The following is a 106,453-nucleotide window of genomic DNA, read 5'->3' on the forward strand; positions in this document are numbered from 1 at the left end:
TTGCCCTTTTGCCGGGGTGGCGGAATTGGCAGACGCACAGGACTTAAAATCCTGCGGTCAGTGATGACCGTACCGGTTCGATCCCGGTCCTCGGCATTTAACTTAATAATAATTATGCACCCATAGCGCAATTGGATAGAGTGTCTGACTACGAATCAGAAGGTTGTAGGTTCGACTCCTACTGGGTGCATTTTTGTTGCTTGTAAGCAATTATAAGCAATTTTCGGGAAGTAGCTCAGCTTGGTAGAGCACCTGGTTTGGGACCAGGGGGTCGCAGGTTCGAATCCTGTCTTCCCGATTTGACTGGCAAGATTAGTGGGTCAGTGAGCTTTCCTCGGGAAGTAGCTCAGCTTGGTAGAGCACCACGTTCGGGACGTGGGGGTCGCAAGTTCAAATCTTGTCTTCCCGATTTTTTTATTCCCGAATACATATAATGATAGCAACGGCGGTTTCCATACAGATTGTTTGGAAGCTGGCCGTTTTTTTGTTACCATAGATTACCGGAGCGCTTTTATAGATGTGGCCGTGGACAGCCCTGTGGAGAGACAGTCTGCTGGGTGAGCGGCCACGATGATGGTGCGTCACAACTTAGTTGGTTGTTAAGAAAATAAAACTTCTCTCGGTTGAGCGGTCTAATCCGTTGCAATTTTACTGGAAATTCGTATAATATTAGTCAACATTAGTCAAGAACACTGCACTGAAGGGGGGACGATAATGGAGAATCAAAATATTTCGGATATTATTGAATCTTACCTGAAGCAGATTTTGGCTGAATCCCAGCAGGTGGAGATCCGCAGAGCGGAAATAGCCAATCAGTTTAACGTCGTGCCATCTCAGATTAATTACGTGATTAAGACGCGGTTTACGATTCAAGACGGCTACGTGGTTCAGAGCAAACGTGGTGGTGGCGGTTATATCCGAATCGAGAAGGTCAAACTACTCGACAACTTGGATTTCATTGATTCGTTAGTGACAGCCGTTGGCGATCAGATCTCACGGCACGATAGTTTAGCGGTTGTCCGCAGCCTGTTTGAAGCTGGGGCGATTAACCGTAGCGAAGCGAATATCATTCTCGCAGCTATTAATAAGGATGCCATTAATACGGGAGATCGACAGGCTGATGAGCAAATTCGGGCGCAGATTTTAATTTCTATTTTGAATCACCTACGTTATGAGAGTTAAGAAAGTGAGGAGCTGCAATGGATAATTTATTTACACCGAGCGCTAAGAGTGTCCTCGTCTTGGCACAGGAACAAGCAAAGTACTTTAAGCACCAAGCAGTGGGGACAGAACACTTGCTATTGGCCCTCACCATTGAAAAAAATGGCATTGCCAACAAAGTTTTACAACAGTTCTCAGTTACCGACGATGATGTTCGTGAAGAGATCGAACGCTTCACGGGTTACGGGACGTTGGCCAATACCGATAAAGATAGTTACCTGCCATACTCACCCAAGGCAAAAGCCATGTTGGCCTTGGCTGGTGATGAGGCGAAGCGATTAGGCGCCACCAAGATTGGGACGGAACACTTGTTACTAGCCTTACTGAGTGATGAGACCATTCTGTCTTCACGAATCTTGAAGAACTTAAACGTCCAATTGACGGATGCGCACAAGGTGGTCTTACGTAAGCTGGGGATTACCGATACCCCTAAGCGACGGAACGACAACCGCAGTCGGCGGGCGCCACAAGGTGGGACCCCCACTTTGGACTCCTTAGCCCGGGACTTAACGGCCTCTGCTAAGGAAGGCCGGATGGACCCAACGGTGGGTCGTGAGAAGGAAGTTAAGCGGGTCATTCAGATTCTCAGTCGCCGCACCAAGAACAATCCAGTCTTGATTGGGGAACCTGGTGTCGGGAAGACGGCGATTGCCGAAGGCTTGGCGCAACGGATTGTGGCCGGTGACGTGCCGGAAGACATGCAAAACAAGCGGTTAATGATGCTTGATATGGGGTCCTTGGTCGCTGGCACCAAGTACCGTGGTGAATTTGAAGATCGTTTGAAGAAAGTTATTGAAGAAATTTACAACGATGGTCAGGTCATCTTATTCATTGATGAGTTACACACCCTGATTGGTGCCGGTGGTGCTGAGGGGGCAATTGATGCCTCTAACATCTTGAAACCAGCCCTGGCACGGGGAGAACTCCAAACCATTGGGGCAACGACACTGGATGAATACCAGAAGTACATCGAATCCGATGCTGCTCTGGAACGGCGGTTTGCCACGGTTCAGGTTAACGAGCCTACGCCTACGGAAGCTTTGGAGATCTTGAAGGGCTTGCGTCCACGTTACGAGGATCACCACCACGTAAACATTACGGATGATGCCTTGGATCAAGCCGTTAAGCTGTCGACACGTTACATCAGTGATCGTTTCTTGCCTGATAAGGCGATTGACTTGATGGATGAAGCCGCCGCTAAGGTTCGGATTGATCAGATGGATAAGCCAACGCCGGCAAGCAAACAAGCGAAGGCCTTGGATGATCTTTCGACCAAGAAGGAAGCCGCTATTGAACGACAGGACTTTGAGCTGGCCGCTAAGTTGCGGACGGAAGAAATGGCCTTACGTCAAAAGGTAGAGGCTCGTGCCGCTAAGGCCGCCGCTGCAGCAACGCCAGAACACCAGTATACGACTGACGTAACGGGTGAGGACGTGGCCGATGTGGTCGCTGAGTGGACGGGTGTTCCCGTTACGCAGCTGAAGCAGACGGATGCCGATCGGTTGGTCAATCTTGAAAAGATCCTGCACAAGCGGGTGATTGGACAGTCTGAAGCCGTTTCAGCCGTTTCTCGGGCCATTCGGCGGGCACGGTCAGGGTTGAAAGATCCTAACCGGCCAATTGGCTCATTCATGTTCCTCGGACCAACTGGGGTTGGGAAGACCGAACTGGCGAAGGCGTTGGCCGAAGCGATGTTTGGCTCCGAAGACAACATGATCCGGGTGGACATGAGCGAGTACATGGAAAAGTACTCCACCAGTCGTTTGATTGGTTCGGCACCCGGCTACGTGGGCTACGATGAAGGTGGCCAATTAACCGAAAAGGTTCGGCAAAAGCCATACTCCGTTGTGCTGTTTGACGAAGTTGAAAAGGCCCATCCGGATGTCTTCAACATCTTGTTACAGGTATTAGATGACGGTTACCTGACAGACTCTAAGGGACGTAAGGTTGACTTTAGAAATACTATCTTGATCATGACGTCTAACTTAGGGGCAACGAAGCTGCGGGATGAAAAGACCGTTGGGTTCGGTGCCGAAGACCTGGCTAACAGTTACCGGGCTATGGCACAAACGATTCGTGAGACCTTGAAGCAATCCTTCCGGCCAGAGTTCCTGAACCGGATCGATGAAACGGTGATCTTCCACTCCTTGAAGAAGGATGAACTCCATGAAATTGTGAAGCTCATGGCTAAGCACATCGTGGATCGGGTCGCTGAACAGAACATCAAGCTTAAGATTACGCCAGCAGCGATTGAAGTCGTTGCCAAGGCGGGCTTCGATCCTGAGTACGGGGCACGGCCAATTCGGCGGGCACTACAAACGCAGGTTGAGGATAAGCTGAGTGAGGCCTTGCTGAACGGCGAAGTGAAGGCTCACGATCAGGTGACGATCGGGGCAACACGTGGTGAAATCACGATTAATGTGAAGACACCCGACAGTACTAAGAAGCCGACAGCGGTTGCCAGTCATTAATGACGACTAACATTTGAATAGCAGCGGTGTTTCTTCCATAATAAGGTGGCGGGAGCACCGCTGTTTTGTGTTTTAGAGAGGGGCTTAACCGTAATTTAAGGGCATTGACCTAGCTGGTGATAAATGACTGTGGTACACTTAATCTGATAATAGGCTATATTAGGTCAACTGAATTAGGCGGTTGCGTAGGCTGGTCAACGGAACACGTTGCGTTGGATCATCGGTCAGAGCCATAAACGGTATCTGACGGGCAGTCTGGGCCGAAACACTTAATTCCGAATTAAACCAGATATGACGGATCAAAATAACAGCACCACAGAAAGGAAGAAGGCCCACTCATGAAGAGAGAAGAACAGTTGACCCATACGCACGCTGCCATTTTAAAGGCGGCGCGGGAGCAGTTCTTGGCGCAAGGGTATCAAGCAACCTCGACCCGTGATATTGCCAAGCAGGTGGGGATCACGCAGCCGGCATTGTATCATCATTTTAGCGATAAGGAGGTCATCTTCCTGGAAGTCATCAAGACGGTAGGGGAAGAGATCAAGACGGGCATTACAGGGGTTGTGAGCCAGCTTCAGCCAGATGCAGATCCCATCGAGTCCTTAACCGCTGTGACGGAGGTTCTGACCGCGTTACATCCACGTGATGTATTTACGGTGATTCACGGGAGCTTTAAGTTCCTGAAACCGGAGAACAAGCGTCAATTGGGGATGGTCTTCATGCAAGACTATCTGATGCCACTGACCAGTTTCTTTGAGACCGGTGTGGTTGCCTTACAGGATGGCGTCAAGGCTCAGGATGCGGCTTCCTTCTATCTGACCAGCTTGAGTCCGCTGTTTAACACCTTCCATCACGTGGGGCCGAGCGATGCCTCACAGCATGAGCAGACGGTCGCGTTGATCCGGTTAATCTTGTTTGGCGTTGCCACGAAGAAGTAGAACTTCTTTATTGACAATTGCCCGGAAAGCTAGTACTATGTCATTTGTATGCAACTGTGAACTGAAATTGGATGCACCGATATATTGTCCGGTAGCGTCCGTTATAAGAAGCCAAAAGCAAACTGTGGGTTTGTTTTTGGATTTTTTTTGCCAAAAATCCGGTAAAATATGCAATTGTAATCAAAATGTAACATTTGGATTTTTGACCAATTCACAGAATAAATAGGAGAGGTGAACAACTTGGCAGGACACTTAGTGAAATACGGGAAACACCGTACTCGCCGTAGCTATTCGCGGATCAAGGAAGTCCTTGATCTCCCTAACTTAATCGAGATTCAAACCAATTCCTACAACTGGTTCCTCGATGAAGGTTTACGGGATATGTTCGACGACATCATGCCAATCGAAGATTTTCAAGGAAACCTTTCGTTAGAGTTTGTTGATTATCAATTACTGGAACCCAAATATACGGTCGATGAAGCACGGGAACACGATGCCAATTTCTCAGCACCACTGCACGTGACCTTACGCTTAACCAACCATGAAACGGGTGAAATCAAATCACAAGACGTCTTCTTCGGTGACTTCCCATTAATGACGGCCCAAGGGACCTTTATCATTAACGGGGCAGAACGGGTTATTGTTTCTCAATTAGTCCGCTCACCAGGCGTTTACTTCAATGAAGATACTGATAAGAACGGTCGGACCGTCTTCGGCGCCACTGTCATTCCTAACCGGGGTGCTTGGCTTGAATTCGAAACCGACGCTAAGAACATTTCCTACGTTCGGATTGACCGGACACGGAAGATCCCAATGACCGAATTAGTTCGGGCATTAGGTTTCGGTTCTGACGATGAAATCTTAGATATCTTAGGCGATAACGAAAGCCTATCGAACACGTTGGAAAAGGATATTCATAAGAATACCGACGACTCTCGTGTTGAAGAATCCTTAAAGGATATCTACGAACGTCTACGTCCAGGTGAACCTAAGACGGCGGACTCTTCACGGAGCTTGCTGACGGCCCGGTTCTTTGATCCTAAGCGTTACGACATGGCACCCGTTGGTCGTTACAAGACCAACAAGAAGCTTAGCCTGAAGACCCGTTTGCTCGGCTTAACCTTAGCTGAAACGTTAGCTGACCCAGATACTGGGGAAGTTATCGCGCAGAAGGGGACGGTTGTTGATAAGGACGTCATGAAGACCTTGGCCCCATTCTTGGACCAAGATGACTTCAAGATGGTTACTTTCCAACCTTCCGACGAAGCTGTCGTTACGGAACCATTGAAGTTACAAATCATCAAGGTGCAATCACCAGATGACCCAGAACAAGAAGTGCCCGTTATCGGGAATGGGAACATTGACATCAAGCTGAAGCATATTCGCCCAGCTGATATCATCGCTTCCATGAACTACTTCTTCGATCTGCAAATTGGGATTGGCAACACCGATGATATTGACCACTTGGGTAACCGGCGGATTCGTTCCGTTGGTGAATTGTTGCAAAACCAATTCCGGATCGGGTTATCCCGGATGGAACGGGTTGTTCGTGAACGGATGTCTATTCAAGACGCCGCAACCGTAACGCCACAACAATTGATCAACATTCGGCCAGTGGTTGCTTCCATTAAGGAATTCTTCGGTTCTTCTCAATTGTCACAATTCATGGACCAGACCAACCCATTGGGTGAATTAACCCATAAGCGTCGTCTGTCTGCCCTTGGACCTGGTGGTTTGACGCGTGACCGTGCCGGATATGAAGTCCGGGATGTTCACTACACCCACTACGGTCGGATGTGCCCAATTGAAACGCCTGAAGGTCCTAACATTGGTTTGATTAACAGTCTTTCCAGTTATGCCCGCGTTAACAAGTATGGGTTCATTGAAACGCCATACCGTCGTGTGTCATGGGATACGCACATGGTTACCGACAAGATCGATTACCTGACTGCCGACGAAGAAGATAACTACGTCGTTGCCCAGGCCAACACGCCATTAAACGATGACGGTTCATTCGCAACGGATACCATCATGGCCCGTGACGAAGATAATAACATTGAAACCAGTGCTGACAAGATTGACTACATGGACGTTTCGCCTAAGCAAGTTGTTGCCGTGGCCACTGCATGTATTCCTTTCTTGGAAAACGATGACTCTAACCGTGCCTTGATGGGTGCCAACATGCAACGGCAAGCTGTGCCATTGCTGGACCCTCACGCACCATTAGTCGGAACTGGTATTGAATACAAAGCTGCGCATGACTCCGGGGTTGCTTTAATTAGCCAACACGAAGGAACGGTTGAGTACGTCGATGCACGTGAAATCCGTGTCCGTCGTGCCGACGATGCGTTAGACACTTACAAGTTGATGAAGTTCCGCCGGTCAAACGGTGGTAAGAACTACAACCAACGTCCAATCGTTAAGGTTGGCGATCACGTCGACAACGACGAAATCTTGGCTGATGGTCCTTCCATGGAAAATGGGGAACTTGCTTTAGGGCAAAACCCATTAGTGGCCTTCATGACTTGGCAAGGGTACAACTTCGAAGATGCCATCGGGATCAACGAACGGTTGGTTCGCGATGATGTTTACACGTCGATTCATATTGAAGAATACGAATCAGAAGCACGTGACACGAAGCTTGGACCTGAAGAAATGACGCGTGAAATTCCTAACGTCGGTGAAGATGCCTTGAAGAACTTGGACGAAGACGGGATTATCCGTGTCGGTGCCGAAGTTCAAGACGGTGACATCTTAGTTGGTAAGGTAACGCCTAAGGGTGTGACTGAATTATCAGCTGAAGAACGTTTGCTCCATGCCATCTTTGGTGAAAAGGCCCGTGAAGTTCGGGATACTTCTCTTAAGGTGCCACATGGTGGTGGCGGGATTATCCAGGATGTTAAGATCTTCACTCGTGAAAACGGGGATGAATTATCACCTGGTGTCAACATGATGGTTCGGGTCTACATCGCGCAAAAGCGGAAGATCCAAGTTGGTGACAAGATGTCTGGTCGTCATGGGAACAAGGGGACGGTTTCCGTTGTTATCCCTCAAGAAGACATGCCATACATGCCAGATGGTACGCCAATCGACATCATGCTGAGTCCAATGGGTGTGCCTTCCCGGATGAACATCGGGCAAGTGCTCGAATTGCATTTAGGGATGGCTGCTCGTAAGTTAGGGATTCACGTGGCTACGCCAGTCTTCGATGGTGCCCGAGATACTGATATCGCGGATGCCTTGAAGGAAGCTGGGATGGCTGCCGATGCCAAGACCGTCTTATACGATGGTCGGACTGGTGAACCGTTTGATAAGCGGGTTGCCGTTGGTGTCATGAACTACCTGAAGTTGGCCCACATGGTCGACGACAAGATGCACGCCCGTTCCATTGGACCTTACTCATTGGTTACCCAACAACCCCTTGGTGGGAAAGCACAATTTGGTGGCCAGCGGTTTGGTGAAATGGAAGTTTGGGCCTTGGAAGCTTACGGTGCCGCTTATACGTTGCAAGAAATCTTGACGTACAAGTCTGATGACGTGGTTGGTCGGGTTAAGACCTACGAAGCCATCGTTAAGGGCGATCCAATTCCAAAGCCTGGTGTCCCTGAATCATTCCGTGTTCTGGTCAAGGAATTACAATCCTTAGGGCTGGACATGAAGGTCTTAAACGGGAACAACGAAGAAATCGAACTCCGTGATATGGATGACGATGACGATGATGTTGTGAACGTTGATGCTTTGAGCAAGTATGCCCAACAGCAAGAAGAGCAACGCAAAGCGCAAGCTCAGGCCGACAGTGCCAAGACCACACCAGAAACTACGAAAAATGAAAGTCAACCGAACACACAAGACTAATTAATAAGGGAGGTCGCTTCTTTGGTCGATGTCAATAAGTTCGAAAGCATGCAGATCGGGCTGGCTTCACCTGATAAGATCCGTAGCTGGTCTTACGGGGAAGTCAAGAAGCCTGAAACCATCAACTACCGGACGTTAAAGCCTGAAAAAGATGGGCTGTTCGACGAGCGGATTTTCGGTCCTACTAAGGACTGGGAATGTGCCTGTGGGAAATACAAGCGGATCCGTTACAAGGGTGTCGTTTGTGACCGTTGTGGTGTTGAAGTTACCCGTTCTAAGGTTCGTCGTGAACGGATGGGCCATATCGAATTGGCTGCTCCTGTAACCCACATCTGGTACTTCAAGGGGATTCCAAGTCGGATGGGCTTGGTCCTCGACATGAGCCCTCGTGCCCTGGAAGAAATCATCTACTTCGCATCTTACGTCGTCTTAGATCCAGGTAACACGCCTTTGGAAAAGAAACAACTCCTTTCCGAACGTGATTACCGTGACAAGCTCGTAGAATACGGTAGCAAGGCCTTTAAGGCTGAAATGGGTGCCGAAGCCATCAAGAAGTTGTTGATGGCCGTAGACCTGGATAAAGAAGTTAAGGAATTAAAGGAAGAATTGAAGGAAGCTACTGGCCAAAAGCGGACGCGTGCCGTTCGTCGTTTGGACATCTTGGAAGCCTTCGTGACATCTGGTAACCGTCCGGAATGGATGGTTATGGATGCTATTCCGGTAATCCCACCTGATCTTCGTCCAATGGTACAACTTGAAGGTGGACGTTTTGCAACGTCTGACTTGAACGACTTGTACCGGCGGGTAATCAACCGGAACAGCCGGTTGAAGCGTTTGTTGGACTTAAATGCACCTGGTATCATCGTTCAAAACGAAAAGCGGATGCTCCAAGAAGCCGTTGACGCGTTGATCGATAACGGTCGTCGTGGCCGTCCAGTTGCTGGTCCTGGTAACCGTCCATTGAAGTCTCTTTCACACATGTTGAAAGGGAAGCAAGGACGTTTCCGTCAAAACTTGTTAGGGAAGCGGGTTGACTACTCTGGTCGTTCCGTTATTGACGTTGGTCCTTCCCTCAAGTTTAACCAAATGGGTCTGCCAGTTCCGATGGCTTTGGAATTATTCCGGCCATTTATCATGAAGGAATTGGTTGCTCGGGGCTTAGCTTCTAACATTAAGAATGCCAAGCGCCAAATCGACCGTGAAGATGACGATGTCTTCAATGTTCTTGAAGATGTTATCAAGGAACATCCTGTTCTGTTGAACCGGGCACCTACGCTTCACCGTTTAGGTATTCAAGCGTTCGAACCGGTCTTGGTTAGTGGTAAGGCGATGCGTCTTCACCCATTGGCTTGTGAAGCTTACAACGCCGATTTCGATGGGGACCAAATGGCCATTCACGTGCCATTATCTGACGAAGCACAAGCTGAAGCACGTCTGCTGATGCTCGCTGCTCACCATATTCTGGCTCCTGCCAGTGGTAAGCCAGTGGTTGCGCCTTCTCAAGATATGGTTATCGGGAACTACTACCTGACCATGGAAGAAGCCAATCGTGAAGGGGAAGGTATGATCTTTACCGACCTTAACGAAGCGGTCTTGGCTTACCGGAACGGTTTGGTTCACTGGCATACTCGGGTTGGGGTGCAAGTCTCCTCAATGCCTGACAAGCCATTTACCGATGAAGAACGCGGTAAGATTATGGTAACGACTGTTGGGAAGTTGATCTTCAACAACATCCTGCCGAAGTCATTCCCATATTTGAACGAACCAACCAGCACGAACCTGAATGGCTCCATTCCTGACAAGTACTTCTTGGCACCGGGTGAAGACATTCATGATTACCTGCAAAATGCTGAATTAATTGGACCCTTCAAGAAGGGCTTCTTATCCGACATTATCGCTGCCGTTTACCAACAATACAAGGTTACTGAAACCTCTAAGTTGTTGGACCGGATCAAGGATTTGGGTTACGACGAATCCACGAAGTCTGGTTTGACGGTGGGGATGGTCGATGTTACCGACCTGAAGGAAAAGCCAGAAATTATCGACGCTGCTCACAAACAAGTGGCTACGGTAACCAAGCAATTCCGTCGTGGGTTGATCACCGACCACGAACGTTACGAACGTGTTATTGGGATCTGGAACGATGCCAAGGACGACATTCAAAACGCCTTGATTCACAGTTTCGATCAACAGAACCCTATCTTTATGATGAGTGATTCTGGTGCTCGTGGGAACATTTCTAACTTTACGCAGCTTGCCGGTATGCGGGGCTTGATGGCCGCTCCTAGTGGTGACATCATGGAGCTGCCTATCACGTCTAACTTCCGTGAAGGTCTGTCAGTGATGGAAATGTTTATTTCGACCCATGGTGCTCGTAAAGGGATGACCGATACGGCCCTGAAGACTGCCAACTCAGGTTACCTGACTCGGCGGCTGGTCGATGTTGCGCAAGACGTTATCATTCGGGAAAAGGATTGTGGGACCGACCGTGGTTTGAAGATTCGTGCTATCACTGATGGTAACGAAATGATCGAACCACTGTACGACCGGATCTTAGGGCGTTACACCCAAAAGACCGTCTACGATCCAAAGACTGGGGACGTTATCGTTCCTAAGAACCAAATGATCGTTGAAGACACGGCGCAACAAATTGTTGATGCTGGTGTTGAAGAAGTTACCATCCGTTCCGCCTTCACTTGCAACACTGAACATGGTGTTTGTGAACATTGTTATGGTCGGAACATGGCTACTGGTGACGAAGTTGAAGTTGGGGAAGCTGTTGGTACGGTTGCCGCGCAATCTATCGGTGAACCAGGTACCCAGTTGACCATGCGGAACTTCCATACCGGTGGTGTGGCTGGTAACGAAGATATTACCCAAGGGTTGCCTCGTGTTCAAGAATTGTTTGAATCTCGGAACCCTAAAGGTAAAGCTGAGATTACGGAAGTTACTGGGACGGTTGAATCAATCGAAGAAGACCCAGCAGAACGGACGAAGACGATCACCATTAAGGGTGAAGCCGATACTCGGAGTTATGAATTACCAATCACTGCCCGCATGCGGGTTAGTGAAGGGGACTTCATTCACCGTGGGTCAGCATTGAACTATGGGTCTGTTGATCCTAAGGAAATGCTGCGTGTTCGGGATGTCTTATCAACTGAAACTTACATCTTAGGTGAAGTTCAACGTGTTTACCGGATGCAAGGTGTTGCGATCAGTGATAAGCACGTTGAAATCATGGTTCGCCAGATGCTACGTAAAGTTCGGATCATGGATCCGGGTGATACCGATGTGCTTCCTGGTACCTTGATGGATATCCAAGACTTCCGTCGTGCTAACTACCAGACGTTAATCTCTGGTGGGATCGCGGCCACTGCCCGTCCAGTTATCTTGGGGATCACTAAGGCTGCCCTGGAAACGAACAGTTTCTTGTCAGCCGCATCCTTCCAGGAAACGACGCGTGTCTTGACCGATGCCGCTATCCGTGGCAAGAACGATCCATTAGTTGGTTTGAAGGAAAACGTTATTATTGGGAAGATCATTCCTGCCGGGACTGGGATGCCAGATTACCGTCAGATCAAGCCCAAGGAAGTTGGCGGTTCGTCAACCGAAGGCGTCTACTCCATCAGCGATTTGGAAAAGCAAATGCAAGAGGACTCACAGGCGTAAGAGCGTGTAGCAAGGCGCTTAGGTTCTGAGCATTAACGAGAATAAGGTCTCTAGTCGGCAATGCCGGCTAGGGACCTTATTTTTGTTAAGCACAGGAACCTGCCTTGCGGAACGCGTTTCGGAAGCCGCAAGGCCCAGGATAGAAGGGCGAGAGCCAGTCAGATGTACTGAACCAGTACGAGCAGTAAGCACATTGCCGGCTAGAAGCCTTATTTTTGTTAAGCGGAAGAATCTGGCTAGCAACACGCGTTTCGGAAGCCGCAAGGCCCAGGATAGAAGGGCGAGAGCCAGTCAGATGTACTGAACCGGTACGAGCAGTAAGCACATCACCGGCTAGGGGCCTTATTTTTGTTAAGCGGACCCTGCCTTGCGAAACGCGTTTCGGAAGCCGCCAGATCCGGGATAGAAGGGCGAGAGCAAGTCAGATGTACTGAACCAGTACGAGCAGCAAGCACATTGCCGGCTAGAGGCAGCGCACTCTGCCTGACGAAACGCGTTTCGTCAGCTGTCAGTTTTGGAAAGCATGTCTTTCAATAGAGCCACCAGCCAACGGCGCTGGCCACTAGATGGGGAAGGAACGCCAGTCGGCCACGTGATCTGGTGGCGAGGAGTCCCAGCAGGCTGGCTACGAATAACCATTTTGCGAGTGAGGACGGGCCAAAGAGCACGCCATAACTCACCATTAGATCGACGTCACCGTCGCCAATGGCGGGGTGCTGCCAATGACGCCAAAGACGATGCGTCATGAATAGGAACAAACTGGTCAGCACCCAGACCGTGGGTGGCTGGTGCCAGAGCGCAAGACTCGTAGCGCCCCAGCTGATCCATCCCGGAAAGGTCTGTGTTTGAGCGTCACACAGGGCCGCAAAAGTCCAAAGTCCCAACCACAGAACCACACGGGCACTCCCAAAGTCGGTGATGGAGGTGGCCACCAGACCAGCACCCACTTCCAGGATGAATGTGCTGCAAGGAATCGGGTGTGAACAGCGCAGGCATTTGCCACGCACTAACAGGTAACTCAGAACGGGGACCAATTGCCAATAGGCCAGGGAAATCTGGCAAGTGTCACAGTGCGATGCGGGGAACCAATAAGACTCCCCGGTGGCGTACCGACTGGCTAGGGCGCCAATCAGGGACCCGCCACAACTGCCGTAAACGAACAAAATAATCATGAACACAGGCTTCACCTCTATCTACTAACTCCGTGAAAACTGGCGAAATGTTTGTCAGAAAACAGCAAAACCTTCATTGACATGGATTTCCAGGCGTGGTATTCTATTAAAGGTGCTTTTCGCAGACAGGTCTCGGGTATTCATTACCAGACATGCTGACTGACGGCGGGAGGGACACTTCAATTGAACCCGCGTCTGAGTGGCTTTTTTCTTTAAGGAAAAATGAACCACCTGGATGTGTGGACTAAACTCAAGAATAGGAAAGGAGGACTATTTAGATGCCTACTATCAACCAATTGGTGCGTAAAGGTCGTAAATCTAAAAGTTCTAAATCAGATGCCCCAGCTTTAAACTACGGGTATAACAGTTTCAAAAAAGCTCAAGTTAAGAATCCAGCTCCACAAAAGCGTGGGGTTGCTACTCGTGTCGGTACCATGACACCAAAGAAGCCTAACTCAGCTTTACGGAAATATGCACGTGTGCGGTTGTCCAACTTAATTGAAGTGACTGCTTACATTCCTGGTATCGGTCATAACCTTCAAGAACATAGTGTTGTCTTAATCCGTGGTGGCCGGGTAAAGGATTTACCTGGGGTTCGTTACCACATCATCCGTGGTGCGCTCGATACTGCCGGTGTTACTGACCGTCGTCAAGGTCGTTCCAAGTATGGGACTAAGAAGCCTAAGGGCTAAGACGAACTATTAGACTGACTTGCACGGTTGCCGTCAAGCAGTCTGAAACAACATTCGAGGAGGATATTAACAATGCCTAGAAAAGGAAACGTACAAAAGCGTGAAGTCCTTCCTGATCCAATTTACAACTCAAAGTTGGTTACTCGTTTGATTAACCACACGATGATGGATGGGAAACGTGGTACTTCTACTAAAATCATTTATGGTGCCTTCGACATCATTAAGAACGAAACTGGTAACGATCCAGTTGAAGTCTTCGAAGAAGCAATGAAGAACGTTATGCCAGTCTTGGAAGTTAAGGCTCGGCGTGTCGGTGGGTCAAACTACCAAGTTCCAATCGAAGTTCGTCCAGATCGTCGGACCACTTTAGGTCTTCGCTGGATGGTTCAATACTCCCGTTTACGTGGCGAACACACCATGGTTGAACGTTTAGCACGTGAAATCATGGACGCTGCCAACAACACGGGTGCAGCTGTTAAGAAGCGTGAAGATACGCACCGGATGGCTGACGCTAACCGTGCCTTCGCACATTACCGTTGGTAGAAAGCAGCTATTACACTGCATTGCCAGCAGTGTGATAAAATGTTGGAGCGAGGTGTTTATGACACTTTCGTCTCTAGCTTAAGGGATTTATTCCTTTAATCGAGAGGTGGCTACTTAATCAGTGTGATGATAGTAGCCACCTTTTGGCACAATCAACCTATGATCAAATTGAGAGGAGTTACACATTAATCATGGCTAATACTCGTGAATTTCCGCTTGAGAAGACGCGTAACATTGGTATCATGGCTCATATCGATGCCGGTAAGACGACGACTACTGAGCGTATCCTGTATTATACTGGTAAAATCCATAAGATTGGTGAAACCCATGATGGGGCTTCACAAATGGACTGGATGGAACAAGAACAAGAACGGGGTATTACGATTACTTCCGCCGCTACGACCGCGGAATGGAAACACCACCGGATCAACATCATCGATACCCCAGGACACGTGGACTTCACTGTTGAAGTTGAACGTTCATTGCGGGTCCTTGATGGTGCCGTTGCCGTCTTAGATGGTCAAGCCGGGGTTGAACCTCAGACTGAAACCGTTTGGCGTCAAGCCTCAGACTTCGATGTTCCTCGTATCGTTTTCGTTAACAAGATGGATAAGCTGGGTGCCGACTTCGACTTCTCAGTTAACTCCCTCCACGAACGTCTCCAAGCTAATGCCGTTGCTTTGCAAATGGCTATTGGTGCCGAAGATGACTTCGCCGGTGTTGTTGACTTAATCGAAATGAAAGCCTACGTTTACGACAAGGATGAATTGGGTTCCTCATGGGACACGGTTGACATTCCTGCCGACATGCTTGAAGAAGCTAAGAAGCGTCATGAAGGCATCATCGAAAGCGTCGCTGACGTTGATGATGAAATCATGGAAAAGTACCTTGAAGGTGAAGAAATCACCAAAGAGGAATTAAAGGCTGCTATCCGTCGTGCCACTTTACGTTTGGACATGTTCCCTGTCTTTGCTGGTTCTGCCTTCAAAGATAAGGGTGTTCAGATGTTGATGGATGCCGTTGTGGACTACTTACCATCTCCATTGGATGTTAAGCCTTACAACGCCACTGTTCCTGACACTGACGAAGCCGTTACTTTACGTGCTAACGATGACGATCCATTTGCTGCCTTGGCTTTCAAGGTTGCCACTGACCCATTCGTTGGTCGTTTAACTTACATCCGGGTTTACTCCGGTACTCTGGAAGCTGGTTCTTACGTTCTTAACTCAACGAAGGACAAGCGTGAACGTGTTGGTCGTTTGCTGCAAATGCATTCAAATCACCGTCAAGAAATTCCAGAAGTGTTCTCCGGTGATATTGCCGGTGCCATTGGTTTGAAGAACACCACGACTGGTGACTCTTTGACTGATCCTGATCATCCATTACACTTGGAATCAATGAACTTCCCAGATCCTGTGATCCAGGTTGCCGTTGAACCTAAGACGAAGGCTGACCAAGATAAGATGAACAACGCTCTTCAAAAGCTTTCTGAAGAAGATCCTACTTTCAAGGCTGAAACTAACCCTGAAACTGGTGAAACTTTGATTGCCGGAATGGGTGAACTTCACTTGGATATCATCATCGACCGGATGAAGCGTGAATTCAAGGTTGAAGCTAACATTGGTGCACCTCAAGTTGCCTACCGTGAAGCCTTCACGAAGCCAACTAAGGTCCAAGGTAAGTTTGTTCGTCAATCTGGTGGTAAAGGTCAATATGGTGACGTTTGGATCGAATTCACCCCTAACGAACGTGGTAAGGGTTACGAATTCGAAGACGCTATCGTTGGTGGGGTTGTTCCTCGTGAATTTATCCCTTCAGTTGACCAAGGTCTGCAAGAAGCCATGGCAAACGGTGTGTTAGCCGGTTACCCATTGGTTGATGTTAAGGCCAAGTTATACGATGGTAGTTACCATGAAGTCGATTCTAGTGAAGCAGCCTTCAAGGTTGCCGCTTCCTTGGCTTTACGTAAGGCCGTCCAAAGTGCCGGTCCTGTTATTCTTGAACCAATCATGAAGGTTGATATCTTGGTTCCTGAAGAATACATGGGTGATATCATGGGCCAAGTTACCGCTCGTCGTGGTAAGGTTGATGGTATGGAAGCTCGTGGGAACGCACAAATGATTCACTCCTTCGTTCCGTTAGCCGAAATGTTCGGTTACGCAACGACGTTACGTTCTGCTTCTCAAGGTCGTGGTACCTTTACCATGACGTTTGACCACTACGAACCAACGCCAAAGAGTGTTCAAGCTGATATTATCAAGAAGAATGGCGGTACTCCAGTCGAAGACTAGGGTCTAGTTGTTCTCTAAAATGAAACGTCCTGCCATTGTGGTAGGGCGTTTTTTTATGGTATGAGGTCGGCAGTTTATGAGTGATGGAAATGGGGTGAAACAAGGACGCCTAAAACACCAACTGACAGAACGTGGTGTTTTGCGTTATAATAATCTCCGTGCGTCCAGAATTGAATGGAGAGTGAGTTATGGAAGAACTGTTTGAGCGGGCACCAATTCCACGTGCGTATTTTAAACTGGCGTTGCCCGTGGTGTTAAGCATGGTGGCCAGCATGATTTACAATCTGGCCGATACTTTTTTCGTTTCACAGACGCAGAATACGAATTTGGTTGCGGGTGTCGCGCTGTGTACACCACTTTTCTCGTTTTTGATCGCCATCGGGGATATCTTTGGTCTGGGTGGTAGTTCTCTGATCTCCCGACTATTGGGAGAGAAGGCGTACGCCACTGGGAGCCGTGTGAGCAGCTTCTGTTTGTATGGGGCAGTGGGATTAGGGTTAGTGACGACAGTGGGGTTACTGGTCTTCAGTCGGCCGATTCTGTACCTACTAGGGGCGACGACCGCCACCTATTCGTATGCGGCACAGTTCTATCGCATCATGGCGGTTGGCGCGATGCCGATTATCGTGTCGATTGTTCCGGGAAATCTGATTCGAACCGAGGGCTTTGCCACGCAGTCAATGGTGGGGACGATGATTGGAACGGTGATCACCATTGTGCTGGATCCACTCCTGATTTTTACAATGAAGTTGGGTGCGGCAGGTGCGGCGCTCGCCACAGTCATTGGCTACACCATTTCCGCGTTACTCCTGGTCTACCTAACGAAGCGCTACTGTCAGGTCATCTCGGTGGACTTTAAATTGAGCCGAATTGATCGTCAGCTCATTCGTCAGGTCCTGTTTATTGGGATTCCTGGATCGATTACCAACCTGATGCAGGCGTTCGGGACGGCGGTGCTGAACCGCTACCTAGTTGACTATGGGGCCACGAGAGTCGCCGCTATGGGGATTGTGCTCAAGGTCTACATGATTATCATGTTGGTGATGGTCGGTTTTGCCTTTGGTGCGCAGCCCTTGATTGGCTATACCTTTGGTGCCAAGAACATGAAACGTTTCAAAAAGATCTTACATTTTGACCTCTTAGTTGAAGTGGGGTATGCCCTGATCTTAGCGGCGGTATTAATGTTCTTTGCCCCTCAGATCATCGGTCTATTTCTACATAAGGCAGCTGTCATTACTGCAGGAACGTACATGTTACGTGCCTTTCTGCTAACCACGCCATTTGTGGGGGCCATTCTAGTCTATACGACTGTGTTTCAAAGCACAGGTAAAGCCAGTGGCGCCTTTATTATGTCCATTGCGCGGCAAGGGGTCGTTTTCTATCTCCTGATCGTGTTGGGCGCTCACTTTCTGGGCTACCATGGTGTGATTTGGGCACAACCGGCAGCGGACGTGGTGACTTGTGTCATGGGCTGGGGATTGGCAAGACTCCTATTTAATAGGAAGAAGCCGGCGTAATTGTGAGCTGAGTGATGGCCCAATCCTTTGAACGGCTAACTGTTTGGGTGGTTTAAGCGTGCGTCAGGAAAGTGACGATTTAGGGCGACTTACTCAAATAAAATAATTTGTGGTGAGTTGATTTGTATCAAATTGGTCAGCGATTTCACAAAAAAATTCGACTAATTGTGGTAAAACCCTTGCCAGCCGGCGTTTTATTTAGTATGATAGTCAAGTGCTGAAATTCTGACGGTGTTTTTGACACCCCGGGGTAGGCTCAAAAGTTTAAGCGATGATGTGGGAGATTGCGACACACCCGGCCGCTTTGCCATGAGGGTGTGGCGGGAATTTCCACGGAGTTAGTCTTATTTTTAAAATAGACGAAGGAGGGAACACAATGGCAAAACAAAAAATTCGGATTCGGTTAAAGGCGTACGAACATCGTATCCTCGACCAATCAGCGGACAAGATCGTTGAAACAGCTAAGAGAACTGGTGCCACTATCTCTGGTCCAATTCCATTACCAACTGAACGGACGATCTACACCGTATTACGTTCACCACATAAGTTTAAGGACTCACGTGAACAATTCGAAATGCGGACGCACAAGCGTTTGATTGATATCGTTAACCCAACGCCAAAGACAGTTGACTCATTAATGAAGCTCGACTTGCCTAGTGGTGTTGACATCGAAATCAAGTTATAATTTTTCAAAATAAATACAATATAATCGGAGGTGTACTCATGACCACAAAAGGAATCTTAGGGAAAAAGGTCGGGATGACGCAAGTCTTCACTGATGCTGGCGAATTAATCCCCGTTACTGTTGTCGAAGCAACCCCAAACGTAGTGTTGCAAGTTAAGACGATGGAAAACGACGGTTACGATGCCATTCAACTTGGTTACCAAGACAAGCGTGAAGTACTCAGCAACAAGCCCGAACAAGGTCATGTAGCAAAAGCAAACACGACTCCTAAGCGCTTCATTCGTGAATTCAGAGATGTTGAGCTGGGAGATTACAAGGTAGCAGACGAAGTTAAAGTTGATACCTTCCAAGCAGGAGACATCGTTGATGTCACTGGTGTCACTAAAGGTCATGGATACCAAGGTAACATTCATAAAGATGGTCAAAGCCGTGGCCCTATGGCCCATGGTTCTCGTTACCACCGTCGTCCAGGTTCTCTGGGTGCTATCATCAACCGGGTTTTCCCTGGCATGAAGCTTCCAGGTCGGATGGGTAACAAGCAAGTTACTATCCAAAACCTTGTGATCGTTAAAGCCGACGTTGATAACAACGTTCTGTTGATTAAGGGCAATGTGCCTGGTGCCAACAAGTCACTCGTTACAGTTAAGAGTGCTGTTCGCCCACCACGTCCAAAGCATTCTGACAAATAATTAGGAAGGGAGGATAATTAAATGACAAGCGTAGCATTATACAAACAAGATGGTAGCCAAAACGGCGACGTTACTTTGAATGCCGATATCTTCGGTATTGAACCTAACGAAAACGTCGTATTCGACACAATCCTGATGCAACGGGCATCCATGCGCCAAGGAACTCACGCCGTTAAGAACCGGAGTGCCGTTCGTGGTGGTGGTAAGAAGCCATGGCGTCAAAAGGGTACTGGTCGGGCACGTCAAGGTTCAATCCGTTCACCACAATGGGTTGGTGGTGGTGTGGTCTTTGGCCCTACCCCTCGCTCTTACAGTTACCGCCTTCCTAAGAAGGTTAGCCGTTTAGCATTAAAGTCTGTTCTTTCTCAAAAGGTTCTCGATGATAACTTCGTCTTAGTTGACGGTTTAGCATTCGATGCACCTAAGACGAAAGAATTTGCTTCAGTGCTTGCTGGTTTGAATGTCACGACTAAGACGTTAGTTGTCCTTGAAGACGACAACGTTACTGCTGCTTTAGCAGCCCGCAACTTAGCCAACGTTAAGGTTATTCCTGCCAAGAGCTTGAATGTCCTCGACATTGCTGATGCTGACAAGTTAGTGATCACGCAACCAGCTCTTTCTCAAGTAGAGGAGGTGCTCGCATAATGGAAGCACGTGACATTATTTTACGCCCAGTTGTTACTGAAGCCTCAATGGCAACTATGGACGACAAGCGTTACACGTTCGACGTTGATGTACGAGCAACTAAGACTCAAGTCAAGCATGCCATTGAAGACATCTTTGACGTTAAGGTTGTTAAGGTCAACATCATGAACTTAAAGGGTAAGAAGAAGCGTCAAGGACGTTACGAAGGCTACACTAAGAAGCGTCGTAAGGCAATTGTCAGCTTATCTGCCGACTCAAAAGAAATCAAGTTATTCAACGAAGAATAAAATCTCAGATATAGGAGGGAAATAACGTGGCGATTAAGAAATACAAACCAACAAGCAATGGTCGTCGTAACATGACGAGCTTGGTTTACAAAGACGTCATCACTAAGACGACTCCTGAAAAGTCATTGCTTGATTCACAAAGTCACTCTGCCGGCCGTAACAACGCTGGTAAGATGACTGTCCGTCATCGTGGCGGTGGTAACAAGCGTCAATACCGGATCATCGACTTTAAGCGTATTAAGGATGATGTTCCAGCAACTGTTAAGGCTATCGAATACGATCCTAACCGGACTGCTAACATTGCCTTATTAGTTTACGCTGACGGTATCAAGTCTTACATCATTGCTCCTAAGGGCTTAAAGGTTGGCGACAAAGTTCAATCTGGTCCAGAAGCTGATATTAAGATCGGTAACACTTTACCATTAGCAAACATTCCATTCGGTACTGTTATTCACAACATCGAATTGAAGCCAGGTAAGGGTGGCCAATTGGTCCGTTCTGCTGGTACTTCAGCTCAATTGTTAGGTAAAGCTAACGATGACAAGTACGTGTTAGTTCGTTTATCATCTGGTGAAGTTCGGATGGTATTGAAGGTTAACCGTGCTACCATCGGTGCCGTAGGTAACGAAGAACATGAATTGGTTAACGTTGGTAAAGCCGGCCGTACTCGTTGGGCTGGTCAACGTCCTCACGTTCGTGGTTCAGTTATGAACCCTAACGATCACCCACATGGTGGTGGTGAAGGTAAGGCACCTGTTGGTTTACCATCTCCTCTTTCTCCATGGGGTAAGAAGACTGTTGGTAAGAAGACGCGTTCTAAGAAGAACAAGAGCAACAAGTTCATCGTTCGCCGTCGTAAAGGCTCCAAGATGTAATAATCCGGTTATCCGGATGTCAAGAGACCTGGTGATCATCGCATTTAGCGATGCGCCACAAGTAGAGGAGGTTTCATAATGGGTCGTAGTTTGAAAAAAGGACCTTTCGCCGATGCGCACTTGTTAAACAAGATTGATGCGCAAAAGGATCAAGACAAGAAATCTGTCATTAAGACCTGGTCCCGCCGGTCTACTATTTTCCCTAGCTTTATTGGTTTTACCATTGCTGTATACGATGGACGGAAGCATGTCCCAGTTTACATTCAAGAAGATATGGTAGGCCACAAGCTTGGCGAATTCGTACCAACCCGGACTTTCCGTGGTCATGGTGGCGACGACAAAACAACTCGTTGATAAGGAGGATTAACTAATGGCTGAACAAGTTACATCAGCGCAAGCGACTGCTAAGACGGTTCGGATTGCTGCTCGCAAAGTCCGCCTTGTCATCGATCTTATCCGGGGCAAGAGCGTCGCAGAAGCGATCGCAATCTTAAAGTTCACACCGCGTGGAGCTTCACCGGTAGTGGAAAAGGTTTTGAACTCAGCAATTGCTAACGCAGAAAATAATTTTGACTTAGATCGTCAAGACTTAGTTGTTAGCGAAGCCTATGTGAACGAAGGCGCAACCCTTAAGCGGTTCCGTCCTCGTGCCAAAGGCTCTGCTTCACCAATCAACAAGCGTACGAGTCACATTACGGTTGTTGTATCTGAAAAAAAGGAGGGATAACGCGTGGGTCAAAAAGTAAATCCAACTGGATTACGGGTCGGTATCATTCGCGACTGGGAAGCAAAGTGGTATGCTGAAAAGGATTTCGCTGCTTACCTGAAGGAAGACCTTCAAATCCGTAAATTTATCGAAAAGCGTCTCGTTGACGCATCTGTATCAACTGTTGAGATTGAACGGGCTGCAAACCGCGTCAATATCTCAATTCACACTGCCAAGCCAGGTATGGTTATTGGTAAGGGTGGTTCAGAAGTCGAAAATCTCCGTAAGGAATTGAACGACTTAACTGGCAAACGTGTCCACATCAACATCGTGGAAATCAAGAAGCCAGATCTGGATGCCAAATTGGTCGGCGAAAACATCGCCCGTCAATTGGAAGGTCGTGTTGCATTCCGTCGCGCTATGCGTGGAACGATGCAACGGACTATGCGTTCTGGTGCCAAGGGTATCAAGACGCAAGTATCAGGCCGTTTAAACGGTGCTGACATGTCCCGTGTCGAAAGCTATGCTGAAGGTACGGTTCCTCTGCACACGTTACGTGCTGATATCGATTATGCTTGGGTAGAAGCTCACACCACTTATGGTTCTCTGGGTGTTAAGACCTGGATCTACCGTGGCGAAATTCTGCCTGAAAAGAAACAATCTAACGGACAAGGAGGGAAATAGCATGCTGGTACCTAAGCGAGTAAAGTTCCGTCGTGTCCACCGTGGTAAGCTACGTGGCGAATCCAAGGGTGGCAAGAGCGTTGCTTTCGGCGACTACGGTTTGCAAGCGTTGGATTCCAAGTGGATCACCAACCGTCAAATCGAAGCAGCCCGTGTTGCAATTACGCGTTACATGAAGCGTGGTGGGAAAGTTTGGATCAAGATTTTCCCTCACAAATCCTACACCAGTAAAGGTGTTGGGGTCCGGATGGGTAATGGTAAAGGTACGCCTGATGGCTGGGTAGCCCCAGTTAAGCGTGGCAAGGTTATGTTTGAAGTGGGTGGCGTTTCTGAAGAAACTGCCCGCGAAGCATTACGTCTTGCAGCCATGAAGCTTCCCGTTCGTACTAAGGTCTTATCTCGAGAGGAAGTAGGTGGCGAATCTAATGAAGACTAAAGAAATCAATGAATTAACCACTGCTGAAATGCTCGATAAAGAAAAGAGCTACAAGGACGAATTATTCAACTTGCGTTTCCAATTAGCTACTGGTCAATTGGAAAACACCGCACGGTTGAAGCAGGTTCGCAAGAACATTGCGCGGATTAAAACCGCTCTTCGCCAACAAGAACTGAACAAGTAGAATACGATAAAAAGGAGGTCACTAATACATGAGTGATGCACGTAATAACCGCAAGGTTTACCGTGGTCGTGTCGTGTCCGACAAAATGGACAAGACGATCACTGTCGTTGTAGAAACGACGAAGACGGATGCAAGATATGGCAAGCGTGTCAAGTACTCCAAGAAGTACAAGGCACATGACGAAAACAACGAAGCACAAACTGGCGACATTGTTGAAATCATGGAAACTCGTCCATTATCTGCTACCAAGCGGTTCCGCTTAGTCGACATTGTTGAAAAAGCAGTAATCATTTAGGTGTCGTTTTTATCGTATTCTGAACTAGATCTGAAGGGAGGACACTAGCTGTGATCCAACAAGAAAGTCGCTTAAAGGTTGCCGATAATTCCGGCGCCCGGGAAATCCTGACTATCAAGGTTCTGGGTGGCTCAAAACGTCGCTACGCCGGAATCGGTGATATCATCGTTGCTACTGTCAAACAAGCAACACCAGGTGGCGTTGTCAAAAAGGGTGATGTAGTCAAGGCTGTTGTTGTTCGTACGAAGTCTCGTGTACGTCGTAATGACGGTTCTTACATCGGTTTTGATGAAAATGCTGCTGTGCTGATTAAAGACGACAAGAGCCCACAAGGGACTCGGATCTTTGGACCAGTTGCACGTGAATTACGTGACAACGACTTCATGAAGATTATCTCATTAGCACCCGAAGTACTGTAATTAAGAATCGTGTTAAACAAGGAGGTGCCCACAGGAATGCTTATTAAAACTGGTGACAAGGTCCGCGTGATCGCTGGCAAAGACAAAGGCAAGGAAGGTACTGTTTCCAAAGTCCTCAATGCTAAGAACCGCGTGATCGTTAAAGGCGTCAATATGATTAAGAAGCACCAAAAAGCTTCTCAAACTAATCCCCAAGGCGGAATTATTGATATTGAAGCACCAATTCACGCATCCAACGTTATGCTTATTGATCCTTCGAACAACGAACCAACCCGGCTTGGCGTTCGTGTTGAAGATGGTCACAAAGTCCGGTTCGCTAAGAAGTCCGGCGAAACCATCGACAAATAATCACTGAAAGGAGGAACATAATTTCATGTCAGCTCGTTTAAAAGAAAAGTACGTTAATGAAATTACCCCATCATTGGTGGAAAAATTTAGCTACAGTTCTGTTATGCAAACGCCGAAGATCGAAAAGATCGTATTGAACATGGGTGTTGGTGATGCTGTCTCCAACGCTAAGAACCTCGACGAAGCCGTTGAAGAACTTGGTTTGATTTCTGGTCAAAAGCCATTGGTTACTAAGGCCAAGAAGTCAATCGCAACCTTCCGTCTTCGTGAAGGCATGTCAATCGGTGCTAAGGTTACCCTCCGTGGGGACCGGATGTACGAATTCCTGGATAAATTGATCAACGTGTCATTGCCACGTGTTCGTGACTTCCATGGTGTTAGCGCCCGTGCCTTTGATGGCCGTGGGAACTACACTTTGGGGATCAAGGAACAATTGATTTTCCCAGAAATCAACTTTGATAACGTTAACCGTGTTCGTGGTTTGGACATCGTTATCGTTACAACGGCTAACACTGATGAAGAGTCACGCGAAATGTTGACTCAATTCGGTATGCCGTTCGCACACTAATTAAGGAGGTTCACACAAATTGGCTAAGAAATCACAAATTGCTAAGAACAAGCGTCCTGCGAAGTTCTCTACTCAAGAATATACTCGTTGCGAACGTTGTGGACGTCCACACTCTGTTTATCAAAAGTTCCACCTTTGCCGTATCTGCCTACGCGAACTTGCCCACAAGGGTCAAATTCCTGGTATGAAGAAGGCTAGCTGGTAAAACGAATTTTAAACAAAGGGAGGGTAAACGTTAATGTCCATGACTGATCCTATTGCAGACTTCTTGACGCGGATCCGTAACGCCAACATGGTGCGTCACGAATCACTCGAAGTACCTGCATCTAAAATTAAACGCGACATCGCTGAAATCCTGAAGCGCGAAGGTTTCATCCGTAATGTTGAATACATCGATGATGACAAGCAAGGCATCATCCGCGTATTCCTGAAGTACGGTAAGGATAACCAACGTGTCATCAGTGGTTTGAAGCGTATTTCTAAGCCCGGCTTACGTTCATACGTTAAAGCCGACGCTGTGCCAAAGGTTCTGAACGGTTTAGGTATCGCTATTATCTCCACCTCTGAAGGGGTAGTTACTGATAAAGAAGCGCGTGCTAAAAAAATCGGTGGCGAAGTTCTCGCCTACGTTTGGTAAAACTTTTAAGAAGATAGGAGGTGCCTTACAGTGAGTCGTATTGGTTATAAAACTGTCGATGTCCCTGCTGGCGTCGATGTTAAACGCGATGGTGATCAAGTTACTGTCAAGGGTCCTAAAGGTTCTTTAACCCGGACTTTCTCTGACATCATCACCATGAAAATTAGTGACGGTGCGGTCGATTTTGACCGTCCAGACAACAACAACAAGACCCGTGCACTTCACGGTACTCAGCGTGCTAACTTAAACAACATGGTTCAAGGTGTTGTTAATGGTTTCGCTAAGACTTTGAAGCTGGTCGGTGTTGGTTACCGTGTTCAAGCTAAGGGTAAGACCTTGACTTTGAGCGTTGGTTACTCCAACCCTGTTGAAATGGCTATTCCAGAAACCTTGGAAGTTAAGGTTCCTGATAACACGACCATCAACATTTCTGGTATCAGCAAGCAAGAAGTCGGTGACTTTGCCGCCGAAGTTCGTGCCGTTCGTTCACCAGAACCTTACAAGGGTAAGGGTATCCGTTACGAAAACGAATACGTTCGGATTCGTGAAGGTAAGACTGGTAAGTAACAGTAACGCAGCTTAATGCTGATAATTCTACAAAGAGGTGACTATTTTGATTACAAAACCAGATAAGAATAAGACACGTCAAAAGCGTCATACGCGTGTCCGGAACAAAATTTCTGGAACTGCAGAACGCCCACGCTTAAACGTTTTCCGCTCTAACAAAAACATCTACGCTCAAGTCATTGATGACGTAGCGGGTGTCACGCTTGTTAGTGCCTCAACGTTAGATAGCGAAGTAAGTGGTGACAACAAGACCGACCAAGCTAAGGCTGTTGGTGTTTTAGTTGCTAAGCGCGCTGTCGAAAAGAAGATTGGCAATGTTGTGTTTGATCGTGGTGGGTACTTGTACCATGGCCGTGTTCAAGCATTGGCAGAAGCTGCTCGTGAAAACGGGCTGGAATTTTAACAGTAAGGAGGAATAACCACACATGGCAAAATTTATTGATCCCGACAAGTTAGAACTTGAAGATAACGTTGTTGCTATCAACCGGATCACCAAAGTTGTTAAAGGTGGCCGTCGTCTTCGGTTCTCAGCACTTGTAATTGTCGGCGATAAGAACGGTCACGTTGGCTTTGGTACTGGTAAAGCACAAGAAGTTCCAGAAGCTATCCGTAAGGCTGTTGAAGCCGCTCGTAAGAACTTGATCGAAGTTCCAATCGTGGGAACGACCATTCCTCACGAAGCACTTGGTCTTTATGGTGGGGGTAAGATCTTACTCAAGCCCGCTGCTGAAGGTTCTGGAGTTACTGCCGGTGGTGCCGTTCGTTCCGTCATGGAATTAGCCGGTGTTGCTGACGTTACTTCTAAGCGTCTTGGCTCTAACACGCCAGTTAACGCAGTACGTGCCACTTTTGCTGGCCTTGCTGAGTTGAAGCGTGCTGAAGAAGTTGCCGCTCTCCGTGGTGTCTCTCTTCAACACTTAGCTGAATAAGGAGGGGTATTAAAATGGCTCAATTAAAAGTTACTTTAATTCATAGTGTTGCACACCGCCTCCCTAAACAGCGGAAGATCGTGGAAGCTCTTGGTTTGAACCGTGTGAACAGCACGGTTGTACAACCAGACAACGAGGCCACTCGCGGTGCGCTTTTCCAAATCGCACATTTAATTAAAGTTGAAGAAGTTAAGTAGTACTAATTTCATTTTATAAGGAGGTGCGCAATAGCATGAAGTTGAACGAATTAAAACCTGCTGAAGGCTCACGGAAGGTTCGTAACCGGGTTGGTCGTGGTGATTCATCTGGTAACGGTAAGACTGCTGGTCGTGGCCAAAAAGGTCAAAAGGCTCGTAGCAAGACCCGTTTGGGTTTTGAAGGTGGCCAAATGCCACTGTACCGTCGTATTCCAAAGCGTGGGTTTACCAACATTAACCGCAAGGAATTTGCTGTCGTAAACTTATCCGCTTTGAACGTCTTTGATGATGGTGCTGAAGTTACTCCAGCTGCCTTGGTTGAAGCCGGTATCGTGAAGAACGAAAAAGCCGGTATCAAAATCTTGGGTAACGGCGAAGTAACGAAGAAGTTAACGGTTAAAGCCGCTAAGTTCTCCAAGTCAGCTGCCGAAGCTATCGAAGCTGCTGGTGGTAAGACTGAGGTGATTTAATGCTCTCAAGCTTAAAAAACGCGTTTAAGATTAAAGATATTCGTAAAAAGATTCTCTTTACTCTTCTGGTTTTGATTGTCTTTCGGTTGGGTACCTATATTACTGTCCCCGGCATTAACGCGAAGGCACTTCAAAGCGTTGCGTCTTCTGGGTTAGTTAGTATTTTAGATACCTTCAGTGGTGGTGGGTTAACCAACTACTCCATCTTCGCGATGGGGGTTTCACCTTACATCACTGCACAAATCGTTATTCAATTGCTACAAATGGACATCGTTCCGCGCTTCGTTGAATGGAGTAAGCAAGGGGACGTTGGACGGCGGAAATTAAACCAAGCGACTCGTTACTTGGCGATTGCTTTAGCATTCGTTCAGTCGATCGGGATCACCGCTGGTTTCAGTGCGTTAAGCTCAATGAAACTGGTGCAAAATCCTAGTGTGACAACGTATCTCTCCATCGGGTTAATCCTGACTGGTGGGACCATGTTGACCACTTGGATGGGGGATATGATCACCGATCGTGGTTTAGGTAATGGGATTTCAATGATCATCTTTGCGGGGATCATTGCCCGGACACCTACCTCTGTCTACAAACTCTACAAGAATTACTTCGTCGACATTGCCAGTGGTGACATGTGGAAGAGCGTACTTTTTGTGTTAGGTCTGGTTGTTCTGGTTCTGTTGATCATCACGTTTACGACGTGGGTTCAACAAGCCGAACGGCGGGTCCCTATGCAATATACGCGCCGGGTGTCTGGTTCGCCAGATAGCAGTTATCTTCCATTAAAGGTTAACGTTGCTGGTGTTATTCCAGTTATCTTCGCAAGTTCGTTTATTGCAACGCCACAGACTATTCTGATGGCGTTCCAAAACACGCATTCGCAGGATGCTTGGTATCAGACCATGACAAACCTTTTCAACATGCAAACCGTTGATGGTGCCATTCTGTACACCGTTCTGATCATTGTGTTCACGTTCTTCTATGCGTTCGTTCAAGTTAACCCAGAAAAGTTGTCTGAGAACCTGCAAAAGCAGGGGAGCTACATTCCTGGTGTTTGGCCTGGTCACGAAACGCAGTCATACGTTTCCAGTTTGTTGATGCGACTCAGCACTGTTGGGTCACTCTTCCTTGGATTCATTTCCTTAATTCCGTTGTTAGCCCAAAATCTTTGGGACTTAGATGAGTCTATTGGTTTAGGTGGTACCAGCCTCTTAATCGTCGTTGGTGTTGCTATCGAAACCATGCGTCAGGTTGACGGATTGATGATGAAGCGCGAATACGTCGGCTTTATTCAAGGATCACCAGATGATCCGCAAGGTCCAGAACCAGCTTAATGAGTTTCCAGCGGGTGTGTTGATCTAATTGGCACACCTGCTTGTGTATTTCAGGCTAATAATTTTGAAATAAGGAGAACGAACATGACAGCAATGAATTTAATCCTCATGGGCCTACCTGGTGCCGGTAAAGGGACCCAAGCCCAAAAGATTATCGATGAGTTCCACTTACCGCATATTTCGACGGGAGATATCTTCCGCGAAGCGATGAAGAACGAAACCGAAATGGGCTTGGCAGCTAAGAAGTTCATCGACAAAGGTGAACTGGTACCGGATGAAGTCACAAATGGCATCGTTCGGGATCGCTTAGCTCAAGATGATACCAAGGTCGGCTTCATGTTGGATGGTTTTCCGCGTTCTATTGTTCAAGCTGAAGCTTTAGATAGCTTTGGTCCTGAATTGAACCGGACGATCAACGCCGTGATTAACATTCACGTTGAGCCCGATGTCTTGGTTGAACGCCTTTCCGGTCGGTACATCTGCCGGACTTGTGGCGCGACTTATCATAAGCTCTACCACAATCCTAAGGTTGAGGGAACTTGTGATGTGTGTGGCGGCCATGATTTCTACCAACGTGAAGATGACAAACCTGAAACGGTGAAGAATCGCTTGGCAGTTAACCTAAAGGCTAACACGCCATTAGTTGATTACTACACCAAGAAGGGCTTGCTCTTTACGGTAGATGGTGACCGGGCTATCGATGATGTCTACGTCGACATTGAAAAGATCTTGAAGAATCTGTAGGTTTTACTAAGTTCTTGCTAAGTTGTAGGAATTATGGTAGACTTATTCAGGTTTAGCCTGTAAATGGCGCGCTGTCGCAATTCACAGGTGCTAGGTGGGAGCAACATCCTTGCTCCTGCTGCTTTTACGTGTATTTTACACGCAATTAAAAGGGAGGTACTTTCGTGGCGAAAAGCGATGTCATCGAAGTCGAAGGTAAAGTTACCGAAACATTACCTAACGCAATGTTTCGGGTCGAATTAGAAAACGGTCATGAGATTCTCGCTCACGTCTCCGGTAAGATTCGGATGCACTACATCCGGATTCTGCCTGGTGATCGAGTAACTGTTGAAATGTCACCGTATGACTTGTCTAAAGGCCGGATTACTTATCGTTTCAAGTAACCGCCTGGACAGATGTAGGAGGGATATTCATGAAAGTAAGACCATCAGTTAAGCCAATGTGCGAACACTGCAAGGTTATCAAGCGTAAGGGTCGAGTAATGGTTATTTGCTCAGCCAACCCTAAGCACAAACAACGCCAGGGTAAGTAATTCAATTTATAGGAGGTGCACATTTAATGCCACGTATTGCTGGAGTGGATTTACCACGTGATAAGAAAATCGCTTATGGTTTGACTTACATTTTTGGTATTGGTATCAACACCGCACATAAGATTGTTGCGGATGCTGGTGTCGCAGAAGACGTTCGGGTTCGCGATTTGACACCTGATCAAGAAGACAAGGTTCGTGCCGAAGTTGACAAGTACAAGGTCGAAGGTGACTTACGTCGTGAAGTTAGCCTGAACATCAAGAACTTGCAAGAAATCGGTTCTTACCGTGGTATGCGTCACCGTCGCGGTTTGCCTGTTCGCGGCCAACACACCAAAAACAACGCCCGCACTCGGAAGGGTAAAGCCGTTTCGATTGCCGGTAAGAAGAAGTAAAGGAGGGTCAACACTTTATGGCTACTAGAAAAACTAGTCGCAAGCGTCGGGTCAAAAAGAACATTGAATCCGGTGTTGCACACATTCATGCTACGTTTAACAACACATTGGTCATGATCACGGACGTTCAAGGGAACGCTATTGCCTGGTCATCTGCTGGTGCTTTAGGTTTCAAGGGTAGTCGGAAATCAACACCATTTGCTGCACAAATGGCTGCTGAAGCCGCTGCCAAGGCATCACAAGAACACGGTATTAAGTCCGTTGAAGTTGCTGTCAAGGGTCCTGGTTCAGGACGTGAAGCTGCTATCCGGGCCATCCAAGCTGCTGGTATCGAAGTTACGGCTATTCGTGACGTTACGCCAGTGCCTCATAATGGGACTCGTCCTCCAAAGCGCCGTCGGGTTTAACGTGAGCGTTTCATTAATGAGGGCAACCTTCATGATGGGATTGACTTATAGGAGCTCAACGCGGTTTGAAAGGGGTAAACGATAAGAATGATTGAATTTGAAAAGCCTAACATTCATAAAATTGATGAGAGTAGCAACTACGGTAAGTTTGTTGTTGAGCCGTTGGAACGTGGATACGGAACAACGCTTGGTAACTCCTTACGGCGGATCTTGCTTTCATCATTACCTGGTGCAGCTGTTACCAGCATTCAAATCGACGGGGTTTTACATGAATTTTCAACGGTTGAAGGGGTAGTTGAAGACGTCACGCAGATCATCTTAAATGTTAAGAAGATCGCGCTGAAGCTTAACGGTTCCGACGATCAAGAAGAAACCATGGAAATCAACGTTAAGGGACCAGCACAAATCACTGCCGGTGATATTGTTGCGGGTGCTGACGTTGATGTCTTAAACCCAGATCTGTACATTGCTACGGTTGCCGATGGGGCAACGTTCCATATGCGGATGACTGCGGATAAGGGCCGTGGCTATGTTTCTGCTGACGAGCATAAAGCTCAGAACACAGAAATGCCAATCGGTGTTTTAGCTGTTGATTCCATTTACACCCCAATCGAACGGGTTAACTACCAAGTAGAGAATGCACGGGTTGGCCAACGGGCTGACTACGATAAATTGACCCTGGATGTTTGGACAAACGGTTCAATTAATCCAAGCGAAGCCATTGCATTGGCTGCCAAGATCTTAACCGAACATCTGGCTATGTTTGTCGACTTGACCGACGAAGCTAAGAATGCGGAAATCATGGTTGAAAAAGAAGAAACGCATAAGGAAAAGATGCTTGAGATGACCATCGAAGAGCTCGACTTATCCGTTCGTTCTTACAACTGCTTGAAGCGTGCTGGTATCAACACGGTCCAAGAATTGACTAATAAGACTGAAGCAGACATGATGAAGGTTCGTAACTTGGGTCGCAAGTCCCTTGAAGAAGTTAAGGCTAAGTTAGCTGACTTAGGTTTGTCACTTCGGAAGGAAGACTAATTTTAGACACTCAAAGGAGGGTTTCTGGTTATGAGTTACCGTAAATTACAACGGACTAGTTCTCAACGTCGTGCCTTGTTACGCGATTTGACTACCAGTTTAATTTTAAACGGCCGCATCGAAACGACTGAAGCACGCGCTAAAGAAGTTCGGAAGACGGCTGACCAAATGATTACCTTGGGTAAGCAAGGCGACTTGCATGCTCGGCGTCAAGCTGCTGCGTTCATCCGTAACGTGGTTGCTGATGTTAAGGAAGACGGCGATGATGTTGTCGTTACCAGCGCATTGCAAAAGGTATTCAGCGAATTAGCACCTAAGTACGCTGACCGTAATGGTGGTTACACGCGTATCTTAAAGACGATGCCTCGTCGCGGTGATGGTGCCGCTATGGCTATCTTGGAATTCGTTGACTAGTTTCTAGTTATGAATTCAAGGTGTGATCACGACCTTAAACGTGATACCAATATGTTTTAAATTAATCACTAGAACCATGTGGTATAGAGCGCTACGATGATGGGGAAATCTTTCCGAGTCTAGCTTGAATGGGGGCGAAAGCCTCAGCGCCGCTGGTTTGTTAGTGATTTTTTTATACCCTTTTTTTTCGTTAGGGGCTTTCCGGTTGTGGGGGACTGACGGCTTCAAGCTCAGCACGGGCTTTTTGGTGAATAGTAGGCACAAGTCTTCGATATCATTGAAATGTTTGGTATAATTAGCGGTGACTTTTTTCGAAGGAGAATCAACAGCGCAGATGGCAAATATCATTGAAGTAAAACATCTGACCTACCGTTATCAGGCGGACGATCCCAGACCAGCATTAGATGATGTCAGTTTTGACGTGCATGCGGGGGAATGGCTGGCTATCGTTGGTCATAACGGGAGTGGCAAATCAACCCTAGCTAAGTCTCTGGATGGCTTGCTACCTTTCACGACTGGCGAGGTGACGGTTGGGGGCATTCAGTTGACCCCAGAAACCGTGTGGCAGGTTCGCGAGAAGATCGGCATGATCTTTCAGAACCCGGACAATCAGTTTGTTGGAGCCACGGTTGCCGACGACGTTGCCTTTGGGCTTGAGAACCGGCAGATTCCCCGTGAAGAGATGGTCCCGCGCGTCGAAGCAGCGATGGCTCAGGTGGGTATGGCTGACTTTGCGCACCGTGAACCCAGCTCACTTTCGGGGGGGCAGAAGCAACGCGTTGCCTTAGCTGGGATCGTGGCCATTGCGCCGGACGTGTTGATTCTCGATGAAGCAACGAGTATGTTGGATCCCCAGGGGCGCCGCGACATGCTGAACCTGGTGCGTCAGCTGCGCGCTGAACGTCATCTGACGGTGATTTCGATCACCCATGATATTGATGAGGCTGCCGGTGCCGATCGCGTGCTCGTGATCGATGATGGGCGTCTGGTGGATGAGGCCGATCCGGCGACTATTTTCGCCCGGGGCGATCAACTGATTAAGCTCGGGTTAGACTTACCCTTTACCGCGAAATTAAAAACGGCGTTGCGCCAGCGGGGCATTGAACCCCCAGCGACGTATCAGACGGCTTCGGAAATGGAGGAGTGGCTGTGGCAATCACTTTCGAACACGTAAGCTATACGTATCAGGCAGGGACGCCGATGGCGACGCCTGCCGTTACGGATGTCTCCTTTCAGATGCCGGACCATGGTTATTTAGCGATTATTGGGCATACAGGGAGTGGCAAGTCGACGCTGATTCAACAGCTCAATGCGCTGCTCAAGCCCACGAGCGGGCAAATCACGGTCGGTGACTTTACGATTACCCCCAAGACGACTAACGCCGCTCTCAAGCCGTTACGTCAGCATGTGGGCATGGTCTTTCAGTTTCCTGAGAGTCAGCTCTTTGAAGAGACGGTTCGGCAGGACATTGCGTTTGGACCACAGAATTTCGGTATGGGCGAGACGGATGCCAATAAGCTGGCAGATGCCATGCTGCAGACGGTGGGGCTCGACAGTAGTTATGCGGAGCGGTCACCCTTTGAGCTCTCCGGTGGGCAGATGCGGCGGGTCGCCATTGCAGGGGTTCTCGCCATGCGGCCCAAGGTATTGGTCCTAGATGAGCCTACCGCGGGGCTAGATCCCCAGGGACGCCAGGAGATGATGGCGCTATTTGACCGTCTCCACCGTGAACAGGGGCTCAGTGTGGTCCTAGTGACTCATCAGATGGAAGATGTGGCCCAGTATGCCGAGCAGGTTGCCGTGATGCGTGCGGGAAAGTTGGTTAAATTTGGGACGCCGCACGATGTCTTTCGTGATGCCGCGTGGTTACAGGCTAATCAACTGGATATGCCACGCGCCGCCCAATTTGCTCAGAAATTAGCCGCACGTGGCGTGACCTGGCAGCAACTTCCACTGACCGCCGAGCAATTGGCGGATCAGTTGGCTGAACGGTGGCCGCGAGAGGGGGACGCCCATGTCTAATTTTATCTTTGGGCGCTATCTGCCCCTGGATTCGGTTGTCCACCACCTTGATCCGCGAAATAAGCTACTCTTGAGCTTCTGCTACATTATTTTGGTCTTCATGGCGAATAATCCCGTGAGCTACCTGCTGATTATTGCGTTTACCATAGGCGCTATCCTGGCTTCAAAGATTAGCTTGGGTTTCTTTCTTAAAGGCATTCGGCCGCTGTTGTGGTTGATTGTATTTACCGTGGTTTTGCAACTGTTGTTCAGTCCCGCGGGCGGGCACGTGTACCTTCACTGGGCTTTCGTCAATATTACACAGTTTGGCCTGATTAATTCGGGGTACATCTTCATCCGCTTTCTGTTAATCATCATGATGTCGACGCTGTTGACCCTGTCCACCCAACCGTTGGACATTGCGACGGGGCTAGCGTCCTTGATGAAGCCGCTGCGGTGGGTCAAGGTGCCCGTCGACACGTTAGCCATGATGCTGTCGATTGCGCTGCGCTTTGTGCCGACGCTCATGGATGAGGCCAATAAAATCATGAATGCGCAGCGTGCACGGGGCGTGGATTTTGGTGAGGGGGGCTTGCTCAAACAGGCCAAGTCGTTAATTCCCCTGATGGTGCCCCTGTTTATGAGTGCCTTTAACCGCGCTGAGGATTTGTCGACGGCAATGGAAGCACGCGGGTATCAAGACAGTGAGCATCGCAGTCAGTATCGTATTTTAACTTGGCAACGACGAGATACGATTACGTGGATTATTTTTGTGGTGGTTCTAGCCGCCATTTTAGCTACTCGTCGTTGGTAGGAGGAAACATGCAACGTTACAAGGTCACTTTTATGTATGATGGTACCAACTTTGCTGGCTTTCAGCGGCAACCGAACAAACGAACCGTGGAAAGCGTCTTGACCCAGGTCGTGAATAAAATGGCCAAGAAGCCCACGCCGGCAATCGTGATTTATGGGTCGGGACGGACTGATGCAGGGGTCCACGCATTGGCGCAGGTGGCGCACTTTGACTTTCCCTTCATCATTCCTGCGGATAGCATGCGCAAGGGCTTAAACAGCATGTTACCGATGGATATGGAGGTCTTAAAGGTCGAAGAGGTTGCCGAGACCTTCCATGCGCGCTATGATGTCTCTGGCAAGCGGTATTTGTACCGGATGGATCTCGGGGAATTCCGGAATCCATTTAAACGCAATTATACGGGCCACTGGAAGTTTCCAGTCGATTTAGGTAAGATTAATCAAGCGCTCGGCGATCTGGTCGGAGAACACGATTTTACCAGTTTTGTGGCCTCTGGAGCCCAGACTCGGACTTTTGTGCGGACGATTTATGAAGCCACGTGTCACATTGATGAGGCGAACAATGAGTTGGTCTTTGAATTTTATGGCAATGGCTTCATGTACAATCAGGTTCGCATTATGGTGGGCGTGCTCATTGAGATTGGGTCGGGGACACGGCCCGTTCATGATATTTTACGTTTATACGAAGTTAAAGATCGTCGACAGGCCCGTAGAACGGTGCCAGCCGCGGGATTATACTTGAAACATGTCTATTATCAAGGCGAGGATCCGGCGCATCCGACCAAATTACCGCAACATCAGCGGTAAATTTTGGCTGAGGGGCTAAACAATCATTGACTTTATGGTGAAAACTTTGTATTATGGTTGTTGGTATTGTTTGCCCCACGATAAGCCCCGGAAAGTTTACTTGGTGTCAGACAAACACAGATTTATGGAGGAATTTAACGTGCGTACAACTTATATGGCAAAACCCAACGATGTTGACCGCAAATGGTACATCGTCGACGCAACTGATGTTAGCTTAGGTCGTCTTGCTTCAGTCGTTGCTTCTGTATTACGTGGTAAGAACAAGCCAACGTTCACCCCTAACGTGGACACTGGTGATAACGTAATCGTGATCAACGCTGAAAAAGTCGGCTTAACTGGCCGTAAGGCAACCGACAAGATTTACTACCACCACACTGGTTTCGCTGGTGGTTTAAAGTCACGGACTGCTGGTAACTTCCGGGATCAAAACCCAGAAAAACTGATCGAAACTTCTGTTCAAGGTATGCTCCCTAAGAACTCCTTAGGTCACCACATGGCATTGAAGCTTCACGTGTACGCTGGTGAAGACCACAAGCACGAAGCCCAAAAGCCAGAAGTATTAGACATTACTAACCTAATCTAAGGAGGAAACCAAATTGGCACAAGTTCAATATCGCGGCACTGGCCGTCGTAAAAACTCCTCTGCACGTGTACGTTTAGTACCCGGCTCAGGTAAGATTGTTATGAACAACAAGGCAATCGAAGATTACATTCCATTCGCAAGTATTCGTGAAGTTGTTTTACAACCATTCAACGTTACGGAAACGCTCGGTAACTATGATGCATTAGTTACTGTTCGCGGTGGTGGTTTCTCCGGTCAAGCCGGCGCAACTCGTCACGGGATCGCTCGGGCATTGCTCGAAGTAGATCCAGATTTCCGTGGTCCATTGAAGCGTGCGGGTCTCTTGACTCGTGACGCTCGTATGAAGGAACGGAAGAAGCCAGGTCTGAAGAAGGCACGTAAGGCTTCACAATTCTCAAAGCGTTAATATTTCGATATTATCGGTTGGAAATCCTCGCCATTTGGTGGGGATTTTTTTGTTGGAGAAAATTGAGGCTTTTCAGATTAGATACTCGAAATCGAAGCATATAGTATGGGTAATATTGATATTTTAAAGCTACTTTGATAATATTAATCGTGTGAAGTATTTTCACAAAAAAATATTTTAGAGCTGTTCGTAGTGACTAGCGGTGAATCTGGCTGTTTTCTCCAGTTGCCCAGCTAAAGGATAAGGGGACGAATGGATCTGTAACAGGGGGCTAGTGCTGGCATCAACGTGAGAGAAGTAGGAGTGATGGTATCTGAAGAGTTATCAGTGGGTAATGTCACCAGAAACCAACAAGTTGGAGGAGTTCATGATGAGATTTAGGAAAACGATTGTTTCAGGGTTAACGATCTTGAGTCTAGGTGTTATGGGCCTAGCAGCAGGATCAGCAACTGGTACCAACACGGCGTTTGCTAAAGCTAAGTCAGCTAAGGTAATCAAGACGATCACCTACAAAGCTAAGCACAAGGTGCATGTCAGAGGGGGCTGGATGTACAGTAATGCCAAGCTCACGCATAAGCGTCACCATATGACCAACTACTTATACACCAAGTTTTACGCGACGAAGAAGGTCACGGTCCGTCAGGCCAATGGCAAGACGGCCACAGCTACTTACATAAAGTCAAAGAACGGCCAGGTCAAGGGCTACGTCCATTCGACTTACGTCTGGAATAAATGGGGCTATGGCAAATACAGCGTGGCGGCGTACCGGAAGGCCGCACTGAATAGCATCAATCATGATCGGGCTAAGCAAGGTTTACCCGCGTTGAAGGAAACGGCCAAGCTGGATAAGATTGCCCAAAAGAATAGTGATCGGATGCTTAAGGAAGGCAAGAAATTTAAGCTTGATGTCGAGGGAACACCACATGCTGGCTGGATCGTGGATGATTATATCGCACCCAAGTCTAATCCAATTATTCACTATGAGAATGGTTCGGATTGGGGGAAAGGGGCCGATAATTCCTGGATGCGACGGACAGATCTAAATCGTGATATTGGGGCGGAACCTTACTTAATGAGTAGGAATCACACGCACATTGGTCTTGGCGGCACCCAACACGGTCAAGCCATCTACATGTTTGTCTTGCTATCCCATAACAACTAACGAATGGAGATTGAACAATGAAAAAATTCTTGATTACGGTTATGGTCGTCTTGGCCACAGTCATCGGTGGCAATGCGTTGATGAACACCGACCTCACTGCACAGGCGCAGGCTGGTGCGGCTAAGGTGACGAAATTGAAGGCAACACCAAAGAAAATTCGCGGTACCTGGTATCACTATGATAAGAAGTATGGGATGAACAAAGTGGTTATTACCAAGCATAAAGTCAGCTTCAGAATCTTCAATGGTAAGAAGTATACGCATAAGATGACCACGTTCCCTAACCAAGTTGTTTACAAGTATACGCGCAAGCATCAGCGGACAATCTACGCCTTTAATAGCAAGACTGAGATTGGCGATGCAGCGGGTTATTACATGTATACCATGAAGATTAAGGGGAAGAAGCACCATGTCCTAGTAGACCCTTCACAGAGTACGGATCATAAGCCGAGCGTCTACACACATTTCCAAACGAAACATGCCTATTTTGCCCCGAAAAACACGCAACCTGGGGTAGGCTAAGCTAACCAAATCACATTTAAGTTAAAACGCTGTCGCGGGACATCAGAACTGCTGATGTTTTGCGGCAGTTTTTGATGGCATGATCAAGGGAATGCGGGCACCGCTTATAGAGGGCGGCGGACGAATATGGGGAAGATGACGCCATAACGATTAGGTTGATGGCAAAATGCGTAATAGTTCGTGCGGAGACGGTGTCGCCTTGAAAATCAGCATTAGCGATTCAATAAACCGGTAATTTGGGTGTTGTTTTCCCGCAGTGGTTGTCTTAGACTGAGGGAATGGAATACTGATGTGAGGCAAGGGACAATCATGGATAAAATTCGACACTCAAAGTTTTATGACTTATTTTTAAATACATTATCAAAGAAAATGGTAATGGGATTCATTTTGATTATTGCGATGGGGACGTTCATGTTAAGTTTACCCGTTGCCACCTATGGAAATCCCGTCTCCTTTATTAATGCGCTGTTTACAGCGACCTCAGCGACCTGTATTACGGGGCTGACCGTGGTCAATACGGCAGACACCTGGACGCCTTTTGGTCAGGTGGCCATTATGGTTATGACCGAAATCGGGGCGTTGGGGTACATGACGTTTGCGGTCCTGCTCTTCAACGTGATGCGGCGGCACCTGAATCTTTCGACGCAACTCATGGTGAAAGAATCCTTGAACTTGGAGCATCTGCACGACACCAAGAGCGTCATGCAGTACGTCATTGTTCTGTCAGCGTTGTTTCAGATTGCAGGGATGATTCTGTTTGCCTTTGACTTTATTCCGCGCTACGGGTGGTCACGGGGACTGTACGTCTCGTTGTTCCACTCCGTCATGTCATTCTGTAACGCCGGATTTGATGTGTTTGGGAACAGTCTGATGGGTTTTCGGGACGACTCTTACATGTTGCTAGTGACGACACTGCTGATTGTGGCTGGGGGACTGGGCTTCCTGGTTTGGCGTGACCTGTTGCTCTTCCATGAGCGCAAACGCCTGACGTTGAACTCCAAGCTAACGTTAGTCACGACACTCTCTTTGTTCGTGATTGGTTTTGTCATTCTTCTCGTCACTGAAGGAGATCTGAGCATCCTGCCTAAGGGAACGTCGTGGTTCAATCGGACCGTTAATACGTTATTCCTCAGTGTAACGCCACGAACGGCCGGACTCATTTCATTACCTACGGAATCCTTACATCCCGGCAGTATTTTTCTCATCATGATCCTCATGTTCATCGGGGGGACGCCGGGATCGACCGCTGGTGGGATTAAGACGACCACGTTTGGTGTACTGATGGTTCAAAGCATCGCGCAGCTCCGTGGGAAAAAGGACGCGGAGTTTGCCCATCGGCGATTCAGTCAGGCCAACGTCAGTCGCGCCCTGTTGCTGATCTTTATGGCCAGTGTGGTGATTGTTCTCGCAACGTTGGTACTTACTCAGACCGAGAAGATTCCGCGTAACTTCGGGCTGGAATATATTGTGTTTGAGGTGCTATCGGCCTTTGGGACGGTGGGACTGAGCCTCGGGCTGACGCCCCATCTGACAGTCATTGGCAAAGTGGTCATTATGCTGCTGATGTTCATTGGGCGGGTCGGTATCTTTACCACGCTCTACACGTTGTCACGGCGGCAGGTCAAGAAGAACTTGATTCGCTATCCAGAAGAAAATATCTTAATTGGTTAAGGAGTCTGAAAGATGAAGAAGAGTTTTGCGGTATTAGGCCTCGGCCGGTTTGGACAGAGTGTTGTGGAAACTTTGGCGGAGACCCATCAGGATGTTTTGGCGGTTGACGTGCAGGAGGCGCCCGTCAATGAAATGACGGAGATTGCGACCCAAACGTTGGTTGCGGATACGCGGGACGAGGAAGTACTGCGGGAACTGAACATCGATACCTTTGACTACGTGATCGTGGGCATTGGCAATAACATGGAGGCCAGCATCCTGACGACCATGTTGGCCAAGGAGCTGGGCGCCGAAAAGGTGATTGCCAAGGCCGAAACCAGTGACCACGGGCGTGTGCTGAAACGCGTTGGGGCCGATCAGGTGATCTTTCCCGAACGTGACATGGGACACAGCATCGTGCGCAAACTTCTCTCAAATCATATTTTGAATTTTATAGACTTGAGCGACAAGTATACGTTAGCCGAAGTGGTCATTACGGATCCCACGTTTGTTAACCAAAATCTGATTGATCTGAACTTGAGAAAACGGTTTGACCTGACCATCATTGCCATCCAACACGATCAAAAGATTAATATTTCCCCGCAACCGACCGATATGGTGCAGCTGCACGACGTCTTGACGGTGGTTGGGCCAATCGAACACGTTGAGGCATTGGATGAGGCCCTGAAGAAGTAGCTCCCTGGCTTAGTTCCTGACTATAGCAAATTTTGACGGGGATGCAACGAAAAGGTGCCGGTAATTTTGAAATGCCGGTCTGATCGGTTTTCAACATGAAAATAAGCTAAGAGTGAGCACCTATCGGACTGATGGGTGCTTTATTTGTGCAGTCGGTAGATAGCTGATGGGGTGGGTACGATTAAGATTGAATTTCCCTAGGGCCCTTGGTATGGTTAAACCACGAGAAGTTAACTGATAGAGGGGACGGTGCGTTCATGAAAGTTAAGCGGCTGGTCAATTGGTTACGGGTTCAGAGCGAGGCGCAGATGGGGATGTATGGCGCGGAAGAGTTAACGCAGTGGAAGACGATGGCCCTGTTGTACTATGTTCAGGGCACGTATCTGGCTATGTATGGGGTCCCCGCGTTTGAAGACGAGATTGTCATTGAGAAGAACGGTCCGGTGATTGCGGCCGTGCGTCATAAATATGGTGAGCGCATTCGAATCGTCGGTAAGATCGGCAAAAAAGCTTGGGCCGATGATGCTAACATTGAGGATCAACATCCCCAAATGTTAGACGTCCTTCACGCGGTATGGCTCGCGTACGGCGATATGTCGACGATTGAGCTACGGCAGCAGATGTTACAGGAAAAGCCCTGTCAGGAGACACAAGTGGGGCAGACGATCGATTTGGACCGTTTGACGGCTTACTTCCAGACCGACATTGTGTCATTTCCAACAGAAATCCCGCAGGACCCAGCCGTGGATGCCGTCCATCAAGCAACGCACTGACGGTTAGGCTGAATAGATAACTGGCAGCCCATGGGTTGCTGTATCCGGCGTGCCTCGGGGTCTACAAATTGGGTTGTTTCTCGGCAGTGAGCTTGTTATCATGGGGCTAGGCAGATTGAGTGGATGAAGTTGACAGGAAGGCTTTCCAAGGAGGGTCCGAATTGAACAACGATATCGATCAAATGGTCAATTGGTTTCGGGTCAAAAGTAGTCGGCAGATGCAGGATATAGATGCGGATGAACTCAGTCGCAGCAAGGTGACACAGTTGCTGTATTACGTTCAGGGAATTTGTGTGGTCGTCTACGGAATCAATGCCTTTTCAGATGACTTGGTGGCCGGTGAGCATGGCGTCATGATTCCCGCAGTAGAGGAACGGTATGCCGGTCAAACGGGAATTGTCGGCCGCATCTCGGCCGAGGATCAAGCGGACTATGATTACTTGGCCTCGATTCAGCAGTTTCAGGCCATTCTTGAGTGTGTTTGGCAGACCTTTGGCAATCTATCCGCGGTTGAATTGATGGAGCAGGTGCAGTGTGATCAACCCTGGGCGGAGACGTTGCCGGGACGGTCTATTGAGATGAATCTAATGGAAGATTATTTTAAAGATAAGGTGATTGCCCGCATCAAAACGGATTAGCAGGCAGTCGACTAAAAAAATGAGACAAAAAGCGTCATTCGCCAGTACCGAGGAACGATCCCCAGACTAACGAATGACGCTTTCTTTCTATATTATTAAGTTCTTAATTTTAGAGTAAGTGAATGTTGGCTGCTTCGCATTGATCGATCATGGCTTGTGGCCAGATGGACGTTTGGACTTCACCCACGTGGGCTTTACCCAGGAGTAGCATACATAACCGGGATTGGCCGATCCCACCACCAATGGTGTAAGGGAGTTCTTCGTTCATAATCATTTTGTGATAAGGCAGGCTTAACCGGTCTTCGGCGTGGGCAATCTTTAATTGTTTCTTCATGGATGCGGCATCGACCCGGACACCCATGCTGGAGATTTCAATGGCCTGTTGTAGGGGTTCGTACCAGAACATGATGTCACCGTTCAACTCCCAGTCATCGTAATCAGGGGCTCGGCCATCGTGCCGCTTGCCGCTCTTGAGGGCGCCACCAATCTTCATCAGGAAGACACAGCCGAGCTTCTTGCTAATGGCGTTTTCACGTTCGCGAGGGGTCATCTCAGGGTACATGTCTTCGAGCTCTTGCGTGGTGATGAAGTGAATTTCATCTGGTAAGTGGTGAACGGCTTGGGGGAACTTGTACCAAACTTCGTGTTCCATGTGCTTGATGACCTTGAAGATGGTGCGGACAGTGGACTTGAGCGTTTCTTCAGTCCGTTCGTCCTTGGCAATCACCTTTTCCCAATCCCATTGGTCAACGTAGGCGGAGTGGAAGTTGTCTAAGTCTTCGTCTTTACGAATGGCGTTCATGTTGGTGTAGAGGCCTTCGTGCATCTTAAAGCCGTTCTTCTTTAGGGCAACCCGTTTCCACTTGGCCAGGGAGTGGACAATTTCAATGGTAGCATCGCCCATGTCGGCCATGGTGAAGGAGACGGGCTTTTCAACACCGTTTAAGTTATCGTTCAGACCGGTGGACTTTTCCACAAACATAGGTGCCGTCAGACGAGAGAGGTTGAGCTGCTTGCCGAATTCTTCCTGGAAGGTTTCCCGGATGTAACGGATGGCTTCCTGAGTGTCCTTAACAGATAATTTTGGATCGTATGATTTTGGAATAATTAAATGCATAAGCAATTCTCCTTTGGGTTTTAGGTTCAGATAAAATAAAAAAAGTTTTTCCATCCCTTGTGTAATCAAGGGACGAAAAAACTTTCGCGGTACCACCCAAGTTGCCCACTCTAGAAATGGACCAGCTCAATTAGAGTACAAACATACTCTACCGATGGTAACGTACCGGTCGACGGCTAGCCCTACTGCGATGACCTCGTTTCAGGAAGCAACTAAGAAAGTGTTATTCCGAATAGCCACACACTGATTGGGTTTGCACTAAGTCCCAACTCACTGACAGGGTGACTAGACGTACTCGTCTTTCCTCCGTTTTTTATCTTATGGGATTAATCCTAGCACCTTTTTTTGATTTGTAAACATAAAAATTAGAATTCCGCGAGAAAAGTTGCCAGAAATGACGCCGAAAAGCCGCGGTATTATTGGCACGAATGAGAATTGAATTTTTTTGACTGACGATGACGGGGAGAGCTTCTTCCAGGGAAGTCGGTCTTAAAGACTGGCAGCAGACGGTCATGGTGTTCAGGCGGGGAAGCGGCGGCTAACTAGACCCAAATGAAGCGAGAATGATTAACTTCAGAAACAATCGGATTATGATCCGACTGTGACGGTCAGCCGGTTAAAGTGACGATTCAAAATCGCCGGTTGGTCAATTAAACAACCCAACGAATCCCGGCAGAATACGCTTTCAGCGCAATTTTCATCTTGACATTCCGACCAATCAAAATTAGAATGTAATAATTAGTCTTATCAAATTCTCATTATATGAGCGGAAGGAGGAGTCGCAATGGCAAAGCAGCCACTACAACTATTTATTAAGAAACAGGTGCAGACTGATTTATACAAGAAAACGGGGTTGGAAAAGACCTTAACCGCGTTCAGTCTAACCACTATGGGGATCGGCGCGATTGTCGGTTCTGGGATTTTTATCACGCCCGGACTGATTGCCGCTAACTATACAGGTCCCAGCGTGATGCTCTCCTATGTGATTGCCGTGGTCGTCTGTGCCATGGCGGCGCTGTGTTACTCTGAATTTTCCTCAACGATTCCGCTGGCGGGGAGTGCCTATACCTACGTCTACGCCGTGTTTGGCGAATTTATCGCTTGGATCCTCGGTTGGGCGTTGATTTCGGAGTATCTCTTCGCCGTATCTTCAGTGGCCGTGAGCTGGTCCTCGTATTTCCAGAACTTGATGGGTGGTTTCGGTATTAAATTACCACCGTTCCTTCAAGCTGCAGCGGGAACCGCCGGGGTCAAAGGTGGCGGCATTGATATTGTGGCGCTGCTGATCACGATGCTGGTAGCCGCGTTACTCTCTAAAGGGATTCGCGAGTCGGCCCGCATCAATAACATTATGGTGATCGTTAAAATTTTAGTTATTTTATTATTTATTGCTATTGCTATTTTTTACGTTAAGCCCGCCAATTATCGGCCATTCATGCCCTATGGGACGCACGGTGTTTTCAAGGGGGCGGCCGTGGCTTTCTACGCCTACATTGGGTTTGACGCGGTGTCGACGGCGAGTGAAGAAGTGAAGAATCCCAAACGAAACATGCCCATCGGGATCATTTCCTCCCTGTTGGTGGCGGCGGTGCTTTACATTGGGTTATCTGCCGTATTAGTTGGGGTGGTTCACTATACCAAGCTGAGCGTGGCCGATCCCGTAGCGTTTGCGCTTAACCTGATTCATCAGGATTGGGCAGCTGGCGTGATTTCCTTCGGGGCGATCGTGGGGATGACCACGGTGCTGATCGTGATGTCCTACGGGGGCACGCGGTTGTTGTTTGCCATCAGTCGTGATGGCTTACTGCCAGCGTCACTGAAAAAGCTACATCCGAAGACGCACGTGCCCGTGGCCAATACCTGGATCTTTGGGGTCGTTGCGAGTATCTTTGCGGCCTTTATTCCGATTGATAAGATCGCGGAACTGGTTAACATTGGGACGTTGTCCGCATTTGCCATGGTATCGTTGGGAATTGTCTTCCTACGCCATGACGAGCGATTTAAGGATATGGAGACCTCGTTTAAGGTGCCATGGTATCCCTTCCTGCCCATAGCGTCCTTCCTGGCCTGTGTCTACCTGATGACGCAGTTGCAACCTTTTACCTGGGAAGCATTTGGTATCTGGGTAGTCTTGGGCCTGGTCGTCTACGTGAGCTACGGCTATCACCATAGTCGGGTCCGTCGTGAGTCCCTGGCGGAGTAAGCTGGCGTCCTTTACGAAACTAAACACGAACGAAAAACTCATACATCGAAGCGTTGCTGCAGAGACGGCAACGCTTTGTTTTTTATTAAGAATGTCATGAACTCAGGAAGTGTTAAGGAAAGGCCTCTATAATGGACGAGTCAGTTAATGAGAGAACAATTTAACCCCATCCGGTAAGCTAACGGGTGGATGGAAGGGTGGTAAACACAAACCATGGAACCACGACACAGACCAAGAAGAAAGCGTCATCCCATACGGAATATTATTATCATTGTAATTCTAGCCTTACTGGCTGGGGGAACGGCGTATGGGATGCATAAGTATGAAAGCCTCAAGAACACCGTTAAGACCTCTTATAAGGCGTCTGGAGCGAAGAAACTCCGGAACGTGGATGCACAGCTATCGGGGAAGAAGCCCATTTCGATTTTGTTGATGGGAACCGATACGGGGGCTCTGGGACGGACCTTTGCCGGACGGACGGATAGTATGATGGTGGTCACCATTAATCCGAAGACCGATAAGACCACGATCACGAGTATTCCACGGGATACGGCCATCACGATTCCGGGTTACGAAGACTATGGGATCTCGAAGATCAATGCGGCTTACGCCTATGGGAAGTCCAAGACGGCCATCACCACGGTTCAACAGATGCTGAACGTGCCGATTGATTTCTATGCCATCATTAACATGGGTGGGATGGAAAAAATTATTGATGAGGTCGGGGGCGTAACGGTGACGCCGACGCTGAGCTTTAGCTATGGTGGCTACACGTTTAAGAAGGGCGTTAAGACCCACATGAACGGGAAACAGGCCCTGGCTTACGCGCGGATGCGGGACGACGATCCACAGGGAGATTACGGTCGGCAAACGCGGCAGCGAAAGGTGATCATGGCCTTGCTGGCGAAGTCTGGCTCGGTTAGCACCTTGCTGAACGAGCAGTTTATTAGCTCACTGACGAAGCAGACACAGACCGACTTGACCTTTAACGATCTGACGGCGCTGACCACGAATTACCTGTCGGCAACGAAGCATATCAAGACGACTCACCTGCAGGGAACGAGTGAGACCATTAACAGTCAAAGTATGGAAGTGGCCTCGAAATCCGAACTACAGCGAGTGACCAATTATATCCGAAATGGCTTAAGCCTGGCTTACAAGAAGACCGGGACGATTGCGGATATGAGTACGTCAGGAGCAACGACGACCAGTACAGATACGACAAATAGCGGTAACAGCGGGAACACCGGAGATTCGAATGGTGGGACTGGCGGTTACTAAATAATAATGATGCAATCAAAAGGCACCCACTACAACGATCAGTTGTGGTGGGTGCCTTTTGACTTATCACGGGAAAACCGAACAAATTTAGACAAGGCGTGTCGGATGTGACAGGAAAAGCGTAATGAGAATGTATTAATTGCGGACAATATATTATAGTATAATAAGATGGTTGAACAATAATATTCTAGCTGTGATTATACAGTTATGCATAAATGTCATTGATATTAATTAACTTGAGTGATAACATTTCTCTTGTTGTCGTTTTTGAGTGGCTTTAGTAAGTTCGATAAACAAACTGTAGTGTTGGAGGAGAATATGGATTCAGAACAGACAATAAGTTTGATGCAGATTATAGGTATCTTGTGGAAACATTTGAAGATGATTGGTGTCACAACACTCGTGGTTTTCATAGCCACTATTTTTATCACTTTTTTTGTGATGACGCCTAAATACGAATCGACGACGGAAATTTTGGTCAACCGCAAGCTTTCGCCAGAAAATCAGGGAGCACAACTTCAACAGGTGCAGGCTGACGTTCAGATGATTAGTACATATAAGGATATCATTACCAGTCCAACCGTGTTGACCACGGTTAATAAGACGGTCAGCGACTATCCAGGCTATCCGGGTTCTATGGCAGGGATTAAGGACGCACTTAAGATCAGTAATGAAACCAACTCACAAGTTTTCTCGGTAACGGCAACTGCGACAGATGCAAAGACGGCAGCTGCAATCGCTAATGAAACGGCTAAAGTTTTTAAGCAGAAAGTTGTGAAGATGATGAGCGTGAATAACGTTTCAATTGTCTCACGTGCAGTGCCAGATTACGACGCAGTGAGTCCTAGGAAAGCCTTGAATTTATTGGTTGGAATTGTTGCGGGGATACTATTGGGAATTATGTTGGCTTTCATTCGAGAGGTGACCGATCGAACCGTCACCACGGAAGCGTTCTTGACGGATGAGTTGGGGTTAACCAGCTTGGGCGTGATCAGTGAGATTGATCAGGTTGATGTGAAGAAAAGAATTGGTCACGTTCATCGCCCAGAATCTAGCGTATTGATTACTGATGGCAAGGGTGATGTCGAGACACGAGAACGGCGTAGAAGGGTGTAGGTGATGACAATGGCATGGTTTAAGAGCCGGAAAAAGAAATTAGATGACACAAGCCTAAAGTATGGGGTTGGTCTGGTTACCTATACTGATCCTGCAGGACAGATATCGGAACAGTTTAAAACGGTTCGAACCAACATCCAATTTTCCTCTTTGGGGAAGGACCTGAAGTCGGTTTTGTTTACATCCTCGGAACCCTCAGAAGGAAAATCGACCGTCAGTAACAACATGGCCGTCACTTGGGCCGATCAAGGAACCAAGGTTATTCTCGTTGATGCTGACTTGCGGCGACCAACTGTACATAAATCATTTAGCGTTAGCAATCGCGCGGGTCTGACCAACTATCTTTCACAGGCGATGGATTTAGCGGCTGTTATTCAGCCGACAATTATCGATAATCTGGATGTGATTAGCAGTGGGCCGATCCCACCGAATCCGGCAGAACTGTTGGGTAGCGATCGTGTTCAGCAGTTGATCGATAAGCTAAGTGAAAAGTATGATTTAATCATTTTTGATGCGCCGCCAGTCAATACGGTGACAGATTCACAGTTATTGGCTGCTCGAACCGATGGCACTATTTTAGTTGTTCCACAAGGGATTGCTGATAAGAACGGTGTGCGGCGGGCTAAGCAATTGCTAGAGACAGTGCACGCCAATATTTTGGGTGCAGTGATGAATCGTGTAACGGCTCAGAAGTCTGAGGGCTATTACGGTGGTAGCTATTATGGTGGTAACTATGGTGGATATTATGGGACTGATGGTAAGTAATGGGATTAATTGATCTACATTGTCATATTTTGCCGGGTGTTGACGATGGTTCGAAGGATATGGAGATGTCCTTGGAAATGGCACGAGTGGCTGTTAAACAAGGTATCTCGCATATTTTAGTGACACCGCATCATATGGATGGGATGTATCTGAACCATAAACAAGATGTCATTGCTAAAACAGATGCCTTCCAGGCTGCGTTGGACGCTACGGAAATACCGCTGACGGTGTTCCCGGGACAGGAGGTCCATTTGACTGGAGAGCTCCTAAAGGCGTTGGACGCGGATGATATTTTGTTTATGGATGAGGGTGGCCGGTATTTGTTATTGGAATTGCCGCACAGTGGGATTCCAGAGTATACCGAAGACATGATCTTTGAGCTACAGGCACGGGGGATTACGCCAGTGATTGCGCATCCGGAAAGAAACCATGGCTTTCAAAAAGATCCGGACCGCCTGTATGATTTTGTTGAGATGGGATGTCTGACACAGCTTACAAGTAGTAGCTATCTCGGTATTTTCGGTGATAGCGTTAAGAATTTAACAGCAAAGATTATTAACGCCAACTTGGGATTTGCTTTTTCATCTGATGCGCATAACTTTGAGGGTCGTCGTTTCTTGATGGATGCCGCATTTGATAAGCTAGTAGACCAGGTTGGGGAGCAGGGTGCACAGACGTTTAATGAAAATGCCAAAGCGATTGTTAATGGGGATGATGTCGTGATGCCGGAAGTGAAGAGAATTTCGGCGGTGAAGAAGAAACGGAGGTTCTGGTTGTTCTAATGGAGTATAGCAATGAAAAGCTTAAATCCCTAGCGGTTGATGTTCAGTATGAACAGCACCGATACATATATCGAGTTGGTAAACGAATTTTTGATTTCGTAGCGAGCTTGATTGGTCTAGCAGTATTGTCACCGGTTTTTCTAATTGTAGCGACAGCTATTAAATTAGAGGATCCCGTTGGACCAGTTTTTTATGCACAAGTACGGTTGGGCAAGCACCAGCAAAAGTTTAAAATGTATAAATTTCGATCAATGGTTGTTGATGCCGATAAAAAACTGAAGAAGTTATTGAAACTTAATGATGTTGATGGCGCAATGTTTAAAATGAGGGAAGATCCACGCGTGACGACTGTGGGTCGTTTTATTCGTAAATATAGTTTGGATGAATTGCCTCAATTAGTAAACGTGCTATTGGGGCAGATGAGTCTAGTAGGGCCGCGTCCACCTCTGCCACGTGAGGTTGCAGAGTATACGGATTATGATAAGCAACGGTTAATTGTGAAACCAGGATGTACAGGTCTATGGCAGGTTACCGTCAGAAATAATGCTAGTTTTGATGAGATGCTCCGTCTAGATTTGGCTTATATAAGTCATCGTGGAATTAGGTTTGATTTATGGATACTCATACATACTGTATTTGTTTTTTTTAAACCCAATGGTGCATACTAGCTTTGAAGGAGTGCTAATTATTAAAGTAAAAATTTTAGTGGCAGCCCATAAGGCTTTTCCGATGCCAGATGATAAGACCTTATATTTGCCTGTCTTGGTTGGGGCAAAGCAAAATTATCGTTCGGGAATTACTTATCAACGGGATGATGAAGGGAAAAATATTTCTTATAAAAATACTAATTATAATGAATTGACAGCAGTTTACTGGGCATGGAAAAATTTAACAGGGGTAGATGCGATTGGCTTAGTGCATTATAGAAGAATGTTCTTCTTAAAACGATCCCGAAAATTAGAGGATGTTTTGAAACTTTCGGATGTAACGCACATGCTAGAAAAGTACGATGTCGTTTTGCCTAATGTACGAAAGTATTATATTGAATCTAATTATTCTCATTACGTGCATGCTCATGAAAAAATGCCCCTGTTAAAGCTACGTGAAGTAATATCTGATACATGCCCAGATTATTTAATTAGTTTTGATGATGTTATGAGAAGACGTCAGGCTCATATGTTTAACATGTTCATAATGAAGCGCGAAAAATTTGATGATTATTGTAAGTGGATTTTTGAGGTCTTGCATCAATTAGAGATTAGAATTGACATTAGTGGTTATTCCGATCAGGAGAAGAGGGTTTTTGGCTACCTTTCTGAATTACTTATGGACGTGTGGATAGATAAAAATGAAATTAATTATGGAGAGGTTCAATGGAGACAATTGGGTAAGCGACATCCAGTTAAAAAAGTTTTCTTTTTTATGCTTCGAAAGTTAAATTTAGGTGGGAAGGTAACTCATTTTTAAATTGGTTTTATTATGTATGGAGGAAATGTATGAAAAGAATTTTAGTTGTGGGAGATTATCAAAAAGGAAGTGGACTAACTGGATATATTATGTCCTTATACTCCCAAATGGCCTCCACTGATAAATATGAGATTAGTTGCTTATCTTATTCGGGGAAAAAGAATATGGATAGGATTATATGCAATAAATCTTGGCAAAAATTCGATGTTGTACCAATTACGCAAGATATTCTTTTGCATATTCTTCAAATGAGAGCTTTTTTTAAGGAACATTCTTCTAGTTTTGACATAATCCACTTTAACTACTCTGCTTCGTGGAATTTTTTTGGAGTTTTATTTGCAAAAATGTACACTAATGCGAAAATCGTTGTACAAAGCCACAATGTTTATTACAGTAAGACTCCGACGATTTTTCAAAAGATTTTACTGGGATTGGTTAATCGCTTTGGTAGGATGATCTTTAAAAGATGTAGTAATGTGATGTTGGCGGTATCAGTTGATGCGGCTAACTGGATGTTTGGGAGTTCAAAAAGGGTTGGCATTTTAAAGAATGGCATAGATGCCCAGAAATTTTTGTATGATGAGAGTAAGAGGAAAAGCCTCAGGTTGGAGAATAGTTATACAGAGGATGACTTATTAATCGGTTTTGTCGGTACTTTGGAAGAAAGGAAAAATCCGATTTTTGCGATCAAGCTGATTGAAAGGTTATCGGATGTAAATTCCAATTATAAATTGTGTATGTTTGGCAGAGGACCTATGTATGAAGAATTAAAGAGAATTGTCCATCGCCGATCCTTAGAGAATCAAGTTTGTTTCTTTGGTGTTGTGGAAAATTTAAATGAATGGTATTCAGCATTAGACGAGTTTATTTTTCCGTCTAAAACAGAAGGATTTGGTTACGCATTGTTAGAGGCGCAGGCAAATGGATTGCCTTCTATTTGTTCTAAGAATATACCGGTTGAGGTTCAGCTGACAGATACCGTCAGAGAAATTTCAATTGATAAGATTGATGACTGGGTTAATGAGATTACTGAATCCAGATCCGCACGGGCTGAAAACTCCAAAAGGAATATAAAGACAATTGAAAATGCCGGATACACAATTAGAATGATGGCGGAATCATTTGGGAAAATGATAGACAGTCTTTGAGGGAAATGAGTGAATCAGTATGAAGAAGATATTGTTAATTGGTATGACAAGTGGCGTTGGTGGGATTGAAACCTTTATTATGAATTTACTAGATAGAGTCGATAGAAGTAAATATTCTATCGACTTATTACTTTTTCAAGATGTGGATGAAAAATTTTCTAAGAATATAAAAAAAGCCCGTCATGTATTTAAAGTGCGGTCTGTGCGACATCATCCAATAGGCTGGTTTTTTGATATTATTAAATTTTATTTCACACATAAATATGACATCGTACATGCTAATGAGTGTTCGGCAAAGACCTTTCTATATTGCTGGCCAATTATTTTTCAGAAGAATGTAAGATTTATTGTTCATAGTCACAATGGTAGTGATTCTGGCAAATTCATGCATTTCTTTATGCGTCCCATACAACAGATCTTTACGACTGATAGATGGAGTTGCTCAACAGAGGCCAGTAAATGGATGTTTGGGAAAGAATTTATGAATAAGTATCATGTGGTAGACATTAAGAATGGTATTGACGTGTCTAAATATCGTTTTTCGAAAACGATTCGAGATAATTATAGAAATAGACTACATGTTGATTCTAACACGGTAGTTGTTGGTAGTATTGCAAGATTAGAAGAACAAAAGAATCATGCTTTCTTGTTGAAGATTTTTAAGAATTATCTTGATAGAAATCCAAACTCCCTTTTGCTAATTGCAGGAGAAGGCTCTTTAAAGAAGCAGTTGGTAAATGAGACTGGAGATTTGGGTATAAAAAGTAGAGTGAAGTTTCTGGGGAATAGAAATGATATTCCCAACTTACTTCAAGCGATGGATATTTTGATGATGCCATCTTTATATGAAGGGATGCCCTTTATTGGTATGGAGGCACAGGCAGCAGGTATTCCTATTGTTGCTTCAGATTCTGTTGACCATGATTTGAATATTACAAATCAAGTAACATTTCTAAAGCTGAGTGATCCAGTGAGTGTATGGTGTGATCAGATGAATAGTTCGCTTAAAAATAGTGTTGATCGTGAAGATTTTGAATTATTCAAGTCATGTTTTTTGAAGGAAGGGTATTTGATAAGCTACACAATTGATAAGATTGAAAAAGAATACGACTTAGCTTAGATTCAGTTTTATTAAAGGAGAGCCTTATGAAAATAAAGCAGTATGTAAAGCCACTACTAACACTAATAATAAAGCTTTTTTGGATATTTCCAATTAAAAAAAATAAAATACTATTTTCTGCATTTTCGGCTCGCTCTTTTTCTGATAATCCTAAGTATATTGCTAAGCAAGTGATTGATGAAAACTTGAAAGTCGATTGTGTCTTTGTTTTAAGAGCTCCCGGAGAAGTGACTTTGCCCGATGGCATAAGAAGTGTGAAGTATAACACTCTACGCTTTTTATACGAGTTGGCTACATCAAAAATATGGGTAGATAACACACGTAAACAAAACTTCGTTGTGAAGAGACGGGGTCAGGTATACATTCAGACTTGGCACGGATCGATTCCATTTAAAAAAATTGAAAAGGATATTGAAAGTACACTATCTGATAAGTATATAAAAACAGCTCAGCGTGATTCAAAAATGATCGACTATCTATTGACGAACAGTTCTTTTGGAAAAGAGATATGTAGAAACGCGTTTTGGTATGATGGAGAAATTAGAACTACCGGAACGCCCAGAGTAGATAAGTTGTTAACCGAAAGTGCTAATTTGAGGATGCAGGCCATCAACGCCTTGAGATTGGATCCAAAGACGCATTATGTACTCTATGCCCCTACTTTCAGAGATAACGGTGATACCCGTATTTATAGAATTGATTTTAAGAGAATTTCGCAAATATTTGCTGACAGGTTTGGTGGTGAATGGAAAATCATTTTAAAGCTGCATCCGAATATTAAAGATATTGGTCTAGGGCTTGATGGTGTCATTGATGCTACTTCATTTCCTGATATAATTGAGCTTTATTCGGTTGCCAGTGTACTTGTTACTGATTATTCATCAGCTATGTTTGATTTTTCTTTGACCAAGAAACCAGTTTTCTTACTGATGGAGGATTGGAAATCCTTTTCAAAGATTAGATCGACATACTTTAGGAGAGAGAAACTGCCATTTCCAGTTGCAAATAATATTGATGAATTAAGTGAAAAGATAAATGATTTCGATGCAAATGTCTATGCTTTGAAGCTGAGAAGGTTTTATGGAAAGCTGAGTATAGTGGAGGATGGTTTAGCAAGCCATCGTGTGGTTTCTCTCATGAGAAATGTTATTTCAGATAGTAATCGGTAATGTAAATTTAAAAGAGGGGGGATATGTTGTGAAAAGAGTAGTGGCAATTGTAGTTACGTATAATAGAGTGGAATATCTCAAAGAGTGTGTAAGAGCAATCTTGAAGCAGAATAGTCCAGTTAGTGAAGTGTTGGTTATTGATAATCATAGTTCTGACGATACGCAAGATTATATGGAAAGTATTGCAGATAATCATTTCCGTGTGAATTATGTTAGGCTTTCGAAAAATATTGGTGGATCCGGCGGATTCTTTGAAGGAATCAAGCATTCAATGAGTCTTAACCCGGATTATCTTTGGATTATGGATGATGATACTATTGCAGACCAAAATACACTTAGCAGGCTTTTAGATGCAGACCGAGTGTTGGATTCAGATTGGGGATTTCTTTCAAGTAATGTTCGGTGGAAAGATGGTACCTCTGCCAAAATGAATCAACTGATGCCTGAAAAATTTTGGTCTGAGAAGGTTGATGATGGATTAATTGCGGTTAGATCGGGTACGTTTGTTTCGGTTTTAGTTAAATCTACTGATGTAAAAAAGTATGGGCTGCCAATTCCTGAATTTTTTATTTGGGGAGATGATACGGAGTACACACAAAGAATGAGTAGTGATCATCAGGGATATTTTGTTGCGAATAGTCATGTAGTTCATAAAACACAACAGAATCTGAATGTGGATATTATAAATGAAAAAATAGAAAAAAAGCTAGCTAGATACTTTTACAGTTATCGCAACTCTTTTTATAATTCTAGAATGGAAAATAGGGGATGGATCTTCTTCTTTAAATCATTGGTTACACTCACTAGGCTAATTAAATCTAACGATCGTTTGAAATGGAAGAAAATAGGAATGTTATGTAAAGGTTTATACAAAGGAGCCTTCTTTAATCCCGAAATTCGGTTTTATCGAAGCTAAGATGAGTAGATTTATTCCGTGAGCATGATATAAAGCCGATCATTTTATTGAAGGAGGTAGCAAATGTTATTATTGTTAATAGTCTTGCTCTTTTCCCTACTTCTTCTCAGTTATGTTTTAAATAAATATGAGCTTTTGGCTCCGTCTTCTTTATTTACGGCCTCAATTTTTTTCGGTGTTGTGTGGGCATATATGTATAGAGATGAATGGAGTTTAAACCTGCATGATAATACCTTTTGGGTCATAATTGGTGGCGTTTTTACTTTTATTATTGTTGCGTTATTTACGAACGAGCTATTTAGTTTTGAAAAGGAAAGTAAAAATACGGTCAGATCTTTTGAACCTATTGAAACATGGAAACTATTAATAATAGTTTTAATAGAGCTATTTACGATTGTGTATTCAATACATGAAGTGAGGATAATTTCTCCAGCAGGTAGCTTGCCTGAGTCAATTTCTCTATACAGGGCACAATCGTTGAGTAATAGTGGAAACTTTGATACAAGCTTGCCTAGAGTATTGAATTTACTACGAACGTTTACTGATGCGGCAGGTTATTTTTTCGGATTTGTTATTGTTAAGCGTTGGGCTCAGAAAAAAAAGTTAGATTTCTTCTCATTGCTAATTGTTTTTTTTAGTGCTGTTAACAGCGTCCTTTTGGGGGCAAGAAGTGCATTGCTTACGTTGATGATATGTTTAGCCGTCTATGTGTACGCATTTCTTAAAAAAAAGAATAGTTGGAGTACTAAAGGAAATTTGAAATTAGTTTTTATTGCATCATTGTTGTTCATACTAGTTGTATTTTCATTTCAAAGTTTGGCCTCGATGATGGGTAGAGACACTTCCGAGTATTCTTTTGGATATTATCTAGCCATTTATTTTGGAGCCGAAATAAAAAATCTTGATATATTCTTACAAGGTACTTTTCCAGTACAGGATGGTATTTTTGGAGGGCAAACATTCATTTTTCTTCATAAGGCCTTGGCGCCTTATATTGGAGTGAATTCACAGTATTATACTTTAGATTTACCGTTTCTCAGCGTTAATGGCCTAAGCTTGGGCAATGTGTACACAACATTTTATCCATTTGTCTATGATTTTGGATATGCAGGGGTGCCCTTTTTGGTAGGAATTATGGCTATAATAAGTCAGATATCTTTTAAAACGTTCAAGCATTTTAGCAATAGAGGTGTTTCAATATCAGTTTTAATTTATTCGAAGATTGTTGCAGCGCTAGTACTATCCTTCTTTTCAAATAAATTTTATGAAAATATATTTAATTCTGGTTTTATCAAGACAATCGTAATTTGGATGATTCTTGACTGGTTACTTTTTTTAAATAAAAAGTTCAGAGTTCAAAGAGAAAAAAACGTGTAGATTGGGTTATTAGTACAGAGGGAGTGTGTTTATGTCTAATTATGTGGTTGTTGGTTCGGGATTGTTTGGCGCAGTATTTGCATATGAGGCAGCAAAACGTGGTAAGCATGTTACTGTATTTGAAAAAAAAGATCATATTGGTGGAAATATATATACAAAGGAAATTGAGGGCATACAAGTTCATATGTATGGAGCACATATTTTTCATACAAAGATGAAAAATATTTGGGATTATGTACAACAGTTTGCTGAATTTAATCAATATATTAACAGCCCAATTGCCAATTATCATGGTGAAATTTATAATCTTCCCTTTAATATGAATACTTTTAATAAGCTTTGGGGGGTTATCACACCTGATGAGGCTAAGGCTAAGATTGAGGAACAGAAGAATGCAGTTTCGCTGACTAGTAAGCCAACAAATCTTGAAGAACAGGCAATCTCTTTAATTGGAACGGATGTTTATGAAAAACTGGTCAAAAGCTATACTGAAAAGCAATGGGGGCGGTCGGCAACCAAATTACCTTCATTTATTATTCGGCGATTGCCAGTGCGTTTTACATATGATAATAACTATTTTAATGATCCATACCAAGGTATTCCGATCGGGGGATATACGCAAATTATTGAAAAACTTTTAGATAGTAGTTTGATCAACGTAAAAACTAATATTGATTATCTTGAACATCGTGATGAGGGCATTGAGCACGGGGCTAAGGTGATTTATACAGGAATGATTGATCAATTTTTTGATTATAAATTGGGTGCCTTAGAGTACAGAAGTCTTAAATTTGAGACAGAAGTGAGAAATGTGGATAATTATCAAGGAAATGCGGTGGTTAATTATACGGATGCTGATCATCCATACACTCGAATCATTGAGCATAAGCATTTTGAGTTTGGCAAGGGAAATAAAGGAAAAACGGTTATTACCTATGAATATCCTCAGGCTTGGCATCAAGGAGATGAGCCGTATTATCCTATAAATGATCAGCAAAACAGGTCCTTATATAAGAAGTATACAGATCTGGCAAAATCTAAAGTGCCCAATGTTGTTTTTGGTGGACGGCTTGGCCAATATCGTTATTATAATATGGATCAGACTATTATGGCTGCACTGCAGGTTGTTCACCGAGAGTTTGGGGATTAGGTGATCTTATGCAGGTCGTTCGGAATTATTTGTATAATGCTTTTTATCAGGTATTTATTTTATTGGTTCCTTTGGTTACTACGCCTTATTTATCTCGTGTTTTAGGGCCAACTGGGATAGGAATTAGTGCCTATACTAACTCAATTATTCAATATTTCATTCTTTTTGGTAGTATGGGTGTTAACTTGTATGGTAATCGACAAATTGCTTATGCTCGCCGGAATTATCAAGAGCTGACCAGAAACTTTTATGAAATATTTTTAATGCGTATTCTGACTATTTTATTGGCTTCGTTAGCTTTCTTTGTGTTCTTGATGTCGACGAGTCGTTACCATGTATATTACTTGGCACAATTTGCATCTTTACTTGCGGCAGCCTTTGACATTTCATGGTTTTTCATGGGTGTCGAAGATTTCGCGGTAACAGTATTACGAAATTTAGTTGTAAAAATTGTCACGTTGATTAGCATTTTTACTTTTGTAAAAAATGAATCGGATCTTGGCTTGTATATTTTACTCCTGTCAATTTCGTTGTTGTTAGGGAATTTGACTCTATTTCCTAGTCTAAGAAAGTATATTGGTCGACCAGTCTTTAACGAGTTAAATGTCGGTCGTCATTTATTACCATCTTTGGCATTGTTTATTCCCCAGATTGCAACTCAAGTTTATTTAGTCGTTAATAAAACAATGCTGGGCGTGATGACATCAGTTCAAGCGGCAGGGTATTTTGATCAATCTGATAAAATTATAAAAATGATCTTGGCCATTGTGACGGCAACGGGAACAGTTATGCTTCCGCATGTGGCTAATGCATTTGTTAACGGTGATCATGAAAAGACGCGAAACTACTTGTATGAGAGTTTTTCTTTTGTTTCGGCAGTTGCATTTCCGATGTATTTTGGAATAATGGCTGTGGCGTCAAAGTTTGTTCCACTTTTTTTTACTGATCGTTTTAGACCAGTGACCTTACTGATGACAATAGAATCAATCGTAATTATATTGATTGCTTGGAGTAATGCGGTTGGAACTCAGTATCTTTTACCTACGAAACAGACAAAGCCTTATACAGTGTCAGTTGTTCTTGGTGCTATCGTTAATATTATTATAAACATCCCTCTGATTACTCTGTGGGGAGGTGTAGGAGCTGCAGTAGCAACGGTCCTTTCAGAGTTGACAGTCACGGTTTACCAATTGTGGATTGTTCGTAATCAGATCAAAGCTAATAAGTTGTTTGCTGGTACAAGTAAGTACCTAACAGCGGGAGTGGTGATGTTTGTAGTCGTAAAAGTTATGGATCGACAATTGGCTAGCTCTTGGTTGGCATTGACGGTAGAGGTTATTATTGGGATGGTTATTTATGTCTTAATATTGATTATTTTACGTGCCGGAATAATAAAAAGGGCACTTCTCTTATTGAAAGATTAACAAAGAACATTTTTAAGATAGATATGAGTGGAGGTATCTAAATGCAACATACTAAGAAGAAACATATATTTAGGAATGCTATTTTAATTATAATTTTGATTTTTATTGTTGCTGGTGTAGCTTATGGAATGGAAAGTTATCGTAACATTGAGTCTACTGTGAACAGGTCCTTTAAAGCCTCTGGTGTTAACAAACAGCGTAATGTGAGTCAACAAATTAAAAGAAAAAAGCCAATCTCTATTCTTCTTTTAGGGACTGACACAGGAGCACTCAACCGGACTTATAAAGGGCGAACAGACAGTATGATGATTGTGACATTAAACCCTGATAAAAATAAAACAACGGTCACAAGTATTCCTCGTGATACAGCCGTAGCAATTCCTGGATTCGAGAATCGTGCGCCGTCAAAGATTAATGCAGCGTATGCTTGGGGGAGTTCTAAAACAACGATTAAGACTGTTCAGAAGATGTTAAATATTCCAATTGACTTTTATGCATTGATTAATATGGGTGGAATGAAGAAAGTCATCAATGAAGTCAATGGTATCGAAGTTGTACCGACATTATCTTTTAAGTATGAGGGATATACATTTAAGAAGGGAGCTAAGACCCATATGGATGGGGCAGAGGCTCTAGCTTATTCACGTATGCGGTATGATGATCCCAACAACGACTATGGACGGCAAACGCGGCAGCGATCTGTTTTGGTGGCTTTAGTAAAGAAGAGTGGTTCAATTTCAACGCTTCTAAATCGATCATTTTTAAACTCTTTGTCGAGTCAAGTTCAAACTGACTTGAACTTTAATAATTTAACGGAGTTGGCTAAGGATTACCGCTCCTCTGATAAGATAGTCAAAGAGACTCATCTTCAGGGGCATGGCAAGGAAATGAATGGTCAGGATATGGAAATGATGCATAAAAAAGAACTGCAACGTGTCACAAATCATATTCGAGATGGGTTGGGCCTTCCGTATAAGTCAACAGGATCAGCAGCCGTTTTTAGTAATACAAGTAACTTTCCTTGATTAGCTTATTCTTTCCTAAGATTAATGATGGGCATTTATTTTTGTCTTGTTTTGAATGTTGTCAAAAATTAATATTTCCATGTAAATATAGATTGTGGAGCATATCATAGGTACCATTATAATTGAATTAAATACCTGTCAAATGACGGGGCTATAGATTTGAACATACAAAGTTTTGAGGTTATGAAACATCTGTTGTTGGTAATCAAGTTGCTTGATTACCAACAACAGATGTTTTTTTATTCTTTAAAAAATTATCATAAGTACATTCGTGTTACTAGCGTAGTGCAGTTGTCTACACCTTTAACATTGATAATGAACCACAATAGGCATACGAATTGCTACAAAACTCGGAAGTGTTGTTAAACATTAGGACGTTACGTGACTCATAACAGTATTAAACAGAAGACGCAGCTACTTAGCAGAAATTGAAAGTTTTCTAGATACTCTAAGGAATAGTTGAGATTCTATCTATAGCATCTTGATTTATAAATACTTGAGTAGATCGATGAAGGGCATCAAAGGCAAAAGTAAAGTCGTCGAACAGACTAAGTTGCGGTTCTGGCGGCTTTAGTAGGTTTAGATTAAGGATTCATCTTGCCTTTGATCTAAAAGAGTTGCGTAATCACACTGTGATTACGCAACATCAGAAGTACATTACAAATAATGATTTTATACGTGGCGATGGATAACTTTGTTGTTAGAAATTTTAGTTGTAGTCGAATTTATTGGGAAATTTTCTTTGACGAAAGGAACCTTTGCATTTTTATTTACTACGTTGTTCCCAGTAATATTAACGTTTAACATGGGATTTTTTGGATTGGCGTTGTTAAGAAAAATATATTCTTTGTTTGGATTGATATTGATGAAGGAATTACTTTTAATATTTAAATTTTTCATTTTATAGTTAGCTAAAAGATTACTAAGACAGATATAATTGCCAGTTCGTATAACCTGATGGTTGACAAAATTGTTATTTTCAATCCAGAGATTAGAGACATCGATGAATCGAATAGTGGCATTATCTTTTTGCATCAATGGTTTAGGATCAGTGACAGTGTTATGAGTGAAGTGAATATCGTGAATGATTCCGGCTTTGCCCTTATTAAAAATAGCATGTTCACCAATGGGATTTGGTGCATATGAGATGATTTTTCCAGAGTTACTGTAAATTGGTAAAAAAATATTATGACTGACTCTTACGTTGTAAGTTGGTAAATTGTCATAATGATCTCCGGAATTTCGGTAGGACATAGCATTAGGATTAGAATAATCGATTTGTATGGCTTCTTTAAAGTCTTGAGTCGATGTTCCGTTGAAACCTGTAAAGCTCGAATTTTTAATGTTGATATTGCGGCTTCCATCTAGATCAATATAGTGACCAGTAGGTGCTTCTGCATTGTAAAAAGAGCATTTATCAAATGTTACATTTGATGCGTGGTGCACACTTTGAGTGAAAAAGCTTTGTTTTGATAAAGCATTGTCTCCTTGGAAGGTAGCTCCTTCCCATTTGACATCTTTAATTCCACCATTGTACCCAGCTTTAGGGCTTGGATAGACAAAGCACAGCATGTGACCAGAAGTAATTCGGAAGATAGCGCCTTTGTCGAATTCAAAAGTAATATTCGAGTGTAGTTTAATAGCACCGGAGTCAAATAGATAAGTTCCTTTAGGAACGTGAATGGTCAAGTCGCCATCAGAATGTTGGTTTATAATGTTTTGTAAAGCAATATTATTAGCAGTTTTATTGTCACCCGTCATACCTTGGTCCTGAACGTTTATCGTTGTATCGGCCTGAGCCACAATTTGGTTTGATCGCGATACTAACGGTGAACCATTGATCCCCAAAATGATTGTTCCCACAGCAACTGCGAAAAATAATTTGAAACTTCCCCAAAAGTTCAAAAAATCCCCTCCAATTTCAAAGCTCTAACAGTTACATTATTGTGAATATGAGAAAATCAGCTTCTCGTAATAATTATCGCATGAACAGTCAATTTTTACTATTAAATAGCTCTTCACTTTGTTCATAAGTTAAGTTGGTAAATTTAGGAGATAAGTAGTGTAAAAGCCCATGAAAAGCCAAGACTACCGGCTTTTTCATGGGCTTTTAGCGCGTTATTTATTTATGATGGTCAGTCGTATGTGTCGTGATCTTAACTACATAAGCCTTCAAAATCCAAGCCTTATGACCAGCATGATCTTTGACCTTGTAGTAAGTGTAAGTTTTACTCTTAATCTTAATACGTTCAACGTTAGTCAACTTCCAAGTTGTCCGCTTATATTTCTTGTTCGTGTGGCCCAGAAGTTTTTGCAGGTGAGCGTCCTTAAACCACTTCTTGTTGCTCTTCAGGTGGTAGACATACTTCGTGTTAAGCTTCTTACTTGAAGTAATCTTACCCTTGACCTTCTTGGCTTTGTGAGGGGCCTTGTCAGGCTTTGCCGCTGGGACGGCAGTGTCCGCCGCATGACCGACAGTTGGCTTATTAGTTGGTTTTGCAGCCTCAGACGTTGGTTTCGTCGTAGGGGCTGGAACTGGCGCTGGCTTAGCAGGTGCCGGTACAGGGTTAGTTGGCGCCGGTGCTGGCGTTGGCGCAACCTGATCATTTTCCTGGTAAGGCAGGTTCAACCCATCAGCGGAGACTAAGTACATGGCGCGCATCTTTTCCTGTTGTGGACGGGAGAAACCGATGACGTTGGTGATGTAGCGATCCATCGTCGTGTAGCGCGTCTTGATTTCGCGGAAGTATTCCTTGAGCCAGCTGAGCTTAACCGTTCGACCCGTTTGAGCCGACTGCATGAAGTCATTGGTGATGGTCTTTTCATCCATACCCAGGATCGTCATGATCAGAACCGTCGCGATACCAGTTCGGTCCTTACCTGAGGAGCAGTGGTATAACGTAGCAAAGTTATTTTGCAGAAGCATGTTTAAGAAGCGGTTGTAGCCCTGGATAGCGGATTGGCCGAATTCCAATTGTTGAACGTAGAAGCCACCGTCACCGGAAAATTCTTCGCTCAACGCAATACTGTCGGTGTAGGCTTTTTCACCCAGGATAGAAATGCTGGTGTTGTCTACGCCAGCGATGTGTTGATCGGGAAGACCACTGATCTGGCCATCCGTTCGGAAGTCAACAATAGAAGTTACGTGGCGATCAGCAGAAAGAATCCGCTTGTCATTATTGTTAATCTTATTTAAGTTGTCAGAACGAATTAAACGGTTCTTTTTAATCTGCCATTTACCATCCGCGGTTTTGTAGCCGCCGATGTCACGGGTGTTTTTAGTTCCCGCTAGTTTGATCAGCGTATCGTTAACGTTACCATAAAGGGCAACGGGATCAGTGGGTTCTTCTGTGACGTGTGGTTGATCGGTCGTGCTATTGCTAGTCTGGTTTCCCGTGGTGGTCGTTTCGGTCGTCACTGGTGTTTGTGCGGTCGCAGTGGCTGCTGATGCGCTGGGCACACCCACACTCATTAGTGATAGAACGACGCCGGCGAGGCTTAATGATTTGACAATAGTTGATCGGTGCATGTATGTGATTCCTCCTAATTGGGTCAGTAAATTTAAGACATAAACTAGCGTAACAGGAGAATGTAGTGGGGATGTAGATTTTTTGTATTAATTTTGTAAAGCTGCAAAAAGATGGTAATACAATTATATTTTTGAGCGCGGTATCATGTACGTGACGAGGGGGATACGCGTGATTTTACATCAATGAGTTACTTATGATAAATATTGATAGCTACAGCTTATCGTGATCTTGAACGGGAGTCGCGCAGCTTACAACCGACCATAAAAAAGATGTCACCGCCTGGCAAAAATTGACCGTTGTCAGCGATGACACCCTTTATTTTAAAGTTAACGTTTAGACTGTTTAGTAGCCCAAAGACACATCCGTCAAATTAACCGGTAAGCTCCCATCATTCAACCAGGCTGACAGGTTCTTCTCAAAGATCCCCAGAATGGGCTTGGTGTTTTCCTTAGCGAAACCGGTCTCGTGTGGCGTGACCAGGACATTTGGATAATCCCACAGCCGTGAGTTCTTGTCCAGTGGTTCTTCCTCGAAGACATCTAAAGCCGCGTGGAGCACGTTTTGATAGAGGAGGGCGTTCATCAAGGCTTGTTGATCGACCGACTTGCCACGTCCAACATTGACGAAAACGTTGAGCCCATCCAGCTGCTTAAAGAAGGTTTCATCGAAGTAGTGGACGGTGGTACTGGTGGCAGGCATCGCGTTGATAACAATGTCTGCGTTTTTCAGTAACTCGTAGTCGTTGTCTAGGCTAACGGCTGTCTCAAAGCCGTCCACTGGATGGCCCGAGCGGTTCACACCGGCTGGACGATTGCCGAAGCCATTCAGTAATTTGGCAATGCTTTGACCAATACTGCCAGTCCCGTAAATGACGACTCTTTGGCTAGCCAGCAGGCTCAGGTCATCCCGAGCAGGTTGTTGCCAAAAGTGGCCGGCTTGATTCTTCACGGCTTCATTGAAGCCCCGAACAAAGTAAAGCAAGTAGCCTAACGTTGATTCCGCAATTGCCGGTGAATAAACGCCGCTGGCATTCGTTACCTGCACATCGTGGGCTTTAATCCAGTCCAAGGGTAGGTAATCGATGCCCGCACTGACCGTTTGAATCCACTTGACGTGATTGTTGGGCGCCATCAATGCGGCTGGACCCACTTCCTTATCCCAACCAAAGATGATGGTAATGGGGGACTGACTTTCCCAGTCTGCCGCATCCACAATCTCTACGCCGGTCTGTTCCAGCTGGGTCCGTTGTTCTGCTGCCAATGGTTGTAGGGCAAGTACGCGTTCTGTCATGATGAAAAACCTCCTCATACCTATTACTTATCTATATTTTATCACGACTTTGTGCATTTTATCCGAGAAATTTGTAAGCGTATGCATTAATTTTAATTAAATTTAGCACACTTTTTTCAATGTGTTACGAAAATCAGCGAACATTTTTCACATAAATTTCGAATATAATCCATTATCTTTGGGATATTGAGGCCCAGGCATTGAAAACTGACTTATCACTCGATATAATGAACACAAGACAGCAATTATTTATTTACACTAATAACGTTTGGGGAGGTTAGAAAAATGCTAAATCTTGGTCTGGATATCCTGGGCCTAGCGCGGTTCCAATTTGGAATGACCACTGTCTTTCACTTCTTCTTCGTTCCATTTTCAATCGGGTTAGCCTTTGTGGTGGCGGTCATGGAAACCATGTACGCCATCAAGGGTGATGAGGATTACAAAAAGATGGCGCAGTTCTGGGGCAAAATGTTCCTCTACAGCTTCGCCGTCGGTGTGGTTACTGGTATTATTCAAGAATTCCAATTTGGGATGAACTGGTCCGAATACTCTCGGTTCATGGGAGACATCTTCGGCGCACCACTGGCCATCGAAGCCTTGGCCGCATTCTTCTTGGAATCAACGTTTATCGGAATGTGGATGTTCACTTGGGATCGTTTCAACAAGTGGGTTCACACACTCTTTATTTGGCTCGTTATGTTCGGGTCTTCACTATCTGCCTTATGGATTCTGGCAGCGAACAGTTTCATGCAAAATCCTTTGGGGTACATCATTAATCAAAAGACCGGTCATGTTCAAATGGTCAGTTTTGGTAAAGTGGTGGGGAATCCCCAGCTGTGGAATGAATTTCCACATGTTATTTTCGGGGCTTTTGTAACCGCTGCCTTCGTGATCGCCGGCTGCTCTGCTTGGCGGTTACTGAAGAAGGATCACGTTGGTTTTTACCGCAAGTCACTGAACGTTGCCTTGGTTATCGGGTTGATCTTCTCCCTGGGTTCCATTGCCAGTGGGGACTTACAGACGCGTTACCTGATTAACAACCAACCTATGAAATTTGCCGCTATGGAAGGGCTCTACAAGAACTCCACCAACAAAGGTGAATGGGCTGCTGTTTCCGGGTTTGATACCAAGCAACACAAGACGACTTGGTCCGTGGATGTTCCCTATGTCTTGAACCTCCTGAGTTATCATAAGACGACGGGGACCGTTAAAGGCATGAATCAGGTTAATAAAGATATGCACGCGAAATACGATAAGAAGTTCGGTAGTGACATGAACTACTACGTCCCAACAAAGACGCTGTTCTGGAGCTTCCGAATCATGGCAGGTGCTGGGGCCCTGTTCGCTTTACTCGCTATAGTGGGCTTAATCTTTAACCGCAAGCGTTCGCAATTGATTATGAAGCAACGGTGGTTCCTCTACATTTTAGGCCTCTGCCTATGGCTACCATTCGTTGTGAACACCGCCGGTTGGTTTGTCACTGAATTTGGGCGTTACCCTTGGATTGTCTATGGCCTGTTGACCATCGCGGATGCCGTATCGCCAAATGTTTCCGTGGCCTCGTTGCTGACGACCAATATCGTTTACTTCGCGATGTTTGCCATCATGGGTCTCGTTATGATTATCCTTTGTCACCGGACGTTAAAGGCTGGTCCGGACGTCGAGAACACTGACGGCTATTCAGCTGGCGATACGAAAGAGTTAGATCCTTACTCGAAGGGGGCGTTCAACCATGACTAGCCTACAATTCCTATGGTTTATTCTCATTGGCGTGTTGTTTAGTGGTTTCTTCTTCCTTGAAGGGTTCGACTTCGGTGTCGGGATGTTGGTGAAGAGTTTCGCCAAGACCAGTGACGAACGGGATGTGGTCATTAAGACCATTGGCCCACACTGGGACGGTAACGAAGTCTGGCTGATCACTGCTGGTGGGGCGATGTTCGCGTCCTTCCCAATGTGGTACGCTACCTTATTCTCCGGCTTTTACTTGGTTTTATTCCTGATCTTAGCGGCGCTGATTTTCCGGGGGGTCTCCTTCGAATTTCGGGCCAATATGAAAACCGATACTTGGCGTAACTTCTGGGAATGGGCCTCAACCATCGGTAGTTTCTGTGCGGCATTCCTCTTCGGGATGTTATTTACCGCGATGATTGCTGGGATGCCCATTGATAAAAACGGTGATATGACCGCGCATTTCGGTGATTACGTCAATCTCTTCTCCGTGGTAGGTGGGGTCGCTGTGACGGTTCTCTGCCTGGTCCATGGGTTGAACTTCATTCGTTTGAAGACGACTGGGGAATTGCGTGAACGGGCGTTGTCCTGGAATAAGATTCTTTATCCGGTGTTGTTTGCCGGTGAAGTGGTTTTCGCCATTCTCCTGTTCTTCTCTACCGACTTCTTTGATAAGAAGCCAATGACCACAACGGCAATTGTGGTTGCTCTGGTTATCTTCACCGTCTTGGCCTACTGGGGTGTATTAGGAAATCATGAATGGTTATCCTTTATCGGTAGTGGCCTGTCCTTAATCAGTGTGGTGGTCTTGATTTTCAATGGGTTATTCCCACGGGTTATGATTGCGAATAATCCCGCCAACTCGTTGCTGATTAAGAATTCTTCCAACTCGCCTTACACGCTGCACTTGATGACGATTCTCACGTTTACGATTTTACCAATCGTGTTAATCTACTTCATCTGGAGCTACTGGGTTTTCTACAAGCGACTGGCTTCACCCAAGCAAAATGCTTAGTTAACTGAAATCAAATCGGGGATGTCGTCTTCGGACGGCGTCCTTTTTGATTGGCCTTACGTGCTTTTTCGATACTATCATGCAACATCTTCGGTAAGCGATGGTGAGGGTCAAATCGGGGATGTAAGCGCTCGAAAAATAACGATGAAAGCTGTATCATAGCAATAAGACTTACTTGTTGAGGGGGCGTTATTTTGATTGACCAACGTGTTTTTAAGTTTCCGGGCGTTAAGCCAGCCATGGCGATCATGGCCGTGCTGACGTTCGTGCAAGCATTTATGATTATTTTTCAGGCAAAGTACTTATCCATTGCCATCGTGAATCTCTGGCGGCTCAAATCGGTGCGGACGATTGTGCTGCCCCTGGCGTTATTTGCCATCGTTTTTTTGGCCCGTCATCTACTGACGCTGGCGAAAAATTGGCTGTTGTATCCCTTTGTTGAAAAGACCACGAAGACCTTGCGGAAGCAGTTCATGGCTAAACTATTTGATCTGGGTCCCAGTGTTGTTGCCCAGAAGGGAACGGGCAATGTGGTGACAATGGGACTGGAAGGAATCGACAAAATTCAAACCTACTTAATGCTGATTATTGGTAAGGTATTGGATCTGTCGTTAACCCCCTGGATTGTCTTGATTTACATAGCCCTAATCCAATGGAAGGAAGCCTTGTTTCTCCTGGCAATCTATCCGTTGATTATCTTTTTCATGATTATTCTAGGACTGGCGGCTCAGGCCAAGGCCGACCGTCAGTATGCCGGCTATCAACGGTTATCGAATCACTTTGTCGATACCTTACGGGGCTTGCCGACGTTGAAACAATTAGGGTTGAATAAAACCTATGCCAATAACGTCTATCAGGTGAGTGAAGACTACCGGAAGAAAACCATGTCGACGTTGACCATTGCCATGACGTCCACGTTTGCGTTGGATTTCTTCACGACCTTATCGATTGCGATCATTGCGGTTTTCTTGGGCTTTGGATTGATGAATAATACGATTCAGTTGTTGCCAGCGCTGATCATCCTGACGCTAGCGCCGGATTATTTTGCCCCCATTCGCAACTTTGCCAATGATTATCACGCAACGTTGAATGGTAAAAATGCGTTGACGGCGGTGTTGGATATCTTGCAACGGCAGACACCAACTGATCGGGACCTATTGGCATCGCGGGAACCCGTTTGGCAGGCTAAGGACACGATTAAGTTCACTCATGTTGAGGTCAGCTACGGGGACAAGCAGACACCGACGTTGAAAGACATCAACTTTAACGTTCAGGGCTTTCAAAAGATTGGGATTATTGGCGCGTCCGGTTCTGGGAAATCAACCTTAATTAATACGCTGGGTGGTTTTCTCAGCCCGGATGATGGAAAAATTGAGGTGCGCGGCACGACCGTCCCTCATCTGGATCAACGGGCGTGGCAACATAGTTTTGTCTATATTCCGCAGGCACCATACTTGTTTCATGCCAGCTTGCGAGACAATTTAGCCTTTTATGCACCAGCGGCGAATGATGCCGATGTAACGGCGGCTGCAGCAAAGGCGGGATTGACTGATTGGATTGCAACCCTGCCAGATGGCCTGAATACACCAATTGGTGAAGGGGCACGAGGCGTTAGTGGCGGTCAAGCCCAGCGAATTGCCTTAGCACGGGCCTTTCTAGATGACTCGCGGCGGATTCTGCTATTCGATGAACCCACCGCACATTTGGACATTGAGACCGAAGTTGAGCTAAAGAAGACGATGTTACCCGTCTTTGATCACCATCTGGTCTTCTTCGCGACCCACCGTCTACACTGGATGAATGAAATGGATTATATTTTAGTCATGGATCACGGTGAAATTGTCCAACAGGGGACCCCCGCTGAGCTTCAGCAACAGGGTGGGGCATATGTTCGCTTACGGTCTGAAATGGAAGGGGCGACGGTCAAATGAAGGGGTTCTTTGCGACATTTAAACACGATCATTGGGTCATGCCTTATCTGCGGCGCTATAAAAAACTATTAGCGTTAGTTCTATTTCTGGGCTTTATGACCTTCTTCTGTGGCGGGGCACTGATGTTTAACTCGGGCTATCTGATTAGTCGTGCGGCGACGCATCCCTATAATATTTTGATGATCTATGTCCCGATCGTTTTAGCACGGGCCTTTGGGATTGGCCGGCCAGCTTTCCGCTATGCAGAGCGGCTGACCAGTCACAATTGGGTGCTACGCATCGTTTCTGATTTTCGGAAGCGTCTCTATGAGGCCGTGGAAAAGCAGGCTGTCGCCATTCGTCAGACCCATCAAACGGGGGATGTCTTAAGCATTTTGGCCGAGGACATTGACCACATTGAGAATTTGTATTTGCGGACAGTCTTTCCATTGGTCATTGGCTGGTTACTGTACCTATTTGTGGTCATTGGTATTGGTTACTTTAATTGGGCATTTGGCCTGTTAATGCTGGTATTGCTGGGGGTTATTGTGATTGTGATGCCTTTACTATCAGTGACGGTCAATGGTCGCCGGGAGTTCCAAGCGCGGCAGGTTCAGCGGACATTTTATACGCAGTTGACGGATGCCGTGCTGGGGTTAGGTGACTGGCTGATTTCCGGGCGTCGTCAAGACTTCTTGGCCCAACAGGACGCACCCATTGATCAGATTGCCTCGTTGCGCCGGTCCGATCATCATTTTCAGTGGTGGCGTAACTTTGTGATTCAATTTATCTTTGGCGCAGCGGTCATTCTGATTGTGTGGTGGGCGGGTGTGATGTTCACGCACAATCAAGCGGAAGCCAACTGGGTCGCTGCCTTCGGCTTGGCCCTATTTCCAACGGTTGAGCCCTTTGCCGACATGAGTCAGGGGGTCAGTGAGTGGCCCGTTTATCAAGATTCCATCAAACGGGTTAATCGTCTGGACGAGCATGAGCCGGAGCAGGTGCAACAGGCTCGAATTGGGAAACTTGACGAATTACAGATTGATCACGTGAAGTTTACGTATCCTGGTGCAGAGCGTGAGGTTATTGATGATTTATCGCTGACACTTCATCCGGGTGAAAAATTGGCGTTGTTGGGTCCCAGTGGTACCGGGAAAAGCACGTTGCTAAAACTCATTTTGGGAGATGAGACGCCAACGAGTGGCCAGATTACACTGAATGGCGAACCGGTCGCACGGCTTCAAGATCAGCGTGCAGAGCTCTTCGGTGTCTTGGATCAGCAACCCTATCTCTTCAATACGACCGTGATGAACAACGTCCGCTTGGGTAACTTGAACGCAACTGATGAAGAGGTTATGGCGGTGGTTAAAGCGGTGGAACTAGATGACCTGATTACGCGTCTACCAGCAGGGTATCAGACGCAGGTTCAGGAAGCGGGAAGTCGCTTCTCTGGAGGAGAACGGCAGCGGCTGTCGTTGGCACGAATTCTCCTGCAGGATGCACCAATTATCATCTTGGATGAACCCACGGTCAGTCTGGACCCCATCACCGAGCAGCACTTGCTGGACACGGTGTTTGACGTTCTTAAGGATAAGACCATTATTTGGGTCACCCATCATTTGGCGGGCATTAATCATGTCGATCAGGTGCGGTTCATTGAGGATGGTCACTTTGACATGCAAGGAACGCCAGCACAACTGTATCGTGAAAATCCGCGTTTCCAGTCGTTGTATAACTTGGATCGTGGCCGGTAAGCAACAAAAATGGAACATTCTATCTGAACGTGTGTTCGCTAAAATCTGTTTAAAAAATCCTCTGGTGGGTTGTCCAGAGGATTTTTTGTTGCCTGTGAAGCATGGATAGAGTCCAGCTTTTAGCCCTTAACCGAGTATTCTAAGGGGTGTGCTTTTATCTGGTCGTACAGAAAGAATGTGTGTTTCATGCTGGTAGGCTGCTCAATATATTTGTTGGATGGTTGATTCATTAGGTGTAGATTGGCTAGTGATGTTCATCTTAATTGATTCGTTGAAAGCGGACATTTTTGCTTATGTGCTGGGCTCAACTGTCATGATACGGAATGGCTTCCATATTCGCAAGCGAAGGGGTCTACGATCGTATTTAGCCATTAAGTAGTTAAATGCAATGATAGTCTGGTTGTCAAACGGCATCGATTGGTTGGGGTGTCTGCACGAAAAAAGCCGTCGGAATTGACCGACGGCTTTGACAAATGAGGCTTCTTTGATGCTCTAAATGATTAGGCCTATCGTTAGCTCAATGGCTAAATACGATCGCACGAGGTCGCTCGCGACTTCCAGGGAAAACTTCGGTATAGTGAATACCATATTCCCGCTAATGGTCGCGGCGCAATAACATCTCCGTTAATTTCGTGAGATCGTCCCTGGCCTGACCCGCTGGCAATTGGGCGATGCGTGTCAAGGCCTGATTCGTAAGCCGACTTGCAAGTTGGCGGGACGCTGACACACCGGCATGTTGGGCCACCAGTGCTTGGACGGCAGCGATGTCTGCGGTGGTCATGTCCTGTTTCTTCTTAAGCAACCGGTGAAAGTCTCGTGGCGCCTGAGGAATGGCTAGAATTAAGGGCAAGGAGTATACACCTGACCGCAAATCTTCTAGGATGGGCTTGCGTGTCTTTTTGGGATCACCCGCATAATCTAGAATATCGTCCAGAATCTGGTAGGCGCTCCCGATGGCCAGGCCAATCTCACGTGCCACGGCGGTGACCTCGTGCGGCGCCGCAGCTAATTTAGCGCCTTGGTAACAACTAAGGGCGAACAGTTCGGCCGTCTTACCTGCGATTTCGTTCAAATAAGCGTCAATGCTGACGTTCTCTTGGTAGTTCAAGGCCATTTGGCTGAGCTCCCCTTGAAGAATGCGATGCATGGCGTCGATGTGATTTTGAATCAGATCACGATCGGCGGTGGACTTGAGGACCTGATTGAAGTAGGCCGTAAACATAAAATCACCGGCGTAGATGGCATTTCGTTGACCATACTTCATTTGAATCGTGCGAACGCCCCGACGCGTCGGCGACTCATCAATGACATCATCGTGAATCAGGGTTCCCACATGCAGAATTTCCAGGGCCGCTGCGCCAGCGCGAAGCTGTTCGGGAGTGGCTTGGTTGCCAAATGCGGAGAATAAATAAAAGTAACCGGGGCGTAAAAGCTTACCGCCGGCGTTCAACAAAGCTAATATTTTACTGTGGATGGGTTGGTTATCTAACTGGACCGCGGCTAACAAGTAGTCTTGTAGCGCGACGAGTTGCGGTTCCACCTGGGGAAATTGCCGCCAAAGTTGTCGATCCATACTGCACCTCACTATATGTACGTTAAAATTTATCTTACCGACATGTGGAAACGTTGTCAAATAAAGGTTATCATCTAATTAGAATTCATTTTCGGGGGGATTACTTTGACACGGGATGTCTTTTTAGAATTAGTAGAAATTAAAGCAAAAATTGCTTCAGTGTGGCCGTTTCTATTGGGGTTAATCTTTGTTCAGGCGAACTTTCATCAGCTCAATTGGTCGGTCACGGCGCTGTTTTTTATGGCCATGCTGTTGTTTAACATGGCCGTTGATATTAACGACAACTATCAGGATTACACCAAGGCGGGAAATCAGGCTGCGGAGTGGAAGAAAAAAACCAATATCATCGGGGTTCAGCATCTCAAGGTTACCCGAGTATTTGCACTAATGGCGAGCTTTGCGGTGATTGCGGGCGTGATTGGCTTGTACCTCGTTTGGGTTACCGGTTGGCCACTGCTGGTGATGGGGGTATTCTGCTTTCTAGTTGGCTATCTCTACGCGGGTGGCCCACACCCCTTGTCTGGAACGCCAACGGGGGAGTTCTTTGCTGGCTTCACCATGGGCTATCTCATCATGCTGATTACCGTTTACTTGAACTTATACCAGACTGGTTTGTTTACGGGGGAACTCCTAGCACGGGTATTACTCGCGTCGGGAATTGCCGTGATGGCGATTGCCGCCTTATTGCTGGCTAATAACATCTGTGACGCCAAGGAAGACCTTGACCTAGAGCGCAAGACCATCGTTTACTACTTAGGCAAGCAGCGGTCTCTATGGCTCTTTGCCAGCTTCTATGTGGTCGGGTATCTCTCATTGATAGCGAGTGTTGTCATTGGTGATCTCCCCGGGTGGTCGCTTCTGTCCTTAATCAGTATCCCACTAATCACTAAAAATGTGGTCGCTTTTTTCCGGATTCAGGTTAAAAAACAAACTTTTATTTTGGCAGTACGAAACCTTGCCATTCTAGCCTTGACGACGGTGTTAGCGGAATTGCTGGGCTTATGGATTGGTTAAGCCTTGGTAAATGTCGGCGAGGACCGTTGTTATTTTAAGCGTTAATCAGGTAAAATATAAACAAATCGGTTGGGTGCTTGTCATGGCAGGAAGACGCTATGGTTTGGTCAGCTTGCTACTGGCGATGTTCCCAACATAAAATAACTAATGGAGGCCGCGTTGTCATGAAACTTTTAGAAGACCGAATTCGTCAAGACGGAACGGTATTACCCGGAAACGTCTTAAAGGTCGATAACTTTTTGAATCACCAAGTTGATCCGCAACTGATGGATCAATTGGGCGCTGAGTTTGCCCGTCGTTTTGCCGACGCTGGCATCACGAAGATTTTAACGGTGGAATCCTCAGGAATTGCGCCTGCTGTCATGACAGGGTTGCACTTGCAGGTACCGGTGATCTTCGCTCGGAAGCACAAGAGCTTGACGTTAACGGATCATCTGTACACGGCAAAGGTATTTTCATACACCAAACAAGTTAATAATGACATTTCCATTGACCGGCGTTTCCTGAACCCGGATGACCGTGTTTTGATTATTGACGATTTTCTCGCTAATGGTCAAGCCGTTCAGGGGTTACTTGATATTGCCAGAACGGCGCAGATTGAGGTTGCCGGTGTGGGTGTCGTCATTGAAAAACGATTCCAAAAAGGTCATAAGATGGTCATCGATGCGGGCATCCAATTGGAAGCTCTCGCAAGCATCGCTGCCTTCGAGAATAACACGGTTACATTCGCAGAAGATTAACTAAACACCTCGCTTGTTTATTCACCACGCAAACTTTAAAATAAATGGTGAAGCATAATAGCAAGCGATCGGAACCATTCAAATTCTGAGTTAGAAAGTAGGGAGCAAATTGGCGAACACGGTCTTATATCCTGGAGATACCATTGGGGTGATTGGGAACAGCGCAAATGCGGCGATGTTAGTAACGACCGCCCGGAAGATGGGATTACGAGTTGGCGCATACGGTGCCGATGAAACCAGTGAGGCATTGCAATTAGCAGATTTTAAAGCAGTCGGTAGTAATAAGGATAGCGATAAACTACAGCACTTTGCGGAGAGTTGTGCCGCTATTGTATACGATTCCGACCAGGTCAGCACGAGCGTTGTGAAGTTTTTGGCCCAGTATACGCGGATACCTCAGGGATCAGACATGCTCGAAATGATGCAAGATCGACTGTTAGAGCGGGCGTTTTTTGAACAGCTGAACGTCAATATTGCCCCATACGCCACCATCATTAACTTGGACGATGTGTACCAGTCGATTAATTCAATCGGTTATCCTTGTGTGCTGAAACCCATTCAAAAGGAATGGTCTCGGGGACGAGAACTGGTGATTAAAACGCAAACAGATATTGCGAAGGCTGCTGGGTTGTTGGACTGGGGGACGTACATTTTGGAATCCCAGATTGCTTACGACCGGGAGTATTCCATCATCGTTGCCCGTGATCAGGAAGGGAACGGACAGGCATTTCCAATTACGGAAACGCAATCGGTTAACGATCGACCGGTTCGGACCTGGGTTCCCGCGCAGGTTGATGATGCGGTTGCCGGAGAAATTCAACGGATTGCCACCGAGGTCACCAAGCATGTAAACTACGTGGGTGTCTTCGAAGTTTCCTTCTACCTCACCAGTAGTGGGGCCATTTACGTGAAGAAGATTGTGCCAGCACCAAGCGAAACGGGGTACGTCTTTGACGCGGCCGCTAACTTGACGGAGTTCGATCAGCATTTGCGGGCCATCGCCGGTTTACCCTTGGCGTCAGCACACATTTTGACGCCGGCCGTGACCGCAGCGTTTACCACAGCTCAATTACCAGCCATGCAGACACAGTGGCAGCTAAAAGCTAACTGGGACTTCACGTTCTACCACTTGAAGCATCAAGAGGCCGATGATGTGATGGGCCACATTGCGGTTCAAGGCGACAGCATCAAACCAATCCTGGATCAGTTAGACGATACGGGAATCTGGTCAACGGGTGCGGTTGCGCCAGAAGCTCCATCCGAACCAACGTCGAATAATCAAGATTAGATAGAAATAACATGAACTGACTGCATTGCCCTAAAAATGAGTTTTGGGGGCAGTGCAGTTTTTGTCATTTTGGCCCCAAATCAGCGGCCGGCTTATAAGCGAAGTAATAAGAGTTTTTGAAAAATGGGGCAAAGGGGTAGGCGCCCTCAACAACTTTTGATAGAATAGTGAAGGATTGAAAAAGGGGAACGTGTGTACGTAAATGTGCCATCTTGTTTCCGAGACGATAGCTGAATAGCGATGAGTTACCCAATTATAGAGAAACTGGTTGCTTGCTGGCTGAAAATAAGAATGTGATCGACATCAATGCCAGGATACTCGCGGATATCCGGCGCGTGTCAGTCTCAAGGAAAGACCGAATAGGACGCGTTGATTTTGGCGGGGGCAGTGTCGAAAGACTTGGAATTTTGCTATAATAGTCAGGACTAACTACAGAGAGGATTGTGTTCACGGTGGCAGGAGAAGAATTGTTAACTGGCATGAATGATAAACAAACGGAGGCCGTCCTTCAGACCGAGGGACCCCTTCTTGTATTGGCGGGCGCCGGGAGTGGTAAGACGCGGGTCTTAACCCACCGAGTGGCCTACTTGATTGAGCACAATAACGTCATGCCATGGCGGATCTTAGCGATTACCTTTACCAATAAGGCCGCTAAGGAAATGCGTGAACGGGTGGCCAAGTTACTCGGTCCCGATGGCAACGATGTCTGGGTCTCCACGTTCCATGCTTTGTGTGTGCGGATCTTACGACGGGATGCCGATAAATTAGGGTATAACCGGGCATTTACGATTGCCGATACGGGTGAACAACGGACGCTGATCAAACGGGTCTTACAGGAACAGAACTTGGATGTGAAAAAGTTCGACCCCCGTTCCGTGCTGGGTGCCATTTCTAATGCGAAGAATGCCCTGCAGACACCGGCCATGATGCGTGAAGCGGCCGGCAACCCATTCGAAACGACGGTTGCTGACGTTTATGAGAGTTACCAGCGGCAGTTACAGGCCAATCAGGCGATGGACTTCGATGACCTTATCATGCTGACCATTAAATTATTTAAAGACAATCAGGATGTATTGGGGCATTATCAAGATAAGTTCCAGTACATTCACGTGGATGAATATCAGGATACCAACGATGCACAGTATATGTTGGTGAACATGCTGGCTAAAAAATACCACAATCTCTGCGTGGTTGGGGATGGGGATCAGAGTATCTATGGTTGGCGAGGCGCCAACATGGAAAACATCCTCAACTTTGAGCATGACTATCCGGATGCTCACGTGACCTTGCTGGAACAAAATTACCGGTCAACGAAGACGATTTTGAAGGCAGCTAATGACGTTATTCAGCGTAACGTTAACCGGAAGAAGAAGGATCTCTGGACGGAAAATCCAGAGGGAGATCCGATTTCCTATTACCGCGGTCAAAATGAAAACGATGAAGCACACTACGTTGTGGCCAAGATTCAAGAAGAACGGGAACAAAATCATCATGATTACGGTGATTTTGCGATTCTGTATCGGACCAACGCCCAATCACGGGTGATTGAAGAAACGCTCGTTAAGGCGAATATCCCTTATACCATGGTCGGTGGCCACAAGTTCTACGACCGGAAAGAAATTCGGGATGTGTTGGCTTATCTCACCCTGATCGCCAATCCCGCGGATTCCATGAGTTTGGAACGGATTATCAATGAACCTAAGCGGGGAATCGGTGCTACCAGTCTGACCAAGTTACGAGACTTTGCTGATTTTAATGGGTGGACTGAGTTAGAGGCAACGCAAAACGTGAGTCTGGCCACTAACTTGGGCGCTCGGATTCGCAATGCGATGGAGAAGTTTGGGTTAACGATCAAGGCGGTTCAAGATGCGGCAGCGACGGCAACGGTGTCTGACATTACGAGTCAATTACTGGATCAGACCGGTTACATGGCTGCCCTCAAGGCATCTAAGTCGCTTGAAGCTGAGACCCGTATTGAAAACATCGAGGAATTCCTATCCGTTACGCAAAAATTTGATGATGGTTGGGACAATGAAGACCATGATGAAAATGACGATCGTCTCGTTGAGTTCTTAGCCGACTTGGCGTTGGTTTCAGCGCAAGATGACGTTGAAGAGGAACCCGCTGAAGTGACGCTGATGACCTTACACGCTGCCAAAGGCTTGGAATTCCCAGTTATCTTCTTGATGGGCTTGGAAGAGGGGATCTTCCCTCTGTCGCGGGCCTTACTTGAAGATGATCAGCTAGAGGAAGAACGACGGTTAGCGTACGTGGGGATTACCCGGGCCCAACAAAAGCTGTACCTGACCAACGCTTATTCACGGATGTTGTATGGGCGGCGGCAGAATAATCCAGAATCACGATTCGTTACCGAAATTGCGCCAGAGCTGTTGCATTTAGATTACAGTGAAAGCAAAGCCGGTTTGACACCGAGTCGACGTGATGTGCCATTTGCCCGGCGGACAGCCAGTGCTGTGGCACAACCCTATCATGGGAAGACCGGACGAATTACCGAGCCTACCGGAACCGGTGCCGGCAAGGTTGCCTGGAGCATTGGTGATAAGGCCAGTCACAAGAAGTGGGGAACTGGGACCGTGGTTAAGGTTAGCGGGACTGGTGAAGATGCCGAGCTTGACATCGCCTTTCCAGAACAGGGTGTTAAGCGACTATTAGCCGCCTTTGCACCAATTAAACGAGTTGAATAATTAAGCTAACGTGGGAGGTTAACATGACTGATAAGCCCATTAATACTTTAACGGAAGAGCAGGCGGCGACGGAAGCTGCCGAACTGCGGCCCCAACTGACGAAGTGGGGGAAACAATATTATGACGCCGATGCGCCGGCCGTGGAAGATGATGTCTATGACCGAGCCTATGCGCGGTTAGTTGCTTTGGAAGCAGCTTTTCCTAACCTTGTAACGCCAGACTCACCCACCCAGCGTGTTGGTGGGACCACGCGTGGTGATCTACCTAAGGTAACCCATGATATTCCGATGCTGTCGCTAGGCGATGTCTTTTCTCTAGAAGAATTGGGGGAATTCGACGAGCGTCTTCGCACCAATGTGGATGAAGATTTTGACTATAATTGTGAATTGAAGATTGATGGTTTGGCCATCTCCTTGCGTTATGAAAATGGTGAGTTTGTTCAGGGATCAACACGGGGTAATGGTCAGATTGGTGAGGACATTACCGCTAATCTGAAGACAATCACCTCGATTCCACAAACACTAAGTCGGCCATTAACCATTGACGTTCGGGGTGAATGCTACATGCCCAAGGCCGCTTTTCTGGCGTTAAATGAACGGCGTGAGGCGGCGGGGAAGGCGCCATTTGCCAATCCGCGTAATGCGGCGGCGGGGTCTCTACGACAACTGGATGTACAGGTGACGGCAGATCGTCAGCTGGCAACCTTTATGTACAATATTGCCGACTATGAGCCGCTCAATACGCGGAGCCAGAGTGGACTGCTAGACGAGCTGGCTGAATTGGGCTTTACGACTAATCCCACCTATCAGGTGGCCCATAATATGGCTGAAGTGGGGGCCTATATTGAGCAGTATCAAGCCAAGCGTGCGGACTTGCCCTATGGCATTGATGGGATTGTCATCAAAGCCAATTCATTGCCTCTGCAGCGTGAATTAGGGGCAACGGTTAAGGTTCCCCGGTGGGCAATCGCCTACAAATTCCCGCCCGAAGAAGTTCAGACTAAGATTCTCGATATCGAGTGGACCGTGGGACGGACGGGGATTGTGACCCCAACGGCCGTTATGGAACCGGTGGCTTTAGCCGGCAGCACGGTGGCACGAGCCTCGTTGCATAATCCGGACTATCTGGAGGCCAAGGATATTCGGTTGGGAGATACGGTCCTCTTACACAAAGCGGGGGATATCATTCCAGAGATTTCGCAGTACGTGGCGGCCAAACGACCGGCCGATACCGAGCCTTATCCGATTCCAACGGCTTGTCCTTCCTGTGGTGCCGAACTGGTTCATTTGGATGAAGAAGTGGCACTACGGTGTATTAATCCGAATTGTCCAGCCCAGCTTGCAGAGGGCATGAATCATTTTGCCTCGCGAAATGCGATGAACATTGCCGGGCTCGGGCCACAGATTGTGGCACAGTTATTTGATCGAAAATTAGTGACCAATGTGGCCAGTTTATATCGACTGACGGCGGACCAATTATTAACTTTAGATAAATTTGGGGAGAAGTCAGCCCAAAACCTCTTGACAGCAATCGATAATAGTCGCAATAATTCATTAGAACGTTTGCTATTTGGCTTGGGTATTCGTCACGTGGGTGCTAAAGCGGCACGGTCCATTGCCGCGGAATTTGGTGATCTCGACAGTCTGATGGCTGCCGATAGCGAGACGATTGCTGCCATTGATACGATTGGCGGCATTATTGCTGACAGTGTGGTCACATACTTTAGCAGTGATCAAGTCCGGGATTTGATGCAGGAACTTGCCGATCTTGGGGTCAACCTGACCTATACGAGTGGCACCACTGCTCCCGTTGATCCAGAGGGCCAGTTTGCTGGGCAACGGGTCGTTCTCACCGGGAAGTTACAGCAATTGACCCGACCAGATGCGACGGCTTGGCTGGAACAACACGGTGCAACGGTTACGGGTTCCGTATCAAAGAAGACGGATCTCCTCATTGCGGGAGAAGCGGCCGGTAGCAAACTCACCAAGGCACAGAGCTTGAATGTTCCCATTTGGGACGAGGCTCAGCTGATGGCGGCAATGAATGAGAACAAATGATGACCTTTAGGAGGAAACAAGTCGTGAAACGGTTACGAACTTTTATCGCGTTGGCCGCGGTTCCATTATTTTTGGCTGCGTGTGGGAATTTAAGTAGTTCTAGCATGTCTTCCGGTTCCGGAAGCAGCAAGTCTGGTGGTACCCAGTTGACGGGGCAGACTACGGACGGGGACTACGAAGGGGTCATTAAGAGTGGCCATTATCAAACCAGTAAGTCACGCGGGGTCACCAATAGTCAAGACTCCGGTAACACTTACAATTTAAAGAGTTTTGAAAATGGTATGCTGAGTGTGTCTAAGAAGGTCTTCTCAACTAAAAAGTATGTCTTCCAAGAAGGGCAATATCTCAATACGTCGACCGTTCAGAATTGGTTGGATCGTAAATCCAAGTCTAATCCAGATGGGTTGAACCCCACGAGTAATGGCTCAACTTCGCCAACCAAGCGAAATCCGGTCTACATTCAGGCGTTAGAGGAACAAGATTACATGACGCAGAAGAATAGTAAGTTATCTCTGAGTGGGGTTACGATTGGGATTGCCGTTAACTCGGTCGACTACTACAAGAAGACTCAGTATGGGGCAACTTACGAAACGAAGATCAGTAAAGCGGCTGGCGAAGCCTATGCCAAAAAGGCTGCCAATACGGTCTTACAACGATTGCGTAAAAAGTCCGCACTCAAGAATGTTCCGATCGTCATTGCGGTCTATCGCCAAGCTTCTAACGATAGTTTAGTGGGCGGTACGTTCATGGCTTATTCCAACAATAAGGCCGGCGCGACGAGTGTGAAGAGCTGGACGCCGTTGGGTGATAAGAACTATGTCTTCCCAACTGAAAGTGGGTCAAGTAGTCCTAACAGTAATGATGAGAGTTCCTTCACCAACTTCAAGACACAGGTTGAAAACTTCTTCCCTAACTTGAGTGGTGTGACGGCGCAGGCCCGGTACAACGGTAAGAATTTACAAGGGATGCACGTCAACATTACGATTCAGTTCTACAGTCAAACGGAAATTATTAGCTTTACGCAATATCTCCAAACGGCGGCTCAAAAGTATCTGCCATCTGGTGTACCGATTGATATTACCGTTTCCTCGACTGATGGTGTTCAGAGCTTCCTGTCCCGGACATCGGGGTCCAAGAAGTTCACGAGTCACGTCTTTAACAGCTATTAAAATTTAAATTAAGTAATCATCAAAGTTGTGGGAACGCCGCGTTATCGCGAGTAGTTCCCACAACTTTTTTGTTAGAGCCTAACGGTTGGCTGCCAGACCGATGGTTCATTTGTAGAGTGGTTAAGCGATCGTTTTAAACAGTCCGGTGACAACTTAGGGCGAAATGAGTTGTAATGCGGTATCCTAACTGTTATCATGGGCTTTCAGTAGTTATCATCTTTTTTGAAATTAGGGGAAATGCGCAGCAGCTTGGGACTTAAATGAAGCTGTGTAGGAAAGCTCAGTGCGACCGGGGCTTTTTCATTTGCGGAGTAAGCAGAAAACTATCTCGGAAAAAGCATGATTTTCCCCTCAGAATCTTTGGAGCTTCGCGGATATATGGTAGAATGTTATTGTGTGTTTATCTTCTGAAAAATGGGGATGAACGGTGAATGCGGATAAATTAGAAAGAGGGATATTGATGGCTAATCGAATTAATCGAGACCAAGTTCAACACGTTGCCGGACTGGCAAAACTTGAATTTACGGATGCCCAGTTGGATGCTTTTACGCCCCAACTTGATGACATTATTGGCCTTTTTGAAACGCTCAGCGAAGTTGATACTGACGGTGTTGAAGCAACAAGCAGTGTTTCTGATCAATTAAACGTAATGCGCGAAGATGTCGCCGATGACTGGGGACAGAGTCATGCGCTACTTAAAAATGCACCAGATGCCGCTCGTGGCTTCATTAAGGTGCCAGCCATCATTGATGAAAGCGAGGATAACTAACAGATGAATTATTTCAAACAGGATCTCGCCAGTCTTCACGCCGATTTGGTGGCTAAAAAAATCAGTTCTAAGGAATTGACGCAGGCAACTTTCGACAACATCAAGGCCACCGATCCTAAGATTGATGCCTTTCTTGCCTTAAATGAAGAGGCTGCCTTAGACCAAGCCACTAAGATTGATGCGGCTGGTATCAAGGATGATCAGCCCTTAGCCGGTATTCCGGTGGCTATTAAGGACAACATCGTTACCAAGGATTTGACGACCACGGCCGCTTCCAAGATCTTGGCTAATTTCAAGCCAGTCTATGATGCAACGGCGACGGAAAAGTTGGCTGCCGCACAAATGGTGACGGTCGGGAAGACTAACCTGGACGAATTCGCCATGGGTGGTTCTACGGAAACGTCTGCCTTCAAACAAACCAAGAATGCTTGGGATCAAACCAAGGTTCCTGGTGGGTCATCAGGTGGTTCTGCTGCCGCAGTTGCCTCTGGTCAAGTCGTGGCTGCCTTGGGAACCGATACCGGTGGTTCGATTCGTCAACCCGCTTCCTTTAACGGCGTTGTGGGGATGAAGCCGACTTACGGTCGTGTTTCACGGTGGGGCCTGATTGCCTTTGGGTCCAGTTTGGACCAAATTGGACCTTTGACCCGTGGCGTTAAGGATAACGCCACCATCTTGAGCGCCATCGCAGGTCATGATGACCACGATTTGACGAGCTCAACGCAAGCCGTTCCTAACTTTGCCGGTGACTTAAACGATGCCGCTAGTGTGAAGGGCTTACGGATTGGGTTACCTAAAGAATTCCTTGCAGAAGGGGTTGATGATGACGTCAAGAACGCCATCTTGGCCGCTGCTGACACTTACCGCAAGTTAGGTGCCACGGTTGACGAAGTTTCCCTACCACACAACAAGTATGGGGTCGCTGCTTACTACATCATTGCGTCCTCCGAAGCCTCTTCTAACTTACAACGGTTCGATGGAATTCGTTATGGTTACCGGGCACAGGACGTTAAGAACCTGGAAGATGTTTACGTGAAGTCCCGTTCCGAAGGCTTTGGCGACGAAGTTAAGCGCCGGATTATGTTGGGAACGTTCTCCTTATCCGCTGGGTTTTACGATGCCTACTTCTTAAAGGCTGCTAAGGTACGGACGGTCATTATCAATGACTTTAAGGCTGTCTTAAAGGATCATGACTTTATCATGGGTCCTGTAGCCCCAACGCCAGCCTTTGACTTGGGTGCCGAAATCCAAGATCCAATTACGATGTACATGAATGATATCTTAACGATTCCTGTGAACTTGGCAGGATTACCAGGCCTTTCATTGCCTGCTGGCTTCAGTAACAACCTGCCAGTCGGGATGCAATTGATCGGTCGGCCATTCGATGAAAGCACGCTGTACAAGGCGGGTTACGTCTTCGAACAGAATACAGACTTTCATTTACAAGTTCCAACGTTAGGAGGTCAAAACTAATGAACTTTGAAACGACGATTGGACTGGAAGTCCATATTGAGTTGAAGACCAATTCAAAGATCTTTAGCCCATCCCCCGTAGCTTACGGGGCTGATCCTAACGCCAACACCAACGTCATCGATTGGGGGTACCCTGGGGTACTGCCAACGACGAACAAAGGGGTTGTTGCGGATGGGATCATTGCTGCACTGGCCTTACACGCGACGGTCGAGCAGCACACGCACTTCGATCGGAAGAACTATTTCTATCCAGATAACCCTAAGGCTTACCAGATTACCCAATCTGACAAGCCCATTGGCCATGATGGTTGGGTTGAAGTCGACGTTGATGGTGTGAAGAAGAAGATTGGGATCTCCGAAATGCACATTGAAGAAGATGCCGGGAAGAACACCCACGAACGCGACTATTCCTATGTCGATTTAAACCGGCAAGGGACACCGCTGATTGAAATTGTGTCGAAGCCAGACATTGCGTCACCAGCCGAAGCCTACGCTTACTTGGAAGCCTTACGTCAACGGATTCAATTTACCGGGATCTCTGATGTGAAGATGGAAGAAGGGTCCATGCGGGTCGACGTTAACATTTCCGTTCGTCCTGTGGGCCAAGAAAAGTTTGGGACGAAGACTGAGCTGAAGAACTTGAACTCCTTTAACTACGTGCAACGTGGGTTGGAGTATGAAGAAAAGCGGCAGCAACAGGTCTTGATGTCCGGGGGCGCCGTTCAACAAGAAACCCGGCGCTTCGATGAAAAGACCGGTGAAACGATCCTCATGCGGGTCAAGGCCGGCGCCGATGACTACCGGTACTTCCCAGAACCAGATCTTCCTGCCTTGAACATCAGCGATGACTGGATCAAGGAACTGGGCGATGCCATGCCAGAAATGCCAACCAAGCGGCGGGAACGTTACGTTAACGACCTTGGCTTGACGGATTATGACGCCATGGTCATCACGCAGACCAAGGAAATGTCCGACTTCTTCGACGCCACGGTTGCGTTGAAGGCCGATCCTAAGATGGCCGCTAACTACCTACAAGGGGACGTTAACGCCTACCTGAACGACAATCACGTTGATCTTCAGGCAACGAAGCTGACCCCAGCCAACTTGGCCGGGATGATCAACCTGATCTCTGACGGTACCATTTCTAGCAAGATGGCGAAGAAGGTCTTCAAGGCCATCACGAATGGTGAGGAACCTAAGGCCTTCGTTGAAAAGCATGGTCTGGTTCAACTGTCAGATCCTGCCAAGTTACAACCAATCATCGATGATGTTTTGCAGGCTAACCCGCAATCCATCGAGGACTTTAACAATGGTAAGAAACGGGCCGTTGGGTTCTTGGTTGGTCAAATCATGAAGCAAACGCACGGGCAAGCTAACCCGCAAGTCGTTAACAAATTGTTAATGGCAGCATTACAGCAATAGAGCAATGGAGGCACATCATGCGTAAACGGGCACGGGTCATTTATAATCCAACTTCAGGTCGTGAAGCCCTGAAGAAAGACCTGATTGACATTCTAGCGGTGTTTGAACAGGCGGGGTACGAAACGAGTGCCTTTGCAACGACAGCCGACCCTAATTCGGCACAAAACGAAGCAACTCGCGTGGCGAAAGCCGGGTTCGAGTTGATCGTGGCTGCTGGGGGTGATGGGACAATCAATCAGGTGGTTAACGGGATTGCTGGATTACCACATCGTCCTAAAATGGCCATTATTCCTGCCGGTACCACGAATGATTATGCCCGGGCTTTACACATCCCGCGCGAAGATCCGTTGGCGGCAGCGAAGGTTGTATTGAAGGACCAAACGATTAAGATGGACATTGGTCAGGCGGGCGAAACGTATTTTATTAACATTGCCGGTGGGGGACTACTGACGGAGTTAACTTACGACGTCCCATCCAACTTGAAATCCATCTTTGGCTACCTGGCATACCTGTTAAAGGGTGCCGAATTGTTGCCACGGATCAAACCCATTGATATGGACTTGACCTACGATGGTGGCCATTTCCGTGGTAAAGCGTCCATGTTTCTTCTGGCGTTAACCAATTCCATCGGGGGCTTCGAGCAGATTGTGCCCGACGCTGCCTTGGATGACGGAAAGTTCACCATGATCATCGTGAAGACCGCCAGCATGCCGGAAATTTTGCGGCTGATGGGGCTGGTTCTGAACGGGGGCAAGCACATCAACGATCCACACATTATCTACAAGAAGACCAGCAAGGTGATTGCCAAGCCAGTCGAGGAGCGGATGATGATTAATCTGGATGGTGAATATGGTGGTGACGCACCGATGAAGTTCCGTAACTTGGGACAACACATCGAGATGTATGCCAACCTAGATGCCATTCCGGATTCAGCGGTGACGAGTGAATCACCGGAAGTTCTGGAAGCAGAACAGCGCTTCGTTAAGCAGGTTGAAAGCTTGCCTGATGGGGAACGTGAAACGGAAGATTAAGATACTGAGGGATTTTGCACGGACTTTTGGGGCAAAATCCCTTTCTCATTAAGGAGTACACATGAAAACTAAAGCACCAGTAGCAAAGAATGAACGTCTCGACGTGACCATCGCCGATTTAACTTATCAGGGGATGGGTGTCGCTAAAGTCGATGACTTCCCATTATTTATCGAAAACGCCTTACCTGGTGAAGAATTAACTATCCAGGTCACCAAGGTGCAAAGCCATTACGGTTTTGCCCGGGCAATCACCTGGAAGACCGAATCACCTGACCGCGTGAAGGATGTTGACAAGACTTACCGGCAAACGGGGATTGCGCCACTTCAACACTTGGCTTACCCAGCCCAATTGAAGTTCAAGCAGCATCAGATTGCGGAATTGTTCAGCAAGGATCATCAAGACGTTGAAGTCGCACCAACTTTAGGGATGGACAATCCTACCCAGTATCGGAACAAGGCCCAAGTGCCCGTTCGGATGATCAAGGGGCAGTTGGAAACGGGCTTCTACCGGCAACACAGCCATGAGCTGATCCCATTGACGGACTTTTACATTCAAGATCCAGCCATCGACGCTGCGATTGTAAAGGTTCGCGACATTCTGCGTCAGTTTGAAATTCCTGCTTACAACGAAATCAATGACAAGGGTGTCATTCGGAACATCATGGTTCGGCGGGGCTACTACAGTCATGAAATGATGATTGTTTTAATCAGCCGGACGCAAAAAATGCCAAGTCAAGCCCAATTGGTTGATCAAATTCACCAGGCCTTACCAGAAGTCACGAGCATCGTTCTGAACGTGAATGCCAAGAAGACGAATGTCATCATGGGGAACGTCACGCGGACGCTGTACGGCAAGCCTACGATTGAGGATAGCCTGTTAGGGTTGACCTTCGCCATTTCGGCGCGGTCATTCTACCAAGTGAACCCACAACAGACGGAAAAGCTCTACCAGATGGCTATCGACAAGGCTGGCTTGACCGGCAAAGAGACCGTTATCGATGCTTACTGTGGGATCGGGACGATTTCATTGGCTTTGGCCAAGCATGCTAAGCAGGTCTATGGGGTTGATATTGTCCCTGAAGCGATCGAAGACGCCAAGGTTAATGCCCAAAAGAATCATTTGAGCAACGTGACCTTCGAGGTTGATAAGGCCGAAACGCAAATGGCCAAGTGGCAGGAAGCCGGCCTGAAGCCCGATGTTGTGGTGGTTGATCCCCCACGTAAGGGTCTGGCTGAAAGCCTGATCGACGCGACTGCTAAGATGGCGCCTAAGAAGGTTGTCTACGTGAGCTGCAACCCGGCAACGTTGGTTCGTGACGTGGCGCGGTTCCAAGAATTGGGTTACGCTATCGACGGGCCGATCCAACCCGTTGATCAATTCCCACAAACGCCTCACGTGGAAAGTGTCACGGTTTTAGTGAAAAAGTAAAGTCAAGATACGCGGTTGCCGTTAAGGTGACCGCGTTTTTTGTACAGGAGAGGTTACCCTCCCAAGGGCCGATTTTAGCAATCTGGGTTTAAGGGGAACGGAATAAACAGCTGACGATTTTGGGATGGACTGACGAATACGTCTCCCCAAATTGAACCTAAAACAATTGATTTTATACAAAATTTCGAATAAACAACGGCTTACTTAAAATTAGTAATCTTAATGACTTGACGTAATTTTGCACACGCGACACGCTAATGAAATCTTGCTTTCAACACGTAAACCGGTTTACTGAAAAGGACAAAATTACTTGTTCAAGGTAACACAATCAACGGGGTTGCTGAACATAATTTCAAATTTCTACTTTACAAACGTGCACGAATCCGTTATGCTAATTGTGATAAATGAAAGGGGTTTCATACAATGACATTAACGACTGCACAATTAGCAAAATACATGGACCACACTAACTTAAAGGCCGACGCCACTGAAGCCAGCATCAAACAAACTTGTGACGAAGCCAAGCAATTTGACACGGCATCTGTCTGTGTTAACTCTTACTGGATTCCGTTCGTTGCTGAGCAATTGAAGGACAGCGACGTTAACCCAATCGCCGTTGTTGGATTCCCACTAGGCGCTATGGCTACTGATAGCGAAGTCTTTGAAGCCAACAAGGCCATCGATGACGGTGCCGAAGAAATCGACATGGTTATCAACGTTGGTGAATTGAAGTCCGGTAACAACGATAAGGTTGGCAAGGATATCTTGGCTTTGGCTGAAGCCGTTCATACCAAAGGCAAATTGCTGAAAGTTATCTTGGAAACTTGCCTGTTGAATAACGAAGAAATTATCCGGGCTTGCAAGTTGAGTGAACAAGCCGGTGCCGATTTCGTCAAGACGTCAACTGGGTTCTCAACTGCAGGTGCTAAGATCGATGACGTTAAATTAATGCGTGAAACTGTGGGCGATCGCTTAGGCGTTAAGGCTTCCGGTGGAATTCACAGCAAGGACGAAGCCTTAGCTATGATTGATGCCGGTGCCAGTCGTTTAGGTGTCAGTGCAACGGTTGCCATCTTAACGGGCGAAGCTACTGGGACGAAGTCAGGTTACTAAAATTAAGTGAGTGAAAGTGGGGATACGGATATGAAGTTCAAACGAATTTTCGGTTTAGTTATGGATTCTGTCGGGACGGGGGCCGCACCGGACTCTGTGAACTACGGTGACGAGGGGGCTGATACCCTGGGTCACGTGGGTCATTACTACGCGGGCAAGCTAGCCTTACCGAACCTGGCTAAATTGGGGATATCCAATCTCCGGGATACACCCATCGAAGGTGTTCCCGTAACTGACGCACCCAAGGCTTACTACGGAAAGATGCAAGAAATCTCTGCCGGTAAGGATTCCATGGATGGTCACTGGGAAATGATGGGTTTGCCCGTACGTAAGGCCCTGAGTACCTATCCAAATGGCTTCCCAGCTGATTTATTAAAGAAATTGGAAACGTTTTCTGGGCGGAAGATCATTGGTAACCGGCCCGAATCCGGCACCAAGATTATTGCCGAGTTGGGTGAACAACAGATGGCTAAGGGCGATTTGATTGTTTATACGTCTGGTGATTCCGTCTTACAGATTGCGGCTCACGAAGATATTATTCCACTCGATGAGCTTTACAAGATTTGTGAATACGCACGTTCATTGGTCAACGGTCCGGAAAACCTAATTGGACGGGTTATCGCTCGGCCATACGTGGGACCGGATGCGGAACACTTTACGCGGACGGCTAACCGGCGGGACTTTACGTTGGAACCCACTGACGAGACCGATATGGATCGTCTCCAAGCCGCTGGTGTTCACGTGGTTGGCGTTGGTAAGATCAACGATATCTTCTCCGGACACGGGATCGACGAAGGCTACCATAACGAAAGTAACATGGACGGGATGGACCACGTTGACCATGTGATGCAAGAAGACTTCACGGGATTTTGCTTCATTAACTTGGTTGATTTCGATGCGATGTACGGTCACCGGCGGAATCCTAAAGGCTTCGGCCAAGCCCTGATGGACTTTGACCAACGGCTGGGAACGGTGATGGCCAACATGCACGATGACGATCTGTTAATGATTACCGCCGATCATGGGAACGACCCAACCTATACGGGGACGGACCACACCCGTGAATTTGTCCCACTGTTGGCTTACTCACCAAGCTTCAAGCAAGGGGGTAGCCTGGGTATTCGGTCACCATTCTCGGACTTCGGAGCCACTGTGTTGGATAACTTTGGCGTGGCTGGTAACGATGCTGGTCACAGTTTCTTAGCTGACTTGAACTAGAGCAACCAAGGAGGATAACCATCATGAGTAACCATTTGGAAGCAAAAATGGGCGATATCGCCGACACTGTCTTAATGCCAGGGGACCCATTACGGGCCAAGTACATCGCAGAAAATTTCTTGGAAAATCCGGTTTGTTATAACAAGGTTCGTAATGCCTTTGGGTACACGGGAACGTACAAGGGCCACCGAATCTCCGTTCAAGGAACTGGGATGGGGATTCCATCCATCTCGATTTACGCCCATGAGTTAATCAACGACTACGGCGCTAAGAAGTTGTTCCGGGTAGGGACGGCCGGTGGGATGAGCCCCGACGTTCACGTCCGCGACGTGGTCTTGGCACAAGGCTCAACGACGGACTCAGCCATCATTCACAATACGTTTGGCGGCGGTATCTATTACGCAACGTTGAGTGACTTTGGTCTGCTGGATGCGGCTTACCACGCGGCTAAGGACATGCAGATTCCGGTTAAGGTGGGGAACATCCTCGCTGAAGACCGTTTCTACAACGACGAAATGGACCGGCAGAAGCTGGTGGACTACGGCGTGATTGCGACGGAAATGGAATCGGCGGCACTCTTCTTGATTGCTGCGAAGTATCACGTGAAGGCCTTGTCTGTTCTGACCATTAGTAATCACTTGGTTACCGGTGAATCCACTAGTCCTGAAGAACGGGAAACATCCTTTAATGACATGATCAAGGTGGCATTAGAGGCCGCAATCGCTGATTAGGTTCCTCATGATCGGCGTGTCAATTTACAAATAAAAGTGGGTGGCGACTGGCAGCATCCGGGTTAGCGACGATTTAATCGTGGCGAGCACCGGCGTGACTGCCAGTTTCCGCATCGCAAGATTTAAGGACAAGAAGGAGGGCAACACTTATGGCGGAGACGACAGATCAACGGTTAGCGCAGAGTTTGGCCGTTGCCAAGATGTACTACCAGTCAGATCAGAGTCAAAGCCAGATTGCCCATCAGTTGGGAATTTCCCGGCCAACCGTTTCCCGGCTATTACAGTTTGCCAGAGAGCAGGGCCTGGTCCGGATTCAAATCGTGGATCCAGTTCAGGATGTTCAAACGTTGGAACAGGCCCTGACGCGTGCCTACCGCGTGGAAGTTCACGTGGTCCCGACCCAATTAACTGCGGCCAGCGAGCTGCTCAACACGGTCGGTCAGTACGCGGCACACTATCTCGAAGAAATCGTGACAGAACACGACATTATCGGGATCGGTTGGGGGAAAACCATCTATGCCATTGGCTCGAATCTACAGCCCGATACGTTAACCGGTGTCGAGGTGATTCAACTTAAAGGAAGTGTGAGCTATTCTACGGAGCACACGTACGCCTATGAAAGTATTGACGCCTTTGCCAACGCCTTCCACGCGGTGCCCCAATACTTACCGTTGCCGGTCATCTTTGACCACCAACAAACTAAGGAATTGGTGGAAGCTGAGCGACACATTCAATACCTCCTTGAGTTGGGGAGAAAAGCCAACATTGCGATTTATTCCGTGGGGACGGTTCGGAGTTCCGCCCTGGTCTTTCAATTGGGGTACTTGCAGAATCAGGAGAAAGATTTCTTGCAGGCACACGCGGTGGGGGATATCTTCTCCCGCTACATCGACGAAAATGGTGAAGTCGTCGATCCTAAATTGAACCAGCGGACCATTGGCATTGACCTGGATAATCTGCGCCAGAAGGAACATTCCATTCTGGTCGCAGCGGGTGATGCCAAGATTCCGGCAGTCAAAGCGGCTTTGTTGGGTGGTTACCCAAATTGTCTGATTATTGATCAACACGCAGCAGCACAACTACTGAAGGTTACCCCGGCGGTGAAGTCGCGGTAACGGCATCCAATTAGAAATGGAGTGGCTGAAACATGAGAATGGTTGACATTATTGATAAGAAACGTAACGGTGGCGAACTGACTAAGGAAGAAATCCAAACTTTCGTGGACGGCGTTGTTTCCGGTGAAATTCCTGATTACCAAACCAGTGCCTTTTTAATGGCAACTTACTTCAAGGACATGACCGATGCAGAACGTTCTGAACTGACTATGGCCATGATGAAGTCTGGTGACCATTTGGACTTGTCCAGTATCGATGGGCTCAAAGTAGATAAGCACTCAACGGGTGGTGTCGGCGATAAGACCAGTATTCCGTTGGCCCCAATCGTTGCGGCACTAGGCATTCCAGTGCCCATGATTTCCGGCCGTGGGCTGGGTCATACGGGTGGTACTTTGGATAAATTGGAAGCGATTCCAGGTTACCAAGTTGAAATCAGTGAAGCTGACTTTATCAAACAAGTGAAAAACCAAGGTCTGGCCATCGTTGGGGCCACGGGTAACATTGCGCCCGCCGATAAGAAGATCTACGGCTTGCGGGATGTGACCGATACGGTGGACTCCATTCCACTGATTGCCAGTTCCATTATGAGTAAGAAGATTGCTTCTGGGACGGATGCGTTGGTCATTGACGTGAAGACGGGGTCCGGTGCCTTTATGAAGACGCTCGATGATTCTCGTGAGTTGGCCAAAGCCTTGGTTGGTATCGGGAAAGGGGTCGGCATGAACTGCATGGCGATTATTTCCGATATGAATCAACCTCTGGGGAATGCCATTGGGAACGCCCTCGAAATCAAGGAATCCATCGACCTGTTGAAGGGCCAAGCGCCAGCCGATATTACCGACTTGGTTCTGACCTTAGGTTCTTACATGGTCGTCATGTCCGGTAAGACAGATAGTATGGATGAAGCACGGGCCATGTGTGAAAAGACCATTGAAGACGGCTCTGCTCTGAAGAAGTTCGGGGACATGGTCGAAGCTCAAGGCGGGGATCGCAGCGTCATTGATCATCCAGAAATCATGCCACAAGCAACCTACAAGATTCCATTACCTGCCAAGACTAGCGGTGTCGTTAGCCGTGTCGAAGCTGATGAAATGGGTGTTGCCAGCATGCTGCTTGGTGGTGGCCGTCAAAAGGCCGACGACAAACTGGATTACGCCGTTGGGATCATGATGAACAAGAAGGTCGGCGACAAGGTTGAAGCCGGCGAACCCTTATTAACCATCTACAGTGATCGTGAAAACGTGGATGACATCAAGGACCTGCTGTACGCTAATATTGAAATTAGCGATTCAGCGGAACCCTTCACGCTGATTCACGAAACGGTGCGGTAGTCGTCCTGCACATTTGTGCTTGGCCTGAATTGGGCGAGAACGAGCTGGTTTCTGGATGAGCGCTGAAACGGCTCTTCGCTTAAACAGGGCAGGTGGCTACTGTAGCCATTAGATTCAAGATTTTTCCGTTTGCATAACTTAACCACACACACTTGAAGGAAGCTGACGCGGAGGCGTTGGCTTCTTTTTGACCTCTCAATAATACTAACGAAATTTTTCCGGATTTAGTCTCACTAAAGTTTGGTTAGACTCCAATTACTCTATTATTAGAAGATGGAAAGTTGGTCTATAACTGGGCAACAGGGCGGTCTCTTCGCCTTACCGGTCGGCTTACGTAGTATTCTTAGGTGACTGGTTTAATGACGGTTATAGTCGTTATTCGTTGGACCAAAAAGCACAAAGCCGCCACTTTTCCAACCGTTGTTGTGATAAAACACAATCAGAGCCGGAGGAGGCCAGGGATGGCCCCAGCCGTGAAAGTGGTGTTAGCTGGCGTTTTTTCAGCCAGTTTACAGCACGGGCGACTTTGGAGACACGTGGTCTTCGTGGCTCCAAAGCGAGCGAGAAGACTGGTGTTCTTCCAGGCTGAAGCGTCCCCACAGCAGGCGGAATCCCTGGCAGCCGGAGCGCGTCCTTTAATGGCGTGAATCCTTCACCAATGTTGGAACAAGGTAGGCGTTTCATCTTTCAACCCTTAGTTAATGAGATAGTAGTTAATAGGAAGAAAAGATAATAAAACGAATACTTTTTGGTTGAAGTTGTGCTTGCCTCAAAGTGAACGCTTCCAGAAAAATATAAAATTAGCCTAAAGTTTATTGAATTGGTCAAACAATTTTTATTTGCTGAAAAGCAGACAATATCAGTGACAGCGCCCCTCTTTTTGTTTAGAATTTAGGTATAGTCAAACCATTCGAACGACAGGGGATGTTACCGCCATGCTGGACAATTTATTAGCGGTTATTCAAGAAGAAAATTTATCAGAACAGCTTTATCATAGCCTTGTGGGCTTAGAAGTCGAAGAACAGCGCATTGATCAGCATGGCCAGTTGAGTCGACGGCCGCATCCCCATAATTTTGGATCGCGGACGTTCCATCCGTATTTTCAGACCGACTTTACTGAGAGTCAGCTGGAAGTCATTACGGACCCTAATCCCAATATTGGGGGGACGCTGGATCAGTTAGACACGTTGCAGACGGTTGCTTACAGAACGCTTGAGGGTGATGATCGAATTTGGCCACTGAGTATGCCCCCCGTGATGACGGATACGGATCTGCAATTTGTGGCCGACCACTTTGACCGTCCGGCCGTTAAGCCATATCGTGAATACTTGGTTAAGAAGTATGGCTTGCAGCACGGCTGTATGACGGGGGTACACGTGAATTACAGTATTCCCGATCCCGTCATTCACCGGCTGTTTAGTCATTACACAGCGGAATTTGAAACCATTGTGGCCTTCAAGAATGCGTTGTACTTCCGCATTGCCCAGAACTTTGTCCGCTACCAGTGGTTGCTGACCTACTTGTTCGGCGCCAGTCCCATTGCGGAGAAGGGCTTTTTTGAAACGATGCCTAGCGAGCTGGCCGAACCGGTTCGTAGTATTCGCAATAGTCGCTTTGGTTTTGTCAATCGGCCGGAAGAACAAGTGACCTATGCGTCATTGGAAAGTCATCTGAAGCAATTGCAGCGGATGATCGATGAGGGCACTTACTTCTCTGCACATGAATTTTATGGGCCCGTTCGGTTAAAGGGACAAGCCAATGCCAAGGACTTTTTGACCGGGGGCATTCAATACCTGGAGCTACGGGATTTTGATAACACGCCACTGACGCCCAATGGGATTAGCCGTCACGCGTTATACTTTTTGAAAATGTTTATGATTTATCTGATGACCCAGCCCCTGCCAGCGGATCGGGCCCTGGAAGTATTGGCAACCGGGCGACAGCGTAATCAGGCCGTTGCTCTGGAGAACCCTTTAGCAGCAACGCAATTTCAGGCGAACGGTCAGCGGATCTTTCGGGAAATGCGTGCCATGGCCGACCAGTTAAACGCCCACAATGAACAGTGGGGGGCTATCGATGATCTAGAAGAGGTGTTGATGCACCCTGAGTTGACCCCGGCTGCTAAACTGGTGGCGCACCTTGAGCACGGAAGCCTGATGAAGTTTGGTCAGCGGGTGGCCCGGCAGTGGTACCATGATCGGATCGCGGCCCCACAGCTGTTGCCCAAGATGCCACGCTTGCGCGAAGATACGCAACGCCTGATCATGACGGCTTTACAGTTGGGGATTAAGTTCTATCAGGTGCGGGATGAAGACGGTGAGGATATGTTTATGTTTACCTTCGACGGTATCACCCAAGTCCTGCAAGAGCGGGATACGCAGGGAAAGGTTCCAGAAGAACTCTTGCGCCGGTTATTTCCTGATCTGCCAGATTTACCAGCACCCCTAGATTATGGGGACGTAAAATAAATTTTAAAATTTTTTTGGAAATAAAATAGCAGATTTTTGTGTCATCCATGAAAATTGTTTTCACTTACTAAATTTCAGCATTCGCGGTCATCGTTGCCCGTGAATGGGGGCCTCACGGATCATCCGTGGGGTTTTTTTTGGCCGCTTTCTGAAAATGAATTGCTTCACAAATAGCCAATCGGCCCTTGAAAGCCTTTTAGTTTTATGATAATGTAAACGATGTCGCTTGACGTAAAACGGTTTACATACGATTTTTAGTCAACTAATTTGTCAAATGCAAAGGGTTGTCCCTTGAAAAATTGACAGAGTTGGAAAAGGGTTGCACGTGTACCAGTGATCAATTTAGTTAAAAAGGAGAAATATCTTATGAAAAAGACGACCGTTATTAATTCCGAATTATCTACGGTAATTGCCGGCATGGGCCACATGGATTGGTTGAGTATCGGTGATGCGGGGATGCCCGTTCCTATGGGAACCAAGAAGATTGACTTAGCCTTAACTAAGCAATTACCTAGTTTTCAAGATGTTTTGAAGAATATCTTGGCCGAACTTGAAGTTCAAAAAATCTACTTGGCCGATGAAATCAAAACGCAAAACCCAGAACAATTAGCTGCCATCAAGGAATTGTTACCTAATGTTGAGATTGAATACATGCCACATAGTCAATTGAAGAAGGACTTAGCGCAAACGCACGCCTTCGTTCGGACTGGTGAAATGACGCCATTCTCTAACATCATTCTTGAATCTGGCGTTACCTTTTAAGCTTAATTAATTAGTCTTCATAAAACGTTTTACCTCAATTCATTATAAAGGAGTCTTTACCATGCAAGCAGTTGAATCGAAGCACGGTTGGACTCAGCTGGCCGATGGCTATCTGAGCAAAACCCCGCTATTCCAATTTATCTTAGTGTCTCTGATCTTCCCATTGTGGGGGACGGCCGCTAGTTTAAATGATATCTTAATCACCCAGTTCAAGACGGTCTTCATGTTGAACGATGCCGCTACGGCCTTCGTTCAAAGTGCCTTCTACGGTGGTTACTTCTTAATTGCCATTCCAGCCTCATTAATTATCAAAAAGAACAGTTATAAATTTGCTATTATGACCGGGCTGATCTTCTACATCGTGGGTTGTGGGTTGTTCTTCCCAGCTTCTCACTTGGCTACTTACAGTATGTTCTTAGTTGCCATCTTCGCGATTGCCATTGGGTTGAGTTTCTTGGAAACCTCTTGTGACACTTACAGTTCGATGCTTGGACCGAAAGCCAACGCGACGATGCGGTTAAACTTCTCACAAACCTTGGTGCCACTTGGTGACATCATGGGGATCGTTCTTGGGAAGTACCTGATCTTCGGTTCCGTTGACAACTTGGCTAACAAGATGAGCACGATGCACGGTGCTGCACGGTTAGCTTACGGTGAAAAGATGCTGCAACTGACTTTACGGCCATACAAGTACATCTTGATTGTGCTGATTGTGATGTTCGTCATCTTTGCTTTATCACCAATGCCTCGTGCCAAGGCTACTAAGACGGTTGAAGGTTCCGATGAAGCCGTTGAAGATCGTCCTAGCTTAGGCGAAACGATCAAGTACCTGTCACACAACAAGCGTTACATGAAGGGTGTTTTAACACAATTCTTCTACGCTGGTTTACAGACGACGGTTTGGTCATTCACGATTCGTTTAGCTTTGAACTTGAACCATCAGATTACGGATAGTGCCGCTTCTACCTTCATGATCTACAGCTACATTGCTTGGTTCGTGGGTAAATTGGTCGCTAACGTCTTCATGAGTAAGTTCTCAATCACGGGTGTCTTGACTTGGTTCTCCCTGTTAGGGACGTTGGCCTTAGTCGTAACGTTCACGATTCCTAGCATGATCGCGGTATACTCAGCCATCTTGACCAGCTTCTTCTTCGGTCCAGAATGGCCAACGATCTACACCCACACGTTGGATGCTATCGATGAAAAGCGTTACACGGAAACTGGTGGGGCCATCATCGTTATGGCTTTGATCGGTGGGGCTATTATCCCAGCCATCCAAGGTTTGGTTTCAGATGCTTCTGGTTCAATGCAATTCTCATTCGTTGTCCCAACGCTCTGCTACGCCTTGATCACGTTGTACTTCTTCCTGGAACACCGTTTCGAAAAGAAGCACCCAGAAGAAATGCAAGAACACTAATTTTTAATCTATCAGTTAACTTAAGCCAGTCGGTCTCTCTGCCGACTGGCTTTTTTTGTGTTGGATTAGAAATGGTACGGGGAACCCCGTCTTGGGCTATGTCTTGGCGGCAGAACTAGGCCTCATAGGGCTTATGAGAACGTTTCTGCCCATTACTGGGGGAGTTTTGCATCACGGGAGAAAATGGCTGACACACGTTTTTAGAGCACTAAAAAACCGTGAGTCGGTTTTGGATAACCGACTCACGGTGGTTGTTAAAGTCTAAGGGATGAAACGGGCTACTGGGCCTTGTCACGGCGCCGTTGGTGAATAAAGTAAATTGGTAAACCCACTAAGGTTAACGCCAATCCTGTTGCCGCTAGGCCAGTTTCTGTGACCAGGGTGGTGACCACAATGAAGATCCCACCAACTAGGGCAATCAGCGGGACCAGAGGGAAGCCAGGCACCTTATACGGCCGGACCAACTCGGGTTCCCGTTTACGCAGGACAAAGATAGCAATGAAGATGAGACAGTTGAATAGCCACATGACAAAGACCAGCATGTCAGTCAGAATATCGAAGCTACCCATCAGCATCATCAATAGGGCGATCCCAAACTGGACAACCCCGGCAAAGTAGGGGACATAGGTCCGGCGTGAGAGACGGCTAAAGTATTTCGACAGCGGCAGGCTATCTTCGGTGGCCAAAGCGTAGGGCACCCGCATCCCCGTCATGGTGTAGCCGTTAATGGCCCCATAGACGGAGATGAGAATCCCAATGGTGACTAGCTTACCCCCAAATTGACCAAAGAGTTTCATGGCAGCATCAGCCGCCGCGTTTTGGTTACCCGCGATCAAATCAATAGGTAAGGTTCGCAAGAAGACCAGGTTAATCAGCGTGTAAACAACGGTGATTAAGGCCAATCCCAATACGATGGCGCGGGGTAAGTCACGCTCGGGATGCTTCATCTCACCGGCGATGTTGCCAATATTAATCCAGCCATCATAGGCAAACATGGTCGCCAGCAGACTGGAAGCAAAGGCACCACCAAAGCCAATGTGGTCGCCCGTGGTAATTGGCCAGAATTGAATCGTGGTGTGTGCTGGGGCAAAGAGACCAAAGATCACAATGACCGCGATGGGAATGAGCTTAAAGATTAAGGCAATTGATTGCACGCGCCCACCGACGCGCGCACCCAGAAAGTTCAGACCGGTGATACTCAGTCCACAGATGATGGCAATCGGGAGCTTCCAAGCGTTGTCCAGGTGAAAGAGGTTCACAAACTGGACGCCAAAGATGATGGACAGGGCCGCAATATTGGCCGGATAGTAGACCAACATTTGCGCCCAACCCATCAAGAAGCCCACGGGTTTGCCATAGGCGTACTCAAGGTAGCGCATAGCACCACCGGTACGGGGAATGGCGGCAGCGAGCTCTGCGCTGGTCAGACCGGCACAGATGGTTAAAATCCCCCCTAATAGCCAAGCGACTAAGGTCATGTTAGCGGAATGGTTGGCGGCCACCACGCTAGCGGTTTTGAAGAAGACCCCACCACCGATGACGGTTCCCATGACGGTGGCGAGGGCGGTAAACGTGCCGATTTCGCGGCGTAACTCCTTTGCCAAAGTAAAGACTCCTTTTTCTCTCAAATGTTTAGATTTAACCATTATAGCACGGAACCCCTTGCTTCGTGTGGGTTTAGGGGAGTTTTTTCTGGGACCAGAGAAGAGATCTGAAGGCGATATGAGTGCCGGACTGGTCACCTGAAGATAAGACAGCAACAGATTGGATAATGTGCTTCACGGTTAATTTAGACATGGATGGTTTACGGAAAGTAGTCCCATTATGCCGGATTACTTGGCCATAGGCAATGTATTTTATAGCATGAAATTATTAATAAGGGCGGGGAAGTCAAGCTAACTCAAACGGCATCGGCTCATATATAAAGTTATCAATATTGACAGGGGGTGGTGGCTGAGTGCACGAAAAAATGATTGGCAGACCAATAGTTTGGTGTGCCAATCATTTCCAGGTATAGATGATAATTTATAAATTCATTTTTGGCCGTTGGTATCCCTAGTGGAAGGCCATGTTTAGTAACAGGACAATCAGAATCCCGACTACGGAAATCACGGTTTCCAAGACGGTCCAGATACTCAGCGTTTGCTTAACGGTTAAGTCGAAGTATTCTCTGAACATCCAGAACCCGGCATCGTTCACGTGAGAGGCGGCTAAGGAACCAGCGCCGATAGCCAAAACCATCAGTGCGGGATCAACGCCGGCCTGCGCCATCAGTGGGGCAACAATCCCAGCGGCGGTCAATGCGGCCACGGTAGCGGACCCTAAGGCGACCCGCAAAACCACGGCGACTAACCAGCCCAAAATCAGGGGTGACATGTTGGAATCAATAAAGATTTTGGCAACTTCCTTACCGACACCACCGTCAATGAGGACTTGCTTGAAGGCACCACCACCCCCGATAACCAGGAGCAGCATGGCAATGGACTTTACGGCATTTTCAATGGAGGCCATAATCTCCGAGGTCTTGCGCTTCCGACCCCAACCCATGGTAAACATGGCCACAATCAGTGAGATGAGCATGGCAATGGCGGGATCCCCAATCAACGCCACAATCTGGTCGAGCATTGAGGCGTTCTTGGTGGGGGTTGCGCCGCCGTCGACGGTCATCTTGTAGATGGTCGTGATGGCCATCAGGATAACTGGGAACAGGGAGGTCAGTACGGAGAGGCCGAAACTAGGTGATTCGGATGGCTTAAAGGTCTTGATTTCACCTAACGAAGACAAGTTTCCTTTACGCTCAAAGGCGGCCGGTGCGTATCGTTGGGCCAATTTGGTAAACATGGGCCCGGCCACGATGGCACAAGGAATGGCCACGATCAGTCCGAATAACAGAACCTTCCCATCGTTGGCATTCAGAATAGCCGCGATGGCAACGGGTGCCGGGTGAGGGGGTAAGAAACCGTGGGTAACGGACAGAGCGGCTGCCATGGAAATTCCCAAGTAAAGAATGGGCACATCAGCCTCGATAGCGATGGCAAAGACGATTGGAATTAAGAGAACCATCCCAACTTCGAAGAAAAGCGCGATGCCCAGAATAAATGAAGCGAGCATGATGGCCATTTGCAGGCGTTTCTTCCCGAATTTGTCGATCAAAGTGGTTGCAATCACGTAGGCCCCACCGGCGTCGGCAACTAACCGACCCAGCATGGCACCAAATCCAAAGACCAAGGAAAGTTCGCCTAATTGGCTCCCAATCCCGGCCTCAATGGTCGTGGCAATTTTGGTGAGATCCATCCCCAGCAGAATCGCCGTGAGGACGGAGGTTAAGATCAGGGAGACGAAAGTATTGATTTTAAACTTGATGATTAAAACCAATAAAAAAATGACCCCGATAACTAAAGCTATAAGTTCCATAAGGTAAGCCCTTTCATTTTTAGATTTATGAAGAGCCGATGCATCAGCATCGGCTCTTCACTGTAAGCAAACATAATTGTAACCGATTCACTTTGGAATCGCCACGATTATGTTTCATAAATTTTTTGATAGTTTGCTTACTTTCTGAAAACTTAAGGGGCTCAGTTATTTCTTGTCAGAAACGTTTACGTGAGTCCGTTGGTATTCGGCAATATTCTTGTATTCGGATTGCAGTTGCCGACTCAGGCGAATGTAGATCGGAACCAAGGCCCGGTAGGCACTGTAGGTGTCAGGATTTGGATGGTGAACGTTCGCCACACCAATAAAGTTCTTGACTACGGACAGGTCATCGATCATTCCCAGGGCGTACATCCCTAACGTTGCGGCACCTAAGGCCGTTCCTTCAGGACTCTCTGGAATCGTCACATCTTGTTCGAAGATGTCGGCGAGCATTTGCCGCCAAAGGGCAGAACGTGCGAAACCACCGGTTGCTTGGATGCTGGAAGGCTTGCCAACGACTTCTTCCAAGGCCAACATGACCGTGTAGAGGTTGTAGACAATTCCTTCCAATGCAGCTCGGACCATGTGTGCCCGAGAGTGCGTCCGGGTTAAACCAAAGAAGGAACCCCGGGCGTTAGCATCCCAGATTGGGGCCCGTTCGCCACCCAGGAAGGGATGGAAGATCAGGCCATCGGAACCGGCGGGAATCTTTTCGGCGATTTCCGTTAAGAGGTCGTAGGAGTCCACGTGCATCTGTTCGGCAGTCAGCTTTTCGGGTGCGAAGAGTTGATCACGAACCCACCGGAAGACGATTCCCCCGTTGTTAACGGGACCACCGACAACCCAATGATCTTTGGACAGGTAGTAACAGAAGACCCGGCCCTTAGGGTCAATCTTAGGCTTGTCAGTGACAACCCGGACGGCACCGGAAGTTCCGATCGTGACGGCAACGACACCGGGATCGATGGCGTTAACCCCCAGGTTGGCCAGAGGACCATCGGAGGCTCCCATGACAAATGGGGTTTGTGGGTCCATGCCGATGACGCCGGCGTAGTCCGCCTTCATGCCGGTCAATTGGTCAGTGGTGTCAACCAGCTTAGGCAATTGGTCACGGGTAATGCCCGCAACTTCTAGGGCTTGGTCGTCCCAGTCCATGTTGAAGATGTTGAAGAGCCCCGTTGCGTTGGCAATCGAGTAGTCTTCTTGTAAGACACCGAATAATTTGTAAATCACGTATTCTTTGATCCCAACGAACCAACGCGCTTGCTTGAAGAGGTCAGCGTGTTCGTTGCGCAGCCAGATCAGCTTGCTCAGGGGGGTCATCGGGTGAATCGGGGTCCCGGTCTTTTCGTAAAGTTGCTTACCAACGCCGTTTTCACGGAGTTCATCAGCGTATTTTACGGCCCGGTTATCTGCCCAAGTAATGGCCCGTGTCAATGGCTTGTGGTTTTCGTCTAACAGAATCAAGCTATGCATGGCTGCGGAGAACGAGACGCCGTGGAGGTCGCCATTCTTCAAATCAGCCTTCCGTAAAACGGTGGTCATACCATCAATGATGGCGGCGAAGATTTCTTCTGGATCTTCTTCGGCCATATCTGGGACGTCTTGGTAGAGGGGATACAGGTTGTTTGAATAACCTTGCATCTTGCCAGCGGTATCGTAGAGAACGGTCTTGACACTGGTCGTTCCAATATCGACCCCAATCATGTAGTCCATAGTGCTCTTCCTTTCGTGGTGCCTCAGTTTTAAATGAAAAAAATCATTCTGCTTTGAACGATAACGCATTGATCGCTAGAACGCAACGACAACGCTTGCAAAACGCAAGCTACGCTATCAAACGGTCGGTTTCACCGTGCAGATGTAAAATTTCCGTCTCGCCCATTATATGAAAAGAAGTTTCACATTTCAAGTGAAATGTTGTAAAATGTTTACAAAAGGTAATCTTTTAAAAATTGTTGGAAGGGGGCGGCGACTATCGCACGCTCAACCATTGGAAAGATTCGGGGGACGTATGATCAGTTGTCTCGAACGGAGAAAAAGGTGGCCCAGTTGGCCTTAGATAATCCAGCTGTGGTCAGCGAAATGACGATTAAGGAATTAGCAAGTGCCACGGGGGTTTCGACCGCGACCATTTCCCGTTTCGTCAAGCGGATGGACTACTCAAACTATCGGGAATTTACGATGGCTTTGGCCCACACCGCAGCCGAGATGACGCCGCAACAAAATAGTTTTCCGGAACTGGCCGAAGGGGACTCACTCGCCACGATTGCGAACAAAACCTTTCGTTTTTCCATAAATTCTTTACGGGCGACAAATGAAGCATTGAACGAAGATGACCTGGCACGGGCCGTTATTAAAATTATTAACGCCAAAACGGTGGCGTTCTTTGGTCTGGGTGGCTCGGCCGTTGCGGCACTGGATGGCTATCACAAGTTTCTCCGGACACCGCTGAATGTGACCTACCATCCCGACTACGACATTCAACTCATGCAGGCGGCGCGGATGACGGCGCAGGACTGTGCCATTGTGATCTCTCACTCTGGCCGGAATCATGAGACCCTAGAGATTGTACGGGAGCTCAAACGCAACGGAGTGGCCATCATCGTGATTACCAGCTACAGTGGTTCCGAGTTGGCCCAAGCCGCGGCAGTCACCTTCCTGTCACTGACAGACGAAGTGAAGTACCGTTCAGAAGGGATGTACTCGTTGATTTCGCAAATGACGATCCTGGATAGTCTTTTTATGATGACTGTCTTGCGCAGTTCTTCACGTACTAAACCGGTCTTAACCCGCGTTCGAGACGTCATTGAACAGACTCGCTATGATTCTTAGGAGTCATGGTATAATAGACGGCATACCTCTTGGCAAATGATGCGAAGAGGGTGCCGCCTTTGTTGTCACCGACTACTGAGGCGACTCATCCAAGTGAGGCGTCCCGGTGACGGGCAAAATTAGCGTAAAGGAGAACGGTGATTGACGGTGAAACGACGTGACTATCAACCCATATATGACAACACGTTTCGGCGCCGACACCGTTATCGTCGTTGGTTATGGCTGCTGACCGTGTTGGTGGTCATCATTGGCGGCGGCTGGGGCTGGTACCAGTGGGATGCCCATCAACGGGCACAGGTGGCCAGCTATCCCATCAAGGGGGTCACGATCAATCAGGACAGTGGCTACCTGGATTTTCAGCAACTGGCAAAGCACGAGACCTTTGCGTACTTGCAGGCGACGTCTGGTGCCACCTATACCGATGATGATTTTAGCGATAATTATTCGCGATCTCAAGGCGCTGACATCCAGATTGGCGTGGCCCACACCTTTAGCTTTACCACCACGGCGCAACGTCAATATCACCATTTTAAAAATACAGTTAAGCGAAACACGGGAACCTTACCAATTATGGTGGCAGTTAGTTACTATGGTAAATATAATAGTAGCAACGCGGATATGGCCACACAGGGGCAAAAACTCAAGCAGCTGGTGACCCTGCTGAGTGGTCATTATCACCAGGGCGTGGTGGTTTTTGCCAGCAAGTCCGTGCTGACCCAATTTGTCAGGCCGGTCTTGCCCCAACAGGATTATTGGACCGCCGGGGGAAAGCTGTCGGGACACGCTCAGCAGGTCAAGTTGATCGAATATGACGCCAACGGCACGGTTTCCCAAAACGGTCAGGATCTACCGGTCGCCAAATCCGTCTTTAACGGGGACCGACGTGAGTGGCACGCGTTTACGCGATAAAGAAAACATACTAAGAGTGAGACAGAAGGCGTTTAGATCCTGAGCATTAACGTCATAAGGCGGAAAATCCCGGGTTTGGATTATTCTTCTTATGGGGTTAAGCGCAGGGATCTGCCTTCTGTTCCACGTTTCGGCTATATAGGGTTAGAGACACTACCCTGAGCATTGACGTGATAACAGGGATTATGCCCGGTCTTGGCGTCATTTCTGTTATCGGATTAAGCGCAACAAACGGTTCTTTGTCAACGGTTGTTGATGAGGAGATCTTCAGAGGTTCAATTCACTTGCG

99 protein-coding genes and 4 tRNA genes are annotated in these 106,453 nt (G+C 46.8%); 94 read left to right on the plus strand and 9 right to left on the minus strand.

The genetic code is table 11. The features are described 5' to 3' along the window. The first annotated feature begins 10 nt into the window (after positions 1-10). From FD28_RS08270 to rpoC, 9 genes are all read left to right on the plus strand, one after another. A tRNA-Leu gene (locus FD28_RS08270) sits at positions 11-96 on the plus strand. 20 nt (positions 97-116) lie between these two features. Further along, positions 117-190, plus strand: a tRNA-Arg gene (locus FD28_RS08275). A 34-nt stretch (positions 191-224) separates the two neighbouring features. Next, positions 225-298: transfer RNA gene (locus FD28_RS08280), tRNA-Pro, on the plus strand. Positions 299-335: 37 nt separating this feature from the next. Next, a tRNA-Pro gene (locus FD28_RS08285) sits at positions 336-409 on the plus strand. Between the two features lie 305 nt (positions 410-714). Beyond that, the gene (locus FD28_RS08290) at positions 715-1,182 is read left to right on the plus strand and encodes a CtsR family transcriptional regulator (RefSeq protein WP_057734473.1); all 468 of its coding nucleotides are present in this window, start codon (positions 715-717) and stop codon (positions 1,180-1,182) included. A gap of 17 nt (positions 1,183-1,199) precedes the next feature. After that, positions 1,200-3,692: an ATP-dependent Clp protease ATP-binding subunit gene (locus FD28_RS08295; RefSeq protein ID WP_057734475.1), complete on the plus strand. Its 2,493-nt coding sequence runs from the start codon at positions 1,200-1,202 to the stop codon at positions 3,690-3,692. A 338-nt stretch (positions 3,693-4,030) separates the two neighbouring features. After that, positions 4,031-4,630, plus strand: a complete 600-nt coding sequence (locus FD28_RS08300; RefSeq protein WP_057734477.1) for a TetR/AcrR family transcriptional regulator — start codon at positions 4,031-4,033, stop codon at positions 4,628-4,630. Positions 4,631-4,870: 240 nt separating this feature from the next. After that, positions 4,871-8,485, plus strand: coding sequence for a DNA-directed RNA polymerase subunit beta (gene rpoB, locus FD28_RS08305; RefSeq protein WP_057734479.1), 3,615 nt, complete (start codon positions 4,871-4,873; stop codon positions 8,483-8,485). Positions 8,486-8,506: 21 nt separating this feature from the next. Beyond that, positions 8,507-12,154 carry a DNA-directed RNA polymerase subunit beta' gene (rpoC, locus tag FD28_RS08310; protein WP_057734489.1) on the plus strand — a complete coding sequence of 1,216 codons (3,648 nt, stop codon included), beginning with the start codon at positions 8,507-8,509 and terminating at the stop codon, positions 12,152-12,154. Positions 12,155-12,684: 530 nt separating this feature from the next. On the opposite strand, the gene FD28_RS08315 is transcribed toward rpoC, so the two are convergent. Beyond that, a complete protein-coding gene (locus FD28_RS08315; RefSeq protein WP_057734664.1) occupies positions 12,685-13,326 on the minus strand; it encodes a prepilin peptidase in 642 nt (213 codons plus the stop codon). A 278-nt stretch (positions 13,327-13,604) separates the two neighbouring features. On the opposite strand from FD28_RS08315, the gene rpsL reads away from it, so the two are divergent. The 45 genes from rpsL to FD28_RS08535 all read left to right on the plus strand — a co-directional run bounded on the left by rpsL (position 13,605) and on the right by FD28_RS08535 (position 42,898). Further along, positions 13,605-14,018, plus strand: coding sequence for a 30S ribosomal protein S12 (rpsL, locus tag FD28_RS08320; protein WP_011668504.1), 414 nt, complete (start codon positions 13,605-13,607; stop codon positions 14,016-14,018). Positions 14,019-14,090: 72 nt separating this feature from the next. Further along, a complete protein-coding gene (gene rpsG, locus FD28_RS08325; RefSeq protein ID WP_020090150.1) occupies positions 14,091-14,561 on the plus strand; it encodes a 30S ribosomal protein S7 in 471 nt (156 codons plus the stop codon). 191 nt (positions 14,562-14,752) lie between these two features. Continuing rightward, positions 14,753-16,852: an elongation factor G gene (gene fusA / locus FD28_RS08330; RefSeq protein ID WP_057734502.1), complete on the plus strand. Its 2,100-nt coding sequence runs from the start codon at positions 14,753-14,755 to the stop codon at positions 16,850-16,852. A gap of 188 nt (positions 16,853-17,040) precedes the next feature. After that, complete coding sequence (locus tag FD28_RS08335) at positions 17,041-18,369, plus strand: MATE family efflux transporter (protein ID WP_057734504.1); 1,329 nt, start codon at positions 17,041-17,043, stop codon at positions 18,367-18,369. A 376-nt stretch (positions 18,370-18,745) separates the two neighbouring features. Beyond that, entirely contained in the window at positions 18,746-19,054 is a 309-nt protein-coding gene (gene rpsJ, locus FD28_RS08340) for a 30S ribosomal protein S10 (protein ID WP_003638059.1), read from the plus strand. 38 nt (positions 19,055-19,092) lie between these two features. Further along, positions 19,093-19,743: a 50S ribosomal protein L3 gene (rplC, locus tag FD28_RS08345; protein WP_057734506.1), complete on the plus strand. Its 651-nt coding sequence runs from the start codon at positions 19,093-19,095 to the stop codon at positions 19,741-19,743. Between the two features lie 21 nt (positions 19,744-19,764). Next, complete coding sequence (gene rplD, locus FD28_RS08350) at positions 19,765-20,388, plus strand: 50S ribosomal protein L4 (protein WP_057734508.1); 624 nt, start codon at positions 19,765-19,767, stop codon at positions 20,386-20,388. Continuing rightward, complete coding sequence (rplW, locus tag FD28_RS08355; RefSeq protein WP_020090145.1) at positions 20,388-20,675, plus strand: 50S ribosomal protein L23; 288 nt, start codon at positions 20,388-20,390, stop codon at positions 20,673-20,675. Before rplD ends, rplW begins: the two co-directional genes overlap by 1 nt. 26 nt (positions 20,676-20,701) lie before the next feature. After that, positions 20,702-21,550 carry a 50S ribosomal protein L2 gene (gene rplB / locus FD28_RS08360; protein WP_057734510.1) on the plus strand — a complete coding sequence of 283 codons (849 nt, stop codon included), beginning with the start codon at positions 20,702-20,704 and terminating at the stop codon, positions 21,548-21,550. Positions 21,551-21,628: 78 nt separating this feature from the next. Continuing rightward, positions 21,629-21,904, plus strand: a complete 276-nt coding sequence (gene rpsS / locus FD28_RS08365) for a 30S ribosomal protein S19 (RefSeq protein ID WP_057734511.1) — start codon at positions 21,629-21,631, stop codon at positions 21,902-21,904. A gap of 16 nt (positions 21,905-21,920) precedes the next feature. Further along, complete coding sequence (rplV, locus tag FD28_RS08370; protein ID WP_057734512.1) at positions 21,921-22,277, plus strand: 50S ribosomal protein L22; 357 nt, start codon at positions 21,921-21,923, stop codon at positions 22,275-22,277. Positions 22,278-22,280: 3 nt separating this feature from the next. Then, a complete protein-coding gene (gene rpsC, locus FD28_RS08375) occupies positions 22,281-22,940 on the plus strand; it encodes a 30S ribosomal protein S3 (RefSeq protein WP_020090141.1) in 660 nt (219 codons plus the stop codon). A gap of 1 nt (position 22,941) precedes the next feature. Beyond that, on the plus strand, positions 22,942-23,376 hold the full coding sequence (rplP, locus tag FD28_RS08380; protein WP_057734515.1) for a 50S ribosomal protein L16: 435 nt from the start codon (positions 22,942-22,944) through the stop codon (positions 23,374-23,376). Beyond that, a complete protein-coding gene (gene rpmC / locus FD28_RS08385; RefSeq protein ID WP_020090139.1) occupies positions 23,366-23,560 on the plus strand; it encodes a 50S ribosomal protein L29 in 195 nt (64 codons plus the stop codon). Before rplP ends, rpmC begins: the two co-directional genes overlap by 11 nt. Before the next feature lie 28 nt (positions 23,561-23,588). Continuing rightward, positions 23,589-23,855: a 30S ribosomal protein S17 gene (gene rpsQ / locus FD28_RS08390; RefSeq protein ID WP_020090138.1), complete on the plus strand. Its 267-nt coding sequence runs from the start codon at positions 23,589-23,591 to the stop codon at positions 23,853-23,855. A 50-nt stretch (positions 23,856-23,905) separates the two neighbouring features. Beyond that, the gene (rplN, locus tag FD28_RS08395; protein WP_057734517.1) at positions 23,906-24,274 is read left to right on the plus strand and encodes a 50S ribosomal protein L14; all 369 of its coding nucleotides are present in this window, start codon (positions 23,906-23,908) and stop codon (positions 24,272-24,274) included. A 36-nt stretch (positions 24,275-24,310) separates the two neighbouring features. Then, complete coding sequence (rplX, locus tag FD28_RS08400) at positions 24,311-24,622, plus strand: 50S ribosomal protein L24 (protein WP_057734519.1); 312 nt, start codon at positions 24,311-24,313, stop codon at positions 24,620-24,622. Positions 24,623-24,647: 25 nt separating this feature from the next. Then, entirely contained in the window at positions 24,648-25,190 is a 543-nt protein-coding gene (gene rplE, locus FD28_RS08405) for a 50S ribosomal protein L5 (RefSeq protein ID WP_057734521.1), read from the plus strand. A gap of 19 nt (positions 25,191-25,209) precedes the next feature. Further along, complete coding sequence (locus FD28_RS13070; RefSeq protein WP_081624603.1) at positions 25,210-25,395, plus strand: type Z 30S ribosomal protein S14; 186 nt, start codon at positions 25,210-25,212, stop codon at positions 25,393-25,395. A 33-nt stretch (positions 25,396-25,428) separates the two neighbouring features. Continuing rightward, positions 25,429-25,827, plus strand: coding sequence for a 30S ribosomal protein S8 (gene rpsH, locus FD28_RS08410; protein ID WP_011668485.1), 399 nt, complete (start codon positions 25,429-25,431; stop codon positions 25,825-25,827). Positions 25,828-25,857: 30 nt separating this feature from the next. Then, positions 25,858-26,394, plus strand: a complete 537-nt coding sequence (gene rplF, locus FD28_RS08415) for a 50S ribosomal protein L6 (RefSeq protein ID WP_057734523.1) — start codon at positions 25,858-25,860, stop codon at positions 26,392-26,394. A gap of 37 nt (positions 26,395-26,431) precedes the next feature. Continuing rightward, the gene (rplR, locus tag FD28_RS08420; protein ID WP_027826031.1) at positions 26,432-26,797 is read left to right on the plus strand and encodes a 50S ribosomal protein L18; all 366 of its coding nucleotides are present in this window, start codon (positions 26,432-26,434) and stop codon (positions 26,795-26,797) included. Between the two features lie 22 nt (positions 26,798-26,819). After that, positions 26,820-27,323, plus strand: coding sequence for a 30S ribosomal protein S5 (gene rpsE / locus FD28_RS08425; RefSeq protein ID WP_020090131.1), 504 nt, complete (start codon positions 26,820-26,822; stop codon positions 27,321-27,323). Between the two features lie 14 nt (positions 27,324-27,337). Further along, on the plus strand, positions 27,338-27,520 hold the full coding sequence (gene rpmD, locus FD28_RS08430) for a 50S ribosomal protein L30 (RefSeq protein WP_057734525.1): 183 nt from the start codon (positions 27,338-27,340) through the stop codon (positions 27,518-27,520). Positions 27,521-27,555: 35 nt separating this feature from the next. Further along, complete coding sequence (gene rplO / locus FD28_RS08435) at positions 27,556-27,990, plus strand: 50S ribosomal protein L15 (RefSeq protein ID WP_020090129.1); 435 nt, start codon at positions 27,556-27,558, stop codon at positions 27,988-27,990. Further along, entirely contained in the window at positions 27,990-29,321 is a 1,332-nt protein-coding gene (gene secY / locus FD28_RS08440; RefSeq protein WP_057734527.1) for a preprotein translocase subunit SecY, read from the plus strand. Before rplO ends, secY begins: the two co-directional genes overlap by 1 nt. Positions 29,322-29,414: 93 nt before the next feature. Beyond that, positions 29,415-30,065 (plus strand): adenylate kinase, encoded by a 651-nt coding sequence (locus FD28_RS08445; RefSeq protein WP_338034533.1) that lies wholly within the window; start codon positions 29,415-29,417, stop codon positions 30,063-30,065. A gap of 164 nt (positions 30,066-30,229) precedes the next feature. After that, positions 30,230-30,448 (plus strand): translation initiation factor IF-1, encoded by a 219-nt coding sequence (gene infA / locus FD28_RS08450; protein ID WP_011668477.1) that lies wholly within the window; start codon positions 30,230-30,232, stop codon positions 30,446-30,448. A 29-nt stretch (positions 30,449-30,477) separates the two neighbouring features. Continuing rightward, entirely contained in the window at positions 30,478-30,597 is a 120-nt protein-coding gene (gene rpmJ / locus FD28_RS08455) for a 50S ribosomal protein L36 (protein WP_011668476.1), read from the plus strand. Positions 30,598-30,623: 26 nt separating this feature from the next. After that, positions 30,624-30,989, plus strand: coding sequence for a 30S ribosomal protein S13 (rpsM, locus tag FD28_RS08460; RefSeq protein ID WP_057734531.1), 366 nt, complete (start codon positions 30,624-30,626; stop codon positions 30,987-30,989). A gap of 17 nt (positions 30,990-31,006) precedes the next feature. Further along, positions 31,007-31,396 carry a 30S ribosomal protein S11 gene (gene rpsK / locus FD28_RS08465; RefSeq protein WP_057734533.1) on the plus strand — a complete coding sequence of 130 codons (390 nt, stop codon included), beginning with the start codon at positions 31,007-31,009 and terminating at the stop codon, positions 31,394-31,396. 87 nt (positions 31,397-31,483) lie between these two features. Continuing rightward, on the plus strand, positions 31,484-32,434 hold the full coding sequence (locus FD28_RS08470) for a DNA-directed RNA polymerase subunit alpha (RefSeq protein ID WP_020090124.1): 951 nt from the start codon (positions 31,484-31,486) through the stop codon (positions 32,432-32,434). 30 nt (positions 32,435-32,464) lie between these two features. Beyond that, entirely contained in the window at positions 32,465-32,848 is a 384-nt protein-coding gene (rplQ, locus tag FD28_RS08475) for a 50S ribosomal protein L17 (RefSeq protein ID WP_020090123.1), read from the plus strand. A gap of 334 nt (positions 32,849-33,182) precedes the next feature. Beyond that, a complete protein-coding gene (locus FD28_RS08480) occupies positions 33,183-34,022 on the plus strand; it encodes an energy-coupling factor ABC transporter ATP-binding protein (RefSeq protein ID WP_057734535.1) in 840 nt (279 codons plus the stop codon). After that, the gene (locus FD28_RS08485; protein WP_057734537.1) at positions 33,998-34,870 is read left to right on the plus strand and encodes an energy-coupling factor ABC transporter ATP-binding protein; all 873 of its coding nucleotides are present in this window, start codon (positions 33,998-34,000) and stop codon (positions 34,868-34,870) included. Before FD28_RS08480 ends, FD28_RS08485 begins: the two co-directional genes overlap by 25 nt. Then, positions 34,863-35,663 (plus strand): energy-coupling factor transporter transmembrane component T family protein, encoded by an 801-nt coding sequence (locus FD28_RS08490; RefSeq protein ID WP_057734539.1) that lies wholly within the window; start codon positions 34,863-34,865, stop codon positions 35,661-35,663. The genes FD28_RS08485 and FD28_RS08490 overlap by 8 nt, the downstream gene beginning before the upstream one ends. Before the next feature lie 8 nt (positions 35,664-35,671). Continuing rightward, the gene (gene truA / locus FD28_RS08495) at positions 35,672-36,469 is read left to right on the plus strand and encodes a tRNA pseudouridine(38-40) synthase TruA (protein ID WP_057734541.1); all 798 of its coding nucleotides are present in this window, start codon (positions 35,672-35,674) and stop codon (positions 36,467-36,469) included. A gap of 139 nt (positions 36,470-36,608) precedes the next feature. After that, a complete protein-coding gene (gene rplM, locus FD28_RS08500) occupies positions 36,609-37,052 on the plus strand; it encodes a 50S ribosomal protein L13 (RefSeq protein WP_057734543.1) in 444 nt (147 codons plus the stop codon). Between the two features lie 13 nt (positions 37,053-37,065). Next, complete coding sequence (rpsI, locus tag FD28_RS08505) at positions 37,066-37,458, plus strand: 30S ribosomal protein S9 (protein ID WP_011668466.1); 393 nt, start codon at positions 37,066-37,068, stop codon at positions 37,456-37,458. 370 nt (positions 37,459-37,828) lie between these two features. Continuing rightward, the gene (locus FD28_RS08510; protein WP_057734545.1) at positions 37,829-38,620 is read left to right on the plus strand and encodes a CAP domain-containing protein; all 792 of its coding nucleotides are present in this window, start codon (positions 37,829-37,831) and stop codon (positions 38,618-38,620) included. Between the two features lie 17 nt (positions 38,621-38,637). Then, the gene (locus tag FD28_RS08515; RefSeq protein ID WP_057734547.1) at positions 38,638-39,141 is read left to right on the plus strand and encodes a hypothetical protein; all 504 of its coding nucleotides are present in this window, start codon (positions 38,638-38,640) and stop codon (positions 39,139-39,141) included. Positions 39,142-39,450: 309 nt separating this feature from the next. Next, entirely contained in the window at positions 39,451-40,812 is a 1,362-nt protein-coding gene (locus tag FD28_RS08520; RefSeq protein ID WP_057734549.1) for a TrkH family potassium uptake protein, read from the plus strand. A gap of 12 nt (positions 40,813-40,824) precedes the next feature. Then, positions 40,825-41,487 carry a potassium channel family protein gene (locus tag FD28_RS08525; protein WP_057734551.1) on the plus strand — a complete coding sequence of 221 codons (663 nt, stop codon included), beginning with the start codon at positions 40,825-40,827 and terminating at the stop codon, positions 41,485-41,487. Positions 41,488-41,744: 257 nt separating this feature from the next. Next, complete coding sequence (locus tag FD28_RS08530) at positions 41,745-42,260, plus strand: Panacea domain-containing protein (protein ID WP_057734553.1); 516 nt, start codon at positions 41,745-41,747, stop codon at positions 42,258-42,260. A gap of 161 nt (positions 42,261-42,421) precedes the next feature. Continuing rightward, positions 42,422-42,898: a Panacea domain-containing protein gene (locus tag FD28_RS08535; protein ID WP_057734555.1), complete on the plus strand. Its 477-nt coding sequence runs from the start codon at positions 42,422-42,424 to the stop codon at positions 42,896-42,898. A 109-nt stretch (positions 42,899-43,007) separates the two neighbouring features. Here FD28_RS08535 and asnA read toward each other — a convergent pair whose 3' ends face one another. Beyond that, positions 43,008-44,015: an aspartate--ammonia ligase gene (asnA, locus tag FD28_RS08540; protein ID WP_057734556.1), complete on the minus strand. Its 1,008-nt coding sequence runs from the start codon at positions 44,013-44,015 to the stop codon at positions 43,008-43,010. A gap of 784 nt (positions 44,016-44,799) precedes the next feature. Here asnA and FD28_RS08545 point away from each other — a divergent pair. From FD28_RS08545 to FD28_RS08615, 15 genes are all read left to right on the plus strand, one after another. Beyond that, a complete protein-coding gene (locus FD28_RS08545; RefSeq protein WP_057734558.1) occupies positions 44,800-46,218 on the plus strand; it encodes an amino acid permease in 1,419 nt (472 codons plus the stop codon). 213 nt (positions 46,219-46,431) lie between these two features. Further along, complete coding sequence (locus FD28_RS08550; protein WP_057734560.1) at positions 46,432-47,499, plus strand: LCP family protein; 1,068 nt, start codon at positions 46,432-46,434, stop codon at positions 47,497-47,499. Positions 47,500-47,817: 318 nt separating this feature from the next. After that, complete coding sequence (locus FD28_RS08555; RefSeq protein ID WP_057734561.1) at positions 47,818-48,615, plus strand: YveK family protein; 798 nt, start codon at positions 47,818-47,820, stop codon at positions 48,613-48,615. A gap of 9 nt (positions 48,616-48,624) precedes the next feature. Next, a complete protein-coding gene (locus FD28_RS08560) occupies positions 48,625-49,380 on the plus strand; it encodes a CpsD/CapB family tyrosine-protein kinase (protein ID WP_191982168.1) in 756 nt (251 codons plus the stop codon). Then, positions 49,380-50,162, plus strand: coding sequence for a tyrosine-protein phosphatase (locus FD28_RS08565; protein WP_057734565.1), 783 nt, complete (start codon positions 49,380-49,382; stop codon positions 50,160-50,162). The genes FD28_RS08560 and FD28_RS08565 overlap by 1 nt, the downstream gene beginning before the upstream one ends. After that, positions 50,162-50,830: a sugar transferase gene (locus FD28_RS08570; protein WP_057734567.1), complete on the plus strand. Its 669-nt coding sequence runs from the start codon at positions 50,162-50,164 to the stop codon at positions 50,828-50,830. The genes FD28_RS08565 and FD28_RS08570 overlap by 1 nt, the downstream gene beginning before the upstream one ends. Before the next feature lie 19 nt (positions 50,831-50,849). Next, complete coding sequence (locus FD28_RS08575) at positions 50,850-51,629, plus strand: DUF4422 domain-containing protein (protein ID WP_057734666.1); 780 nt, start codon at positions 50,850-50,852, stop codon at positions 51,627-51,629. A 29-nt stretch (positions 51,630-51,658) separates the two neighbouring features. After that, positions 51,659-52,777: a glycosyltransferase gene (locus tag FD28_RS08580; protein ID WP_057734569.1), complete on the plus strand. Its 1,119-nt coding sequence runs from the start codon at positions 51,659-51,661 to the stop codon at positions 52,775-52,777. Between the two features lie 19 nt (positions 52,778-52,796). Then, the gene (locus FD28_RS08585) at positions 52,797-53,897 is read left to right on the plus strand and encodes a glycosyltransferase family 1 protein (protein WP_057734571.1); all 1,101 of its coding nucleotides are present in this window, start codon (positions 52,797-52,799) and stop codon (positions 53,895-53,897) included. A 26-nt stretch (positions 53,898-53,923) separates the two neighbouring features. Further along, complete coding sequence (locus tag FD28_RS08590; protein ID WP_057734573.1) at positions 53,924-55,066, plus strand: CDP-glycerol glycerophosphotransferase family protein; 1,143 nt, start codon at positions 53,924-53,926, stop codon at positions 55,064-55,066. 28 nt (positions 55,067-55,094) lie between these two features. Beyond that, a complete protein-coding gene (locus FD28_RS08595) occupies positions 55,095-55,982 on the plus strand; it encodes a glycosyltransferase family 2 protein (RefSeq protein ID WP_057734575.1) in 888 nt (295 codons plus the stop codon). 63 nt (positions 55,983-56,045) lie between these two features. Further along, positions 56,046-57,359, plus strand: coding sequence for an O-antigen polymerase (locus tag FD28_RS08600; RefSeq protein WP_057734577.1), 1,314 nt, complete (start codon positions 56,046-56,048; stop codon positions 57,357-57,359). Between the two features lie 31 nt (positions 57,360-57,390). Further along, positions 57,391-58,509, plus strand: coding sequence for a UDP-galactopyranose mutase (glf, locus tag FD28_RS08605; RefSeq protein WP_057734579.1), 1,119 nt, complete (start codon positions 57,391-57,393; stop codon positions 58,507-58,509). A gap of 8 nt (positions 58,510-58,517) precedes the next feature. Next, positions 58,518-59,933 (plus strand): oligosaccharide flippase family protein, encoded by a 1,416-nt coding sequence (locus FD28_RS08610; protein WP_057734581.1) that lies wholly within the window; start codon positions 58,518-58,520, stop codon positions 59,931-59,933. Between the two features lie 41 nt (positions 59,934-59,974). Then, the gene (locus tag FD28_RS08615; protein WP_057734583.1) at positions 59,975-60,958 is read left to right on the plus strand and encodes an LCP family protein; all 984 of its coding nucleotides are present in this window, start codon (positions 59,975-59,977) and stop codon (positions 60,956-60,958) included. A 672-nt stretch (positions 60,959-61,630) separates the two neighbouring features. Here the strand turns inward: FD28_RS08615 and FD28_RS08620 are convergent. The 3 genes from FD28_RS08620 to FD28_RS08630 all read right to left on the minus strand — a co-directional run bounded on the left by FD28_RS08620 (position 61,631) and on the right by FD28_RS08630 (position 65,778). Continuing rightward, a complete protein-coding gene (locus FD28_RS08620; protein ID WP_057734584.1) occupies positions 61,631-62,863 on the minus strand; it encodes a glycosyl hydrolase family 28-related protein in 1,233 nt (410 codons plus the stop codon). Between the two features lie 217 nt (positions 62,864-63,080). Next, positions 63,081-64,487 carry a tyrosine-protein phosphatase gene (locus FD28_RS13530; RefSeq protein WP_057734586.1) on the minus strand — a complete coding sequence of 469 codons (1,407 nt, stop codon included), beginning with the start codon at positions 64,485-64,487 and terminating at the stop codon, positions 63,081-63,083. 343 nt (positions 64,488-64,830) lie between these two features. Continuing rightward, entirely contained in the window at positions 64,831-65,778 is a 948-nt protein-coding gene (locus tag FD28_RS08630) for an NAD(P)-dependent oxidoreductase (protein WP_057734588.1), read from the minus strand. A 285-nt stretch (positions 65,779-66,063) separates the two neighbouring features. On the opposite strand from FD28_RS08630, the gene FD28_RS08635 reads away from it, so the two are divergent. The 4 genes from FD28_RS08635 (at position 66,064) to cydC (ending at position 72,185) form a co-directional block, all read left to right on the plus strand. Further along, positions 66,064-67,518 carry a cytochrome ubiquinol oxidase subunit I gene (locus tag FD28_RS08635; protein ID WP_057734590.1) on the plus strand — a complete coding sequence of 485 codons (1,455 nt, stop codon included), beginning with the start codon at positions 66,064-66,066 and terminating at the stop codon, positions 67,516-67,518. Then, a complete protein-coding gene (cydB, locus tag FD28_RS08640) occupies positions 67,511-68,521 on the plus strand; it encodes a cytochrome d ubiquinol oxidase subunit II (RefSeq protein ID WP_057734592.1) in 1,011 nt (336 codons plus the stop codon). The genes FD28_RS08635 and cydB overlap by 8 nt, the downstream gene beginning before the upstream one ends. Before the next feature lie 194 nt (positions 68,522-68,715). Next, positions 68,716-70,452 (plus strand): thiol reductant ABC exporter subunit CydD, encoded by a 1,737-nt coding sequence (gene cydD, locus FD28_RS08645; protein ID WP_057734595.1) that lies wholly within the window; start codon positions 68,716-68,718, stop codon positions 70,450-70,452. After that, positions 70,449-72,185, plus strand: a complete 1,737-nt coding sequence (cydC, locus tag FD28_RS08650; RefSeq protein WP_057734598.1) for a thiol reductant ABC exporter subunit CydC — start codon at positions 70,449-70,451, stop codon at positions 72,183-72,185. The genes cydD and cydC overlap by 4 nt, the downstream gene beginning before the upstream one ends. A 595-nt stretch (positions 72,186-72,780) precedes the next feature. Here cydC and FD28_RS08655 read toward each other — a convergent pair. Further along, positions 72,781-73,758, minus strand: coding sequence for a polyprenyl synthetase family protein (locus FD28_RS08655; RefSeq protein ID WP_057734600.1), 978 nt, complete (start codon positions 73,756-73,758; stop codon positions 72,781-72,783). 105 nt (positions 73,759-73,863) lie between these two features. Between FD28_RS08655 and FD28_RS08660 the strand changes: the two genes are divergently transcribed. The 19 genes from FD28_RS08660 (at position 73,864) to fucP (ending at position 99,009) form a co-directional block, all read left to right on the plus strand. Next, entirely contained in the window at positions 73,864-74,772 is a 909-nt protein-coding gene (locus tag FD28_RS08660) for a 1,4-dihydroxy-2-naphthoate polyprenyltransferase (RefSeq protein ID WP_057734602.1), read from the plus strand. A 164-nt stretch (positions 74,773-74,936) separates the two neighbouring features. Next, the gene (locus FD28_RS08665) at positions 74,937-75,512 is read left to right on the plus strand and encodes a xanthine phosphoribosyltransferase (RefSeq protein ID WP_057734604.1); all 576 of its coding nucleotides are present in this window, start codon (positions 74,937-74,939) and stop codon (positions 75,510-75,512) included. A 109-nt stretch (positions 75,513-75,621) separates the two neighbouring features. Then, positions 75,622-76,800: an ATP-grasp domain-containing protein gene (locus FD28_RS08670; protein ID WP_057734606.1), complete on the plus strand. Its 1,179-nt coding sequence runs from the start codon at positions 75,622-75,624 to the stop codon at positions 76,798-76,800. Positions 76,801-77,252: 452 nt separating this feature from the next. Continuing rightward, a complete protein-coding gene (pcrA, locus tag FD28_RS08675; protein ID WP_057734608.1) occupies positions 77,253-79,505 on the plus strand; it encodes a DNA helicase PcrA in 2,253 nt (750 codons plus the stop codon). 23 nt (positions 79,506-79,528) lie between these two features. Continuing rightward, positions 79,529-81,562 carry an NAD-dependent DNA ligase LigA gene (gene ligA / locus FD28_RS08680; RefSeq protein ID WP_057734610.1) on the plus strand — a complete coding sequence of 678 codons (2,034 nt, stop codon included), beginning with the start codon at positions 79,529-79,531 and terminating at the stop codon, positions 81,560-81,562. Further along, the gene (locus FD28_RS08685; RefSeq protein WP_057734612.1) at positions 81,562-82,731 is read left to right on the plus strand and encodes a CamS family sex pheromone protein; all 1,170 of its coding nucleotides are present in this window, start codon (positions 81,562-81,564) and stop codon (positions 82,729-82,731) included. The genes ligA and FD28_RS08685 overlap by 1 nt, the downstream gene beginning before the upstream one ends. 460 nt (positions 82,732-83,191) lie before the next feature. Then, complete coding sequence (gatC, locus tag FD28_RS08690; RefSeq protein WP_057734614.1) at positions 83,192-83,500, plus strand: Asp-tRNA(Asn)/Glu-tRNA(Gln) amidotransferase subunit GatC; 309 nt, start codon at positions 83,192-83,194, stop codon at positions 83,498-83,500. 3 nt (positions 83,501-83,503) lie between these two features. Further along, positions 83,504-84,973, plus strand: a complete 1,470-nt coding sequence (gene gatA, locus FD28_RS08695; RefSeq protein WP_057734616.1) for an Asp-tRNA(Asn)/Glu-tRNA(Gln) amidotransferase subunit GatA — start codon at positions 83,504-83,506, stop codon at positions 84,971-84,973. Beyond that, positions 84,973-86,394, plus strand: a complete 1,422-nt coding sequence (gatB, locus tag FD28_RS08700; RefSeq protein ID WP_057734619.1) for an Asp-tRNA(Asn)/Glu-tRNA(Gln) amidotransferase subunit GatB — start codon at positions 84,973-84,975, stop codon at positions 86,392-86,394. The genes gatA and gatB overlap by 1 nt, the downstream gene beginning before the upstream one ends. Before the next feature lie 17 nt (positions 86,395-86,411). Next, positions 86,412-87,425, plus strand: a complete 1,014-nt coding sequence (locus tag FD28_RS08705; RefSeq protein ID WP_057734620.1) for a diacylglycerol kinase — start codon at positions 86,412-86,414, stop codon at positions 87,423-87,425. Positions 87,426-87,486: 61 nt separating this feature from the next. Further along, a complete protein-coding gene (rlmD, locus tag FD28_RS08710; protein ID WP_057734622.1) occupies positions 87,487-88,854 on the plus strand; it encodes a 23S rRNA (uracil(1939)-C(5))-methyltransferase RlmD in 1,368 nt (455 codons plus the stop codon). A gap of 423 nt (positions 88,855-89,277) precedes the next feature. Next, on the plus strand, positions 89,278-89,967 hold the full coding sequence (gene deoC, locus FD28_RS08715; RefSeq protein WP_057734624.1) for a deoxyribose-phosphate aldolase: 690 nt from the start codon (positions 89,278-89,280) through the stop codon (positions 89,965-89,967). Positions 89,968-89,997: 30 nt separating this feature from the next. Next, the gene (locus tag FD28_RS08720) at positions 89,998-91,185 is read left to right on the plus strand and encodes a phosphopentomutase (RefSeq protein ID WP_057734625.1); all 1,188 of its coding nucleotides are present in this window, start codon (positions 89,998-90,000) and stop codon (positions 91,183-91,185) included. A 23-nt stretch (positions 91,186-91,208) separates the two neighbouring features. After that, positions 91,209-91,916, plus strand: coding sequence for a purine-nucleoside phosphorylase (deoD, locus tag FD28_RS08725; RefSeq protein WP_057734627.1), 708 nt, complete (start codon positions 91,209-91,211; stop codon positions 91,914-91,916). Between the two features lie 149 nt (positions 91,917-92,065). Beyond that, positions 92,066-93,031, plus strand: a complete 966-nt coding sequence (locus FD28_RS08730; RefSeq protein ID WP_057734629.1) for a sugar-binding transcriptional regulator — start codon at positions 92,066-92,068, stop codon at positions 93,029-93,031. A 32-nt stretch (positions 93,032-93,063) separates the two neighbouring features. Beyond that, positions 93,064-94,362 (plus strand): pyrimidine-nucleoside phosphorylase, encoded by a 1,299-nt coding sequence (locus FD28_RS08735; RefSeq protein WP_057734631.1) that lies wholly within the window; start codon positions 93,064-93,066, stop codon positions 94,360-94,362. Positions 94,363-95,297: 935 nt separating this feature from the next. Further along, positions 95,298-96,830: a gamma-glutamylcysteine synthetase gene (locus FD28_RS08745; protein ID WP_057734635.1), complete on the plus strand. Its 1,533-nt coding sequence runs from the start codon at positions 95,298-95,300 to the stop codon at positions 96,828-96,830. Positions 96,831-97,196: 366 nt separating this feature from the next. Next, the gene (gene rbsD / locus FD28_RS08750) at positions 97,197-97,592 is read left to right on the plus strand and encodes a D-ribose pyranase (RefSeq protein ID WP_057734637.1); all 396 of its coding nucleotides are present in this window, start codon (positions 97,197-97,199) and stop codon (positions 97,590-97,592) included. Positions 97,593-97,653: 61 nt separating this feature from the next. Then, a complete protein-coding gene (gene fucP / locus FD28_RS08755; protein WP_057734639.1) occupies positions 97,654-99,009 on the plus strand; it encodes an L-fucose:H+ symporter permease in 1,356 nt (451 codons plus the stop codon). Positions 99,010-99,287: 278 nt separating this feature from the next. Here the strand turns inward: fucP and FD28_RS08760 are convergent, their stop codons facing one another. The 3 genes from FD28_RS08760 to gntK form a co-directional block, all read right to left on the minus strand. Then, entirely contained in the window at positions 99,288-100,613 is a 1,326-nt protein-coding gene (locus FD28_RS08760; protein ID WP_268888935.1) for an APC family permease, read from the minus strand. A gap of 451 nt (positions 100,614-101,064) precedes the next feature. Beyond that, on the minus strand, positions 101,065-102,423 hold the full coding sequence (locus FD28_RS08765; protein WP_057734643.1) for a gluconate:H+ symporter: 1,359 nt from the start codon (positions 102,421-102,423) through the stop codon (positions 101,065-101,067). 165 nt (positions 102,424-102,588) lie between these two features. Beyond that, positions 102,589-104,139: a gluconokinase gene (gene gntK / locus FD28_RS08770; RefSeq protein ID WP_057734645.1), complete on the minus strand. Its 1,551-nt coding sequence runs from the start codon at positions 104,137-104,139 to the stop codon at positions 102,589-102,591. Between the two features lie 303 nt (positions 104,140-104,442). Between gntK and FD28_RS08775 the strand changes: the two genes are divergently transcribed. Together FD28_RS08775 and FD28_RS08780 are read left to right on the plus strand one after the other, a co-directional pair. Beyond that, complete coding sequence (locus tag FD28_RS08775) at positions 104,443-105,255, plus strand: MurR/RpiR family transcriptional regulator (RefSeq protein WP_211089303.1); 813 nt, start codon at positions 104,443-104,445, stop codon at positions 105,253-105,255. 147 nt (positions 105,256-105,402) lie between these two features. Then, on the plus strand, positions 105,403-106,164 hold the full coding sequence (locus tag FD28_RS08780) for a GH25 family lysozyme (RefSeq protein WP_057734667.1): 762 nt from the start codon (positions 105,403-105,405) through the stop codon (positions 106,162-106,164). Positions 106,165-106,453 lie beyond the last annotated feature (289 nt).

This window comes from Levilactobacillus hammesii DSM 16381, assembly GCF_001434395.1.
Taxonomy (GTDB): domain Bacteria; phylum Bacillota; class Bacilli; order Lactobacillales; family Lactobacillaceae; genus Levilactobacillus; species Levilactobacillus hammesii.

Excerpts from the sequence above, each read along its gene's own strand:
- FD28_RS08490 (WP_057734539.1), top strand. The coding sequence starts at position 34,863 with ATGTCTAATTTTATCTTTGGGCGCTATCTGCCCCTGGATTCGGTTGTC.
- FD28_RS08560 (WP_191982168.1), top strand. The coding sequence starts at position 48,625 with ATGGCATGGTTTAAGAGCCGGAAAAAGAAATTAGATGACACAAGCCTA.
- rpsH (WP_011668485.1), top strand. The coding sequence starts at position 25,429 with ATGTCCATGACTGATCCTATTGCAGACTTCTTGACGCGGATCCGTAAC.
- FD28_RS08665 (WP_057734604.1), top strand. The coding sequence starts at position 74,937 with ATGAAACTTTTAGAAGACCGAATTCGTCAAGACGGAACGGTATTACCC.
- FD28_RS08530 (WP_057734553.1), top strand. The coding sequence starts at position 41,745 with ATGAAAGTTAAGCGGCTGGTCAATTGGTTACGGGTTCAGAGCGAGGCG.
- rpsQ (WP_020090138.1), top strand. The coding sequence starts at position 23,589 with ATGAGTGATGCACGTAATAACCGCAAGGTTTACCGTGGTCGTGTCGTG.
- FD28_RS08685 (WP_057734612.1), top strand. The coding sequence starts at position 81,562 with ATGACCTTTAGGAGGAAACAAGTCGTGAAACGGTTACGAACTTTTATC.
- truA (WP_057734541.1), top strand. The coding sequence starts at position 35,672 with ATGCAACGTTACAAGGTCACTTTTATGTATGATGGTACCAACTTTGCT.
- FD28_RS08445 (WP_338034533.1), top strand. The coding sequence starts at position 29,415 with ATGAATTTAATCCTCATGGGCCTACCTGGTGCCGGTAAAGGGACCCAA.
- FD28_RS08510 (WP_057734545.1), top strand. The coding sequence starts at position 37,829 with ATGAGATTTAGGAAAACGATTGTTTCAGGGTTAACGATCTTGAGTCTA.
- rpsG (WP_020090150.1), top strand. The coding sequence starts at position 14,091 with ATGCCTAGAAAAGGAAACGTACAAAAGCGTGAAGTCCTTCCTGATCCA.
- FD28_RS08745 (WP_057734635.1), top strand. The coding sequence starts at position 95,298 with ATGCTGGACAATTTATTAGCGGTTATTCAAGAAGAAAATTTATCAGAA.
- FD28_RS08480 (WP_057734535.1), top strand. The coding sequence starts at position 33,183 with ATGGCAAATATCATTGAAGTAAAACATCTGACCTACCGTTATCAGGCG.
- FD28_RS08720 (WP_057734625.1), top strand. The coding sequence starts at position 89,998 with ATGAAGTTCAAACGAATTTTCGGTTTAGTTATGGATTCTGTCGGGACG.
- FD28_RS08335 (WP_057734504.1), top strand. The coding sequence starts at position 17,041 with ATGGAAGAACTGTTTGAGCGGGCACCAATTCCACGTGCGTATTTTAAA.
- cydB (WP_057734592.1), top strand. The coding sequence starts at position 67,511 with ATGACTAGCCTACAATTCCTATGGTTTATTCTCATTGGCGTGTTGTTT.
- glf (WP_057734579.1), top strand. The coding sequence starts at position 57,391 with ATGTCTAATTATGTGGTTGTTGGTTCGGGATTGTTTGGCGCAGTATTT.
- deoD (WP_057734627.1), top strand. The coding sequence starts at position 91,209 with ATGAGTAACCATTTGGAAGCAAAAATGGGCGATATCGCCGACACTGTC.
- rpmJ (WP_011668476.1), top strand. The coding sequence starts at position 30,478 with ATGAAAGTAAGACCATCAGTTAAGCCAATGTGCGAACACTGCAAGGTT.
- FD28_RS08610 (WP_057734581.1), top strand. The coding sequence starts at position 58,518 with ATGCAGGTCGTTCGGAATTATTTGTATAATGCTTTTTATCAGGTATTT.
- FD28_RS08295 (WP_057734475.1), top strand. The coding sequence starts at position 1,200 with ATGGATAATTTATTTACACCGAGCGCTAAGAGTGTCCTCGTCTTGGCA.
- FD28_RS08590 (WP_057734573.1), top strand. The coding sequence starts at position 53,924 with ATGAAAATAAAGCAGTATGTAAAGCCACTACTAACACTAATAATAAAG.
- FD28_RS08555 (WP_057734561.1), top strand. The coding sequence starts at position 47,818 with ATGGATTCAGAACAGACAATAAGTTTGATGCAGATTATAGGTATCTTG.
- gatA (WP_057734616.1), top strand. The coding sequence starts at position 83,504 with ATGAATTATTTCAAACAGGATCTCGCCAGTCTTCACGCCGATTTGGTG.
- rbsD (WP_057734637.1), top strand. The coding sequence starts at position 97,197 with ATGAAAAAGACGACCGTTATTAATTCCGAATTATCTACGGTAATTGCC.
- rpsS (WP_057734511.1), top strand. The coding sequence starts at position 21,629 with ATGGGTCGTAGTTTGAAAAAAGGACCTTTCGCCGATGCGCACTTGTTA.
- asnA (WP_057734556.1), bottom strand. The coding sequence starts at position 44,015 with ATGCATTTAATTATTCCAAAATCATACGATCCAAAATTATCTGTTAAG.
- FD28_RS08600 (WP_057734577.1), top strand. The coding sequence starts at position 56,046 with ATGTTATTATTGTTAATAGTCTTGCTCTTTTCCCTACTTCTTCTCAGT.
- FD28_RS08315 (WP_057734664.1), bottom strand. The coding sequence starts at position 13,326 with ATGATTATTTTGTTCGTTTACGGCAGTTGTGGCGGGTCCCTGATTGGC.
- FD28_RS08580 (WP_057734569.1), top strand. The coding sequence starts at position 51,659 with ATGAAAAGAATTTTAGTTGTGGGAGATTATCAAAAAGGAAGTGGACTA.
- rplV (WP_057734512.1), top strand. The coding sequence starts at position 21,921 with ATGGCTGAACAAGTTACATCAGCGCAAGCGACTGCTAAGACGGTTCGG.
- rplC (WP_057734506.1), top strand. The coding sequence starts at position 19,093 with ATGACCACAAAAGGAATCTTAGGGAAAAAGGTCGGGATGACGCAAGTC.
- secY (WP_057734527.1), top strand. The coding sequence starts at position 27,990 with ATGCTCTCAAGCTTAAAAAACGCGTTTAAGATTAAAGATATTCGTAAA.
- rplX (WP_057734519.1), top strand. The coding sequence starts at position 24,311 with ATGCTTATTAAAACTGGTGACAAGGTCCGCGTGATCGCTGGCAAAGAC.
- rpmD (WP_057734525.1), top strand. The coding sequence starts at position 27,338 with ATGGCTCAATTAAAAGTTACTTTAATTCATAGTGTTGCACACCGCCTC.
- ligA (WP_057734610.1), top strand. The coding sequence starts at position 79,529 with ATGACTGATAAGCCCATTAATACTTTAACGGAAGAGCAGGCGGCGACG.
- deoC (WP_057734624.1), top strand. The coding sequence starts at position 89,278 with ATGACATTAACGACTGCACAATTAGCAAAATACATGGACCACACTAAC.
- FD28_RS08550 (WP_057734560.1), top strand. The coding sequence starts at position 46,432 with ATGGAACCACGACACAGACCAAGAAGAAAGCGTCATCCCATACGGAAT.
- rplQ (WP_020090123.1), top strand. The coding sequence starts at position 32,465 with ATGAGTTACCGTAAATTACAACGGACTAGTTCTCAACGTCGTGCCTTG.
- rpsK (WP_057734533.1), top strand. The coding sequence starts at position 31,007 with ATGGCTACTAGAAAAACTAGTCGCAAGCGTCGGGTCAAAAAGAACATT.
- FD28_RS08300 (WP_057734477.1), top strand. The coding sequence starts at position 4,031 with ATGAAGAGAGAAGAACAGTTGACCCATACGCACGCTGCCATTTTAAAG.
- FD28_RS08520 (WP_057734549.1), top strand. The coding sequence starts at position 39,451 with ATGGATAAAATTCGACACTCAAAGTTTTATGACTTATTTTTAAATACA.
- FD28_RS08730 (WP_057734629.1), top strand. The coding sequence starts at position 92,066 with ATGGCGGAGACGACAGATCAACGGTTAGCGCAGAGTTTGGCCGTTGCC.
- FD28_RS08470 (WP_020090124.1), top strand. The coding sequence starts at position 31,484 with ATGATTGAATTTGAAAAGCCTAACATTCATAAAATTGATGAGAGTAGC.
- rpsE (WP_020090131.1), top strand. The coding sequence starts at position 26,820 with ATGGCAAAATTTATTGATCCCGACAAGTTAGAACTTGAAGATAACGTT.
- rpsJ (WP_003638059.1), top strand. The coding sequence starts at position 18,746 with ATGGCAAAACAAAAAATTCGGATTCGGTTAAAGGCGTACGAACATCGT.
- rplE (WP_057734521.1), top strand. The coding sequence starts at position 24,648 with ATGTCAGCTCGTTTAAAAGAAAAGTACGTTAATGAAATTACCCCATCA.
- rplD (WP_057734508.1), top strand. The coding sequence starts at position 19,765 with ATGACAAGCGTAGCATTATACAAACAAGATGGTAGCCAAAACGGCGAC.
- rplW (WP_020090145.1), top strand. The coding sequence starts at position 20,388 with ATGGAAGCACGTGACATTATTTTACGCCCAGTTGTTACTGAAGCCTCA.
- FD28_RS08290 (WP_057734473.1), top strand. The coding sequence starts at position 715 with ATGGAGAATCAAAATATTTCGGATATTATTGAATCTTACCTGAAGCAG.
- FD28_RS08525 (WP_057734551.1), top strand. The coding sequence starts at position 40,825 with ATGAAGAAGAGTTTTGCGGTATTAGGCCTCGGCCGGTTTGGACAGAGT.
- FD28_RS08705 (WP_057734620.1), top strand. The coding sequence starts at position 86,412 with ATGCGTAAACGGGCACGGGTCATTTATAATCCAACTTCAGGTCGTGAA.
- rpmC (WP_020090139.1), top strand. The coding sequence starts at position 23,366 with ATGAAGACTAAAGAAATCAATGAATTAACCACTGCTGAAATGCTCGAT.
- FD28_RS08655 (WP_057734600.1), bottom strand. The coding sequence starts at position 73,758 with ATGGATCGACAACTTTGGCGGCAATTTCCCCAGGTGGAACCGCAACTC.
- rpsM (WP_057734531.1), top strand. The coding sequence starts at position 30,624 with ATGCCACGTATTGCTGGAGTGGATTTACCACGTGATAAGAAAATCGCT.
- FD28_RS08765 (WP_057734643.1), bottom strand. The coding sequence starts at position 102,423 with ATGGAACTTATAGCTTTAGTTATCGGGGTCATTTTTTTATTGGTTTTA.
- FD28_RS08545 (WP_057734558.1), top strand. The coding sequence starts at position 44,800 with ATGGCAAAGCAGCCACTACAACTATTTATTAAGAAACAGGTGCAGACT.
- rplO (WP_020090129.1), top strand. The coding sequence starts at position 27,556 with ATGAAGTTGAACGAATTAAAACCTGCTGAAGGCTCACGGAAGGTTCGT.
- FD28_RS13530 (WP_057734586.1), bottom strand. The coding sequence starts at position 64,487 with ATGCACCGATCAACTATTGTCAAATCATTAAGCCTCGCCGGCGTCGTT.
- rlmD (WP_057734622.1), top strand. The coding sequence starts at position 87,487 with ATGAAAACTAAAGCACCAGTAGCAAAGAATGAACGTCTCGACGTGACC.
- gatB (WP_057734619.1), top strand. The coding sequence starts at position 84,973 with ATGAACTTTGAAACGACGATTGGACTGGAAGTCCATATTGAGTTGAAG.
- FD28_RS08585 (WP_057734571.1), top strand. The coding sequence starts at position 52,797 with ATGAAGAAGATATTGTTAATTGGTATGACAAGTGGCGTTGGTGGGATT.
- fucP (WP_057734639.1), top strand. The coding sequence starts at position 97,654 with ATGCAAGCAGTTGAATCGAAGCACGGTTGGACTCAGCTGGCCGATGGC.
- FD28_RS08515 (WP_057734547.1), top strand. The coding sequence starts at position 38,638 with ATGAAAAAATTCTTGATTACGGTTATGGTCGTCTTGGCCACAGTCATC.
- rplP (WP_057734515.1), top strand. The coding sequence starts at position 22,942 with ATGCTGGTACCTAAGCGAGTAAAGTTCCGTCGTGTCCACCGTGGTAAG.
- FD28_RS08735 (WP_057734631.1), top strand. The coding sequence starts at position 93,064 with ATGAGAATGGTTGACATTATTGATAAGAAACGTAACGGTGGCGAACTG.
- FD28_RS08635 (WP_057734590.1), top strand. The coding sequence starts at position 66,064 with ATGCTAAATCTTGGTCTGGATATCCTGGGCCTAGCGCGGTTCCAATTT.
- FD28_RS08570 (WP_057734567.1), top strand. The coding sequence starts at position 50,162 with ATGGAGTATAGCAATGAAAAGCTTAAATCCCTAGCGGTTGATGTTCAG.
- rpsL (WP_011668504.1), top strand. The coding sequence starts at position 13,605 with ATGCCTACTATCAACCAATTGGTGCGTAAAGGTCGTAAATCTAAAAGT.
- FD28_RS08615 (WP_057734583.1), top strand. The coding sequence starts at position 59,975 with ATGCAACATACTAAGAAGAAACATATATTTAGGAATGCTATTTTAATT.
- FD28_RS08630 (WP_057734588.1), bottom strand. The coding sequence starts at position 65,778 with ATGACAGAACGCGTACTTGCCCTACAACCATTGGCAGCAGAACAACGG.
- fusA (WP_057734502.1), top strand. The coding sequence starts at position 14,753 with ATGGCTAATACTCGTGAATTTCCGCTTGAGAAGACGCGTAACATTGGT.
- gntK (WP_057734645.1), bottom strand. The coding sequence starts at position 104,139 with ATGGACTACATGATTGGGGTCGATATTGGAACGACCAGTGTCAAGACC.
- gatC (WP_057734614.1), top strand. The coding sequence starts at position 83,192 with ATGGCTAATCGAATTAATCGAGACCAAGTTCAACACGTTGCCGGACTG.
- FD28_RS08565 (WP_057734565.1), top strand. The coding sequence starts at position 49,380 with ATGGGATTAATTGATCTACATTGTCATATTTTGCCGGGTGTTGACGAT.
- cydC (WP_057734598.1), top strand. The coding sequence starts at position 70,449 with ATGAAGGGGTTCTTTGCGACATTTAAACACGATCATTGGGTCATGCCT.